We start from the raw sequence: 111,996 nt of genomic DNA, 5'->3' as shown, positions 1-111,996 counted from the left end.
ATCTGGTGTTAAAAGCGTTCACTGTATTCGCACCCATACGAGGGTGCCTTCCAGTTTCGTTGCTGCGATAGCCTTAAAAATCTGCTCATTTGTGATAGCACCAGCGACCTGCTCATCAGAGACGTACTGGCCCCTTGAAGGACAATGGTAGCCTGATGAGGGGGTACGATAGCCCGCGACCCAGGGGATGCCCGATTGCTTCGGCCGATTTACCGTGATAAATCCCTGGTACGGCAATAGGCTCGAACCATAACCGCCAGCCATGCCGTACCCTGTGTGCGATTCACCGTAAGCACCGGTGTCCAGCGGACACTGAGGCTCAAAAATCCTGGGAGGGCTACCCGTGAGTTCTTCAATTAACTCACTGATGGCATGACGCGTCCCCGCCGCGCGAAAGAGCGCTATCGTGATCTTCCGCCGAAACTGTTCGTCAGACAGGCCTGCGGATCGAATGAGACGATGACCGAAGAAATCCCAGGCGGCCAGATCAAGCCAGCCCCCTGTAGCAGAACGGATGCGTGTCTGGTCACGGGCGTAGAGGTATAGGGAGTAGCACCAGGATAAAGTGCTGGCAGCTGCCGACACCACAGCCTTCAGTGTCGGGCTTTCTTCCGTAAACCAGCCAGGGGGAAGCAAACCACAAAGCCTTTCGTGGATGTCATTTGTATCGCCTTTTCCCATTTAGCTCACCGTGATATCCCCTGAACGTATCACTTGCCGACTTGTGGCCGGCATGTCTGCAATACCGTTGTTGAGCCTCAGCTCGGACACATTGACCACCAGCGGGCTGGCTCCGTAGGCAACCCTTACCAACTGGGTGTAAGCAAGGATATGGCCCAATTGAAGTCTGTTGATATAGTCATGGAGAGCCAACTTCACTTTACTCTTGATCTCCCCAGCGTTCGCATAAGCTTCCGTTTCTACCCTGAGGCTGATATTGGCTTTAAGCACCTCCGGGTGTAACACGCCAAATGTAATGGTAAATCCCCGAACTGCATCGATTGAGGCATGGACTTTTTCTATCAGCGCATTTGATGAGGGATCGCTGCCGTCATCAATTACGGCATAAAAGTATCCCGGCTTAGTCAGACCTTCCGGTGTCTGGTTCTCAGTTAACGTCCACGATACACATCCCGGAACTGTACTAATGGCATATTCGATGGCCGCTCTGGTCCCTCTTGCCAGAGACGCAATCCATTGGATAAAACGCGCGCGAAAAGCCTGATCGCTTTCCTCATCTTGACCCGCAGCCATCGGCGAGGTGTTAATAACGGTATCGACAAAGGGAATCGACCCGGAAATTACAGTAACCATACCGGCGAGCACATTGCCCGCTGCGCCGGCACGTATCGCCTTTACCGGTACCAGAATGGAACTGACCCCTGAAGCGATGACATAGCCATTCAATTCAGCACTAAAAGCGGTGTTTCCCCTTTCAGGGACCACGGCGTAGACCTGAGAGCCATCCTGCGTTTTCACTTCTGCGCCCACATTTATCACTGCCTGAGTGGTCGCCGTGAAACGGCTAAACGCCACCTGCCCTTCAGCCAAAGTAGCGCCATGGCGAAAGAATCCAAAATCGGCCATCCAGCTGTCGAGGTCTTCTCCTGAGCAGGTCGCGGCACGGGTGGTGACCAGAAGTTTGACAATAAGGTGCTGGATCCACATAGCCACGCCGGCATTAGACTCCGCAAGCGAACGCAGAATGCTACCGATTGAGAAGTCCACCAGCTTCGAGGATCGTGCATGAATGGCCGTGAGCTGGTCACTCACCAGTTGAGTGAAAGATTTAATATTCATAGAGAGATAATCTATCGGGTGACATTAAAGTGAAGTGATTCCTGCATCCCCGTCATTGCATCGGTATAGGCAATCGACACGCTGACGCCGCCCTGTATCAACGTGAGCTTTACCGTCGGAGGGGGATGGTGGGCGACCGCTTCTTCCAGCAGCATCTGTCCGCTGATCAGCGCTTTCCACTCGCCCGGTTTAACGGGCTCACCCACTTTTTTGCCCAGACCAGCACCATACCCAGGGTGAAAAAGATATTCGCCCGGATTGTTGAGGAGCCGTCGAAGAATGCGTTGTTTCGTACGTTCACTACCTGTAGCGGTGCGTAGATCGCCCGTAGAGGAAAAATCAATATCTCCCCCCGTATAGTGATAGATGTCATGCATGGGTTAACCTGGCTGAGAAAACGTCATTGGCTTTTTGGGTGGGTCGGTGAAATTGCCCTGGCCTTTTTCAAGATGAATGTGGCCATTGTAGACAGTACGAATACGCTGAATGGCACCATACCGCCCGTTGTTGTCGAAAATATCCTTCACCACTTTCAGGTTTGCATCAACGCACACGTCACCGCCGGTAAAGTGATGCACCGGTGCGTCATAGGTGAGCTTCTTTTTCGCACTCAGCAAGACGTCTCCGCTGTTCAGAAACTTCAGCAGCGAGCCGCTCTGGTGGATCAACCAGAACTCGCCTGAAGGTGGTCCCGGACACCGGTCTTCGTCGTTATAAAACTGCCCAACCGCCATGCCCACGCCCGCCAGGCCGGAATCAAATTCGACCTCCGCCACCGCGCCGATCATCGGTCCGGCAGCCATGCCCCAGGCATTCCCCACCCAGGGCGAGCTGAGCGGTATCCAGCCGGTTTCCTCCCCCGTGGGCTGAAGCTGTATCTTTACCGCGTAAAGGTCCGGATCGTAGGCGGTGACAATGCCCTGCCGTGTGCCGCTATCACCCGCCGCACTCTGGCGCGCCGTGGCCGCCATGATATTCAGTAACGCCCTCACCGTTGGAACTCCAGCGCCGGACTGTGGTTTTTACCCGAGATGTGCATGGTGTACCCCGTATCCCAGCTTAGCGTGCGTCGGACTCGATCGCAGTGATACAGTTGATCGAACGGGCTTTGCGTCCCCTCGATGCGCACCCGCGTGCCAGGCATCAGCAGATTGTCACCTGCCGTTGAACACGTGAATGTCATCTCATGCTGGATCACCTGTCGGTAAATGGATTGCGCCAGCGCGCGGGCGGCCTCCGGCGTCAATCCATTACGGATAACACGATAAATTTGGGTATTCGCCGTGGCATGGCCCGGTGCGGTGCCATTTGTAGGCTGCGGATAGGTAGCAATAAACTGCTTATTTTTGAGACGGGCATTCCAGCTCAGAACTTCGACCGTCACGCCCCGTGCTATTGTGAGTGCGCGGGAGAAAGAGAGATCATCAGACGTATTGCACTGCGGACTGGCCTGCGCGTCGGGTGTCTGCCAGCGGATGACATAATTGTCTGCCCCGGCATCCTCCTTCACCGGCTCGAAATGGAGGTCGTCGCCGTTCACATACACCGAAAAATTTTCCATGGCAGCCAGCGTGGTGATCAGGTCCCATTCGGTCTGTTCACCAGTGAGGTGCGCCGTGTCTATCTGGTAAAACTCCCCTACGCGCGCTTTAGTCTCCGTAATCACCGGCCTCAGACCATGTCGTCGTGCCAGCGTGGCTGCAATCTGAGAAGCCGTCAGGTTTCTGAAGCTTTCCCCGGTAGTTTTCGCATCAATCAGTTTTGCTGTGAAATCACGCCCTTCTACCGTGATGGCAAACCGCGCCGGATCATACTGCCAGCTATCAATATTGCCCGTGATAAGCCGCTTCTCATCCGTCCCTTTCCGTGTCGTGATGGTTGAAAACAGCGTGACCTGAACGGTGGTCTGCCTTGCCCACCAGTTGAGCAGCTGCATGTCAGTCGGCAACGCAGAGAGAGCCAGATTCAGATCGAAGGTGGCCGCCCCGCGGAACGCATGGTTTTCCACACTGAACGACACGAATGACACTGCCCTGTCGTTTAAAAGACAACGCCCGCTGACATGGCGGGCGTGCGAGGCGATAAGGGGATTGTTGACGTCCATTTTATCCTGAGGGATGTCGTGGAATTTTCAGCGTGTGAATGCCGCTGAGCTTAGGATCATTAAGATTGTTCGCCTCGGCAATGCTAGTCCAGAGTGCCGCGTCACCGTACTGATCGGACGCTACCTGGTACAGATTGCCGCCCGACAGCGTCACCGCCTTGATGCCCTCCACTGAGCGCCCCGCGTTCATGTTCTTATTTAGTCGCCCCAGCACATCCTGCATACGATAAAGCGCGGGGATCTGCGTGGAATGATGTAACTGAGCGAGGACATTGCTGACGGTTTTCGAGATCGGATTGCCGGGCACCAGTCCCCCCAGAGAGGTAATTGCGCCTGCAGCGGCTTCAAGCAGTGCCAGCTCGTGCTGAATAATGTTACGCGCGGCGATCAACGGCCGGACTATAGCCTGAATCTGCACCACGGTTGCCTGGGCAAAGTCTGTCACCTGTCTGACCGCCTCATGCAGGTCTTTCACCGCCTGTGTGACTGCATCCAGATTGATGATCCTAGCCAGACCGAGGGCGCGGCCCAGGTCGCTGTTAATCAGCTCCCGCAGTGCCCCGGTGAGCGCATCCACTTTGTCGGGTGAGCCGTCATTACTGACCACGGCTACTTCAATGGTGTAACCGCGGCGCCAGACAAACTCGTAGACCGCGCTAAAGGACGTAATCACCACCGTAAAGCGGTAACCATCCAGCGTCATCATCAGCGGGTAGCCGGCATCCCGCATACGCTCGAGTTCGCTGATCCGCTCGCCAGCCTGAGCGCCCGTCATGACACCAGACCAGGTCAGCGGCTGGTATTCGGTACCCAGCACGTCAATCACGCGCCGTCCGCCGATCAGCTGGTGCTGCACTGTCTTCTGCCTGGCTGCGATGGCCAGACGTTCCGGGACTTCGAAGTCCATGAATTCGAAGTCGCCCAGCATCAGTCGGGTGACCGTCGGGTCGATACCTTGTGCGAAGGAGGAAAGGGCATTCAGGAACGACATAAGTGATTGACCCGGTTTATGAACTCATGACTGCGTGGCAAGTTTGTTCAGAAGCCCCTTTAACTGACAAGGGCCGTAAGAGTATGTTATCCGGTCGGTTGATTGGCACTTTTCTGCATTTAGCGCTGCTAAATTTTACCGCTTCGCATGCATTCTCAAATTTTCTGACTAACATTCAATTGCCTCTGTTACTCCTCGTGATGGAAGTACGCACTTTGGAAATGTTGGGCACAGGATTGTGCCAGCCCGGTTGCCACCCTTTCCGGGCTTTTATTTCCTTCGCGCGTTCGAATCCGCCCGTCTCAAACTCCATTTCGCTTAACTCAAATTCTTTCGATATCTATGATCTTCATCAATTAATTAGCCTGCTATCTGTGTGGAAAATCCCTCTCGCTTGGCTAAAATTTTTATCGTTACTGGCTGGCCCTTAAATCTTATGGAACCCTGAAATGAGGTCTGACTATGAGTGAAGTAAAACGTAGAGGTGGCGCAGGCAATTTCGCCAACGATCCAGAACGTGCAAGAGAAGCTGGCAAACGCGGAGGACGCGCCAGCGGTGGCAACTTCAGGAATGATCCTCAACGCGCCGTAGAGGCTGGTCGAAAAGGAGGCAGCGTCAGTCGCCGCCCTTCTAATCCGTCAACCTGATTTGCTAAGGGATCATTAGCCAGGGACTGGCCCTTAAATCCCTTCTTCTGGAGCTCAAAACGTATTACACGTCTTTTAACGCAGCTGTAACTGCTCTCTCCAACTCTTCATACGGAACCGCACCAGAAATTACACGATCGCCAATGAATGTTGTCGGCGTAGCTGAATAGTGCAGTTTTCGAAGCAACGCTTTATTCATATCTATGATGTGTTGTGTATCGGGCCGGTATTTACTCAGTTTCACGCCGGCAGTGCTTAATGCGTAATGAATACGCTCATCGCCAGCCATGGCACTCGATGCCATCAGCGCGCGATGGAAGGCATGAAACTTTTCCGGTTGCTCGATCCAGACCGTCAGGGCCATACGCGTGGCGGCTGTTGATGCCCCCGAACCATATGAAATCAGCTTGTATGTGATGGCTATCTGGGGATGAGCCTTAAGCAGTTTTTCCAGATTAACGTCGAATTGCTGGCAATGGATGCAGTCATAATTTACGAAACTGACAATTCTCAGTACCGGGTTTGTAGCCCCTACCACGGGCGACAGGGGATCATTTAGTAACTTGTTTTGAAGCAATGCTTCAACCTGAGGCGTGCTGGCAAGCGGTAACGCCGCAAGATGGGTTGATAAAGCGGTGTCTTCGGATTGCCGCCACAATTGGTCGGTTGCCGCAGTGACTGAGGCGGCACCCATCAGCAAAAATGTCGTCATGAGTTTTTTCATCATTCCCGGAATCCTTATCTCAAAGCTTATTACCCGACGTTTTCGTCTGTAAGCGTGGCGTTAATGAAATCACCCACAGCTGCTCAGCATGGCAATAACGCCATTCAGTTATCTGAATGACAGGATCGTTATTGGATTACCAGAGATGAATATTATGGAATGGCGAGGTTGCTGACCTGCCCGGGATGCATCATCAGCATGGATGAGTCGAATGCGCTGGTGGATGATGGCGCCCTGGCGGCCTGCAAAGCCATTTGATTTATCACGGTTGCCACCAGCACCTGACGGCCTTCATGTGTCATGAGGAGATTGACTGGCTGCTCAGTTTTGTTGCCCGGTACTGGCGGGATGGGTGGATAACGTCCGGTCTTACGATAAGCCTGCTCGCTCGCTCTCTGGTTATCGAAGTCAGCCTGTGTGGGCATCCAGGGTTTGTAGGGTGCGCCGTTGTCACTCGCATTCTGCCGGGCAAGCCTGTCGCGCTCTTTCATTTCCTGACTCTGGGATACCGTACTGGCAGGGTAGAGTGCGGCCACTGTCGCAGCCGCTATTATCGCCGGTAGTCCGGTCAGTGCAGCAGACAGTCCTGTAAGCCCTGTGGTGGCACTTTTGCCGATGAGCATATCAATGCCCCAGCCCGCCAGTTTCAGGGGGGACAGCAAAGCGCCGGCCGCGTGTTTGAGGACCCATAGGCCTCCACTGGCCGCCGCCAGGCCGGTGATGGCCAGCGCCGTGTTTCCTGCAAACTTCGCCATCTCAGGATGTTTGTGTGCTATTTCCGTCATTCGTTCTAGCGAATGAGTCAGCCCGTCGAGACCTTTAGTAAAGGTATCCAGCAGACCGCCGTCTCTGCCCATCACCAGCTGCAGGTTTTGCCATTTTTTCTGGAAGTCGATTTTTTTGCCGTTATAGGTGCTGCCCACAGCGCCATAGGCATCATCCAGTCCCCGCGCGATACCATAGGCGTCAAGACGGTGGTGAATGGTCTCCAGCTGCTTGTCGATGAGATTGAACATCTTGCCGCCGGTACGTCCAAATATCAGGGCATTCTCGCGCTGTTTCTGTTCGTCCGTGTAATGGTTCTGCCGGTAAATGGGCAGTATCATTTTCTCGTAGAAATCCACCGGCGACTGGCTGAAAAGCTGGGCGTTGATGAGCGGGTTACCGTGCAAACGCTTTACCCCACCCAGGCTGTTAAGGTCAACTTTGCTGGCATCCCAGATGCCCATTTTCACCAGGTCATGAGAGACCTGGCTCGGCAATTTCACGATACCGTTAAGGCGGTTATAAGCGGTCATCAGCGCTTCACCCGCCGCACCGCCCTTTAGCTCGCCGATAATGGGTTCAAGCTCGGCAAATAGAGCTTTATTGGTAAGGTTGAAGGCAGAGGTGCCCGCCTTGGCCATAAACTGCCGAAACTGAGTGAAATCGACGTTCCCGCCTGAAGACTGGATGGCTTTGAACGCCGCGTCCATCAGCGCATTAAAACGTTCCGGGCTTTTCAGGCCACCCGCCGTTTCCGTGAAACGCAGCATGTCCATTTGCTTGGCAAACGTGGCCTCGCGCTGATGCTCATCGAGTCCGCGTGAGGCGAAGTTGATGCGCGCCAGCACAGGCGCAGCAAGTTTAGCCGCGCGCAGCTGCTCATCCAGGGACTTCATGCCGGAATCGCTGAACACGCCCTGCGCTTCAACCATATATTTCAGCAAATCAGTCGTAGAGGAACCGCGGATGCGGGTCGTTTCCGCAAACTGCTGCGCCTCCCGGGTTGCTGCCTGACTCATCCCAAACTGTCTGAACTTTTCGGTCATAGTCTGGTAACGCGCAGCCTCATCCACAAAGCCGCTCAGCATTTTGAATCCCAGGTAGCCGGTGGCCAGATTGGTCATGCCATCTGAGTAGGCACTATGGCCTGAAGGACTGCCAAGACCACCACCACTCCCCGAACCGCCGCCACCCCAGCCGCCGGGCGGCACGCCGTTATGCCAGCCATTCCAGCCGGCGCCCGAACCTGATGGAGGAGGCAGAGCAAGTCCCCCACCATGGTTGCCATATCCGCCTCCACCACCACCCGCTGCGGCGGAGCCGGCCGCGAGAACAGGCAGCGTCAATGCCGCGCCGTAGCCGCCAGCCAGCTTAGGAAGATTTCGTGTGGCATTATTCATGCGCTGGGCGTGGTCGGCAGCAGAGCGGATCGCGTCGGCATAATCACGGGCACCGCGTGATGCGCCGGAAAACTGATTATTCAGAGAACGGTTCAGTGCTCGCAGCGCTGACGTTGCCTCTCTGGCAGCGCTGGTCAGTGCCTTGATGTTCTGTGTGATTTTGACGAACTTCTTGTTGAGTTCGATGGCGTCACGGCTGACCTGCATCAGGTTGCGCGTAATCTGGTCATCCAGCGCCAGCCGCACGGCTACGCGGTAAGCCTGAATATCCATCGAAACCTCAATTTACGGGTATTAAAACCAGCCGGTGCTGGTCATGTTTGTAGTACGAAGAGTGGAAAAAAGCTGAATGTTGAAGCCAGTCTGACGATAACATTTGCAACGTTAATAAGAGGGAACCCCGATTATGAATAAACTCGGTCGCCTGTTTAAAACAAAACGGGACGCTCAGTCGATGTATAAACGCATTTCTGACGCTGAACTCTCTCGCATCGCCGTAAATTGTGGCAGAGATGACATCTCTGCTATCCATTTAAGGTTGAAAATGTTCAAGGCTGAACTTGCCGCTTGCCCGGATTGGGACGGAGATACTCAGGATCAGATATGGGACGCGATCGACACACATAAGCGTCTGCTCGCACAGATTGAGATGTTGCAAACACGATAAGTACATTTCGCTTAGGTTAAATGTTCACTGGCTCCTGCCGATACATGACGGCATTCAACTTATGGAGAATTTTCGATGGAACAGCCAAACCCTCTCGCAGCCCTGTCGTTAATCATCTGGTTTCTGATGTTCATCCCTTGCTTCCGCATAGCTCAAAAAGCTGGTTTTGGATGGAAAATGGCACTGCTGCTGTCATGTCCGGGTATTCATTTCATTATGCTTTACGTCTTTGCCTATAAGAAGTGGCCGACTGCGCCTTATCGGTAAGTACTGATCATCTATCAGGGTGGTGGTAAGCAAACCTATAGGATAGGATAATTCTTAATCTTCAATTGAACACCGTTTGATGAAGTGTTCACTTATCGCGTTGAAGCTTTCATTAATGTCGCGAAATCAGCCCAAGACTGGTTCGCTAAACACTTACTAGGGAAGTAGTGGGGCAGAACTATGACAGCAGAAATTGCAGTTTTTAATAAATCAGCAGTATCTCTTGCAGCAGATTCAGCAGTAACCATATCCGGCGGAGATAATATTAATAAAATCTATAATGGGGCCGATAAACTATTTTCCCTCAGCAAACACCACCCTTTAGGAATTATGATTTTCGGGACTGCTTCTCTTTGCGGAATTCCATGGGAGATGATTATCAAGCAGTACAGAAAAAAGATTGGTGACTCATCTTTTGATACAGTACAACAATATGCTGATGATTTTTGGCAATTTTTGTGCTCTGGTGAACATATCCTCCCAATGGACATTCGTGAAAATTATTTAATCGAAACTTACGACAATAGATTCTTTCCCGCCTTAATAACACACATTGAAAAAACACTAATTGAACCTAAAATTGATGAGACAGGCTTAAGCCCAACAATTTTAGAGACATATACCCTTATCGAGCAGGGATCTAAAGTTGTCTTATCTGGTCTAACCAACGCTGACTTCCTTGAAGGAATGAATGACAGCGATATACAGACAGCCAAAGAGTTTGCTACACCTATAGCTAAAGAAATATGTGACAGTCGACTGATTAAAGAGGATGGTATTTTAATTCCTGACAGCTTATATGAGGTGATTGCTGAGTTATTTGCATATATTACATGCAAGAAATCACCATTTGGGCATAACACGGGATTAGTTTTTGCTGGATATGGTGAGCAAGAATATATGCCAGCAATACTAGCCTTTGACGTTTTGGGTTTCTTTAACCGGAAATTGAGATTCTCTCCTAATACTGAAAAAAGCTCATCGGGAGGTGCAAGCAACGTCTTTGCTTATGCACAAGAAGAAGAAGTCGAAACATTCCTTCATGGAATCAGCAAAAGTCTAAAGCAGTTTATGTTTGCAGGAGTATCTGTTGAACACGACGGAATGCTTGAAGATATATCCAATGAAATCAATAAAATAAATATAACAGATCAAGAAAAGGAAACCTTAATAGCGAAAGCGAAAGACTTATTAGAAAACAGTTTATCTGATTTTCAACGTACTGTAGAGGGGCATATATCAGATAAATACAGTTCAAAAGTAACTGAAATGATAGAGTTTTTACCAAAGCAAGATTTGGCGTACATGGCAGAATCGTTGGTAAACCTTACAGCTTTCAAGCGAAAAGTATCCAACGACAATGAAACCGTTGGCGGCCCAATTGATGTTGCTATAATATCAAAAGGAGATGGATTTATATGGGTGAAGCGCAAGCATTACTTTGATAAAGATCTTAACCATCATTTTTTCTCTCGCATATCATAGGGCATTGAAATGAAAGGCGAAAATCTCAAAAAAGAAATCGAACTCAGAGAATGGCAAAAAAAATTTAACCCTTCTAGAACGACTGAGAATAACTCTATAATTTTAAAGAAGAAGCAGTCAGAAAATACTGAATTGGAAAAGAAGACTGAGAGCCTATTCTGTTGGTGATCAGCTACTTAACCCGGCTACGGCCGGGTTTTCTTTGTCTTACATCCTCCAACTCTTACCGCTTCGCATGCAATCCCCAACTCACCTACTATGCTAAATGTGTCTCCTACTTCCCTGTGATGAGACCAATCTCTCGTTGGAAATGTTGGGCACAGGATTGTGCCAGCCCGGTTGCCACCACTCCCGGGCTTTTTGTTTTACCAGGCTTTGAATCCTCGCGAAATCGCCCTCCCAATCGACTCCATCAGCGGATCAATCTTCCGCACGTAAGCAGGACCGATGAAGGGGCGCGGCGGAATGTTTTCGGTACCGACTTCCTGCCAGAATCCGATCTGACTTTTAGTGCCCACTATGGCCGCCAGACCTATCACTTCACTTTCAATTGAGTCTCTCAGTTCACCAGAGCGCAGCAGCGGGTTGTCTTCGGTGTAACCCTGGCGAACACGGTCGGCTCTGGTAGAGGCTGCCAGTGGTGCCCACGCTTCAAACGGGCCGTAAGCGGGCTGGTACACGCCAATCTCTTCTTTCGCCGTTTCCTCAATCTCTTTTACGATGATGTGAAAACCCAGCTCAAGCTCTGCCGCAATTTTGGTGGAGGCAAACGACATCTCTCGCCCGAACTGCTCAAGGTCCATCAGCTGGCCTCCTCCCACTGGCCTGTGTTCCAGTTGTACCTGGCGCCGTCGAACTCGCGGATGACCACGCCCATGGCAATACGCTCATGAGGCATTAGCCCGGTCAGTCCCGGAAAAATGATGCTGAACGGAACCCCGGATTTCATCAGCCAGCACTGATTGATGAACGCAGGGTTCCGGGCAAGTTTTTTGCGGCGGTCTCCGTGGCTTCATCCTCTTCCTCTTTCGACTTCTCACGTAACCAGGATGTCACCGCTTTCAGTCCGCTTTTACCGAGGATGGCCAGCATGCCTTCAATCTGTTTGGGGTTCTGCGGCACCGGGTATTCGTCACCGTCGATATCCGCCACCGCCGCCACCGGGAAGGCATACATGTTCATGTACATCACGTTCATGGCCATTTCAGGCCCTACGGCGACCGTCAGGCGGGATTCCTGAACCGGGTCCAGCTCGCGCAGGGTGATAAGGCGCCCTGCTGTATCCCTGACCTGGTTTGCTTCAGTTGAGGGTGCAGCCGCAGCGGGCTTGTTGTTTTCATGCACTATGACCTGAACCATTTTTATTCCTTAATGTACTTTTGCGACGGTTTGCCATCTGGGGCAGCAGCTGATTAACGGTTTTCTCACCCTGCTTGTGCATCGGTAAGATGAAAGGACACGGCCTCATAGCGGTAAAGCACTGACCGTGCCACTGGCTTCGGTAAGGGTTTAGACAATCGTCGTGCCGAGTTTCTGGTGTGAGAGCAACTGCGCCTGACTGGTGACAGGGGCGTTGTCATGCATTGATAGGTTCAGCGTGCGAAAATCTGTCTGCGCCCGAACCAGTTAGCGACGGCTTTCAAAATGCATCCAGCCCTTTCGTGGTGAACATACCAGCCGAGGTCAGCGCGCTGCCTGTCACCCTCATCCTGCCGATTTGCTGCATTTTCATCTGGAACACCTGCTCTATCTTTACTGAACTTCCCTTTCTCACAAACCTCACCATAGCCAACTCATATGATCAGTAACAAAACATCTCTGTCATATTGGTCTGTCACTCTCTTGTGGCGGGTTACACATACCACGCGTGAGATACGAGAACTTATTGGTTACCGTTGCCATCAGGCCCGCCTCAGACGGGCCTAATTTTTTATTAAAGGCTGTTAACTATACGAACCCGAGCTAGCTTTATCCTTTAACTCACGCTTCACTGCCGATTCCAGTTCATCAAAAGGCACATCCCCCCAAAATACCGTTTCGCCCACCAGTGTGGCGGGTGTATGGGTAATGTGGAGCTGTTTCATCAGAGCCTTATTTGAAGCAAGCGTGTGTGTCGCTTCTGGGCTGATTTGGTAGATATGGCCCCCCACGTCCCGAACTGTTCGACGGATGCTGTAGTCATCCAGTACCCCCTGATAACGCATTAGAGCCTGATGAAAAGCATCGAATTTATCAGGCTCGGACTCCCACATCGTCAGCGACATACGAGCAGGGTTCAGCGGCTGGAAAGGTGCAGGATTCAGCTTGTAAGTCACAGCTAGCTTCGGGTATCGCGCCAGCAGACTATGCAACTTTGCATCCAGCGCTTTGCGGTCCTTACCGTTATAATCGGTAAAACACACCAGGGTAAGCGCGGGTTCCTGTGCGCCGATTCTCGGTGAATGGGGGTCATGCAACAGGTTGCTACGTATCAACGCCTCCGTCTCCGGCGCTCTCTCGGGTGTGAAGGCCACCAGCCCTGAAACGGGCACACGCAGGAATTTCTCCTGCCCACCCGCAGGATCCTGAGCGGGCGCAGAGGATGACTGTATCAACATCATTGAGGCCAAAAATATTTTAAGCATAGGGAGTTCCTCAAAGTTCATCGGCGTACTTAGCGTTTCATACAGACAGGTCTGCGCGGCAAGCGAGACGGTAATTTGACTTATGTTACCTGATGAAGTTTCAAGTCAGAACTCAGATTTTGCCTATATATCCCAGCGCTGAATGGATGCCCAAACCTTCCGCAATACCGAATGGCGTGGCCGCAGGCATCCGTGGCCTGACCGGGCATATCGTCTGCGGACAGGTGGGGATTCCGGTTGTTAAATGACGGTGACGTTGACCATTTGTCTCCTCAGTTAACTTTTTTGCGACGGTTGGCCGTCCATGACAGGGTCTGATTAACGGTCTTCTCACCCTGCTTGTTGCCGGCATCGGTGAGATGAAACGACACGCCCTCATAGCGGTAAACACTGACCGTGCCACTGGCTTCAGTAATTGTTTCCGTGATGGTGCCGCGCGGCTGGTCGATACCGTTGTAATAGTTGTCTTCCCACTTTGCCCAGAAGTCATCCAGCGTGGCATCCATACGCTCGGCGCTGATGGTGCCGTGCCACCCCGTCGGGATTTGCAGCTCATCGGTCAGGCCGTTGAGCGGGGTTATTTTCTGGGTGGCGACCTGCGGTTTGGCGTCAAAGCTAATTATTTTGGGAATGCGCAGCTTGCCCGCGGGCGTGTTGATATCAACGGCGATATCACGACCGACGGTATAGCCAAGACTCGGCATGATTTATCTCCGGATGAGGATGGGCGGTGTCTGCAGGATTAAGCGTGCCGGTCGTTGGCGACGGTAATGGTCACGCTGCCACCCCCTTCCAGATTAACCAGGAAGTAACGCACCACGTTCAGGTATTTCACCTGCACATCGGCGGTCATGAAACCCTGCGCCACGCGGGCGTCCGGGTTGTTGGTGGCATCGAGCCGCACGGAAAACGCGGGACCGCCGTTCGGATCCTCTATCATCTTCAGCGTTTCCAGATTCGACAGGAATGACTCGAGCGTGCTTTTGGTTTCACGGCGCAGGTCTGTTGTCTGATTGTCCCCCACCACGCCGCCGAAGCTGGCCGCAATGGTCAGCGACAGGAAGTTGGTCATGCGGGTGTAGGTGTCATCGTTCTGGGTCGGACTGGATGACGCGTTGCGCCCCGATCGCATCCCAAAGTAATGGCCGCCCGGACACGGGTTGGTGATGACGTCGAGACGCGCGGAATTGATGGCGCCGATTTCCGGTACCGAGTACGGCCGCCCTGCCAGCTGGCGCTCGGTGGCGATGATGCCCGGGATGTGTTTATTAAGCGTTGAGATATGTGGTGACCGGGCAGCAATATTCGCCGCTTCAAACGTGGCGGGGGCGATCAACCTGTTGATACCGTTCGCGCTGTCCTTCCAGTAAGCCCAGTCACCCACCAGCAGCTTAAAGTGCCAGTCATCCACGCCGGAACTGTTCAGCGCTTCAGACATTGCTTTGCAGTCGGTGGAAGACGCACCCTGAGAAATGACGTACGCCCCTTCCGACGCGGCGAAAGCGGCCATATCAGGCCAGCAGTCCTTATCGGTCACATCAATCAGGTTGATGACCTGAGAATTTGTGCCGCGCAGGGCATACATCCCCTTTCGTGGCGTCTCAACCCCATCGTTACCGAGTATCACGGCATCCTTAATGCCGGTAGCACCATCGGTCCCCCCCGCCAGCGTCACCTCTGTGACGGCAGAGGGCGCTGTTGCATCGGACTCGACGACTTTCGCCCTGACCAGCTGACTGGGCCCCCGGATGTTGAGCTGCCCCTGGTTCACCGCGTCCGCCATGGATTGCCATAGCGCCAGGCTTTCACCGCGAAGGTTATCGAAAACCTCAGCGCTGACGCCCGGCAGGCTGATCGTCAGTTTTTTGCTGTTAACGGCAGTGCCGGTGCTCATCATCACGCTGATACGGTTGCCGCGCGTACCGGTGTACAGCGCCGTTAAGAGCAAAGCTGTTTTAACCGTGTTATCACAAAGCCTGCCGCTGGCTGCCGTGTCACGCCCGTTGGTCACGCGCACGCAGTTAAGGTTTGATGCCCCCTGCTGCAGTGAAATCGCCACCGCAGTGGACAGGTCATAAGGACGGACACGGGGAGCCCCCAGCATAAATGCCATGTCCGTATCCGAACTGATACGAAACGCGCTGTTGACCGGTCCCCAGCTCGCCACACCCACCAGCCCCAGACCATCCGTCGCCACACCGTTGATAAAGCGCGTTCGGGGAGGCACGACCTGCACGTACAGGTCAGGGGCGTTCAGGGCCGACGTGTTTAGGCTGCCAGCCGGATAAATCGGCATGATGAGTTACTCCACTGGAAAGAGAGGGTTCAGGATGATCGGATGTTATTTAGCGACAGGCTGGTCGTTGAGGGTGATCACGGTCTGGATGACTTCCGGTGCGGCTATCATCTGCGTGGTGGCGAAATTCACACTGAAAATCAGGTCGCGGCGATACACATGCCAGTTCTCCGCATTGTCTGTGTCAAACTGGCGCAGGTAGAGTAGTTGCGCGGGTGTGGCGTCGCCCAGATCGATATGGCACTGATCAGCGAAAGCGGTATCGATAACTGTTCCGACCTTTTCCCTTAATGCGGGTGTGGGTGCCCAGACCGTTATCTGAAAATCTTTGATCTGACGCTTCAGCTCCCTGACCGCTTTCCCTGACTCCGGGCCAGACGCCACAGAACGGAAGGGTCGCCCAAGCGGCGTGTTGACCCTGCGTTCGGTCGGGAGCGCCCAGACAGATACGTGCACGTTGCCCGTTTCGATATCCTGCTGCAGGACGCCTGGCACTGGCCAGCCTGGATAAACTTTCACCGGAAAACTTAAGATACCTGGCAGGCCGATGCCGTCGGGGTACACCACGTCGGAGACCTGTTTAGCAAGGTAACGGGATACATCATCGACGCTCGCCATATCATATCGTCAGGCGCATAACCGCCAGTCGCCAGCCCATGTCAGTCAGTTCAGCACCAGTGAGGACGTAACGCTCACCGCAGTCATCCGTTATCAAATCCCCGGCGCGAATGTGCAGATGGCCAAACGCAGGCATCAGTATTCCGAACCACGCGCTGCGGGTGTCTCCGGGTAATCTGACCGGGGTATGTTCTCCGCTGCGATGCAGCAAAATACTGGCTGGCCAGCCTTCCATGAGGACTTTTTCGCGGTCAGGACGTGTTCCGCCATAATCCTGAATCCCCGCTTCATTTCCGGCAACTGTCGTGCGTTTAAGAGTGATCGTCCGATCCGCTTTCACGCACAGGATCGGCTGCAGTGGCGGCATGGCCGCGACATACAGTACCCCTTCATCAGGTGAGACCAGGAAATCCCCCACCTGAAAATGAGTCGCATCGAAAATACCTATGCGCGCAGCCTGACCAAAACGTGCCGACCGACGGTAGCCATAATCCGTGGTAAACGAGGCGTACAGCCTCTGCACAGGTTTGGTTTTAAGCGGGAACAACGGGCTCACCGCGCGATGATGGCTGACCATGATGCCGATGCGTTTTGCAGCCCGGCCGCTGCCCCGGTTCAACCGGGCCGTAAGTTGTGCCAGATCCATCTCAGCCTCTCACAATTCGGGTAATGCCCTGGCTCAGGGAGGGTCCGGGCGGGATACCCAGCAGGAAGCAGAGCTGGTGGCGCCACTGGTTATACAGGCGTGTGCGGTCGGAGACTTCAGAACGATTACGTTGCCAGACGGCAGCTTTATCGGTATCCAGGTTATCACCAGCTGTGCTGATCGCCTTTTCCAGTGTGGCCAGCGTAGTGAGGTGATTGATTACAATCACCGCTTCTTCTGACCGCAGAGTTTTCAGGCGATGGGCCAAAGTCTGGAAACGTCCTGACGTCACCTGCGCGTAGGCGGCATCGGATCGGTCATCCGGCTGGGTGTCACCCAGCAGCGAATAACCCATGTAACGACGTGCATCAGCCTGCTGTTGGGGTGTCAGCATGTAGACCTCTGAGGGATGCAGGGAATATGAAGGCAGGTGCAGGCCTAGCCTAATAAAACGGCAGTATGCTCCGGTTTGATGTTCTGGCATCCCCATGCTGCGGCGACTTCGTAGCGTACACGGCGGTATTGTTTGTACATCGAGAATTCAAATGACATTCCGGTGCGCGGGTCGGTGATCATGATGCGATCATCCGCCATATCCCCTTCTTCCGGCAGTGCGGGCGCACGGGTGGCCAGAATGATGGCGGAACGGCTAAAAGCGAAATTGGCAGCGAAATTACTCAACGTTTCAAACTTCGTCCCTGCTTTTAAGTCTTCCTGCAATCCAGGCTCATGAATATGAATGGCGTCATAGGATTCACCCGCAACCACATATTTATGCTTACCCAGTACGATGATCGAGCCTTCGGTAACTGATTCTGGTACAGCTGATTTTCCCTCAGATCCCAATGTGGGAAGCGGTATTGTCGTTTCCCCCTCTTTAAGATCGCTTCCGGTGATCATTTTCTCGATCTTGTCGTTGGTGGAATAGGCCACTCCTGCTGATTCGCGCAACGTGAAGCCATGCAACTCCAGCAACGTACCCTGTGCACGCAGTGAAGTCGTCCCCGCTTCGTTGGCTTTAGTCAGTTGCGCCATAGTGCGCAGTGCTGCACCGGATGTGGTGTCGATAACACATTGAAGATCGCTCAGTGGGGCACCATTGTCAGTCAGGATTTTGCGCACCTGCGCCGTATCAGTCAGGGTGTCTTTGAACGGCGTTTTACCCGCTTCACCTGTCGCGCGTGAAGCGCGGCGGTAAAGATCGCCCAGGTCGTCTTCGATTTCATTAACCAGCGTGCGCATGGCTTGGGTGATCTGATCCTGGCGGATGCCTTTGTAACCGGGACCGCTCTTGATACCCTTCTGCTGTTCGCCTTCCCAGCGGAACGGCACCATGCGCGATCTGGTGATGGTGAGCGGCACGTTATCAATATTCTGGTCACCGTTGTCCGGCGGCAATTGCCCAGGCTTCACATCTTCACCCTTTGAGGCGGGCGTTAGCGGGATGCGGATCGGCTGACCGAGTGCAGCACGTTCCGCACTGGGGTCCAGTGTGACAGACGGAATAAAGCCCGCCATTTCACGCGAGACAATATCCAGCGACTGGTACAGGTCGGGGATGAGTTGCGTCAGGGTATTCGACATGCAGTGTGGTCCTGTTAATCAGTAATCTGCACACCCGCGCGCGCTTTATCGCTCTGCTCCTGAGGGCTGAGTGATTCAAACTGTTCGCGGGTGAGCGAGTTCGGGTTGGTATTGCCATTCCCCCCGCCGGAGCCGCCGCCCGAAGCGCCGGTGCCTTTGAGGATCTGGTCTTTATACGGATAGTGTTCAACAAGGATGCCGAGGGCTTCATCAAACCCGGCCGCCTCGCCGGGGTTGATGGCGCTGAAGATTTTGTTCCCCGCGCGGTCAAAAGCCGTGACGTTGTCACCCTCCACCTGGAAGTTGCTTCCAAAACGAGCCTCCACCAGGTCAGCGGGGATACTCATCTTTTCGGTGATGAACTTTGAGCGGGCAAAACTGCCGCCGATCTTCTCTGCGGTCAGTTTCAGATTAAGGTCATCACGCTCTTTGACGATAGGCGCATACTTCTCTTCCAGCGCGCGCACTGCTTCGGTGCGGACCTTCTCAACTTCACCGGCATCCACCAGCGTTTTGTCTGCCAGGTTTTTCACCGTATCAAGTGCGGCCAGCGCCGCAGCCGGATCGTCAATCCCTTCAAAGGTTTTTAACGTTGTCTCGGCCATCTCGGCGCGTTCACGGTGTGACTTTGCCTCACCGTTCAGGCGTGAAATGGTCTGAAGGGTGCTGGCAGCATCAAACGCCACTTCTTTGCCGTCGTCCTGCACATACACAGGCTTGCCGTCGGTCACGACCACCTGGCCATTTTCGTCGAGTTTCAGTTTCATGAGGGTCATCCAACCTTGAGAGCCATCCGGCCCGTGACGCCGCGCTGCATCCGCAGTCGCAGGCAATAAAAAAGCCCATGCCGGAGCATGAGCCTGAATGCGTTACACCGCCGGAACAGGGGCGGGCTTGTCTGCAGGTGATGGAGGCATCGCGCGAATGCGCTGCTCCTCCTCTGCCCAGCGCAGTTCACTGCTGATAAGCCCCCGGCGCTGGATTTCGTTGAACAGTGTCTCGTCAGACAGGGCACGTTCTTTGTGCATGCCCACCAGGAAGTCGGCTGAAGCTTCGGCCAGTGTCGTGGCGCCGAAGTCACTGAAGATAGTGACGTGCCCCGCCTCTTTCTCGCCTATCCATTCGCCCAGATACTGCAGCGCCAAGCGGGCGGCGTCGGTCAGGTCGCACACCATACGCTGCAGGGCGCTGGTGCCCGCCTCGTTGTCCGCCAGCGTCTGCACCACGGTGCGGTGGCCAGGTTTGATCACCAGCAGCTCCGCGCCTATCTGCCGCATCTTCTCCTCAAGGTCGAGAATGTCGGTGCGCCCAGCCTCAATAGCTTTACCTGTGTGTTCGACGTAGCGCAGATCAGCATCATCTTCTTCAGACATGATGGCTAAGGCTGCACCGACAGATATCGGCGCGTCACCCAACTTTTTGCCAAACAGCACCGGAACGCGGGCGACGTGGAGGATGGTCTGCTGGTCGCTGCGGGACTGCCAGTGCTCGACGTTGAGCCACGCCAGCTCGGCCAGCGGCGGCCGCCCGGTCATAAAGCCACGTTTGTCACCGTACACCGGGACAAAGGTGATTTTCTGCAGGCTGGTGGTGCCCTCGTCATGCAACTGCCACTCCATAGCCCCCGTGGTTTCATTACGCTTTTCACGGTAAATCCGCCAGCGCCCCGGGTTCAGCACCCTGACCTGCTCGACGGCATTCACCACAAACTCGTTTTCCGGATCCCTTTCGCTCACGCTTTCCACAAAGCGGAGCATGGTGAAGGTTTCCTGTCCGTTGACGCGTTCAGAGTCGTAATCCAACAAGCTGTTGGCGGTGACTTTGACGAAATAAGGTCGCAGTCCGCACTGACGTTCTTCAGCGCGGGTCAGGTCCTTTCTGGTAGGGGGATGTTCCACCAGGATACCACAGAGACCATACGCCATGGCCTCTTCACAGATATCCGCCAGGAAGGAGTGCAGATTGGTACCCTGCAAATCCACATCCGCGAACATGTCACGAATGCGGACAGGCACAATCTTGTCGTCCCAGGTTACCGGGCGGGAAAACGGTTTGCCACTCAACACCTCGACCGTGCGGCTGAATGCCGGGAACAGCGTGGCCGTGTTCAGGCGGCTCTGGTAAAACGCGGCCTCTTCATTTGGCCACTGGGGCAGATAGGTTTTGCCCGCCAGCCGCATTGCCGCAGTTCCCCCGAGCAGTGCCGAAATCATGGGCCAGCACCCGGCCATCGACTCGATTTTGGGCGATCGCTTCCGGACGTCGTTGCTCATGGAAATCTCTGGTCAGGCGGAGAACGGACGAACCGTAGTGCCTTTCGGCTGGAACAGTTCGGTAATGGCCCAGACCAGCGCATCGAGGCGGTCCGGGGATTTTTTGGCGGTGGCAGGCACGTATTCCAGCAGCTGATTCTCGAGCTGGTAGAGGTTGCCGCGGTGTGCCACCCGGCCCTGTTCATACAGCGCTGAGATGGGTTCGGCGCGGGCGAACTTGCCTTTGCTGGCGTGGACACGAATGATACGCCCCCGAAAGCCGGCGTTGCGCAGCGTGTCTTCAGCCATGTCACCGCCCTGGTTGGTCTCAATGACAATGGCTTCCGCACGGTGGGTCTCATAAGCCTGTATGGCTTTATTTGCCCAGCCGTTCGGCGAGTACTTGCCTGAGTGGTCTGCATCAGCGGAGAACAGCCGATCGTTGCCGCGCCCGTATGAGCTGGCGACGACTATCCCGGTTTCGTCACTGTCTTCACTGTTAGTGGCCTGCGGGTCAATGGCCACCACCGTGCGCGATGGCTGCAGCGGGATATCCAGCGCGCGAGCGCCGGAGACCATAGCTTCTGTCCACAGCGCGCCTTCCGCATTGAAACGGCGCGGCCGCTGCATGTACTGCGCTTCCGCCGTGCGGCGGTGCGAGAACAGCGAGACGCGGTGAGTTTCGTTGTGCTTGTACGGCCACAACCAGCCGTCAGGCAGGCCATGTTCAACCGGTATGGCGTGTGAGTTTTCCGGGTACAACGCTGAATACGGCTGGCCGCTGTCAATCAGCACCGGGAGATTCAGGTGATGCCACTTCTCACCACTGCCGCCGCGCAGCAGGTAGCCACTCAGGTCGTGGTAATGGATGCGCTGCATGATGACCACGATAGGCGTGGTCTCAATGGCCAGTCGGGAGCGAATCGTCTCGTTAAAGCGGGTATTTACCCCGTCGCGGATGATTTCGCTGTAGGCATCGTCTGGTTTGACTGGATCATCCAGTACCAGACAGCCCTGCCAGCCCGGCTCCATATGCCCGGCACGAAAGCCAGTGACCTGTCCCGCAGCGGAAGAGGCATACACCCCGCCGCCGTATTCTGTCCACCACATGGCCTTACTGTCTGCATCGTCGCGCAGCGCCATCGGCCACATGGCCTGATAAGCCGATGACTTCACGATGCCGCGTGTGGTCGACGAGTTGAGTAAGGCCAGGTTGTGGGAATACGACAGGTGCATAAACCGCGCGCGGCGGTTCAGTGCCAGACCGCGGCCCATCATGTTGATGGTGGCCAGTTCGGTCTTGGTGTAACCCGGTGGAACGTTAATGATGAGGCGCTGAATCTCACCATCGATGACCCGGTCCAGCGTCTGCTGAATGACCTGATGGTGCGGCGCGACGATCATCCGGCTGCCCGTGCGCTGCTTGAAGAAGTACCGGGCGAAGTACATCCCGTCTTCTTCGCACTCTATCCGGCGTGCAGCGGTCTTATACTCAGCAGTCGTCATCCTCTAACATGTCCCGGCGCGCCTGTTGGTATTCCTCGCGGGAGAGCAGCTTAACTTCAATCGGACCACCCTCTTTCCCCGTCAGCGTATGCGTGGACTGTTCACGAAAGGCCTGCACTGATATGTGCTTGCCCAGCAGCTCCAGGTTCTTCACTTTATCGGGCCACTTTATTTTTTTAAGGATGTTCTCGATGGTGGTTTGATCGAAGTTGGTGACGGAAGTGAGGATATCTAACCCACTCAGTGTGGTACGCCAGACCTTTGGCCACTCGTGGACCATCTTCAGGCCGCCGTCATCTTTGAGGATGTCGAGCACGTCCATCTGATCGATTTCAATAAGGCGATGAAGCACGTACTTGGCATCTATTTCAACCTGACCATTGCGCTGAGCTTTCAGTTCAGAGATTCTGTTTTTAATGTCAATTTTAGACATATTAATAGAAGCAGTTCGATTAGCAGTCTTCTGGCTGTATCCTGCTCTGATGGCTGCCTGCGTTGCATTTAAATCAATCAGATACTCGCGACAAAACATCTCCTGTTTGTCGGTGAGTGACATAAATTACCTTAAGGGCTGAGTAGGGGGAAATTATTATCGGAAATTGTTTATGCGCGTTCTATCTTTTACAACAAAACAAATCACCTTTTTATTATCGGTATGCATTTGTCAAGATGGTGCAACCTCATGAAAATCGCCTAAGTCGATAAGCTTATATTGAATTATTTCCATAACCAGTTGCTCGGCTTTCTTGATAACTTTCATCTCTTTTTTACGTCGGGTCATCAGCGCACTACCAGTTTGCCCGTGTTCTTCGAAAGAGAATTTTTCAGCAGCGGCAACGCGATTTTGCATCTCCATGATGGTCATGTCTGCCAACCCTGAAAAGTCGAGGAGATTAACATCTTTCACACCTTCGAGCGCAGTCATGTGATCGAATACCTGAGCCTGCAACTCGTAACTGTAACTCATCGCTATCAAGCATGCCTCACGCTTAGCGAAATTATAGCAAGGTTGCTTCCTTCCCAGGTCATCTATGTAATCGGCAAAAAATTTTGCTGATTGAATTTCACCCAAAACCTTGGGGACTTTGGCCATCAGACTTTTATGTTGAAGTATACGAAATTGTTTACAGGGGAATTTAAGCCCCGCAGCAATCGCTTTAGATTTGCGATCGAAATTTATGTAGTCAACCATCTCAACACTACTCATGGTCGGTACTTTCTTTGAAGGATATATGGTCAAAGAGCTATTCATTTCGCTGATGCCTTTTGGTGATATGAGTCAGTTCGCACAGATATGGGCAGCCCAAGAGCGGCAGCGATACCACTGCCCTATCTCAAACTCATATCCCGAAAGACCCTTGGATTTGATACGCATGCGATTGCGTGGAGGATAAATACGGACGTAAAAAAAGCCGCACCCTCACGGGCACAGCTTTCAATTTTTCAGCTTAAATCAGTTTTTGCGGACCGCGTGAGTGATTTTCAAAAGTGTGGATCCTGTAAAATACTTCGTGCTGAGTCAGCGATTAAAGTGTTGCCTGCAATAGAGGGCCGTCTGTATCCGGCATCTGACGCGGTGTTTAGCGTGTCTGATCACCAGCATCCACTTAGGGTCAGCCGTATTCCTGCTGAACTTTTCAAGCGCAACCAGCAACTCGTTCCATTTTAGGGTTTGATGCGCCTTGTCTTTACCCAACAAATCTTTCATGTGCTGTATTGTGTTATCAACCCGGAGTTTTACTTCTGCAATGCTTGTTCCAGACTGGTGAAATGCCGCCAGTTTTCTCAACTGTACCGCATAAATTTCTACATCTAAGTCTAATGCGTTCACACGCACCTCAACGATTATAGTTTTAAAATTTAACTTGTAGCTTATATAGCCAAAAAAATAAAGCGAAGCGTGAGAAAATAACTCCATACTGGCTCTGGCTGTAAAAAAACCAGGGTTCAGCACAAATACTCACAGCACGTTAAATGACTTAAGAAATACTGTACAAAGCGAACTTAAAATATGAAAATGAAGTTTCCCATCGATATTATTAATAAAAACTTAAGATAAAATAAAATAAATCATTCTTTTTTGAGTTTGACGGGCATGATTATCCGAATTTCATAAGATTCATTTAAGATTGTTTTTAAATGGCAATTTAAATACACCTCAGACCATCATCATTGAATCATTTACCGTTGTACAAGTTCCCAAAAACTGTATAGGTTTGTCTGGCGAAAGGATCCGCACGTAACGAAGGGTGCATTGCACCGCCTCTGTCAGTGTTTTTGGATTTCCACTTACAGAGGTCATTTTTAGTGCCAGAAAGGTATTTTCTGCGTGAGAAGATCCAACCGTGTTGATACCAATTTGAATATCCTATGAGGCTTCCATGAATATTTCCGTCAGCGATAAAAATCAGCTCGAGGCCCCTCTGATAGACGAAATTAATCAGTTTTCCAGCGAAAGAGCCGTGATCGGCGAGATAAGTGCCGAAATTGCCAAAACGAAAATGCGCATATCAAATAAGGACGTTATTCTGGCCCTGATACTCAGGCTGGAAACGGAAAATGATGTTGTTAAACAGGATATCTACCGAAATGCTTTAGAACTTATCCTGGAACGCACACCCGACGATATCCCTTCATGAAATATGCTGTGTGTTAGTTGAATAGTGAGTAAGGACACTCGACTCCTCGCGTACCAACATTTGCCCCTGGGACGGGGGCATTTTTGAGGAAGCGCATCATTCCTGTTCGTCAGTCTCGAGTTTCAAACTATCACAGTTCAGCGTGCAAGCTTGATGATTTCGCATTCTTTTTATGCGTTGCATTCCACAGTTGAATAATGGCATCAATGAGTACTGCAAAGTGCTCTTTCAGGCTCTCCCAGTTCTCACCCAGCACATGAGCTGCTGCCTGAAGTGCTGCCATCACACACTGTTTCTTGGCGTCACCCGCTTTATCCTTTTCATGAAAGGCGATTTCGGCATCATGGATAGCTTTGCGCATGACCTCATATATCTGATAGCCACTGGTAATCGAATGGAATAAATCGATGTTGAAGAAGGTCACGCTATGCAGAATATTACTGAGTGAAGAGAGCTGGGTAGTCATCTGAAAGTCTCAACGTTTTGTCGAAGAATTTAGGCGTCGCGCTTATCCGGGGACGACAAAGCAGCGATTTTGGCCTGGACGAGTTTGTGTTTGTAATAGAGGTTCACAGCAAAAGTCATGACGGCCAGGAAAATGCCGGTTATTAAGCTGATGGCGCTCCATTCCTCCGGGCTGAACATAGTCAGGAAGCCATTGGCCACCGCCCCGGCGGATGCGCCATAAGAAGCCACCGCAGTCAGTCTGCTCACAGTGTTTATCCTGATGATTAATGAGGGAGTGAAGTTGATGTGCCGCGTGCAGACAGGTGAAAACAAAAAGCCCCGACGGCGGGCGTCAGGGCTTGATTAACTCAGGGTATAAAATCCCATCGTTAGAGCAAATCTACCACAGAAAAGGGAAAAGTAAATAGCGAGCTATCGCATCGGCATGTGAACAATCGTGCGCTATTTGGTGATGCGCTGAAATTGCGTCTCCGCCCAGGACACCTCTTTCTCAAGATAGCCCGTCAGGTAATCAGAAAAACGCTTCAGACTTTTCTTCCAGGTATCGAGGGAAATGTTCTCGCTCACCTGCGCAACGGCGCGGTAAATCACTGTTGAAGGAATACGCTCAAAGCCCCGCCCCCCGCAGCGAACGCAGTGATGATAAATGGGGACGCCCTGCAGCCGGGTTTTGAGACGGTTGACGGCGATCCCTCGACCCTTGCAGTCATTGCAGGCCGCGCGGACCGTTCCTTTGCCGGCACATTTTTTACAAGGCTTCCCCTTCTTCATCCCTGACCCACTGCAGGAAACACAGGGTAATTCCGTCGCTGCGCTGCGGGCAAAGTCGAGAAAGGCGTAAATGACCATCACCTTCAGCACCCTCTCCCGTTCAACAGCCGGTAATTTGCACAGGGCCGGATAATGAAGGGCCTCATGACGGGCGACAGCCACCAACAACGAAACAGCCTTCAGTGCAGCCTGCGGGCTCAGGTTCATCTTTCCCGCAAAGGCGGCACTGCCGATCGGAGCACGGCGCTGCATCATGCCTGCGGCGGCCATGACATCGGTAACGGATAGCGATTCGGGTGAAGCACGGCTGAATAACGTTCCCGGATGAAGCGATCGGGGAGAATGAAATTTGACGAGGCCTTCAAGATTCATAAAAACTCCATTGCGCTGTATAACGACTCTCGATACAGGCAATGGAATATGGACGGAGAGGCATTCAGTTTTCTGAATGTCTCAGCTGTAGCCGATGGGATGGACAATAAACGCTTTCTTTGAAACCACGACGGGCAACTGTTCGCGCGTCAGTCCCGTGGTTCTTATCCAGATAGCAATCAGCGCTTCCCCCGTATGGTGTTTAGGCACCGCCCCCTGCTTCCAGCCAATGAGTGTGGATGCCGCGACGTCCAGTTCATAAGCAATCTTCTGCAGTGAATAGCCCGCTTTACTGATGTCATTTAACACCCGGAACCAGTCTGTCTTGTGGATGTTAATGATCGGCACAATGCGCCTCCTGATTCAGTTCGGGACAGGTGACGCTCACAGGTCTGACTTGATATTGCTTCATGGTCTTTCCCCCAACTTCAGCATGGTCAAATCCTTGAGTCGCTTCAGGCCCAGTTTGTTGGCGCAGTTTTTGCGATGCTGATACACCGTGCACCTGTCGATGCCGAAGTGTTCAGACTGCCAGCCAGCGTCTTTGCCGTGAACGAACCCGTCCAGAATATCCAGCTCTCTCTGGCTCAGCTGGACCATCGAGTCATGCCTGACTTCACCCGCTATCACCCTGCCCAGTAACCGGCTGATCCTGTGCCGACAGGTGCGTGTATGGATTATCTGCTCTTCATGGATCACGCGCTGGAGTACCTGAACGGCGTCGCCGGTGAGGAGACTGACGTCGTCGGCGAAAACCACCAGACGCGTATTGACGCGTTTCTTTAACGCCAGAAGCGTACTAATACACCTGGGCATGAACGTTTCCTGTGAAACACAGACAATGGCGGCCCGTAAGTGGCAACGGCTATGTATGGTCCGTTCTGCATCCCATTTAGCTATGTTGCAGGCATGAAAGGTCTGCAAATAATGTTGATGCGCGACCGTGTTAACCACTTCAAATAACCCCCGATGCAAAATATTCCTTTCACCGATCACAACAAAATGCCTTGCTGGGTACATTATGATTTTCCTTCAACCCTGAATGTCGCCATTAACATATATTCCTGCGATAACGTCGGGAAATCACAATTTCAGTTCACACCCGCAGCCTAAACAATATATTCCGGTTAGGGACATGAGGCAAACCAGAAGCTTTACGATAAATAGTATATAGCAATCAGTATGTTAGCGATAAATGTAGGAATATTATTAATCCAGGCGGTCAGTTATTTTTCCTATTAAGCAACTGTTAAGTTAATCAGCAACATGTTGACAGTCAGATATACCGATTTAATATTCCCCTCACACCACGGAGGATGTATGAAAAGAATGCTGTTAAGCATATGTTTAATTTCTGGCTGCCAGAATGTGGTTACACCTCCTTATGAAAGAACAGACGATAATAAAAACTCGCGATCTCCTGATTCTTGTCATGCCTGGGATGACAGATTTATTTATGCCCGTCCGGACATCATTAAAACCAGTCAGGATTTTGAATGTTTACGCAGGGAAAGAAAGAGCATGAAGGATAAACTGGCGCAAAAAGTCCGGAAAGCAGTTAACACAAGGGTTGGATTGCCAAAACGTTAGCCCCAAAAAAGCCCCCGTGCTTATTTTTAACGTGCGATTTCCATTTATTCAGGAATAACTGAAGGGCCAGTTCATTTAAAAATTCCACCGAAAGCACAATGGCATTTAAAACGTGCGCTGGCAGAAATTAATTGAGGCGATATAACCATGATAAGGTCATCTGAAACTAATACTCCATTCAGTATCATGGCGGTGATTGCCGTGTCACTGAGCGTGGTAATTGCCATGTTAGACAGCACCATCGCGAACGTGGCGCTGCCCGTTATCGCGGGTGAATTCAAAGTGCCGGCATCTGAATCCATCCTTATCGTCAATGCCTATCAGTTTGCCGTACTGGCCTTTCTTCTTCCTCTGTCGGCTCTGGGGAAAACCGTCGGCAATAAACGCATATTTGAAGCGGGTATCGTCTTCTTTGCGATGTCCTCAATAGGCTGCGCGCTCTCGGACTCTTTGCCCATGTTGATTTTGTTTCGCATGATTCAGGGTTGCGGCGCTGCGGCCATTCTCAGCGTCAATGCGGCATTGATTAAGTAAATCTACCCCTCACTGTTGCTGGGACGCGGTCTGGCCATTAACGTCATGATTGTTTCCGTTTCCGCCGCAGCAGGCCCCTCAATCGCCGCGGCTGTTTTGTCCGTCACAAGCTGGAACTGGTTGTTTACTCTTAACGTGCCGATCGCTGTCGCTTCGCTATTACTGAGCGTTATCTACATCAGAAAACCCACCCCCTCCGATTTCAGATTTGATGTGCCTGGGGCCTTACTTACCTTCGCGGTTGCCGTATCCTTTTCAGTGTGTATGGCCGGGTTAACCCGGCAGCTTCCACTGGTGGCTACAATCAGCTTTGATGCTTTCATCTTATTGTTGATTGGCTGGTACCATCATCAGAACGGTAAAGGAAACCAGGCGCTGGTCCCGTTACGCTTATTCAGCAGCCAGACGCTTTCACTGTCTCTCATGATGTCCGCACTGTCCTATTCAACGCAGCTACTGGCTTACGTGTCTCTGCCTTTCTATTTTCATGATGTACTGCATCGGAATGTGGTGGTAACGGGTCTTCTGCTGACAGCCTGGCCGCTGGCGACGACTTTTACCTCGGTATTAGCCGGCGAACTCATCAAGCGCATTAACTGCAACATCATTGCGATGGCCGGACTGGCTGCCCTCATACTGGGGATGGTATTGCTGGCCGTACTGCCCGACTCACCTCACAACGGTGACATCGTGTGGAGAATTGCACTGTGCGGGGCCGGATTTGGGCTGTTTCAGTCCCCTAACAATTACCTGATCATGACGACGGCGTCGTGTAAAGATGCCAGCATAGCCAGCGGCCTGCTGGGTAGCTCGAGGCTTCTCGGACAGATAACCGGTTCTGCATTAGTGGCCATCATGCTTAACGTCTTTGATAAACACGGTATCAAAATCAGTCTTTTACTGGGGGCCTGCTTTTCCCTACTGTCCCTTTTAGTGAGCTACTTCAGACTGTTAGCCTCAGCAAAATGAGACCGCTCCTGTATTGAAGTTGCAATAAATCCCTCAAAAAAATCCTGATATCAGTATGCAGAATCAAATTAGCTCGAATAAAAGTTAACGCTAATCACACCCAAATGTAATTGGGAATAAATATCAATAAGCGAAATAACCGAAGCGTAAGTGAAAGACTTATAATTTTTTATCAACAACCTGCCGCGGTTAATAATTAATGATCGTGCTAATGATAAAAAACGATTGTCTTAAGAAACTATTGTAATTGGAAATACCCCTGCCCTGATGATATTTTCATCACATGGAACTTGCTGGTTCCGTATTAAAGGTGCAGATTATACCGCCCGGTCCTTATGCCGGGTTTTTCTTTATCTTTCTCACTCCTCTACCCACCTTAATTTGGCTTAAAACTCTTTTTGTCTGTTAGCCCCCCTAATCTCAATCCCTTGCAGTATCAGTTAGCTATTTTTTGAAACATTTCATACAGTTGCATTCCCTAAACAACACTTAGCTTTTTTCCTGACAAATAAAATCTTAACTTGATGCTCTCAAGTCATGAATTTAGCCGCCTGGCTTAATTAAAAATTTTAGTTTACTTAACGGATAAGAAAAATTAGATATACGTAATCGCTATGAGCTTTTACTGTTAGTCGTCAAAATCAAGCCGAACGCCAAAATGAAAATAACGTATCACATTGATTATCAGTACAAACAAAATAGTTTTGACAGACCCTTACCTGAGGGTGACGTCATAAATACTTCCGGCGAAGAAACGCCCGTGATGTTCCTTCCCTCAGTCGGTGACTACGTAGAGATAAGCGGCGACCCAGAAAATAAAAGAGTCTCATCCTTTAGTGGTGTCGTCACTTCACGTTACTTTCGTTACCGTCGTCTTACTGTCGAGGAGGTATTTTGCCACATCAATATTGTGGTGGAGCAAACTTCACATGACCCAGACACGTTATTGAATGAATAAGTATCACTCAAGAAATCTCAGGGGGTTCATATCCTGTTGATTAAATTAACGTAAATCTTACACTATTGAAATTTTGCTCTGTCATACTGGATGCGTGGGTGACCTGAATCTTCATCCATGACGCCTTGAGTGACAACACATTGTCACGACCTGTACTTTAACAGGATCCGAAGCTTTGACATGTATTCATTGCTTCGGCAATTTTTTTAATACTTCCAGCTGATATGCCCAGAGGAAATACCGCTTTTGTTCCAATTGGAGGAATGTAATCAAGTTAGTTTTGGAAGTTGATGACCCTACTCAGTCTAACTGATAGGGAAATCTGAGCAAAAAAAACGGACAGCGGTGTTTTCCTGAGCTCTCGCTGAAACTCATGGATAACGCGGCAGCGCCCATTACATGACCTGACGTCAACAATGACCGTAATTGCCGTTGGTAAGGCATGCTCAGTTGAGGCAAACTTTTTCCCCTGAGAGCGGCAATCTCTGAATCGGTGAGTCTCACCATCATAAGGCAGTCATCCACCTCTCAGTAGCTGTTCCAGGCTCGCTTCCGACTCGATAAACTCATCGGTGATGGTGCGGATCAGCCTGTCTTTATTCGAAAAGCTCTCTTTTCGAATAAAGACAGGCTGACCGATAGAGCTTCTTTGGCTCCCGTATGTTCACGCCATAGCGGTAAAAGTGCACCAGGCTGTTTTCAGTACCCGGAAGCGAAACCGTAAGACCGACTGCGCCATTGGCATTCTGAAAAATTGTAATTAAATCGTTCCGACCTATTGTTATCTTGTTGATTTTTACTATCTTTACTGGCACTTATTGCTGTATGAAAAGTTAGAGAATAAGGAGATTTCATGGTGATTATCGTTAATTCTTGTAATCGATTTCATGAGTAAAGCAGACGACTCAGATTCCTGCCATACCCAGATGTTAATTTGTAAAAATTTTTGCGGTGAACGATACCCTCCCTTCAAGTCAGCACGATGGGTTGAGGTGATCTCGCTGAACCTGTGTTTTTCAGTGGTTCAGGTAGCTCCAGTGAGGAAATTTTATCGTTTGAAGCGTTCAGTAGAATATGCCTGTATAAATATACAGCCTTTTACCCATATCATTCAAAAAATGTTACGCAGTCGGGAAGCTGTATTGAAGTTAATAATCTACTGTCTCAGCAGGAACTTGCTTAATGTTGCAATAACTAAATATCTTTTAACTTAATTCGCTATATCCCATTTCTTTCGAAACATAAACCAATTAAGAGTGAGCTAATCGGCTCTGATATCCATGAAGCTGTCAGCGCATACTTACAATTCACGCACTGCCTTAATCACGTATTTTCTTTCACTATGAATTTATTTGAATAGCGGCTTCCTTCTTCTGTTGAATAAGGTCTGCAGGAGTGAGTTATCAAATTCTGATGAGCGGACTTTGAATCTACATTTGATGACGCTATTTTCAGTACTTCTCATTTTTACTACATAGAATTTAAAACCTTCTATACTCTTTTACGTTCACTGAGCTATGACACTTTTTCCTTACCACTTAGGGTGTTACCACTGAGTTTCTGGTTTGAAGTCGCCAACTCAGAAACATTGCAGAGGTTAATTTAAATTTGAGGGGAGTTCCTGACATGCTGCATTCTCGATTCGCGCGCGCTGGCAGTCTATTGCTGTTAATCGCTGCGGTTATAGGCTTCGCATTAGCTTTATATGCCTGGCTGACGCCGCTTACTGGTGTTACAGGTACCGTAGGTGCTCTGGGTGTTGCCATAGCGTGCGTCGTACTGGCTTTATTGACCTTCATTCTGCGATCCGCATCCACCCGACTTGCGCGCATCATCCTGATCATCATCACCCTCGTGGCTTTATGCGCAATTGGTTTTGCGGCCGCCTTGCTGCATCAGTACATCATTACCGGAGCAATGGTCGTTGGGCTTATTGGTCTGATTATGATGAGCAGTCGTTCCCTTCCCACTAGCTCGCGCACTTAAGTCTGAGGAGTTTTGCCCGTGCATAACAAACAACATTTTCCCTTATTGAAGGTCAGTATGACCACACTGGCATTGCTGGTCACTTCTTTTTCCCTCCAGGCGCAAGACAAAGCCGCTGAAGCTTCCCAGGGGACGCAGGGAAAGCTCAGCGTTGATGCCGCTGATCAACAAGCGCCTCGATCAAACAAAACCACTGACCAGGTCTCAACCGATAATAACGAAGGCCAAAGGGTGTCATCTGTCGTTCAGCCAGCGACCTCACTGGTCCCCTCCTCTGCCACCTGGGACAGTTTTCATGGGCAGCTGAACGCCCAGAAATACAGTCCTCTGAAGCAGATCACCTCAGACAACGTCGGAAAATTGACTAAGGTATGGGAGTTTCATACGGGCGATGTTTCGGATGGTAAAGGTGATACCCCGGCTACCGTCTGGTCAGCGACGCCAATTTTTGCCAATCAGACACTTTACATCGGTACGCCCTTCGATCGCCTGATTGCGCTTGACCCCGGTACGGGTAAAGAGAAGTGGCACTATGACACGAAATCCTCACGTAAGGCGCTGACACAACCGGTTCTGAAAAACAGAGGCGTCTCTTACTGGCAGGCCAAAAATCCTGTCGCCGGGCAGGCCTGTCAGAAGATTGTGTATATGGGTACAGTCGATGGCAAGCTGTTTGCGCTTGATGCCAATACAGGAAAGCCGTGCAGCGACTTTGCTGACAAGGGCGTATTGGATCTCAATCAGTGGAACACCGTTAACGCTAAATATCCGCTATCGGTGTTACAGCCGCCCACGGTTGTTGGTAACCATCTGCTGATTGGCTGGGCGGGTAAAGACTGGGCCTATGCAGAAGCGCCACCGGGCGCTGTTTTTGCCGTTAACGCGCAAACTGGCAAGCGCGAATGGACTTTTGAAGCCATTCCGGCAGACGTCCGCAAGCGCACCGGGACAGCTAACGTCTGGACTCACATGTCTGCTGATGAGGAGCATGGTCTGGTTTATCTGCCCGTTTCATCCCCTTCTCCTAACTACTGGGGTGGCAACCGCGTTGCCCCTATTCCTCTTAGCACCTCCACTACCGCACTGGACATTAATACCGGTAAAGTCGTCTGGTCTCGCCAGTGGGTGCATCACGACGTATGGGATTATGATATTAACTCTGCGCCAACGCTGATGGATATCACCGTAAATGGCAAACAAATCCCGGCACTCGTCCAGGCCACCAAACAGGGCTTTTTGTTTGTGGTGAATCGTCTGACCGGAGAGGATGTCTGGCCAATTGAAGAACGGCCAGTGCCACAGGGGGATGGAACCGTACAGGGTGAAGTGCTTTCCCCAACGCAGCCATTTCCGACGAAACCTGCGCCACTGCTTGATCAGTCAAAAAAACCTGAGATATGGAAGCTGGCAGATATAGTGGGCGCTGGACAGTGTAAGCGTCTGTGGGACAATCTTACTTATGAGGGGATGTACACTCCCCCAACCACCAAAGGCGAAGGTACGCTGACCTATCCGGACAGTGCCGGTGGCGTGCAGTGGGGAGGTGTGGCATTTGATCCGCATAAACAGATTGCCATTGTAAATACTTCACATATCGTTCAGTACGTGAAGCTATACAGCCGTGAAGATTACGATAAAGCGGACAAGAGCGCCGGTAACGAAAATGGTTTTGCGCCGCAGGAAGGTGCACCTTACGGCATGCGTTTGCTGGTAGCAAATAACTGGCTGGGAATGCCTTGCTGGAAGCCACCCTTCGGTGAAATCGTTGCAATCGATATGCATACAGGTGACGTGAAATGGCGACGTCCTGTCGGCGCGGCGCAGCAATATGGTTTCTTTATGCCCGACAGCTGGGGTTCACCGACTATTGGGGGGCCGGCCATCACTGCAGGCGGTGTGATCTTCATTGGTGCCTCAATGGATGCCAAAGTTCGCGCTTACTCTGTCGATACGGGTGAAGAACTGTGGTCCGATCAGGCAGAAGCGCCTGCGGTGGCAAACCCGTCGGTTTATGAGTACAAAGGCCGTGAGTATGTCGCGTTTGTTGCCGGCGGAAATACAATTCTGAAGGATCAGGTAGGTGACCAGGTTGTGGTTTACGCACTGCCTGAATAATCTTCCTGACCCGGCCATAGCATCACTTTGGGGGCTCTGGCCCCCTTTTCAATTAACCGAAGTCTGGCTACGACCCGGCATGCTTGGGAGCTGAAGGTGGCTTCGGAGGAATGAATTCTTTCTACCACTATGTGCCAAAAGCGGAAGGTACTGGAATTGACTCTGAGGTGTCTGTTAAACCCGTGGCGATTCAACATGACACTTGACCTACCTTCTGGTAGGCAACTAAAATGCAATCAATAATAACTGATACAAAGATAATGCCCTTCATACATTTTATTGAGAATACAATGAATGAACTTTCCCAGAAAGCTAATGAAATTTCTGCACTTACCAGACGTCTACTCACCAAAGGCGGGTATAAAAGTTTTAGTTATGCTGATATCGCCGATGTCATTCAGATACGCAAAGCCAGTATTCATCACCATTTTCCCAGTAAGGCCGATCTTATCCGCACTGTTGTCATTCAATATCGTGAAGAGGCACTTGCAGGAATGTCAGCCCTTGACCAGCAGCTTAATGATCCAGTGGCTGAGGTTAAAGCATATGTCGATTACTGGTCCCGGTGCATTAATGATGGTTCATCTCCTTTCTGTATCTGCGTGATGCTTGCAGTTGAGTTGCCCAACTTACCAGATGAAGTGGCTATTGAAGTTAAAGGGCATTTTCAGGATCTCTCTGATTGGCTGACATCTCTACTACAGAAGGGACAAAACAAAGGTATTTTCCAATTAACAGATACGCCGTCTGTGGAAGCAAAATCTTTTATGGCAACGGTACACGGCGCTATGCTGGCTGCACGAGCTTTTAATAATGCAGCTCTATTTCAACAGATCACGCAACCTGTTTTAAGTCGTCTACTTGCTACAGATTTACGATAAAAAAATTGAGGTTGGGGGGCTATTATCCTGCCACTATTACATTCCCGTTAATTATTCAGCTGAACCAAGAGGTAACATAATGAAAAAAATTGGAATTCTGGGAGGCATGTCTGCGGCCTCAACACTGATTTATTATCGAAAGATGTGTGAGCTGATGCGTGATCGTCTGGGCGGTTTGCATTCCCCTGAACTATTGATTCGTTCTCTAAATTTCGCAAATATCGAACATTTACAGGCCAGTGGGAAATGGGACGACGCCGGTGCCATTCTGAATACGGAAGCGAGAGCGCTGGAGCTTGCAGGTGCCGATTTTATCGTTCTGGCAACAAACACTATGCACAAGCTTGCAGACCAAATGATGAGCGGTGTAACCATCCCGTTACTGCACATTGCTGATGCGACAGCTGCTCAAATTGTAAAAGCGGGTCTTAAGGCACCTGGTTTGATGGCGACTGCTTTCACGATGGAACAATCCTTTTACATTGATCGTCTCAGGGCAGCATCCCTCCAGCCTGTCATCCCTGGGGCTGTAGATCGGGCAGAAGTTCATCGCATAATTTATGATGAACTGTGCGCAGATAAAGTAATTCCTGTCAGTCGCTCTGTTTATGAAGACATAGCACAGCGTTTAACAGAAGCAGGGGCAGATTGCGTGATTTTAGGTTGTACTGAAGTTGGGATGTTGCTTAACCAGGATAACGTCCATGTGCCCGTTTTTGATACCACACTGATCCATTGTGAAGCTGCAATCGATATGGCGTTGCGTGCTTAACGGCGCTTGCCGCAGGTTCATTTATTAACAACGAGCAGCAGTGCTTTGAATCTTTCTGTGTTAAATATCCTTCCGTTTTATACTGGTTAACTCAGTTAAAAGCGCCAAAGCAGCATCGGTACAAAAGCTTGAGGAATGGTTAAAAGCCCGCTGACCCGCCAGTCTTATTCCTTTAGGGCGCGGTGGGGATGGGCAGTCAAGCAACAGTATCCGATTGTCGCCCGCTCGCAGCATATCAGGCGGATAAGCGGTAGCAATCGAGCGTCATATACGTTGCTACAGCGGGCTGACCGATACTGGCTTCTTTAGCTGCAGTTCATAAAGATTCGAACGCGATACACAGAGTACTTGCGCGATTCGAATCAGGGAGAATCTTCCGGTGGCAGCAATGGCATGCGTAATATCAATATTTTTACCTGGGCTGTCTCAAGCGCGTCCCAAAGAATTTCGGCTCCCATCGTTTTACGTCCCAGCATTTGTTCAGGCTTTTTGAATTTTTCTCCAGCGCTTTGACCTGGTAAATGTTGACAATATTGCCGCATGCGGCATAACCCTGAACATGGAAAAAGCCAAGCAAATACTCCATAATAACGGATGGAAATTTAAAACACTAATTGAATAATAATTCCACTAATATCTGAAGGGTACATTTCCTAAGGCACATTAACTTTTATAGTTTTGACTTGAATAATACTATGGGAAGCATCCACGAGTTCAATTCTTATCAAATGCCCACCCCTTTTCAATGGGCCAAAGTAGAGAGGAGAGTAATTTGCATGAATCCAACTCCAGCCACTGCCATCAACCATTACATGCAGGTGACCGATAGTGGGTTTTAATTTTGTCGCATCCTCGCCGTTGATTTCAGTATACAAAGGGAGGATTTGTAGATTTTCAACATCGAATTGAATATAAACATAGCCATCTTTAAGAAAATCTGCACGTGGTGCATAGAGATTTAGTTTGGGTTTTGCGCTAGCGGCAGCTAAGGTTTTAGTTGCAACAGCAGCCCCATCAGAATTAGCAAAAGAAATGCCAGTTGAAAACACGCTAAGCAATCCGAAGAAAAACGACATTACAAATTTTTTGGAATTCATTTATTACCTCAATAGATTTTGCCAATTACTTTTCTGATGTTGGATCTCGAGCAAGTCTTAATCCACTAAACATCCATCTTGACGACGGAGAAAAAAATTCCGATATGTTGCTCTAGTGTGATCATTAGGCGTTGCGAAAGAACCACCACGAAGGACCATTTGACCAACCATAAACTTGCCATTATATTCACCCACAGCTCCTTCAGGAGTTCGAAAACCCGGATACGCACTGTATGCACTTCTGGTCCATTGCCAGGCCTCATGATAAAGACCTTGTAATCTACTCTCGTGAGTTGCGGCGTATTCCCATTCCGCCTCACTTGGGAGCCGTGCTCCAGCCCATTCAGCATAAGCTGCTGCTTCAAAGTAGCTGATATGAACAACCGGAGAGTGGGGATCCAATGGAATACGTCCATATAAGCTAAAAGTTGACCATTTATTATTACTTTCTTTTCTCCAGTACAATGGAGCTGTCCACTTTTCTCCTTTGACTTTAGACCATCCATCAGATAACCAGAATGACGGGTTTTGATAGCCTCCATCTTCAATGAATTTTTGCCATTCAATATTGGTGATAAGTCGGTCAGCTATTTCAAAGGGTTGCAGATATACAATGTGCTCAGGTTTTTCATTATCAAAGCAGAAACCATTTTCATCATATCCAATTCGGGAAATACCTCCTTCAGAAAATAACCAATTGATATCTTCTTGTGGAGAATAGCTACCCCTGGGCTGACTAAAGTATACTGGTTCCATAATTGAATGAGAAAATAGATTCAGTATGTCCATCAAAATCAGTTCTTGATGTTGCTCTTCATGAGCTAATCCTAATTGAAGAACAGGTAGCAAGTCTGCCCTGAAGTTATCCAGAAGAGAATCCATTGCTTCATCTACATGCGCTCGGTAGCGCATCACATCAAGTAATGAGGGGCGCGTCATCAGCCCTCGGTCAAGCTTATTCTGGCGTGGTCCTAACGCTTCATAGTAAGAATTGAATAAATAATTATATTCTGCTGAATACTCACTATATGTGGGTAAATATGGTTTTAAAAGGAAATTCTCATAAAACCACGTAGTGTGAGCAAGATGCCACTTAGCCGGGCTTGCGTCTGGCATTGATTGTACAACCAGATCTTCAGCACTTAGCGATTCCACCAAAGAAATACTCTTGCCTCGGGTATTCTGATATAGCAACTTAAGGTCAGGCTCATCAATGTTTTTGACGGTGCCATTAAAGAAATGAACCATAGAATCACCTAAACTATTGAGCGAAGCGCCTCAGGAATGTATAAACTCTAAAATCAAGATAATAAACTAATGCATCATTACATTTGATGTATTTCTTTTGTTTTTTATAGTTAAAGAAATGGCAGAAATCAGAAAGTAAAATACACCAAAAGCAGCATAGGGCACGACGGTTGTCACATCTAAGGACATACCACTGCTTGCCTGCTTGAACATGAACACACCTGCTAGCGCTGATTGTGCTCCACTTAAAATCATAGACCATTGTCCATTAGAGGTTTTCCACCGACGTACCGAGGCTGAAAGTTGAAGGATGCCTGAAAATATTGCCCAGATTCCAAAAACTTTAATTGTCACACTCATGCCTACTGACAGAGACCATATTATAGCGGCCGTCACTATAATGCTGACGATTAAATTAAATTTTTGTGGAGGGTTCTCACCTAATCCTCCAGATCTTTGAGCATCTATGTAATTTGCGAGCGCATCCCATGCCGGATATAAAACAAGCAAAAGAGCACCAACGACAGGAATATTTCTGCCTATAAGAACTGCCAATGCAATCCATACCATCGACCCCACTGCCCGTATATAATAGTATTTGTTAAGCCATTTATTTTCGTTATGACTTTTAACCTGCATCTCGCTGCCCATTATACATCTCCTTAATTTTTAGGTTAACTACATGATTTAAATGTTAAATACCTTAAGAATATAGCTGTAATGCAAGTGTGGATAACCTACCTAATGATAGGCAATCAAAACCATTACCTTGCATTTGAGTCAATCCATTCTGAGAACTGATTAACATCAATAAATTTAAAAAACCATCTTATTGAATCAATAGGTTATCAGGTCTCTTTCAAGTCTTGCTTTTTTTAATGAGGTGACCTTTCTCTTCTTTGCTCCCTGAGAAACTGAGAAGGGCAACTTATAGCTGATGTACTCAAACGCAATCCACAATAAATAGTAAATAACTGGAACTGGCATTGCACATATAGAAGGCTGAGAGAATTCCTTCAGATTATCCTTGCACTCTATATTCTTCTGCGAATCTATTTTTTTAGAGCAAACACTTTGTATTAGATCTACCTGAGTGTCATTATAAAAAATTGAATCAATTGATTCATATACTTTACATGCCGTTTCATTAAAACCCACTGAACTTACACATTTTTTTATAGATCTTATGCTTCTGTTACCTACATTAGAATGCAATTTTTGGCTAGCCAACAATTGCGCCAGAATTACGTCAGTATCTATCCTTTTTTCTAAAGAGTTAACTTTGAGCGATTTTGATTCATTTACACTTTCATTAGAATTAACGAACGCTTCGTTTCTTAAATTTAATATTTCATGAAAGCCTATCTGATGTGAAGTCGATGATTTCTTAAGGTCCATCCAGGAGTTTGTGGCAAATGTGATTGAAAACTGATGTAGATTATATATGCCAGTCATTCGCATCTCCCATTAAATTAATTAACTTTAAGGGTATTAAACCTTAAAAATCTTAGGGTAAGTTAATGAAGTGTTTTATATAGTCCTTCTCACTAACTTTAACGTTCAAATATTTCACCAGACCACTGCAAACCAATCTACCAGTAGGTAGATTGGCTGTCAAACTCTTATCTTAACCAATTGAGCTCTGTTAAGCTGCAAGTACACAACTGTTGCAGGTGAAAATGCTTATAACATTTGTGTTAGTTAACCACGCAAAAGGACGGTGACAGTAACGAGCAACCGGGCAGTTCCGCATGACCATTACTCAGGGTGACCGTAATTTTTTGCTCAAGGTTATTCCTCAGCCAGATAATGAGGAGGGCACGATACGAACTACAGCTGATCTGCAGAGCAAAACCGGCCAGTCTCTCACTGGCACCGTTGAGGATCTTTAAGTTCCTGCTCCACTCCCGCAGGTAAGCCAGCGTCAGCTCTTTTTTGTTTCCAGAACGTCCGCAGCATGGCCTAACCGAGGCTCAGATTGTCAACCAGCTTATTCAGGCGAAGGTTTACCTCTTCAAGCTGCCGCATATGTTTCAGTTCTGGTGGAAAAATCCCGCAGTACTTTTTGCACCTGATGTAGAACGTGACATCGGAAACGCCCGGCCTGTAGCAGACTTCCGTTACGTGCATACCCAGTTCTGCTCGCTTCAGAGCAAAGACAATATGTTCTTCTGTGAATCATGACGTTTTCATCGGCACAACCTTCGTTCATGGAAGTGAATTTCATGCCGGAATTCTGTTTCTGAATGGTTCAGAGTTACGGGGCATGGTCTAAACTACCTTTTCGCCACAACCCGTATTTCTACCAGCGCATTTTCTGGAATGAATTCTACTACGCCTATGGCGCTCCATGCAGGATAGGGAGCTTTTATATACTCATCCTTTACTCTGGAAAAAACCTCTATATGCTTTTTTAAATCAATATGAAAACTGGTCATCTCGAGTATATTTTCATAATCTAAACCCGCAGTTTTTAAATAAACGCCCAGCTTATAGAATACATCATGAAATTGTTCTTCAGGATGTTTACTGATTGGTTTATCCTTACGCGCTGCGGTTACACCTGAAAGATACAATGTGCCATCGGCTTCAATGACGGGAGAAAAGTGCCAGTCAGTGTAATAATGTTGAAATTCTGCAGGGGCTATCGCCTGTTTCATCGTTTTTTCTCAGGTTGATAAATGATTCAATACCAGCGTACTCAAAATTTTTATAGCTGAAAATAACTTAAGTTCATACAGAGTATTACTCACTTTGTATATGACAAGTGACAGCTAAAGGATGCAATTTCTATCTCACCGAGTATCCGAACCTGTTGCCCGCCTCAATCAGAACTATGCCGGAAGGTTTTATGGCCAAGCCGCATGCTGAGCACGGCGCCGGTGGCAAGGCACGCCGCCATCGCCAGTAGCGACACAATAAAAGCATGAGAGATATCCGCTCCGCTGTGACAGTCATCCAGCATGCTGTAAAAAATGCCGCCAATAATGGCAGCGCTTAGCGCTGTGCTGAGCTGTAATGTCGAGCTGGTTACGCCGGCGATCATCCCAGAATAGGCTGGCGCAACCTGGCCGGTCACCATTCTCACCAGTGTGGGCATGGCCAGCCCCTGACCAAGTCCGGTAATAAACAGGAGTATGGCGAGCGGTAGCATCCCTGGAGCGTTGCCAGCCAGCGTATTGGCTATCAGCCATGCCATGCCCGCTAAGCCCAACACCTCGCATCCCATTCCGATCGCGCTCAGGTAATTTCCGACGAAACCTCTCAGGTAAGGCGTTAATAATGGCCCAATCAGGTAGCCGAGACCAAACGGCAGGAAAAGCCTTCCTGCTGTAAGAGCCGTCAGGTTCAATGCGCTTTGAAGATAAACAGAAAACAACAAAAAGAATGCGGCGATCGAATAAAACAGCAAAACAATGGCCAGCGCCTGTCCTAATCCAGGCGTACTCAATACGGAAGGTTCAAGCAGGGGCGAACCGCCCTTCTGACTCAGGCGGCGCTCATAACGCCATAACAGTGTGCCCAGCAACGGGACAGCCAGGAATAACAATACTGTCCACAAGGGCCATCCCGCCTCACGGCCTTCAATCAGCGGCACAATGAGCGCGCTTAGCGTTAGCGTTGCCAGTAGCATGCCGATGGGATCCAGACGCTGTGTGGATTGCGCCCGCGTCTCCTTAAGTAATCGCAGGCCAAAAAGAATAATCAGCAGCGCTACCGGCAGGTTTACGAGAAAAATTGTTCTCCATCCCAGGTGAAACAGGTCTGCTGAAATCAGTACGCCCCCCAGAACCTGTCCGATAACCGAGGCCAACCCAAACACAGCACCATAGATGCTAAGCGCTAATGGTTTTTCCGCTTCGGGAAAAATGGCCTGTATTGAAGCCAGCGCCTGAGGTGCCATAATCGCTGCCGTGGCGCCTTGTAATATGCGTCCGGTAATCAGAACCCACGGTGACCAGGCTAAACCACACAGCAGCGATGCGGCGGCAAATCCCATAAGGCCGATGAAAAACATCTTTCCCCGGCCATAAATATCACCCAGCCGGCCACCGGTAATTAATGTGACCGCATACACAGCGGCATAGGATGAAATTACCATCTGTTCAGCAGAAGATGAGGTACCCAGCTCGCCCTGTATTGCAGGCAGCGCCACATTGACAATAAAAAAATCGAGCGGCGGCAAAAATGCCCCAACCAGTAAAATGATAAACATCGCCCAGCGACGCGGCTCGCCTTGCATGATGCTATGGCTCGACATAGAACACTCCATAGAAACCTACCGTCCCCAAAAGGACTTTTGTCATCGCTTAATTACAGGTAACCCGTCAGCGGGTGTATCAGCGCATGCCGCCGGAAGCCAAAATTACCTCACCGGTGACCCACCCTGCGTCGTCTGATGCAAGAAATGAGACAATTGGTGCCACATCTTGCGCCTGTCCGATGCGGCCAAGTGGCGTCTGCTCTTCATTCCATGTCTGGAACGCCGAGTTCATCGCCCCTGCGCTATGGCTACCTTCCGTTTCGATCAGGCCAGGGTTGACCGCGTTAACGCGAATGCCTCGGGGACCGAGCTCTTGTGACAATACGCCCGTGATGGCGTCAACAGCGCCCTTTGCGCCACTGTAAATGGCACTTTCAGCGATAAACACGCGGGTGACGAAAGAACTGATATTGATGATGCTGCTGCCTTTAGCCAGGTACGGCGTGGCAGCGGCCGTCACCAAAAGCGTGCCTAAAACATTAATGTCGAATTGCCGGCGGTAGAGTGCTTCGGTGCTCTCTTCAATTCTGGCGAACTGATAAACGCCCGCGTTATTGACGACAATATCCAGCTGTCCAAAACGTTCGATAGCCGCGTTAATCAGTGCCTCAACGTCGGCTTGTTGAGTAACATCCGCTGCTACTGCTAACGCCTGTCCCCCGGTAACGGTAATGTCAGCCACTACTTTTTCGGCATCGTTTTTTCCTGAAGCGTAATTAACAATCACCCGCGCACCGTCCGCCGCCAGCTGGCGGGCAATCGCGGCGCCAATACCCTTCGATCCGCCGGTAACGATGGCAACTTTATCTTTTAATTTGTTCATAATTTCAGCTTCCTGTTATAACCGTCTGACGCGATTTGAATGAGGAAGCTATGGTGATGCTTACATTGTTGTTTGGGAACTGACATTTTTGTATATTCGATGTTCATTTTTGTACGGTGAGGAGCGAGCATGGAATGGAGTGACGTTCGGATATTTTTGGCAGTTAAGCGTAAAGGCTCTTTCGGGGAAGCGGCCCGCAGTCTTGGCGTGAGTCATCCAACGATAGGGCGCCGTATAAAAGCGCTTGAGGATGAGGCACAGCAAACGCTGTTTCGCCGGACCCGTGAAGGGCTGGTGCTAACGGACGCTGGCGATGGCGTAATGACATTGGCCGAAGCGATGGAAGACTCTGCGCTGGCAATGGAACGCCGCCTGGCGGGCAATCATGGCCGGCTTGAAGGAATACTGCGAATTTCTTCTGCGGAGTGGTTTGCTAACTATGTGCTGGCACCAGTACTGAACGAACTAACGCGCCGCCATCCAGCGATTGTGCCGGAAGTCATCGCAAGTTACCGCTTGATCAATTTGTCGCGCCGTGATGCCGACATTGCGTTTCGCATTGTGCCTTTTACCGAGCCGGATATTGTTCAGCGTCGCCTGATGAGGATGCCCTACGCACTCTATGGCACTCCACAAAACGCCAAGTTAATGCTAAACGATCCGCGTTCGGTGGGGCTGATCCTGATGAATACCGAGCAATCACATTTTCCTGACGTATCCTGGTTGCTTGAGCGTTTTCCGCAGTCGAGATGTGCTTTTAAAAGCACGAGCCGGGCGATTCAGGCGCACATGTGTGCTCGCGGGATGGGCATCGCCGTACTACCTCAACCGTTGGGTGATGCCACTCCAGGGTTGCAGCGCCTCGCAACGCCTGATTTGCCACCTTCACGAGATATCTGGGTAGGTTACCATCAGGATCTTCGGCACATGGATCGCTTACGTGCCATGTTGGATATCGCAGATACAATGGTTGGACCACTTAAAATAGATGCTGATGTGCGGTGACATCGGCAAATAAGGCGCGGGCTTATGGCCTCTTAGTGCTGTGAGTTCAACCGATGGATGTAACACACTTATTTTACCGCTCTGTGCCAAAAGCAGAAGTTGTAAAAGAACTGTTATGATAAATATGATCGTCAGACATAATCACTCGAGGATAAGCATAATGCTTTTAGAGAAGCTCAGATGGCTGGAGTGTAGCCTTCACGGCGACAGGCGCAACGACCGTCAGTGGCTTGAACTGATTCTTCATCCTGAATTCCAGGAAATCACCCGGTCAGGCGTTATGGTTGACCGTTCAGATACCATTACGTCGTTGTTAAGCGAGAACACTCCATCTCATATTCTCAGTAGCGATTTTCGACTCACAGAAATGGGGTACGGCTGCGCCATACTTCATTACCGCACGTTTAACATTGATGGCAACTGTCCCGCATTGCGTTCCACAAGCTGGCTGTGTTCGAATGAAGGCCAGTGGACTCTGGTGTTTCGCCAGGGAACGCCAGAAATGGGCAAAGTGTAGTGAGTTTAAGAATTAATCAGGAGTGAGCTGCCATCCACTCATTCCGAGTAATGTGGAACATGAGGCTTGATGGCAATCCTTCAAAGTCTGCTACCTTTTTTAAAAATTTAAGCCCCGATTTTTCCAATACCTTCCTCGAAGCAAAGTGGTCTTCTCTAACGACACCCACAATTTCCTCCAGCCCGACCTCATCAAATCCAAATCGTATCGCCCTTATGGAAAGCTCTGTTGCATAACCTTTACCCCATGCATCAGGTTCGAATCGGTATCCAAGATTGTTTGTATTTCTTCCATCGAACTGGCTGCAAAATACGCCACCAAATCCTATAACTCGATTAGGATTCGATTTTTCAAAAACAGTCCAATCACCAAAACCATGCTTTTCATATATGCTCAACGTTCTTTCCAGCATATCTTGCGAAGATTCAATATTTTTATGTGGGCCACGTGGGTTGAACCTATGTGTTTCGGGATTCCCATATATCCTGAATAAATCGTTCAGATCTTCACGCGTGGTATAACGGAATAATAAACGTTCAGACTCCCAAACCATTGAGTAATCTCCCTATCACTTTGTAAGTATCGAACTGTTAACAGACAAAGTTAATCTAGTAAAAAACTAAGTGCAATAGCCTGTTATAGTTCGCAGCTTCTCACTGAAATATGGGGGGCCAATATCTCGCTCCGAGATATGGCAATTTCAGTGTTCGTTACAACAATGAGTAACTTCTGCTTTTCGCTCAAATCCGCCCTTCGCTTGCCGGCACATCCGCTCCTTACCAAAAGCGGACGTTGTTGAGCTCATGCAGTTTTAATTCATGAAGAAAGGTAAGTTAAATTTTTTCCTGGTTCACACGGGATGAAAGCTCTTTATAGCTCTCTTTTCGCTCGCTGTAACGATCTGCAAGGTAACTGGTTTGCCCCTTGAGCAGCAGCGTAATTTTAAATAGTTCCTCGGCAACATCGACGATACGATCGTACCAGGACGAGGGTTTCATGCGTCCGTTCTCATCAAATTCCTGCCAGGCTTTCGCCACAGAGGACTGGTTGGGGATAGTGAACATCCGCATCCACCGGCCCAGAATGCGCATCTGGTTCACCGCATTAAATGACTGAGAACCGCCGCAAACCTGCATTACTGCAAGTGTCTTGCCCTGAGAAGGACGAACCGCGCCTTCACTTAGGGGTATCCAGTCGATTTGTGCCTTCATAACCGCGCTCATCGCCCCATGCCTTTCCGGGGAACTCCACACCATCCCGTCACACCATCTGACCAGACCGCGCAGCTCGGTGACTTTAGGGTTCGTGTCCGGCGCATCATCTGGCAGGGGTAAACCGGAGGGGTTAAAGAGTTTCACCTCCGCGCCCATCGCCGTCAGCAGGCGACCTGCTTCCTCCGCGGCAAAGCGGCTGTAGGAGCGCTCCCTTACAGAGCCATACAGGATCAAAATCCGTGGCGGCTCCTGCAGGTGGAGGCGTTCAGCGATGTCTTGATCAAAACATTTAATGTTCAGAGCAGGAAATTGTTCCATCTTTCTCCTCCGGAGAGAACAGGTGATTTCAAAATGTATACATATGATTTACCATATATGTATTCTAAAGGGAACGGAGTGAAAAATGCTACAACCTGTTCAGCTTTTCAAAATCCTGTCGGATGAAACACGGCTCGCCATTGTCATGCTTCTCCGCGAGGCCGGTGAACTGTGCGTCTGCGATATCTGTGCGGCCACCTCCCAATCGCAGCCAAAAATCTCGCGACATATGGCCATACTTCGCGAGGCTGAACTAGTTCTTGACCGCCGCGAAGGCAAATGGATCCATTATCGCCTGTCACCACACATACCGGCGTGGGCAGCGGAGACAATCACGGCATCCTGGCTGTGTCTGCGGGATGATGTTCGTGAATGGCTGGACAAATCAGCCTGCACCTCCTGCTGAAGCAGGGACACATTTACATAATCATATATAATGGAGCCTGAAATGCTTTTGGCGGGGAGTATATTTTTACTGACGCTGGTACTGGTGATCTGGCAACCCAGAGGCCTGAGTATTGGCTGGAGCGCGAGTATCGGGGCTGCGCTGGCTCTGGTAACCGGTGTGATCCATATCGCTGACATTCCCGTTGTCTGGAATATTGTGTGGAACGCGACTGCAACATTTATTGCGGTGATCATTATCAGCCTGCTGCTCGATGAGTCGGGCTTCTTTGAATGGGCTGCACTGCATGTCTCCCGCTGGGGTAATGGGCGTGGTCGCCTGCTGTTTACTTGGATAATATTGCTCGGTGCTGCTGTTGCTGCGTTGTTTGCCAATGACGGTGCAGCACTCATACTGACGCCGATTGTGATTGCGATGCTGCTCGCACTGGGATTCAGCCAGGGCACGACTCTGGCCTTTGTCATGGCCGCAGGATTTATCGCAGATACGGCCAGCCTGCCGCTCATTGTTTCTAACCTGGTGAATATCGTCTCGGCTGACTTCTTCGGTCTGGGCTTTACGCAGTACGCCTCTGTGATGATCCCCGTGGATGTGGCAGCGATTGCGGCCACGCTGGTCATGCTGCATCTTTTCTTTCGCAGGAATATTCCGGCGACATATGACGTCTCGCTGCTAAAAACGCCCGCCAGTGCAATAAAGGATTCGGCAACCTTCAGGGCGGGCTGGATTACCCTTTTATTGCTGCTTGTCGGTTTCTTTGTTCTGGAACCGCTGGGGATCCCGGTCAGTGCGATAGCGGCTGCTGGCGCAGCAGTGCTATTTGCGGTGGCGAAAAGAAGCCATGCCATCAATACAGGGAAAGTCCTGCGCGGTGCACCCTGGCAAATCGTTATTTTCTCGTTGGGCATGTACCTGGTGGTCTATGGCCTGCGCAATGCTGGGCTCACGGAGTACCTGTCTGGCGTGCTGAACCTGCTGGCAGACAAGGGGTTGTGGGCAGCGACGTTCGGCAGCGGCTTCCTGACAGCATTTCTCTCATCAGTGATGAATAATATGCCGACGGTGCTGATTGGCGCGCTGTCAATTGACGGAAGTTCGGCGACCGGCGTCGTCAAAGAGGCAATGATTTATGCCAACGTAATTGGTTGCGATTTAGGCCCGAAAATCACCCCGATTGGCAGTCTCGCTACCCTACTGTGGCTTCATGTACTGGCACAGAAAAGTATGACCATTACATGGGGATATTACTTCCGCACCGGCATAATTTTGACTCTGCCCGTGCTGTTCGTCACCCTGGCCGCGCTGGCATGGCGGCTCTCTGTCACTTTGTAATGAGATATTGAAATGAGTAACATTACTATCTATCACAATCCTGCCTGTGGCACCTCACGTAACACGCTGGAGATGATCCGTAACAGCGGTAACGAACCGACCATAATTTACTATCTCGATACGCCTCCGACCCGCGATGAGCTGATTAAGCTTATTTCAGATATGGGAATGACAGTACACGCCTTGCTGCGTAAGAACGTTGAGCCTTATGAACAGCTGGGGCTTGATGAAGACAAATTCACTGACGGGGAGTTGATAGATTTTATGCTTCAGCACCCAATTCTGATCAACCGACCTGTAGTCGTGACGCCGCTTGGTACACGTCTTTGCCGCCCCTCAGAAATTGTGCTGGATATTCTACCTGAAGGTCAGAAAGGCGCTTTTACCAAAGAGGATGGCGAGAAGGTTATTGACGAAACGGGGAAGCGGGTTAAGTAATCTATTCACTTCATATTATCGGATGCCTGTTTACGCTGTGTGGGCGTCCGCTCCTCGCTCATAAGGGATAACCATACTCAAATCTCCCACATTGCAGGAGATTTGAGTATGAACACGTCACCGTGGAACAAAGACCGTATCATTGGCCAAAAAAGACCACTTCAGATATCTCATATCTGGGGGATCCGAATCCGGCTTGAACTGGAAGGTAAAACGCGCGCTTTAGCTCTGTTCAATATGGCCCTGGACAGTAAGCTTCGAGGCTGTGATCTGGTCAAACTCAAAGTATCTGATGTGGCATATGGTAGCTTGGTTTCAAGCAAAGCAACGGTGTTGCAACAGAAAACCGGTAGTCCTGTGCAATTTGAGATAACCAAAGGAACAAGAGAAGCTGTTGCTGCATTGATAAAGCTTGGCAATTTGCACAGTAAAGACTTCTTGTTCCGGTCTCGGGTCGGAACTAATCAGCACATATCAACCCGACAATACAACCGACTCTTTCATGGGTGGGTAGAAAAGCTTGGTCTCGAAGATTCGCTTTACAGCACACATTCCATGAGAAGAACAAAACCTTACCTGATCTACAAGAAAACCAAGAATCTTCGGGTGATCCAACTTCTGTTAGGCCATAAGAAACTGGAAAGCACAGTCCGTTATCTGGGCATTGAAGTCGATGATGCGTTAGAGATCTCTGAATCGATTGAAGTCTAAGGTTGTCAGGGCTGCAACAGCAGCCCTGTGCCAGGAGCGGACATTGCTAACATTCTATCTACATTAACCAGTGGGAGCACATCAAACACAACCTGCTCTAATTCACAGTAAGCAGGTCAAGTCGGGGCCAACTGCTCGTGAGTCTGCGCACAACATGCCTAATCCTCAAGATTTACCTAAGTTATATATACAGTCTAACTGTATATTTTCGAGGGCCGATTATGATTGATCAGAACAAAATAGTGGTGCAGGATTTTAACAAGCGGGTGATAGAAGAAGGCAATCGCGAGGCCTTTGAGAAATTGGTTGCGGAAAATTTTGTCAATCGCTCTGCACCATTAGACGCAGTCAGAGACCGAGAAAGTTTATGGCATACTTTTGAAAATATCCTCAGACCTGCACTCGCTGATTTGAAGGTGAATATTGAGCTTCAGATAGCAGAGTGCGATTGGGTAACCACGCGCAAAACTTTAACAGGAGTGCACAAAGGCGAGTTGCTTGGCGTGCCTGCTACTGGCAAAAGTGTTTCTATCACCGTTATTGATATGGTCCGCATTGTTGGAGGTCAATACGTTGAGCATTGGGGACTCAACACGTTAGGGCATGTGGTGAACCAACTAAAACAAAGTTAAAGCAGCTTACGCAGTACTGCCATACCTTTTCTAAGATCTTCATATTCTATCTTATCTAACTTATTGATGATCCGATTATCAATATACTCAGTGCGCAGCGCCCGAGCATCATCAAGCATTTCTCGTGCGCTTTCACTCAGTACAATCAACTGTACTCGGGCATCAGAGAGGCTGATTTGCCGCTGAACCAACCCTTGATGCTCAAGCTCGTTTATTACTAAACGCATACTTTGATGTTTTACCCCCCTCAGACGAGCCAAGTCACTGATTGAAAGTGCTTGATGAGTATCAATTAGGTCTAATGTTTCAAGCTGCGAAGTTCGTACAGTGCCAGTTGCGACTCGAACATTGCGTACTACTGCGCTAAGGATTTGGCGTATCTCATTAGCAAGTAATTGAGTTTCAATCGTCAAAGGGTTAGTTCCGTGGTAAAAAAGAGGCAAAGGATAAATTATTTTGTGAGTTTCACTTAGGCAAGTATAAAAGCATCTGAGCTTACCTATTGGTTCGCAAGAAAAGCGGCGATTATCACTGCTTCTCGCTCAATATTCGTAACCAGCAAGCGCATACCCTGAATCACATCAGAGTGTAATTCTCATGGTAAGAATGACTATAGATCGCTCACTGCTGTCCCTGGGCTCTGTGCCCAGGCTGTGTAAAAACGATTTAAGCTTGGGACATGAACGCAAAAGAGGCCGACGCCAGCGCTTTTACGTAAGATCTGCATCATCTTTCTATGCAAATTTTCTAAACGCGTGACCTTCTGTCAGCAATCAGAGTTTTCACACAGCCTGTGCCAATAGCGGACATGCCCTTGTGGCATCTGCATTTTTGGAACAGAGCCACATGAGAGATCAACTATTTGCGGGGAATGGTGAATATTTTCTGTTCGAGCCTTTTTGCACTATCAAGATCATGGGCAAACTGGGTAATGGTTGGTTTACGTATACATAGCTCGCGCATTCTGCGGGTTGAGTCATGATGTAACTTTGCATCAACTGCGACACCATCAATGTGACCTTCCAGCATATAGCTTTCGTGGTACGAAGCATCTCCAGCGATCAATACATAGTGAGCGCCTGCATCTACAACTACTGACTGGTGGCCAAGGGTATGTCCTGGCGTGGGAACTATTCTTACTGTGCCGTCGTTTGTTACTGCCATACTTCTTTCAAAACTCTCAAACGGACCGTCATCATGTGTGGTGGTGGTGGGTTTAAACCATTTTGGGTAATGCATGTTAAGGAAACCTTGTACTGGCCCATTCCATGCGAGAGCATCATGCGCTTCTTTTTGGCTCAGGATAATCTCACTGTCAGGAAAGTGACCGATTCCTCCTGCATGATCGCCATGCATGTGCGTCATTATTACCCATCTGACATCCCGGGGATTGAGTCCAATCGACTGAATTCTAGAATTAACTTCTTCTTCAGGTTTAACCCATCTTCTTTCGCACTTCTGCATAAATGGGTGCCACCAGGGCTGATACCCGGGATCATTCGTGTGTGAGCTTTCGCCAGTATCCACTAAGATAAGCCCTTCCGGATGTTCAATAAGCCAGCAACCAATCGGGAGGCGAGGACTCCAATCTTTGTCTGTCAAAACATCAACTACCCGTGCAGGACGAGCCTTGTAACGTGCCAGTTGATGCCGGCTTTTTATCTGGACATCTCCGGTTTGCAGGCAATGTATTTTCATGTCATTCTCTTAAAGCAACAAGTGTTGCATTAAATCTTAGGCTTTGATCATGATGAGAGCAACACCTGAAGAAAAAGAATCACTCGACGCAGTAAAAGAGAGAACGGGTGGACGCAGTGCGAAAGTCAGGGAGGCGGTGTTGCAGGCTGCCCAGCAGATACTCATGGAACAAGGGGCAAATGCATTATCTCACCGCAACGTGGCGCATCTTGCCGGGGTGAATGCTTCGACGGTCTATCGTCGATGGCCTCACAGAGCGAGATTGATTGCTGATGTGTTCAGAAGTGTAGCTGAAAACATGGTCACAATCCCTGACAGTGGCAGTCTGGCACTTGATTTGTATGCTTTTTTGCAGAGGATAACCACCATGCTTTCTTCATCAGAAGGCAGAAAGTTAGTACAAGGCGCTATCAGCGCGACCTCGTCGGGTGACGGTATGGTTGAATCTGCAATTCGGGATGTCTGGGAGCAAAGGTTTCATCAGGCAGAGGTGATGTTCGAGCAGGCAGTACTGCGCGGTGAAAGTGGCTACGAGGGGCAGCGGAGAATCATACTTGAAACGCTTATTGCGCCCGTCTGGTTCAGAATGCTGATTACCCAAGAGCCTGTTAATCAGGAATATCTGGTTGCAAATATCAGCCGAGTTTTAGAGCAGATGTCTTGATCCCGGTTTTTTATTAAGCCTAAACTCGGGATGATATAGCTAGCTATTTTTGAGATAAGACAGATTAAAGACCCTTTCAAAAAGCAGCAGTATGTCCGTTCTTCGCTCAGGCTGTGTGAAAACCATTTAAGCTTGGGATCTAGACGCAAAAGAGGCCGACGCCAGCGCTTTTACGTAAAATTTGCATCATTATCTATGCAAATTTTCTTAGATATCGTCTAAACGCGTGACCTTCTGTCAGCAATCAGAGCTTTAACACAGCCTGCGCTCACAGCTGACCTTCCCTCGATGGGCAAATATCAATCCGTAGCGGTCTCACATGTACCCCACAACCACCCTACCCACCCCAGAACCCCTCAGGTATGGCGTAGTCCATGCTAGAGACGACGGTGAAGTCCTGCCGTTTGCCCTTCTGCCGGGGCAGTCGCTTTCGCCCTTTCGCAATACAGCGGGCCAGTTTGTTTTCCCACTGCCGTTGCGTGTGCTCAACGCCCTCTTCCGACCAGTATGTGATGAATTCGGCAATTTCTGCGGGTGACGGTTCATCTGACAGTTCATGCCCGCATTGCCTGGCGATGTTCACAAATTCCCCCGAAGGTTGCCATCCTGCCGCCATAGCGAATTTCCCTGCGGTTTGGCTCTGACACTGACCACGCCGCGAACCAGATGGCGGGGTGTCGCGGCTAACACAGATGGCCTCGCTTCCCTTGCGCCAAAGCGTCACGCTCTGCGTCACGTTGAACAACGCATTGAACCGGGATGACGTCGGGCAGTGGAGAATTTCTGCCAGAGGCTTGTCAGTGCTTTGGTGGGTTTGAGTTGCCAGCGGCGTGGATGAACCTGTAGTGATTTTGGGTTTAAAAAATTCCGCAGGGCTGTGGATAACCTCGCGCGCGGTGTGTGTTTTATTTAATATTTTATTTATATATTTAGATCTTAAAAAACAAAAACGGGTGTGCGCGCGCGAAGGTATAACACGCGAGGGGAAACCCGATCCCGCGTTCTCGCGAATACCCGGCGTGAAGCGGTCCGTGACGCCTGAACCATCGAGCGTTACGGTGTCTGTTACGCCCTGCGTGACGCCCAAATCACTGAGCGTTACGGTGTCCGTTACGCCTCGGGTGATGCCAGAATTACCGGGCGTTACGGTCTCCGTTACGCCCTGAATGACGCCTGAATCACTAAGCGTTACGCGATCCGTTACGCCCTGCGTGACGCCAGAATCACTTAGCGTTACGGTGTCCGTTACGCCCTGCGTGACGCCTGAATGATCGAGAGTGACATTCTGCTTTCTGCTTGGGGAGCAACGCGAATTTTGCTGTGACGAAAGGCAACTGACTATCATCGTTTTTCCTCCCATTTCCACAGTGCCACAGCTAACAACTTCCCCATCTTCATTTTTCTTCACACACGTTCTAACCGATGAAGAATCATATTTATAGGTCCCGTCTTTTCCAGGCTCGCCCAAGACTGCCGTAATACCCTTTATGATTAAGCTCTTGATCTTCAGGCTCCGCCTGTAACGCTGCTGTCGAAGAGCGCCCGGGGACTTTTTTACTGCACCTTCCTGTGCCGTTTCATTCAGCCCAAAGAGCGTAATCCGCTTGGCCTTCTTGTCATAATGGGCAAGCCCTGCTGCCACCATGGCCTTACCGAAACCGGGATAATCAGCCAGCATGTCCAGATAGTTCAGTTCTGCATTTTCAAAGACACCATCAGACCCATACTCAATAGCCGTCGTCCAGATGGTTATCAGTGAGGCAATGGCTACCGCGCGCGAAATACTTCGGGTGATCAGTGGAGACTGATGTTTGCCAAAAGTGATCTTCAATCCTTCGCCGCCGTCTGGTGGATTCTCAATGAAAGCGGCGAGTTGATTGACACGTGGATGGTTCTTCAAAGATGAAGAGAGATTGATGCTCAGGCGTGACATGCTTCGGCCTCTCAAATTTTGGTGAGGTTTACACTGCCGGAGCCACCCGGCATAATAGATTTGGCTTAAGTCAAAGCTAAGCTGTTCTGCACTAAACCCCGGTACTGTTGCTGCAGTCCGGGGTTTTCTCTTTGGTGCGTTCCAGCTCGAACTCGGCAAACTGGATGGCCACAGTGAGTAGCCACCGGTACTGCTCGAGTGGCACCTTCATCTCCCCATTTAAAACAAAGTCCTCTACCCCACTTGCTGCCAGGGTCTCCATGATCTCAGGGTACTTCTCAGTGCGCCTAAGGATAGTGGAATCGGCCACGTTTAGGCGGCGAGCTACTTCAGTCTGACGCGTTTTGATAAGCGCTTTGTGTGCGGAGGCAAGCAGATGACGACTTGTTATAGTGAATCTGTCGATCTTGCGTGTTTTTGCTGATTCCACTTATTAATGTCTCCTGCTTGATTTGAAATTATTGAGTAAGGTTTTAAATCATCAAAAGCTATGCTGTCTTCAAAAGACAGTCTTTGATATAGAACTGTCCATGCTTAATCCATTGGTAATCCATCTTTTTCATTCGGATAATCATCGCTGTTGAGCTCATGGGGGGTTACAAGCCAATGAGTTGCCGCAGACCAACGGATAGCATTTTTTCCCTTTGGCTTGTATTTGCCGCTTAGGACCTGACTAACATAGCCTTGGCTGACCCCGACAGATTTTGCAAAATCAGCCTGCCTTACGTGATATTGCTCCAAATATTGTTCCAGCTTCATTGTGCGCTCCAAATCATTACCCACCAATATTAGTGCTACTGATTATGATTTTCAATAGCGCAGCTATTTGCAAATTATTAGTGCTGCGAATAAAAATAAGCAATGAAAAAGAAAAACTTACTCACTGATGAAGACAAACTCAAAGCAGATCGTTTGAAAACGGTTTGGAATGAGAAGAAAAAACTACTTGGTTTAAGCCAAGAAGTTGCGGCTGGGAAATTGGGCTTTAGCACTCAAGCAGCTATCAGCCAATTTTTGAATGGAAAAATACCTTTAAATATAGAGAATGTGCTTAAGTTTGCGGAGCTTCTTGAAGTTCCCCCCGAAACTATAGATCCTGCGATCGCTTCACTACTACACCCTGTTCGAATTGCTGAAAGGGATAAAAACCAATTTAAAATCAATGAGGTGAATAAATATCCTCTATATGATGTTGAACAAATTCTTCGTTTGGTCAAATTAGGCTATGTGGGTCACACAGAGCAGTATGTGACTACAGCTCATCAGGCCAGTGAACGATCCTTTTGGCTAAAAGTATCTGGGCACTCAATGACTGCCCCACAGGGTGTAAAACCAAGCTTTCCAGAGGGCGTTTTAATACTTGTCGACCCTACTGAGAGGGTCACTGCAGGGAATTTTTGCGTTTCAGCACTATCTAATTATGATGAGTTAACCTTCAAAAAATATGATCGCGATGCAGGAGAGAGTTACCTAGTTCCACTAAATCCGGCTTATCGTACACTTAAATGTGACCATTCTGTTCAAATCATTGGGAAAGTTGTTCATGCCATATGGGCAGATACTGTCTTCAACTCTACCCCCAAGTAAATTCCAATTATAATCAGGTGGTTAGCTTAACTTAACTACCTGATCAAAACCTCACGCGAAAAAAAAATCAACTTTATAAGTATCACTATTGACTAAATATATTAGTGGCACTATTGTTAGCTAAGCTGAACGGCACAGCATACTGTCGGGCGGGGGGAGTGCACTAGCGCGAGACCCCGAAGTGGCAAAACCCACCTTCTTCTCGACAAATGAGATGGCATTCGTCCGTGCCATTTCCTTTGTTGAAGGAGGTTTTATGAAGAAGCAATACCTTAGATGTCCGATCTGTGGCCGTATCTTCAATCCCTTAATCCCTTATAAACACATCAAAGAGTTTCACCCCAATGCGGTTGATGGCGAACTCATACTCATTCGAGATGCCCGCCGAAGCTGCTTCGGGAAGGATAAACCCCAAAAACAACGATCAACACTCCTGTCTGACCATCTTCCGGGTTCACCTTCGAAACCGGCTGTAAAGGTAACGGCGCGATAGCCGTTCATCCCGAGCACATAGCGCTTTTGATTTTGATGATTTGCCGCTGCTTTCAGCGGCCCCCTATAACCCGCCATTCGTGGCATCACCCTTCGGAGTGCACTATGCAACACCGCGAAGCCGCTGTACGCCTCACTCAGACCGTCCAGACCATTACACGTGAACTGATCGAGTCAGTTACCTATCTGTACGCCTATCGCAAAAAAGATGAAATCAGTGAGAAGGAGTTCAATGACTATCTTGAAAAAACACAGCAGTTTGTTGAGAAAACCCTGGGAGAATTCGCCGAGCCGCTATATGAGCATCACCCGGATTTACGTGAGCATTGTTGCTCATGTGATATTCAACAAGAGAGCCAGTACGACTAATCCTGCCAACTCAATTTGTCAGGAAACTGAATAGCCAATCAGGCTATAACTGTTTCGTCAGAATCACTCCCTGACCCCTGTCCAGAGAAAGAAGCAGCACTAAGCCCAATCATTAGGGCAACGGTGCCAGAGAAGTTCCTGTGCGCCTGCTCCATTTTCCCGCCTCGTGCGGGATTTTTTTTGCGTATCAGAAATGCGCGCGAATTGACTCAATAGCATCAAGGCAGCAGATGGCAACTTCCTACTCATTTTCTCAGATGTCGGATTGATGGAGAAAGGCAAGATGACTAAACGCGCCTGCGGTATGCGAAAGCTGGGATGGAAATTGAAAATGCGTTACCTGCACTTTGCCCTTACAGGTAGCACGCAGTTGATGAAGCTGAACATCCGGTTTGCAAAATACCTTCGCTCAGTGCAAAGACATACGCCTTATCGCGGGATCAGAATGTTCGCGTCTGAGCTGCATCAACACTATCTTGGCGTATTTATTTACCTGGCAAAATTCCATTGTGATATCTCTCTTCGTCTGGAAGAGATGTCTCAGCAAAGCTCTGAATTTATTGATGATTGACCAAAACCCTGCTCTACCTGGATGGATTATCTGTCCTGTTTACAACGGTTTCAGGCCCGGCCATCACAGCTTCTTAAGCGGGTAAACAGTTAACAATCAAGTTGGGCTCAAAACCCAGCTTCTTCGCCCGCTGTAGCCAAAATAATCACCAATCATTCCAGCCCAAACGAAAGGAGCGGCACCATGAAAATGCTTTGCGCATTGTTTCATCACAACGGGTTCATTATTCAGGCGGAAGGCCATGAGGACTTTTGGGTGTTACTTGGCCGCCAGATTGGGTGGGGGAAGTTTTGCCGGGTGACAGAACCTGAGGCCATGGACAGCACCGTTTCGCGTTTTGAATTATGTGAATTACGCCCGGCTTCCGGGCCCGTTCCTTATCCCGTCTTCTCGGATGCCAATGTTTTATGGCACCTGGAGGAGGCCCGAACCGTGCTGAATTCGCTTAAACGCTGACACCGACTATCAGTCACGCTTCATATTTCAATGCCTGTCGGCGATTTCTTCCACCAGCACCAGTGGGCAGCTTTTCACTTTGCAGGCCTGCTTGTAAGCCATCGCGCAGACGTGACAGTAATCGTGATCGTCCGTTGCGTATTCATATTCCTGAAAATAACGAAACTGCCCTTCCGTTCCGCGTTTACGAACGAACTGCTGCCCTTCCATCGCCTCATCCAGCGCACGGAGTGTCAGAGCAGAAGGGTTATTAAAGCCAATCTTGATGCGGAATGTCGTCATCACATGATTATTCATCAGGCGTACGCAGACCGATACACGTTACTGATTCTCATACTAATAGCTGATGGTTATCGACCAGGCGTCTCTGGAGAGTTCTTCATGATGTTCACCCGCTTTCGAAACGTCTGGCGCTTCACCTTGTGTGGCCTGAACGTCGTCAGAGTTTTTTCAGATTTCAACATGGGCGTGGAATGGGCTTTCACGCTAAAGATTGCCGCTGCCTGCGCAGCTGATATGGAGAAGTAGCCATGAAAAACCAAAGCGCCCCACAGCGGGTCTATATGCGTGCACTCTGTCTGGTGAGGCAGTGGCGTCAGGGGAAAATTCGCCCCAGGCGCACCTTCCGTCACGGTTACCTCTCCATCAGCGTTACGCACTACTGGCGGCTTCTCTCCAAAGACGAGGGACAGCACTGGGAGTTGTTGAGTCACGCTGAATATGACCACCACCTTCGGCGACGCTTACCCCTTAAATCACACCGCTAACACCCTACCTTTCCGTGATTACCGACAGGAAAACAACATGCACACTGAAAATCTCAATCTTCATCTTGAGGCACATCGCCGCTGGCTGACGTCGAAAGGCGCAGAAGGTGAGCGGCTTATTTTACAGGGCGTTAATTTATCGCAGGTGAATCTTCGCGGCGCTCAGCTTGAAAGGGCAAGCATTACAGGCAGTGACTTTTTCAACACGGACCTGAGCCACGCTAACCTGCGGGGTGCCAGTCTGCACAGATGTGATTTTCGTAAAACCATCCTCAGGGGAGCACAACTTAGCGGTGCTTCGTTAAGGGGAGCTCTGTTTTCCTTAACCGATCTCAGCTACACAGACATGCGAGGGGCAGATCTTTTCAGTACCGACCTTCGTGGAGCCTGTCTCAGGTCGGCTCGGTTACCTGAAGGCACTTGGCTTATCTCCGGCGAAATATATGACATACAGATCACCAATGGTTCATTACTGCGAGTGGGATGTGAAGAGCATCCTGTCTGGGACTGGCGCTCGCTCAACCGCGAAGAGGTGTTGTCCATGGATGGAGAACGTGCGCTGAAGTTCTACCCGCGCTTACTCACGTTACTTGATTGCCATCTGGGCCAGGGCGAACGCCCTGAGTGGCTGATGCGCACGCTCTGATTTCGTTTTACTCCCACCGTTATCCTCAGGAATGATCGAATGAAAATCACTCATATTATGCATGGCGAACAATCGGTGCTCGTCATTCGTAGTTCCCTTTTGCACCTGCTTAAGCATGCTCGCGTCGCAGGCGCGGCGCTGGATGCAGCCCCCGATGCGGAAGTGGCAACCACAGGTGTGTTTTGGTTAAAAACTGTTTTAACCGGGAAGGCTTCCGACATTGAAGAAGCTCGTAAAGCGGCGCGGCTGGAGGAGATGCATTAAATGTTACCACTCTATATCTGCCTGCTCCTGAATGGCGGCACGCTAACAAGGCCGCCACCGTCACCCCCACCCTGTAGTCATGTCAGCGTATCGACTTGCGAACGCTACCCAATACGAAGGACATATTTCTACCCTGGAAAAGGCCTGCTGGTTAATCACCGCGGGCCTTTTCATTTTTATACACCTATCCCTCAAGGAGAACACCCATGAGTCCCTCTCAACTTGACAACATTTTAGAACAACACCAGCGCTGGCTCAGCTCTCATGGCCAGTACGGTCAACGGGCTGATTTAAGTATGGCGGATCTGCGTGGTGCCACGCTCAATGATGCCGACCTGCGTCTGGCCGTGATGATTGGAGTCCAGCTGCAGGGCGCGACGCTGAATCAGGTCCTGCTTCAGGGAGCCGTTCTCGCGTTTGCAAATCTCAGCGGTGCTAAATGCCTGCATACCAATCTGAGCCACGCCAGACTGATAGCGGCCAATCTGCAAAATGCAGATTTGACGACGTCCGTTCTGCGGGGCACGGACCTGCGAGATGCACGGCTGGAAGGCGCTCGTCTTCCCAAACCTGAGCCAGAAGAGAAAAACCACGTGGTGATCGTTGAAGTCACCCTTATCCGGAAGGATCCCACAAGACACTGACGCTTTCCCGATCACCCGTGATGTTTAAACAGCCTTAATCCCCCCCTGGAGCCTTACCCATGATGAATCAAAACATCAGGGGCGATGCCGCGCGCGCGCGGCCTTTTCACCCCATCCGTGATATTGAGTTCAGTCCAGGCAACACCCTCAGCAGTGCCAGTTTTACTCAACGTCGCCCTTTACCTCTGCTGCAGCTGCTTGTCGAACAGTTGATTGGCGCTATTTTCGGGGAGACGAAGTCATGACTCCGTATGTTCATCTCGAGAGACGTAAACAGGCACTTGACGCTGAAGAACAGGCGGCAATTGAAAAGGAGCAGTGGATCGATGACGAAACCGAGCGCCTGATGTGTCAGTTTCCCGACCAACTCGCCGATTTCCGACACGGCCGACAACCTCAGGACGTGATGAAATGCTGCGGTCATCGTGACGCGGACGAGCATTATCGCGATTTTATCTGGCACCTTGCCCACCAGCAAGCGGCTGACAACTACGACCTGCAGATCCTGCTGGGCTGGGAGGAACCTGTCTTATGAAACCGGGCATCTATCATGACATCAGTAACGAGGCGTATCACTCTGGTCCCGGCGTGAGTAAATCCCAGCTGGACGATATTGCTCTCGACCCATCGGTCTACATGTGGCGCAAGTATGCCCCCGTCGATGAGGAGAAAACCCGGGCGCAGGATATGGGCAGCGCACTGCATTGCATGCTGCTTGAGCCGGAAGAGTTTGAACGTCGTTTTATCACGGCACCCGTCTTTAACCGTCGGACGAACCAGGGAAAAGCGGACGAACAGGCCTTTCTCGACGAAGTCAGTGGCTCAGGTAAAACCGTCATGGACGCGGAGCAAGGGCGAAAACTGAAGCTCATGCGAGATAGCGTGCTTGCCCACCATGCCTCCCGCTATTTACTCGAATCAGAGGGGCATTGTGAATCATCCATTTACTGGACAGATGAAGAGACCGATGAGCTGTGCCGCATTCGGCCTGACAAGTTTCTCACCCGTGCGGCGACGATAGTGGACGTGAAAAAAGTCTGTGATATGCACCGATTCGATCGCCATATCGAAGAATTTCGTTATCACGTCCAGAACGCCATGTACCAGGAGGGTTTTTACCAGCACTTCGGTGAGCGTCCCTTGTTCGTATTCATTGCAGTAAGCGAGAGCATTGACTGCGGGCGTTATCCGGTACGCATCTTCCGACTCAACCCTTACGACGTTGAAGTCGGTCACTCTATTTTCCGACAGAACCTCATGACCTTCCACAAATGCCGCCTCAATGAGGACTGGGGTGGCATTGAAGAAATCAACCGCCCCGAATGGGCAAGAAGAAAGGACCCACAATATGACTACTGAATTAACCCATCTGCCTGAGCCACCCCATGCCTCAACCGGAACGGCGGCAACCATTTTTAGCCCGGACGCCCTGGACAAACTGCTGCGCTTCGCAGAGGTCATGGCAAGTGGTCGTGTGACCGTTCCATCGCACCTTTCCGGTAAACCGGCCGACTGTCTGGCCGTGACCATGCAGGCCACTCAGTGGGGCATGAACCCATTTGCGGTGGCACAAAAAACCTTCGCCATCAACGGGATCCTGGGCTATGAAGCGCAGCTCGTGAATGCGGTCGTCACCACCATGGCGCCGACGCGCGATCGCCTGCATTACGAATGGTTTGGCAACTGGGAAAAAATCATCGGCAATTTCGCTGAGAAGACATCCCCCAAAGGCAACAAATACATCGCACCCGCATGGCAACTGGCGGATGAGGCGGGTTGTGGTGTCCGCGTCTGGGCCACCATGAAAGGTGAAAGCGAACCGCGAATTCTGGAACTGCTCCTCTCACAGGCACAGGTGCGTAATTCAACGTTGTGGGCAAGCGATCCAAAACAGCAGCTGGCGTATCTGGCAGTCAAGCGATGGGCACGCCTGCACTGCCCGGATGTCATCCTTGGCGTTTACACGCCTGACGAACTGGACGAGGTGCGCCCGCCTGAACGTGATGTCACGCCCACCGACGTGGCGGATTTAAACGCGATCATTAATCAGTCAGTAAGGGAGGCAAAATCGCAACAGCTGCCGTTGAGCACACCGGCACTGGGTAGCGGAGACACAGAGGACAATGCGGCCCACATTCAGGCGGCAGCGCCTACGTCAGAGGTCAGCAGCGCGAAAGAAGAAGCCAAGCCCAACACCGAAGCCCCCTCATCCATTGCTATCGCAAAACATACGCGCACCCCCGAAGCGCTACTGGCTGATTTCAGTGAGGCGGCCATGAATAAGCCTACGGTTGCAGAGCTGAAAAAGTGTTACGAGTATGCCGCCAAAGTCCTTAAAAAGTATCCGGAACTGCTGGATAAGGCGACGGAGGTCTACCTCATTCGAAAAGCAGAACTGGAAGAGGCGGCCGCGGCTGCAAATGAACAGTCCTGAGACCGTGCGCATTTAAAGGACATGAAATGAAGACCTTCAATAAAGTCAGAGTCACTCTGAGGAACAAGCGGTATTACTACATCGCAGAAGCCGCAGCCCGGGCGGAATGGTTTGGCCAATATCAGCAGGCGTCCGGGTTATGGTTTCGTGCCATGAGCCTGGCTGAGAAACAATGCAACGCTGAATGGGCTGAACATCGTCATTCTTTTTGTGAGACAGCTATTCGTAATGGATGGTCTCAAAAAGAATCTTAATAACACGGTCGCTCTCTCGGGATATTTACCCCTTTGTCCGACCACAAGAGAATATTCAGTTTCCTGACTTCACGGCGCACATTAACGATGTTAACTTCTCTGGGTCAGATAATATTTTTACACAAATCCTCACCAGGGATTTAATTACACACGGCACCACTATTATAAAAAAAAATAACACCCCTTAATCACTGAAACTATAATCAGGAGTGAAAGATGAATGATATACTTATTAGGCACATCGATAAGAAATTAAAGTCCACTGAAACTGAATCTCTGGAACAACTTGTTTATATTTTAGCAAAGCTTTCCCTCGTATCTGCTCCTGCGGCCTGGCTGGTTAAGTCAACGCTCAATCAGGGCGATATCCCCTGCCTGACCCGGGAACGTGCGCTGGAACTGCTTTATGAATGCGGTGGCGACAAGTCCTACATTCTCCCTTTATATACCGTGTTGAAAGCGGATGTAGTGGCCGTAAACAATATTCCAACACTAAAACTATCAATGCGCTCCATTAAGAATTAAGTTGGAATCAAAGAGGTTCCTAAATAGAGGAAGAACGTAAACATTAAGCGAGCCGCTCAACGCTACCAGTTCGCACGTCTCCATTTCATAAACTCAAAAGGACCACCTAGTGAAATTAAGATTATCTTTATTTATTATGCTTTCAGCCATGTCAACTCATTCAGTACAGGCAGTCAACGGTCACCTTAAAGCCAGAATTGCGGCAAATGAAAAAAACATTAAGCTTATCAAGGCGGACGTACAAAATGTTAAGAAAACATCGGAGAACAATCAGAAAGACATACAAAAAAATCTAAAAGACATTCGGTCAAACCAGGAAGGTATCCAGGAAAACAAAAAGGGTATAGGCGAAAACAAAAACAAAATTGAAACTAACGCAAATGAAATCCATCAAAACACTAATCGAGCCGAGAATAATGCGAGGAATATTAACTCCAATCAAGAGAAAATCACCAGTAACCGCAATGACATCAAGAAAAATGCTAATAGAATAGATAACAACAGCCAGCGTATTGATAAGAATGAACAGGGTATATTCAACAACTCGGCAAGACTGGACGGGTTTTATGATGATTTGGATTCATTAACAAGAAGTACGAATAACAGATTTCAAAAAATGGATAATAAAATTGATAAAAACCATCATAAGGCTATGGCGGGGATCAGCTCGGCTATGGCTATGGCCTCCATACCCCGTGTAGAAGGTAAAGTGGTAAGCATAGGTCTGGGTGGCGGCTCCTATGGCGGCCAGAGCGCAATGGCATTTGGTTCCAACTTTAAAATTGGCGACCGTGCGAGTGCCAGAACGTCCCTCAGTTATGACACCCGTAATACGATGGGGGTTGCAGCGGGCATTTCGATTGGCTGGTGACGAAAAGAATCTCATACCTTGATAATTCATTGAGGAATAACGCCTGCCATATAAATCCTAAAGAGTGATTCCTTTGGTCATTTACGCCCATTTTTTAGGATTATTAAAAAAAGGCCAGCCCTAACATCATGAAGATAATTCCACGGCATTATCAATCCGCGCCATTAGTTAAACCCCATATTTAGCAACCCCAGGCAATCATTAAAATCACCCCTTTCATAATCATAGGAATCAAAGTGAAAATTAACAAAACACAATTAACAATCGCGACTTCGATAGCATTTATTCTTGCCATTAAAACGTCCAATGTGTGTGCGTGGGATAACGTAACTGTCTTTGGCGACAGTCTCAGCGACGGGGGTAACATCGGACGCTTCACTAACAACGCCGGGCAGAATTCACTTTACGATGAAATTATTGCGCAACGCTTAGGTGATAATTTACGACCTTCAAATAAGGGAGGGCTTAACTATGCCCAGGCAGGTGCGACAGCATCACAAAAAGTCAATCCAGCCCTGAATACAGAGAACCAACTGACCTCTTATTTGCAATCAAGAGGAGGACATGCCGATAGCAACGGCTTGTATGTTCACTGGGTCGGAGCGAATGATATTGCGGCAGCGTTAAAGAATTCATTCCAGGCCCCCGACATGATCAAGAACAGCGCTGATTCATCCGTGTCACAGGTAAAAACGCTGTTAAACGCTGGTGCAGGTTTAATTGTTGTACCCAATGTTCCTCAACTTGGCATGACACCGTATATTGTGCAGATTTTGCTAAGTCATCTCGATGCGCCATCCATGGCCGCAGCATTTCAGGTATTGAATAATTCGACGACCTCTGATGAGGCATCTCGCCAGAAAACCTTACACGAGGCCTTTCATGCCGCTGCGGGGAAAATGTCCGATATCCCTGAAAAGCAGGAGGCTATCACTCAGCAGCTATTTGATGACTGGAAAAAACTCAGTTCGCAGGTGAACGGATTAACCGATCGCTACAATCAGCAGCAAGAGTCCCAGCTTGAAAAACTGAACGGAAATATCGCAAGGATGGATATAGCCGGCTTGTTTAACGAAGTGATCGCCAGCCCAAATCAATACGGGCTGAGTAATACCATTGGCACTGCATGTCCCCTTGGTCATTCTGCGGATAAATGCCACCCATCAGATACGGGGGGCGGAAAAGAACGTAATTACCTCTTTTCAGACCGATTGCACCCCAGCTCCACAGTGCATCGTATGATGGCAGATTATTTTCAATCTGTACTTTTGGCACCTGCCCAGGCCGCTTCCCTTTCTACATCAGCAGAACTGATGAACACCGATATGCATAGCACCTTAAACGGTCATCTCCAGCAACAACGTTCTCAACCCGCTGATGCAGGTAAGCTCTCCTTGTTTGGCGGTTATGCAGGAGGACGGCTTAAAACTAATTCCAACGTATGGCCAAACGGAAAGTCGACGACAGCCAACGCTACAGTGGGCATCGGGTATCAGCTCACTGACAGCTTACAAAGTGGAGTGATCTTTTCTACGAGCAACCAGCGAATGGGGCTATCGTCCGATTACGGTTACAAATTCCATGGCAGCTTGTCAGGTGTTTATGGTCAGTTCTTATTCTTGCAGGATGGGTGGTTAAATGCCGACTTCCACTACAGCTCCATCGATTACGACCATATCCAGCGCAAAATTCAAATTGGCCGTGCGCTTCGGACCGAACAGGGAAATACCAAGGGAAATCAACTGGGCATACGGCTTCAGACTGGCTGGAACTTTCCGCTTAGTGAGCGTGTAAAAACGGGTCCAGTTGTCGGCTATTCTCTGGATAAAACCTATGTGAAAGGTTACGGCGAGATTGATAATCGCAGCACATCAATGCACTTTTCAGATCAAACTTACCGTTCACAAATCGGTTCAATTGGCTGGCGTCTCGAAAGCAAGCAATTCTCGGTAAATCCTTGGGCACAGGTTACTTATTCGCATCAATTTGGAGACAAAGAAACAGGCGTTAGGGCTGGACTGAAATCAACGAAGACATCGTTTATTCGAACTTTTAAAACTGGCAACAAGGATTGGGTAGATGTAGCAATGGGATTAAATATTCCTTTAGGCAAAAATATCAATGCTTTTGCAGGAGTATCTACGGTCGCGACCAAAGCTGATTTTCATCCGATTACATGGAATGTCGGTATCAATGCTACATTCTAAATCGGGGTAGCACCGGGCATTTCGATTGGCGGGTAGTCCCTCTTCTAAACAATAGCCCCATCCAGAGGACGGGGCTACGGCCTGACAAGCGAGATGAATGATTGGACGGTTAAACATGACCTGTCAGGCGATAATATTTTTAGTACAACTCACAAAAAGCGTCAATATCTACGAGTGGCATCAATACCGCCCCCATTATTTGACGCTTCGTTTGCGCGCACGTGTCACATGTATGAGTTCACATAACGTTATTGCGGGTCTCAGCAGAAGCTGCAGGCTGCCTGCTACAAACAATCCCGTTCCATCCGTCATCAGCTTATCGTAAAAAAAGAAAATGCTGCCTATCAGAAACCATATTGCGATGAGCAAATCATTTAGGGCACCCAGTGCACGATACCGCCTCTCGATAACTATGTGATCGGCACCGATGCTGATTTCTGCATTCCGGTTTGGCATTCAGCCTCCCTGCTTATTCAGTTTTGATTTCCTCGATAAGGTTAGCACCCTGATTATGAATATTGCCCACCTTTGCGCTCACAGGATGCCAGGTAAACGCCTTTTCAGGCACAGTGGCGTCGTGCGCAATTTCCTGCGCGCGTGCCGGTGTCGTTTCTTCACTGAGCCATTCAAGTACTGCATCTGCAGAAAGTACCAGCGGCCGCCGATCGTGAATATCCACCATTCCTTTATTACTGGCCGCCGTGACAATGACAAAACCCTCGTGGCCATGATCTATATCGTAAGGCGCTTTACCGATGGCGGCAAAGAACAGCGGTTCATTCTTTTTGTGATAAATCAGGTAGGGCTGTTTCTTTTCCCCGTCCCGTTTCCATTCATACCAGGCGTCAGCCGGGACGATGGCACGGCCATGGTTCCAGAGTGGTTTAAACATGCGCCCCGTTGCAGCGGTTTCTCCGCGCGCATTAATGAGCGGTTGTTTATCCCACCATTCAGGGCCGTAGCCCCAGTAAACCGGATCCAGATGCAGTTCCTCATCGCGTTGGTTGAGCAGCAGCACCTTCGTGCCCGGGGCCACGTTGAATCGCCCAATGGGTTCCGGGTCATAAAGAATTTCCTCTGGCGTCAGCCCCAGTGATTCAAAATACTCATCTCTGCTGCTGTACTGCGCAAATCGTCCACACATAGTCACCTCCAGCCTTAAGGATAGGCGGTATACTCAAATAAGGAGGACAACACCATGTCTCATAACCTGGCCACACGCAGCAGAGAAGAACGCGATCGCATCAACGTGGATTTAGCCGCTTCAGGCGTGGCTTTCAAAGAACGTATGCACATGGCAGTCATACCGCAGGAAGCTGAAATGCAGCAACCCGAGGAACTGCGTGATTATTTCAGAGAGCGCCTGCAGTTTTACAGGAGTGTCGCCCTGCAGTTTCCCCGCGGTACTGACCCTGTTTACCTGAAGGAGACTGACAAATGAGTATCGTTTTCGTGCCGCCGCTTATCGCCTTGCTGCTGAGTAAGGAAAAAGAGAAAGGAACCTCTTTGACAGAGGAAGAGGTTCTGACCATTCGGGATAATGCGACGGCTATCGCGGTGGATAATGATGTTGCAGCCTCTATGGCACAGAGCCGTGGCTATCGTGATATTAACCCGGAAAACTGCTGGGAGGCGTGGTGCGAACTCAGGCATTAGCGCAGGGTTGAAATCCATTCATTCAACATTTTGATAGTCTGTTTAATTACCCATCATAAATCCCCTGACTAAGCGGCTTATATATGCCTTAGTTCAGGAAAGTGACTGTCTTTTTTGTCCCCTTCCCCATTTACTTTCCGCTTAAAAGTTAACCTGGTGGCATCTGCCATATCAATGCCCTATTGAGATTCCGTATGACTCAGATCGTATTTAATGAAGAGTGGGTTGTGGAAAAAAAACTCACTGAACGCACCGGGCTCGGAAGCCGTCAAATCGAAAATTATCGTCAGGAGTGCTGGATAGAAGGCGTCCATTTTAAACGCGTCTCACCGAAAGGAAATACGGCGAGTAAGCGCGGGACAACCTGGTACAACTATCCGCGGATTAACAAATTTATTCAGGATTCATGATAATGGCAGCTTTACCTACCGGCGTGGAAATCAGAGGGAAAAGTATCTGCATCTGGTTTATGTACCGGGGCCAAAGATGCCGGGAGCCGCTGAAGGGCTGGACGCATACGCCAGCCAATATCAAAAAAGCCGGGAGTCTTCGCGCCGTTATTGTCAGTGAAATTAACCTGGGTGAATTCGACTATCACAAACGCTTCCCTTCCTCGCGCCGGGCGCGCAAAGTCGTCACTACGCTGTCAATTAACACGATGGGCCAGCTGTGCGAAGCATGGATAAAAATCAAAGAAACGGAACTGACGGCTAATACCATGCGTAAAACGAAATCGCAGCTGAAAACGATACTGCACATCGTCAACGCTGATACGCCCATCTCGACCATCAGACACAGTGATATACTGAATTACCGCCTTCAGCTCCTTAATGGTTCTACCCTCTACAACCATAATAAACGAACCAACAGAACCGGACGCTCCGTCAGGACGGTTGATAATTATATTTCTCTGTTCAACTCATTGCTTCGCTTTGCCTATCTGTCAGGTTATATAACGAAAAAGCCTTTTGAGGGCGTCAGAAAACTTCAGAAATCCAGAACCAAACCCGACCCCCTATCACGGGCTGAATTTGATCAGCTCATGCAAAGCGAAACCGGACAGAGCCAAAATATGTGGAAATTCGCCATTTTCTCTGGAATTCGGCACGGTGAACTGGCTGCCCTGGCGTGGGAGGATGTGGACTTTAAGAACGGGACAGTTCACGTACGCCGTAACCTGACTTCCATGGGGCTGTATGGTCCACCAAAAACGCGCGCTGGCATCCGTGTGATCAAGCTTCTGCAACCCGCCATCGACGCGCTGAACGCGCAGCGCCTCCTTACTGAGCCACAACCTAAAACCCCAATAGTGATCCACCATCGCGAATATGGTAAGACGGAAAAGCAGAAAGTGCGGTTCATATTCATTCCGCGGGTAAAGAACGGGAAGCAAAAACCGGGTTATTCACTAACAAGCATTGGTGCGCGTTGGAATGCCGCTGTAAAACGTGCTGGAATTCGCCGCCGTAATCCGTACCATACGCGACATACTTTTGCCTGCTGGCTTTTGTCGGCTGGCGCTAACCCGTCATTCATAGCGAATCAGATGGGGCATGAGAACGCGCAAATGGTGTATGAAATCTACGCGACATGGATTGAAGAGATGAATGGCGAGCAGGTTGATATGCTTAACAGCAAACTGGCGATCTGAAGACAGTTGCCCCCTGTATGCCCCTTTTGGTTTCTGAGACAGTGAATAATGCAAGATAATCAAGAAGTAACAAAAAAAGAGCAGTATAATCTGAACAAGCTTCAGAAGCGTCTGCGTCGTAACGTGGGCGAGGCCATTGCTGATTTCAACATGATTGAAGAAGGCGATCGCATCATGGTCTGCCTGTCTGGCGGTAAAGACAGCTACACCATGCTGGAAATTTTGCGCAGTTTGCAGAAGAGCGCGCCGGTGAACTTCTCACTGGTGGCGGTCAACCTCGACCAAAAACAGCCAGGATTCCCGGCGCATATTCTGCCCGCGTATCTGGAAGAACAGGGTGTCGAGTACAAAATCGTTGACGAAGATACTTACTCGATCGTTAAAGAGAAGATTCCGGAAGGCAAGACCACCTGTTCGCTTTGTTCGCGTCTGCGTCGCGGGATCCTTTACCGCACCGCTACCGAATTAGGCTGTACCAAGATTGCGCTGGGCCATCATCGCGACGATATCCTGCAGACCCTGTTCCTGAACATGTTCTACGGCGGCAAAATGAAAGGTATGCCACCAAAGCTGATGAGTGACGATGGCAAACATATTGTCATTCGTCCGCTGGCCTATTGCCGCGAAAAAGACATCATCCGCTTCGCTGAAGCGCGCCAGTATCCGATCATTCCCTGCAATCTGTGCGGTTCACAGCCGAACCTGCAGCGTCAGGTCGTCGCGGATATGCTGCGTGACTGGGATAAACGCTATCCGGGCCGTATCGAAACCATGTTCAGCGCGATGCAGAACATCGTGCCATCGCACATGGCGGATATTAATTTGTTCGACTTTAAAGGCATTCAGCACGGCGATGAAGTGGTCGACGGCGGCGATATTGGCTTTGATCGCGAAACATTGCCGGTGAAACCTGCGGGCTGGCAGCCGGACGAAGAAGACGCACCGGAAATGAGCGTGCGACTGGATGTGTTAGAAATTAAGTAATTCGCAGACGATTCTAATTAAGGCGCAGCGCTTCGGCTCTGCGCCTTTTTTATTACCGGTGAGGTGGCGGATCGATGATCGGTGGAAACTCCGGATCGTAGGGAGGATCAGGTTCCGGAATTGGCTGCGGATGGGGAATCGGTTCTGGAATCGGTGGCGGATCGGTTGGAATGGGATCGCTGGCAATGAGTTCTTGCATGCCCTGCTCCTTATCGCTGAATGTTCTTTAAGCATAGGAAAGGAAACACAGCCAAGCCAAGCGGGCAAAAAAAAGCCGGCGGATTAGCCGGCGTTGTACGAATCAAATGTGCTATGCAGTAATTCTAAAAAAGGAAGTAAGACAATATGGAGCGCAACGCCCATCGCTTGACGTTGCATTCACCTGCGAGAGAGAGTTTGCCCCTGTTAGGCGATCCACTTATTGATATCGATCAGGTTTTTCCCGCTTTTTTGCTTACAGCACCTTATTTAACAGCGGGTTAACGCTTATAACCTGAGCCTTACATTACAACCAGTTGCGTCGTTTGAGCCATATCGCCACGCCCACCACCATCACCAGCAGTAGTACGCAGAACGCGGTGAAGCCCAGTGGCCAACTACCACCCGGAATACCGCCAAGGTTGACGCCAAACAATCCTGTCAGGAATGTCGCAGGCAGGAAAATCATCGCCATCAGCGACATGGTATAGGTGCGGCGGTTCATCGACTCTGCCAGTAAAGACGCGACTTCATCGGCCAAAATCCCGGTACGCGCTACGCCTGCATTGAGGTCATCCAGTCCACGTCCCAAACGATCGGCCACGTCCTGCATACGACGACGGTCGTCATCATTCATCCACGGCAGTTTTTCACTTGCCAGGCGGGCATAAACATCACGCTGTGGCGCCATATAACGACGCATCACGATCAGTTGCTTACGCAGCAGCGCTAACTCGCCGCGTGCCGGAACCTGCTGATCCATCAACGCATCTTCCAGCTCGATAATTTTGTCGTGCATCTCTTCGATAAATTCGCTGGCGTGATCGGTGAGCGCATCGCAAACATCCACCAGCCAGCTACCGCCATCCACCGGGCCGTTACCGTTTTGCAAATCAGCCAGCACTTCGTCAATGGCATACACTTTGCGGCGACGCGTGGAGACGATCACTTTATCGTTGATAAACACGCGCATGGCGACGAGTTGATCCGGTCGTGAATCGGCGTTGTGATTGACACTGCGCAGCACAATCATAAAACCGTCGCCCAGGCGCGTGACGCGTGGGCGCATGCTGTCGCCCGCTAACGCATCACGCACGGAATCGGGGATCAGCGGGGTATTTTGCAGCCACTCGGCACTTTGCCGTTGGGTGTAGTTCAGATGCAGCCAGCACGGACGCTCACAGTTGATGACATCTTTATCTTCAATCGGGATAACCCCGCCTTTGCCGTCGAGCTGGCAGGAGATAATGGCATCCGAAACTTTTAACGCTTTTCCTTCAATGACGTTCACTGACTCGCCTCACTTTCAAAATCAATACGATACAGTCTAGCGTGGCGCAGACGAGTTGCAATCATCAGGCTGTGAGCAAAGATGACAAGATAAAGGTGAGCATCCGCAGAAAGCGAGAGCGGCAACATCGTCATTGGATGCGTCTCCTTAATCCGTTGCTCCGGTTATGGAGACGCACACAATTACACCACTCTGCTGGTTAGCGTCGTTATATCAGTGCTTTTCGATCCACAGTTCGCGGCTGTAGGCGACATCTTCGGGATTGGTGATCGGATAACCTTTGACCCACGGTTTGATCAGTCGCCCGTTGGTATATTGGTAGATCGGGGCGATCGGTGCCTGATCGGCAATGATCTGCTCCGCTTTGTTGTAGTCGGTATTGCGGGCAGCCACGCTGGTTTCCATGCTGGCTTTGGTCAGCACCGCATCATAATCCGCGCTGTGGAAACGGGCGATATTGCCGGTGTGTGTTGAGGTCAGCAAACTCAGGAAAGTGGAAGGTTCATTGTAATCCCCGACCCATGACGCACGAATCACGTCAAAGTTACCGCTGTTGCGGCTGTCGATGTAGGTTTTCCACTCCTGGTTTTGCAGCGTAACGTCCACTCCAAGGTTCTTTTTCCACATCGACGCCACGGCGATGGCAATCTTCTGATGGCTTTCCGAGGTGTTATACAGCAGCGTCAAATGCAGCGGCTTCCCGGGACCGTAGCCCGCCGACGTCAGCAGCGCTTTAGCCTGTGCATTCAATTCCTGCTGGCTGTGCTGTTGCAGATAACTTTGCTGCGGTGTAAATCCTGCCGTGACGTCAGGTGTGAAGTGCCAGGCCGGTTTCTCCCCGGTACCCAACACTTTCTCGGCGATAATGCGGCGATCGATACTCCATGACAGCGCTTTACGCACGCGCACATCGGCGGTCGGTCCCTTTTCGGTGTTAAAAGCGTAGTAATAGGTGCCCAACTGATCCGGCGTATACACCTGTCCCGGCAACTCTTTTTTCAGCAGCGCATACATATTTTTCGGGAAGGATTCGGTGATATCGATATCGCCCGCGCGGTAACGTTTGGTGGCACTGGACTCTTCATTGATGGGGATAAAGGTCACTTTGGTGAGTACGGAATGGCTGTTGTCCCAGTAGTGTTGATTGCGCACCAACACAATTTTTTCGTTCACCACGCGATCCTGCAATTGATAGGCGCCGTTGCCCACCAGTTTACCAGGCGACGTCCAGCTATCAGGATTTTGCTCAATCACCTTCTGCGATACCGGATACATCGCGGCATTGGCTACCATGCTCGGGAACCACGGCACCGGGCGTGACAAGGTCACCTTGAGATGATTGGCATCGGTGGCTGTGACACCCAACTTATCGGCACTCATTTGCCCTTTGGTGATGGCATCCGCGTTTTCGATACCGCTCAGCGCGGCAAACCACGCAAAGGGAGAACTGTTTTTCAGCTCCACCAGGCGCTGCCAGCTATAAACGAAATCCTGTGCTGTGACCGGTTCGCCGTTAGACCAGCGCGCATCTTTACGCAGCGTGAAGATCCAGGTTTTGTTGTCGTTGCTGTGCCAGCTTTCTGCCACGCCCGGCACGATTTTGCCGTGCGCATCCTGATTGGTCAGCCCTTCGAACAGATCGCGCATCACCTGAATTTCTGGCAGACCCACGGCTTTCATCGGATCCAGCGAAGCGGGTTCGTCTTTAATATGGCGAACAATTTCCTGTGTTGGCGCTAACTGTGCGCCCGTTGGCACATTAGCAGCAAACACCGGTGAGAAAACACCAGCAATCATTACGGCGGCCAGCGTCTTGCGGAAAGTTAATTTCATCACCACTCCTTTACCCAAAAAAATGGCGACTGCGAAGAGGTCTGCGTCGCCAGCGTCTTTGGTGACTCTATCGCAAATTGCTGATTGATATATAGCTATTTCCCTGTCTGCTGTTTACCGTTATGTTGAGGCTGAATTGTCGGTCACATTTTTTAATCCTGAAGCGCCTTGCTATCCAGGCGCTCATTGCACGATTTCAGAGAGGAATGTCATGTCGTCACATCATCCCCGCCCGCTGCGCGGCAAACTCGACGCGGTCTGGCAACAATATGGGCAATCAGTGCTCGGCGCACCGCTGCTGTGGTTCCCGGCCCCGGCGGCCGATGCCGACAGTGGGTTGATCATTGCCGGCACGCACGGTGATGAAAATGCCGCCGTCGCGACCTTATCCGGTGCGATGCGCACGCTGCCGGAGCCACTGCGCCGCCATCATGTGGTGCTGGCGGTGAATCCGGATGGATGCCAATTGGGCCTGCGTGCCAATGCAAACGGTGTCGATCTCAACCGCAATTTCCCGGCCGCCAACTGGCAAAATGGCGACACGGTATATCGCTGGAACAGTGCAGCTGATGAGCGTGATGTGGTGCTGTCAACGGGCAGCAACCCCGCTTCCGAGCCGGAAACGCGCGCACTCTGTCAGTTGATCCATCAAATCAAGCCGCGCTGGGTGGTGTCCTGGCATGAGCCTCTGGCCTGCATTGACGATCCCCACCACAGTCACCTTGCGCAGTGGCTGGCAGAACAAACGCAATTACCGGTGGTGAGCAGCGTGGGCTATGCCACGCCGGGATCATTTGGCAGCTGGTGCGACGATCTCGGCTTGTTGTGCATAACCGCCGAGATGCCGCCCATTTCAGTGGATGAAGCGACTGAAGTGTACCTTGATGCGATGATTAACCTGCTGCGCTGGCAGCCGCAGGCTTAAGCACGCCGTGTGAAAAATGCAGCGACGGCTCAACATCGGCAGCCAGCCAGGTTGGGCCGTCAAGATCGGCGAATTTTGCAATCGGTGTCAGCGGTAACGCCGCGCGGATTGCCCTTGAAGTACACAGCATACAGCCGAGCATCACTGCAAACCCTTGCTGACGCGCCTCTTTTGCCAGCGCCAGGGCTTCCGTCAATCCACCGGTTTTATCCAGCTTGATATTCACCATCTCATAGCGCCCTTTCAACTGCGCCAGATTCTCCCGGGTGTGACAACTCTCATCCGCACAGATAGGAAGTGGGTGGACAAAGTTCGCCAATGCGGCATCTTCGGCTGCCGGAAGCGGTTGTTCGAGCATCGCAATGTTTAAATCTGCCAGTAGCTGACAGCGCGCCGCCAGCCCTTCTGCCTGCCAGGACTCATTGGCATCCACAATTAACGTCGCTTCCGGTACGGCACTGCGAATCGCCACCAGACGTTCACTGATCAAATGATGATCGAGTTTTATCTTCAGTAGACGCGCACCATGTTGCCACAACGCTAACGCGCTGCTGGCCATCGCTTCCGGTGTATCAATACTCACCGTATGCGCCGTAAAAATTTCATCAGCCAACTCAACACCGCACAGCGCCTGCAAGCTTTTACCCTGCTGCTGCCTTTCTAAATCCCACAGGGCGCAATCGAGCGCATTACGCGCGGCACCCGCCGATAATGCCTGTTGCAGTTCCGCCCGCGTCATGCCGTTCTGTATTGCAGGCAACTGCGCGGCAATTTGTTGCAGCACCGAGTCCTCACTTTCGCCATAGCGTGCGTAAGGCGTGGCTTCTCCCACGCCTTTCAGACCATCCTGTTCGATCTCGACCACCACAACATGCGCTTCCGTCCTGCTGCCGCGTGAAATAACAAACGGCGAATGCAACGGCCAGGCCTCTGGATAACTCTTCACTGTTCTCATTAATTCTCCTTAAATCCGTGGCTTAATTGCGATGTGCTTCTGCTATCGCGACGAAATGCGCTCGTAAACCCTTCAAAATTATGTCATAAACAAACGCTATATCTGCTCTGGCAGGCTTAATGCCAGACTTTTTCATCGCTAAAAGGAAATCGTATGTCTCAGAATGTTCACTTTCAGGGCAATCCGGTCCCGGTTGCAGGTCACTTCCCGCAGGCTGGCGAACAGGCAAAAGCTTTCTCTCTGGTCGCAAAGGACCTGAGTGACGTCTCCCTTTCTCAGTATGCAGGTAAACGCAAAGTTCTGAACATTTTCCCAAGTATTGATACCGGCGTGTGCGCGGCATCAGTGCGCAAGTTCAACGAGCGTTCTGGCGAATCCAGCAACACTGTGGTGCTGTGCATCTCTGCCGATCTGCCGTTTGCCCAGTCTCGTTTCTGCGGTGCAGAAAACGTGAGCAACGTGGTGACCCTGTCTGCGCTGCGCGGTGCTGAGTTCAAAGAAGATTACGGTGTGGCGATTGCTGATGGCCCACTGAAAGGCCTGACTGCCCGTGCAGTAGTGGTACTGGATGAAAACGACAAAGTGATTTACAGCGAATTGGTGAACGAAATCACCGAAGAGCCAAACTATGATGCGGCACTGGCTGCACTGAAGTAAGTATTAAGATGATGTGATAAGGGCACACTTCACAAAGTGCGCCCTTTTTTATGGCAGTAAGATAAGCGCTGTAAAATTACTCGCTCTCGCTGCGCTTCTGCCCCAACCCATATTCACGCAGTTTATTGGCAATCGCGGTATGCGACACACCCAGACGTTTTGCCAGTTTGCGCGTGCTTGGGTAAGACAAGTAGAGCCGCGTCAGCACCGAACGTTCGAAACGGCTGGTGATCTCATCCAGCGAACCTTCCATCGCTTCTTCGCCCAGCGTCACATCTAACGCCTGCTCAGGCAGAATGATGTCCTGAGGACGTAACTCGTAGCCTTCCAGCTGCGTCAATGCGCGATACAGCGCATTTTTCAACTGCCGCACATTACCCGGCCAGTTATAGCGTGTCAGTAACGGTGCCAACTGCGGTGACAAACGCGGACGCGGCAGCCCCTGCTCATCGGCAAAGCGCGCCACAAACATCTCTGTTAGCGGCAGGATGTCCAGCGGGCGCTCACGTAAAGGCGGCAAATTGAGCGTCAGTACATTAAGGCGGTAAAACAGGTCTTCACGGAACTCACCCCGTTGCACCAGCTCGATCAGGTTCTTCTGCGTGGCACAAATGACGCGCACATCCACATGCACTTCATGTTCTTCACCCACGCGACGGAAAGTGCCATCGTTGAGGAAGCGCAGCAGTTTTGTCTGCATGCGCGGTGACATCTCACCAATCTCATCCAGCAGCACCGAGCCGCCATTGGCCTGTTCAAAGAAACCTTTCTTGCCTTCCAGCGCGTTCGGATAAGCGCCCGCCGCGTGACCAAACAGCTCACTCTCGGCCACATCATCCGGCAGAGACGCACAGTTAAGCGCCAGAAAAGGTTTTTTACCGCGTGCGCTGCGCAGATGGCAGGCGCGTGCCAGCATATCTTTGCCGGTGCCAGTATCGCCGACAATCAGCAGTGGCGCGTCGTGCATCGCCAGTTTACGAGCCTGATCGATCACCTGACGCATTTTTGGCGTCACCGCCACGATGTGGTCAAATTCCGACTCATCCGTCACGGTGAGATTTTGCAGCTGACGTCCCATACGGGCGGTGGATTTCAGCGTGATCATTGCGCCGACGGGCTGATCGCTCTGCCCCTCTTCTTCCGCCAGATAAATTGGTCGGGCTTCCATCAGGAAATCACGGCCCTGAATAACAACATGATGTGCCTGAGCTTCCACACGCTCATTCTCGATCCAGCGCTGGAAGTTAAAACCGGTAATCAGGGTTGCGGCGTTTTGGTTACGCAGCTTCTGCTCATCGAGATTGAACAGGTTTTGCGCTGCCGGATTGGCGAGTTCCACCTTGCATTTAAGATCGATAGAGAACACCGGTTCCGGCATAGCAATGAGTAATGCGCTTAACGCGCGATGTTCACGCTCAGAGGGCATGTAGCTAACGGTGCGCACATCTGTTACGCCAGGTGTACGACGGATTTCCGCCATCAGAGTGCTGAAGGGTTCGAATTCAAGGGCAGAAAAGTTGAGATAGATGCGACCGAGTGGCGCAATTTCAATACCGCGCAGGTCGATGTTGCGCGCAACCAGCAGGTCGAGTAGCTCGCGCGCCAGACCGATGCGGTCCTGGCAGAAAACTTCCAAACGCATTGCGATGAGCCTTAGTCAGGTTTTGATTTTAGAGATAATACGCTAACTTGCAGCGCCTCAGAAGAGGCCTGTCATGAAAAGTTGACAGTTTAAGGCAGGTGACGTGAAGAAGTGTAGCGGAATGACCCACAATAATCCCGCCAAATATCACATTTAACAAAGATAGTTTCACCTTTCACCCAGTTAGCAGCGTGAAAGGTGAACAAAGAGATGTTATTTAGCAGCCTGCCCTGGTTTATCCCCACTCTTAGACAGGGATTCTTTCAGCTGAACCAGTAATTCCCGACGGAAATCCCCAAGACGCGGCTTATCATCTTCCAGCCAGGGCAGCGGACGGCATAATTCCATGGCTTTGATGCCTAATCTCGCGGTCAGCAAACCGGCACCGATACCCTGTGCAGCGCGTGCCGAAAGGCGGGCCGCGATATCCTGCGACATCCAATCCATCCCCACCTCACGCACCAGCTCTGAGGCACCGGCAAAGGCCATATTCAGCAATACCAGGCGAAACAGGCGGATGCGGCTGAAATAGCCCAACTCAATGCCATAAATAGCCGCAATACGGTTGACCAGCCTCAGGTTACGCCAGGCAATAAACGCCATGTCCACCAGCGCCAGTGGGCTCACCGCAATCATCAGTGTCGATTCTGCAGCGTGGCGGCTGATCTCACGATGCGCCTGACGATCCAGCACCGGTTGCACCAGTTGCGCGTAAAGCATCACAATTTCACGATCGTTATGGGTTTCATGCAGCGCCGCGTGCCAGCGCTGCAAAGCCGGATGCGCCTGATCGAGCTGCGCCTGCTGGGCCAGATTTTCGCAAAATGCACGGCCTTTACCGATACCGTGGCTGTGCAGTAATTCCCGCCCGATATCCCGCTCTTCGGCTCGCTGGCGCAGTCGATAAAGACGACGCCACTCGCCAATTAATGCCCCGGCTCCGGCAATCACAATCAGGCTTCCAGCCACGCCGGTGCCGAGTGAAAACCAATCACGCGTGATCCAGGCATCGTGCATCCACTGAGCGCCCTGCGCGACCACACTGATGCCGAAAATCCCCAGACCCGCACCCACCAGCTTGCGCCAGAGACTGCGTTTGGGGCGTAGCGCGGCCTCAACCACTTTTTCACCTTCGCCCTCTGCCAGCGGCTCTGACTCTTGAGTGGCAAGAAACGCGCTCTCGCTTTCCTCACTAAAAGTTTGCGCCGCACGTAGTGGTTGCTGCGCCTCCGCTTCAAGCGGTCGTGCAAAATCAATGCGCGGTTTTAATGGGGTTTCGTCGCTCATCGCAATTTATCTCCAAGTAAAAATTCCAGCGCGGCATCCATGCGAATGTGCGGCAGCGGCCGATCGACATCCAACTGCTGCGGCCGGAACTGTTCAAACTGAAATCCTTGCTGCTGCCAGAACTGATGCCCGGGCAAACGTGGCGGCACTTCGCCGGGATAAAAGGTCAGCGCTTCACCATCATTAAGACGATGGCCGCGCAGTGCTGGCATATTCTCACCACGATGATCCACCATCCCGCTTTCGGTAGCCTGCACCGACGCCAGTCCAAGACAATCCATGCTGATCCCTTCAAACGCCGCGTTTTGCCAGGCATCCTGAACCAGCTGTTGTAACAGCGACACCATATTGGCGTGCTGATCGGCCGTGATATGGTCGGCTTTGGTGGCGGCAAACAAGAGTTTGTCAATCACCGGGGAAAACAGACGACGGAACAACGTGCGCTGCCCGTAATGGAAGCTTTGCATCAACTGCGTCAGTGCCAGCCGCATATCATTGAACGCCTGCGGCCCGCTGTTTAACGGTTGCAGACAATCCACCAGCACGATCTGGCGGTCAAATCGCAGAAAATAATTTTTGTAGAAACCCTTCACCACATGCTGGCAGTAGTAGTTAAAGCGTTGTTGCAGCACGGCAAAGTTACTGCCTGCGGGAGCCTGCAACAGCTTGCTGGCGTGAATCTCATCCACCTGTGGCCAGGGGAAGAACTGCAGTGCCGGGGCACCTGCCATATCGCCCGGCAGCACAAAGCGGCCTGGCTGAATAAAGTGCAACCCCTCGGTTTTGCACTGATGCAGATAATCCGTCCAGGCCGCGGCAATCTCCGCCAGACGATTTTCATCCGCTGCGGCAAAAGGATCGAGATCCTGTGACAAGCTGTGCCAGTGTGCCGCCCACTGCTGACGATCGCCCTGCAGCAACCCCATCATCTGTCGCGACCAGCTGAGATAATCCTGCGCCAGCATCGGCAGATCGAGCAGCCATTCACCAGGGTAATCGACGATTTCCAGATAGAGCGTGGCGGTATCTTTGAAGTGGCGCAGCAGCGATTGCTCTGGCCGATAGCGCAGCGCCAGACGCATTTCACTGACACCGCGTGTCGGCGTTGGCCAGACGGGAGGCGTACCATAGAGTTGCGCCAGCCCTTCGTCATAGGTAAAACGCGGCGTCCCCAGCTCACGCTGCGGCACACGTTTGACGCCCAGCAGGCGCTCTTCACGCACAACGGAAAACAGCGGCAAACGGGCGCCGCTGTGTACATTGAGAAGTTGGTTCACCAGCGAGGTGATAAAGGCGGTTTTGCCGCTGCGGCTCAGCCCCGTTACGGCAAGGCGTAAGTGGCGGTCAACACCGCGATTCATCAACGCCGCCAGTTCATTTTGCAGTCTTTTCATCCATCTCCCTGACGAAACGTGCTGACAGGCGTTTGAATGCCTTACTCAGCAACGGTTCCAGGGCGGCCGCCAGAAGCAGGCGCAACGGGCGACGCGCCACCGATTTCACTGCCCAGCCAGCTAACCCGCCGGGCCCATAGGTTACTGCACTGATGATGATGAATTTCCCCGCCGACTTCAACGCAGGTGTTGCGCGGCGGCGCAGAGCAGTCATACGAGAATTGTACATCTCCACTCCTTAAGAATATGCGGTGAAGCGGACCCGCAGTGGGCCCGGCGGAAAAAATCAGATTTGACGGAAGCGGCTGCGCACACTGAAGGTCTCGGAGGTGACGTAGCGTTCGATATCTCGCACGTTACGCTCATCACTTTTCAACGATGTTTCCAGCTCATCCAGTAAATCACGTGCAGTTGGCGTATGCTGGTCGGGTGCATCTGCGGGCTTTTCATCCAGCACAAAGCCCAGGATGAAGTACGCCACCACGGTAAACATGAACAACCCGAAAAACAGCGACAGCACCACAATCACACGTAACAGGCGCACCGGAATATCCAGATACTCCGCCAGACCGGCACAGACGCCGCGCACTTTGCCTTGCTGCGGGATGCGCCACAATTTGCGGCCATTCATCATGGTTGCCTCCAGTTTGGATGCTCCGCATCCAGAATGGCTTCGAGTGCTTCCACACGTTCACGCATGCGGCGCGCGTCTTGCGTCAGCTGTTGCAGACGCTGCATATCGCCTGATGACAGTTCCGCGCCACCGTTGCGTTTGTTGCTGTAGTGCAGCCATAACCAGATCGGCGCCACAAAGAGCACGAAGATCGTCAGGGGTATGGCGAGAAAAAGTGCGCTCATTGACTCTCCTTAATCATTAACACTCTGGTCGAGGGGCTCAGCGTCGAGCCCCACGTCCCTTACTCGCTGCGGTTCATTTTGGCTTTCAGCGCGGCCAGTTGCTGGCTGATTTCGTCGTCAGCTTTCAGCTCGGCAAACTCCTGGTCGAGACCTTTTGGCTTACCAAAACGCTGACTCTCCGCTTCCGCTTCCATGTGGTCGATACGACGTTCGAAGGACTCGAAGCGCGCCATGGCTTCATCCAGCTTACCGCTGTCCAGCTGACGGCGCACATCGCGGGAAGAAGATGCCGCCTGATGACGCAGCGTCAGGGCCTGCTGGCGTGCACGGGTTTCGCTGAGTTTTTTCTCCAGCTCACCGATCTCGCCTTTCATGCGATCCAGTGTTTCTTCAACCTGAATGGCTTCTTGTTTGAGTGCTGCAATCAGATCGGTTAGTTTCTGTTTTTCAATCAGCGCAGCACGCGCTAAGTCTTCTTTTTCTTTGCTGATGGCCAGCTCAGCTTTTTCCTGCCATTCAGCCTGCTGAATTTCGGCCTGCTCGATACGGCGCAGCAGCTGTTTCTTTTCTGCCAGCGCGCGCGCTGAGGTGGAGCGAACTTCCACCAGCGTGTCTTCCATTTCCTGAATCATCAGGCGTACCAGTTTCTGCGGATCTTCGGCGCGTTCCAGCAGGGAATTGATGTTAGCGTTCACGATGTCGGCGAAACGAGAAAAAATACCCATAATGATGTTCCTCTGATTGTCATGTGGTTGTGCGGTGCACGGTTTCTTAATACAAATGCCGTGCCAACTTTTAATTCATTGATTTTAAGAGGTTTGCATATTTTACATTCGCGCGGGCATCCATTAATGTAGTGAAATTGATTAACCAGTAGCGAAATTCATCATGGCAAATGGTAACGATAACCTGTTGGGCGAATCGAATAACTTTCTGGAGGTGCTGGAGCAGGTTTCCCGTCTCGCGCCGCTGGAAAAACCGGTGCTGGTCATTGGCGAACGCGGAACCGGTAAAGAGTTGATTGCCAGCCGCTTGCACTATCTCTCCGATCGCTGGCAAGGGCCTTTTGTGTCGCTGAACTGTGCAGCGTTGAATGAAAACCTGCTGGATTCCGAATTGTTCGGCCACGAAGCCGGGGCGTTTACCGGGGCGCAAAAACGTCATCTTGGTCGCTTTGAACGCGCTGATGCCGGCACCTTATTCCTCGATGAGCTGGCGACCGCACCGATGCTGGTGCAGGAAAAGCTGCTACGTGTCATCGAATACGGCCAGTTAGAGCGTGTTGGCGGCAATCAGTCCTTGCAGGTCAATGTGCGGCTGGTGTGCGCCACCAATGAGGATTTACCCGCGCTGGCTGCGGCAGGAAAATTCCGCGCCGACCTGCTCGATCGCCTCGCTTTTGATGTGGTGCAACTGCCGCCGTTGCGCGAACGCCGCAGCGATATCCTGGTGATGGCCGAACACTTTGCTATCCAGATGTGCCGCGAGCTCGGCCTGCCGCTGTTTCCAGGCTTCAGCGAGCGCGCTCAGCTCACGCTACTCACCCACAGTTGGCCCGGTAATGTACGTGAATTGAAGAATGTGGTGGAACGCTCGGTGTATCGCCATCACAGCGCAGAAGAAGAGCTGGATAACATCATCATCAACCCGTTCGCCCCGCGCAACGCCACGCCTGAAACTCATTCCGAACCCAACACCAGCGGCTTACCCGCCCTGCCACTCGATCTGCGCCAGTGGCAAAACCAGCAGGAGCGCGACCTGGTCGAAGCCAGCTTACAGCAGGCAAAATACAACCAACGCCGCGCCGCCGAGTTACTGCGCGTTACCTACCATCAATTGCGCGCCATGATGAAAAAGCACGGCATTCAGGCGCGGGATGAAGATTAGCCAATGGAGGGAACCTTAGCCACGTAAGATGAAAAGCCCCCGGTGATTATTTTGGAGTACATCGTGGCTTTGCTGCTAGCGGAGAAATCCCCACATCATCGTTTAACTGGTCGAAAGGTTTTTCAACGACAGCTCAGGTGTGGGTCGGTTTTCCCTATAGCTTTTGTGCTGATGTAAGGCGGCAAGTGCACTAATCCCCGGGAGCATACATCAGTATGTGACTGGGGTTAGTGCGCGCAGCCAACGCAACAGCAGTGCAAAAGATGACGGGAAAAACGACACACAAAAAAAAGCCCGCACAAGGCGGGCAACTTAATACTGGAAGCAATGTGAGCAATGTCGTGCTCTTCTTCGGTAGAGCCACCGTCGAAGCGCAGAAGAATAATAATCATTCTTATTATCATCTGTAAAGCCCTAATTGAGAATTTTTCTCATTTCCACACTAACATTGTGATTACCCCTTCGCCAGATTGGCGAAAAACAACGCAGAACCATCATGAATTTGGGGAGTGCGTGACGTTTGCGATACACTCACGCTATTGCCTCAGAATCGTTGAGTTCTATGCCAAAATTATTCTCCTCGCTGCTGCTCGGTCTCAGCGTATTGAGTGCGTCTGCGCTGGCTGCACCAACCAATAACATCCGTAATAGCGGTTTTGTTTATTGCGTCAATGGCACGGTCAATACCTTTAATCCACAAATGGTCAGCAGCGGCCTGGTTGTGGATACGCTGGCGGCACAGCTCTATGACCGCCTGCTGGATGTGGACCCTTACACTTATCGCCTGATTCCTGACCTGGCACAGAGCTGGGAAGTGCGTGACAACGGTGCCACTTATCGTTTTCATCTGCGCAAAGATGTCTCTTTCCAGCACACCAACTGGTTTAAACCCACGCGCAAAATGAATGCCGATGACGTGGTGTTCAGCTTTGCGCGCATGTTTAACCGCCAGCATCCGTGGCATAACGTCAACGGTGGCAGCTATCCCTATTTCGATAGTTTGCAGTTCTCTGACTCGGTCCAAAGCGTTAAAAAACTGGACAACGACACGGTAGAAATCCGTCTCAACAGTCCGGACGCCTCTTTCCTCTGGCACATCGCTACGCATTACGCGCCGATCCTGTCGCAGGAATATGCCGACAAGCTGACGGCGAAAGGCCAGCAGGAGCGTCTGGATCGCGAACCGGTGGGTACCGGACCGTTCCAGTTGAGCGAGTACCGCACCGGGCAATATCTGCGCCTTGCGCGTAATCCGCAGTACTGGAAAGGTGTGCCGCGTCTGCAGCAAGTGGTGATCGATCTTGGCGTAGGCGGAACAGGACGTCTTTCGAAGTTGCTCACAGGTGAATGCGATGTGCTGGCGTATCCGGCGGCCAGCCAGCTCTCCATTTTGCGTGATGACCCGCGACTGCGCATGACGCTGCGTCCTGGCATGAACATCGCCTATTTAGCGTTCAATACGCGTAAACCGCCACTCGATCGCCCGGAAGTGCGTCACGCGCTGGCACTGGCCATTAATAACGAACGCCTGATGGAATCGATCTACTACGGCACCGCCGAAACCGCCGCCTCCATTTTACCGCGTGCTTCCTGGGCGTATGATAATGATGCGCGGGTCACCGAATACAATCCGGCGAAAGCTCGTGAAGCGCTGAAAGCGCTTGGGCTGGAAGATCTGCACTTGCGACTGGTGGTGCCCACCACCTCACAATCCTGGAACCCCAGCCCACTGAAAACCGCTGAGCTGCTGCAAGCCGATTTGGCTCAGGTTGGCGTGCGCGTCACCATCGCGCCGGTGGAAGGCCGTTTCCAGGAAGCGCAGTTGATGGCGATGAATCATGATCTGACGCTGACCGGCTGGGCAACAGACAGTAACGACCCGGACAGCTTCTTTCGGCCGCTGTTGAGCTGTGCAGCCATCCGCTCGCAGACCAACTTTGCGCACTGGTGTTCACCGGCCTTTGATGAATCATTGCAACGGGCGCTGTTGTCGCAACAACTTTCGGCGCGCATCGACAGCTACGATCAGGCACAGCAAATTCTGGCGCAGGAATTACCGGTATTGCCGCTGGCGTCATCGTTGCGTTTACAGGCATATCGCCATGATATTAAAGGTCTGGTGCTAAGTCCGTTCGGGAATGCCTCGTTTGCCGGGGTTTACCGTGATGAGAGCAGCGAGGAATAAGCATGATCATCTATATATTGCGTCGCCTGCTGTTGCTGCTGATCACCCTGTTTTTATTGTCGCTGGTGAGTTTCAGTCTTAGCTACTTTACGCCGAATGCGCCGCTGGAAGGTGCCTCACTGTTCGATGCCTGGTGGTTCTGGTTTAAAGGCCTGCTGCAATTTGACTTCGGTGTTTCCAGCACCAACGGCCAGCTGATCGACCTGCAACTGCGCGAGGTGTTCCCCGCCACGCTGGAGCTTTGCATTCTGGCCTTCATGCTGGCGCTGCTGGTGGGTATTCCGCTGGGAATTTGCGCGGGTGTGATGCGCAAAAAATGGCAGGATAAAGCCATCAGCGCACTGGCACTGCTCGGTTTCTCGATGCCGGTGTTCTGGCTGGCACTGCTGTTCACCCTGTTCTTCTCCCTGACACTGGGCTGGTTGCCAGTTTCCGGGCGCTTTGATCTGCTCTACCCGGTACAAAACGTGACCGGATTTGCACTGATTGATGCCTGGCTGAGTCCTTCACCGTGGCGCCATGAGATGTTGATGAGTGCCCTGACCCATATGATTCTGCCAGTGGTGGTCCTGGCGGTCGCGCCAACCACCGAGGTTATTCGTTTGCTGCGCAGCAGCACCAGCGATGTCATGGATAAAAACTATGTGAAAGCGGCAGCCACGCGCGGATTATCTCGCTTCACCGTGATTCGCCGCCATGTGCTGCACAACGCGCTGCCGCCCGTCATCCCGCGTCTGGGTTTGCAGTTTTCTACCATGCTGACGCTGGCGATGATTACGGAAGTGGTGTTCAACTGGCCGGGCATTGGCCGCTGGTTGATCAACGCCATTCGTCAGCAGGATTATGCGGCCATCTCTGCCGGTGTGATGGTGGTCGGCGGTTTGGTGATTCTGGTCAGCGTGCTGTCAGATATTCTGGGTGCGGCGCTTAATCCGTTGAAACACAAGGAATGGTATGCCTTACGATGATATCTATGCAGAGAAGCGGCTGCCCAGCCCGTTTCGTCTGTTTTGGCAGCGTTTTTATCGTGATACCAGTGGCATGATCGGATTGTACGGCTTTGGTGCCCTGTTATTCCTGTGCCTGTTTGGCGGCTTATTGTCGCCCTATGGCATTGATCAGCAGTTCCTCGGCTATCAACTGTTGCCCCCTTCCTGGTCGCGCTACGGGGATGTCTCCTTCTTCCTCGGCACCGATGATTTGGGCCGCGATGTATTGAGTCGCCTGCTGAGCGGCGTAGCGCCAACGGTTGGTTCGGCCATCATGGTGACGGTTTTAGCCGCGATCTGCGCCCTGATCCTGGGGGTGCTGGCTGGCATTACCCACGGTTTGCGCTCTGCGGTAATGAACCACGTGCTGGATACCTTGCTCTCCATCCCTTCGCTGCTGCTGGCAATCATTGTGGTGGCCTTTTTAGGCCCACGCCTTGAACACGCCATGCTGGCGGTATTGCTGGCAATCATTCCGCGCCTGGTGCGGGAGATCTATACTGCGGTACATAACGAGATGGAAAAAGAGTACGTGGTGGCGCTGCGTCTGGATGGCGCGCGCAATCTGAATATTCTGTGGAACGCGGTGCTACCCAATGTCCTGCCGCTGCTGGTCGGGGAATTTACGCGTTCACTCTCCATGGCCATTCTCGACATTGCCGCACTCGGTTTCCTCGATTTAGGGGCACAGCTGCCCTCACCGGAATGGGGAGCGATGCTGGGCGATGCGCTGGAGCTGATTTATGTCGCGCCCTGGACCGTGATGCTGCCCGGCGTCGCGCTGATGGTCAGTGTGTTGATCGTTAACCTGCTGGGCGATGGCATCCGTCGCGCTGTAGAAGCGGGAGCTGAATAATGCCGTTACTGGATATTCGTAATCTCACTATTGAGTTCATGACCTCAGAAGGTCCGGTGAAGGCCGTTGATCGCATTAATCTGACGCTCAGTGAAGGTGAAGTACGTGGGCTGGTGGGGGAATCCGGCTCCGGCAAAAGCCTGATTGCGAAAGCGATTTGCGGCGTAACCAAAGACAACTGGCGCGTCACCGCCGATCGTATGGTGTTCGATGATATCGATTTGCTGCGTTTGTCGCCGCGCGAACGACGCCGCATTGTCGGCCATAACGTGTCGATGATTTTCCAGGAACCGCAATCCTGCCTGGATCCCTCTGAAAGCATCGGCCGCCAGTTGATGCAGGCGATCCCACGCTGGACGTTTAAAGGGCGCTGGTATCAGCGTTTGTGGTTCTGGCGCAAAGCGCGTGCCATCGAACTGTTGCACCGCGTGGGCATTAAAGACCACAAAGACATCATGCGCAGTTTCCCGTATGAATTGACGGAAGGTGAATGTCAGAAGGTGATGATCGCCATCGCACTGGCCAATCAGCCACGTCTGCTAATCGCCGATGAGCCGACCAATGCCATGGAACCCACTACGCAGGCACAAATATTCCGCTTGTTGAGTCGCCTCAACCAAAATAACAACACCACGATTTTGCTGATCAGTCATGACCTGCGCACCATGAGCCAGTGGGCGGATCGCATAAACGTGATGTACTGCGGTCAGACCGTCGAAACCGCGCAGAGTGAAGATTTAATGGATACGCCGCATCATCCTTATACACAGGCGCTGATTCGCGCGATGCCCGACTTTGGCAGTGCGCTGCCGCATAAAAGCCGCCTGAACACACTGTCCGGCGCGATTCCCTCACTGGAGCATTTACCGATTGGCTGTCGTCTGGGACCGCGCTGTCCCTATGCACAGCGTAAGTGTATTGAGACACCGCGCCTCACCGGCACTAAATCCCACCTGTTTGCCTGTCACTTCCCGTTAAATGTGGAGGGGCAATGAGCATGGAAACGCTGCTGGAAGTGCGCAACCTGAGTAAAACCTATCGCTATCGCACCGGTCTGTTTCGCCGACAGCATGTGGAGGCGGTGAAAGGGGTAAGCTTCACCTTGCGTGAGAAGCAGACCTTAGCGGTCATTGGCGAGAACGGCTCGGGGAAATCCACGCTGGCGAAAATGTTGAGCGGCATGGTGGCCCCGACGGCAGGTGAGATGCTGATTGACGATCATCCGCTGGAGTATGGCGATTACGGTTATCGCAGCCAGCGTATTCGCATGATATTTCAGGATCCTTCGACCTCGCTTAATCCGCGCCAGCGCGTCAGTCAGATCCTCGATTTCCCGCTGCGCCTGAATACCGAACTGGATGATGAAGCGCGAGAGAAGCGCATTATTGCCACACTGCGCCAGGTGGGTTTGCTGCGCGATCACGCCGGTTACTATCCGCATATGCTGGCCCCCGGCCAGAAACAGCGTCTTGCGCTGGCTCGCGCACTCATCCTACAGCCGAAGGTAATTGTCGCCGATGAGGCCCTCGCCTCACTGGACATGACCATGCGTTCGCAGTTGGTGAATCTGATGCTGGAACTGCAGGAGAAGCACGGCATCGCCTATATTTATGTGACGCAACATATCGGCATGATGAAGCACATCAGCGATCAGGTGCTGGTGATGCATCAGGGTGAAGTGGTGGAACGCGGCGGCACGGCTGATGTGCTGGCCTCGCCACTGCATGACCTCACTAAGCGGCTGATCACCAGCCATTTTGGCGAAGCCTTAACCGCTGAAGCCTGGCGCAAAGTGCGTTGATTGTTCATCACATCGCGAAAACACGGTGCGATTTACCGCATTTGAGAGAGACGTGCTAGAATCCGCACGTCGATTAACGTCGGTCGCCTACTATTTAATCATTGCGACCGCCAACAACAATGACCATAAGGATTACAGCTATGGGTTTTCTTTCCGGTAAGCGCATTCTGATTACTGGCGTTGCCAGTAAACTCTCCATTGCCTACGGTATTGCACAGGCGATGCACAAACAGGGCGCAGAACTGGCTTTCACCTACCAGAACGACAAGTTGAAAAGTCGTGTGGAAGAGTTCGCTAAAGATTTGGGTTCTGACATTGTTCTGCCGTGCGATGTGGCAGAAGACGAGAGCATCACTGCGCTGTTCACCGAACTGGCAAAAACCTGGCCAAAATTTGACGGTTTCGTTCACTCAATCGGTTTCGCACCTGGCGATCAGCTGGATGGTGACTACGTGAACGCCGTGACCCGTGAAGGCTTCAAAATCGCTCACGACATCTCTGCCTACAGCTTCGTGGCGATGGCAAAAGAGTGCCGTGCGATGCTGAATCCGAACTCAGCCCTGCTGACCCTGTCTTATCTGGGTGCGGAGCGCGCGATCCCGAACTACAACGTAATGGGTCTGGCTAAAGCGTCTCTGGAAGCCAACGTACGTTACATGGCGAACGCGATGGGTCCAGAAGGTACGCGTGTTAACGCCGTATCTGCGGGTCCAATCCGTACTCTGGCAGCTTCAGGCATCAAAGATTTCCGTAAGATGCTGGCTCACTGTGAAGCCGTTACGCCAATTCGCCGCACTGTCACCATCGAAGACGTGGGTAACTCTGCGGCCTTCCTGTGCTCTGATCTGGCGGGTGGTATCACCGGTGAAGTGGTACACGTTGATGGCGGCTTCAGCATTGCCGCGATGAACGAGCTGGAACTGAAATAAGTTCTGAAGGCGAGCCGGGTGCTCGCCTTTTTTCTTAGCGAAGTCTCAGCTGTCTTCACCGATTTTCGCCCTGTTCACTTTCGACTGACGTCTCCCGCAAACTCACCTCTCCCTGTTAGCTACCGCTTGAATTTTCAGGCGTATAGATTCATTCGATCTTAATTATTCCCCTTCATTCTTTTGCCACAGCCAGTGCTTCAGCGACGATAAGCTAGCCTTTTGGTGGCGATGCGCTTTTCAGATTTGCCCGTCGCGTACCCAGACCGTTTTTTGCGCAAGGAATGACCATGGAACAACGCCGTTATCCCGGCCATGACCACTGGTTTTATGAAAGCCAGACTCGCCCGCACACCCAGGCCACCACGCCATTAGTGCCCGAAGCCGCCTTTCTCGAAGATCGCTTTTTATTAGGTCTGCAACAGGAAGCCACTGCACTGCAGCCCCTGTTTACTCGTTTCCAGCCAGCGTTACTGGCCGCGCGCGATCTGAGCCAGATTTTGCTGCCGGATACGCTGAACAACTCACTCACGCATACCTTAACGCTCTACGATCGTCTCAGTACCGCGTTGACAGTGGCGCAGGTTGCCGGTGTGCAGCGACTGTGTAATCACTACTCGGCGCGCCTCAACCCCCTGCCGGGCCCGGATTCCTCCCGCGAGAGTAATAACCGCCTGACACAAATCACCCAGTACGCGCGTCAGTTGGCGATGCAACCGGCACTGATCAATGTCACTGGTATCAGCGCCCTGGATGCCGTCGGGCTCACTGAGCCTGATATCGTCACTCTCAATCAAGTGGTAGGATTCGTCAGCTATCAGGCGCGAGTCGTCGCGGCACTGCAAGCCATGATGGGCTTACCGGTACGCTGGATACCCGGCGTATCACCACCAGCGGATGCCGACCCGGCGCTGTTTGACCGCGACACCGCATGGCAGCACGCGCTTAAACCGGTTGAGTTGCGCTATGCCAGTGCCGATCAACTGGCGGCGATAACCTTCTGTCAGGGCATCGAAGGATTAGAGGACGCGATTTGGTTGCTGGTGCATGACGCGCAGGCGCTGTATGGCTGGGCGACTTTGCAACAGCGCATCGGTGAACATCATGATGAGCAATCCGCGTTGGCGCTGGCAACCTGCGCGCGCATCCTGGGTTGTCAGCGCCCGTTCACGCGTCATGCCGCTTGCCAGCGCGAAGCATTGCTTGCAGATGTTGATAAAGCGGGAGAAGTGCAGCCGGTGATTGGCGTTACCGCTCAGCTGGTTCGCATGCCAGAGCGTTTTAGCGCAGCACACTTGCAGCCATTGCTGAATGCGGGATGGGGAACCGAGCGCATTTTCGCTCTGTTGCAAGCAGTGGCGTTTGCCAGCTGGCAGGATCGGTTATGGATGGCGCTGGGTGAAACGCGTTAATCCGGCAGATGGCGACGCGCTTCGTCAAAGAAATGTTGAGCCAACGGCGATGCCCTGCCCGGCTCAGCAACCACCAACGCGGCCTGGCGTCCCATGGGTGCCATCGCAATCGGCCTCCGCGCCACATTTTGCAGCATTTCCGGCAGTAAATGTCCGCGCGGCGACACCATCACGCCCAATCCCACCTGCGCGCTCTGTAATAGCTGCATAATCGAGGCACTTTCCACAATCACCCGCGGTAGCAAACCGGTTTCGCGCAGTTGGCTATCCACGTAACGACGGAAATAGCGCGTGGGTTCCGCAAGGCACAGTGGAAACTGCGCCAGTTGCGCAAGTGAAACCGTGTCGTGTTGAAGTAAATCCGGGAAGTGCTGAGGATTAAAAATCGCCTCCACGCCGGGGTCTTTTAACAGCGCGGTCTGAAAGTGTAATTCTCGCAGAGCGGTGAGTTCGAAAAAGCCAATGCCGCCGTCCACCGTATGGCTATTCAGTGCCTCCAGCAGTTGGTCCGCACTCATGGCGGAGACACGATAATCCAGCTGCGGATAACGTGTTTCAACCGCTTTCAGTAACGCCGGCAAGGCGACACTGCACTGTGGCATCACGCCCAGGCGCAGCGTGCCGTTGACGCCATGCTTCAGCGACTCGACTTCCAGCTTCAGTCCCGAGTAAACCGACACGATCTCACGCGCCCAGGTCAGCACCCGTTCCCCTTCCGGCGTAAATCCATCGAAGTTGTTGCTGCGATTGATCAGCGATAGGCCCAGTTCACGCTCAAGGTTTTTTAACCGCATCGATAATGTCGGCTGACTGACAAAACTGGCCTCTGCCGCGCGGCCAAAATGGCGCTCACGCTCTAGATTGCAGAGATATATCAATTGCTTGATGTCGATTTTGGCATCCACCCTGAAGTCACGATCACGCTATGTTAGCAAACCCGCGCAGCTTTATCCGTTTCACCATGCAAAAAGCACAAAGGCCGCCGTTTGGCAGCCTTCGGTTGAAAGTTAATGCCCCACCCGGCGCTTATCTCCGGCACTCTTAATGGCTTAGCTCTTGAAGGGGCGAAGTCATCATCTCCCATCTCAGCTAGGGGGGTTTAACATTGATTGCTAATTTTATTATTAGCGTGGTAACTAAATGTGTTATGCCACGCCCAGTGCACTTTTCACTTCGTTAGCAATTTTCTCCACCTGCGGACCGTAAATCACCTGCACATCGTGATCGCTGACCCGGTTAACACCGTTGGCGCCAGTGGTCAGCAACGTTTGATCGACCACTTCATTCATCTCTTTCACGCGCACCCGCAGGCGGGTGAAACAGCAATCGACGTCCTCTATATTGGCCTCGCCGCCCAACCCGCTGATGATCACCTTAGTACGTTCATCGGCTGTCACCTGCACGGTTTGCGGCTCCTCATCCGATTCTCGTCCAGGCGTTTCCACTCGCATGCGCGTAATGACAAAACGGAAGCCGTAATAGTAGATCGGCGCATAAATCACCCCCAGCGCTACCGTCCACCACCATTGGGTTTTACTGCCACCGAGTATACCGAACACCACCAGATCGATCGCGCCGCCCTGCACGTTGCCGATCATTAAATGCAGCATCGACATCAGCATAAATGACAGACCGGTCATCAACGCATGCAGGATATAAAGCACCGGTGATACGAAGATAAAACAGAACTCCAGCGGTTCAGTGATGCCGGTGGTGAAGGAGGTCAACGCACCTGCCATCACCAGCGCTTTAACCCGCTGTTTATGCTCCGGGCGCGCGGTGTGGTAGATCGCCAGTGCAGCAGCAGGCAAGCCGAACATCATCACCGGGATTTTACCTTGGGCCAGGAATTGAGTGGCGTTGCGCACCGTCTCATCAGGTATAGCGCCTGGGTTGGTGAGCGAAGTGTTGAAGATATTCAGTGCACCAACAATGGTTTGCCCGTCCACCGTCGCCATGCCACCGATAGGGGTGAAACGCACCGTTTCATTGAGAATATGGTGCAAGCCAGTAGGAATAAGCAGACGTTCGCCGGTTCCCAGCAGAAACGCGCCGTACTGGCCGCTTTTCCCAATCATCTTGCCGACCCAGGCAATGCCTTCGCCGATCGTGGGCCAGATCAAGGCCAGCAGCACGCCAATCAGCGGCAAGACGATAACGGTGACGATGGGGACAAAGCGCCGCCCGCCGAAAAAGCTAATCGCCGTCGGCAATGTTTGCGTGTAAAAGCGATTATGCAGTGCCACGGTGACCAGCCCGGCAATCACGCCGCCAAGCACACTCATGTTGTAAGTAAAGATGCCCAGCATCTCGATGTACTCTGCCGAGGTCATCATCGCCGTGGTTTGATCCAGGCCTGCTTGCTGTAAGGCTTCTGGGGTCGTAGTAGCCGCCGTCAGCCCTTTGGCGGCCAGCGTAGCACTGATGCCCACATTCATCACGACATAGCCAATGACTGCCGCAAAAGCCGCAGTAGGCTTCTCCGCTTTCGCCAGACCGATGGCGCTGGCAACGGCGAAGAACACGGGCAGATTGGCAAATAAAGCCGCCGCCACTTTGCGGATAAAGCCAATAATCAGCTGTGGCACCTGTAGATTGGCAAAGGCATCACCGGTGACGGCGGGATTCTGCATCGCGGCAGCCAGACCGAGAAAGATACCGGCAGCGGCAATAACGGAGATCGGCATCATTAATGCTTTACCGAAGGCGTGAATTTGGCTGGCAAGATTCTTCATGGTGCGCGCCCTTTCATCAATTGAAAGAGCAATTATTAGCCACTTATTGGATTGTCACGTCGCGACGCTGTCCTGCCAGCAGGTAAAGTTTGAACCACATCACGCTTCTGACTGTTTGATCGCGATAAACGCCGCCTATCGCACCATTAAACCAATCAATTAGACAACTTTTGCAGTGAGTCGCACACTTCCCCTCAACAGAAGTCATATTCTGATAACAATTCATAAACAATAAGCCTGCAACGACTATGAAATTTAAACGTAAGATTCAGCCTTATCGTGCCGCTGCTGGCGGCTGGGGCTCTTTGGAAGCTACCACCCGTTTCGTCCTTGATAGTAAAGCTGCGCTGAAAAACATGCGCAATTTGATGCGCATGAACAAAGCGCGTGGCTTTGACTGCCCGGGTTGTGCATGGGGTGATGACAACAAGAGCACCTTCAGCTTCTGTGAGAACGGCGCTAAAGCGGTGACCTGGGAAGCGACTCGCCGCGTGGTGGAGCCCGAGTTTTTCGCTCAGCACAGCGTGAGCACCCTGTATCAACAGAGCGACTATTTCCTTGAGTATCAGGGACGCCTGACGCATCCGATGCGCTATAACAGCGCCACCGATCACTATGAACCGATCAGCTGGGATGATGCGTTGGCGATGATTGCCCGTCACCTCAAGGCGATGGACCATCCCGACCAGATGGAGCTTTACACTTCCGGTCGCGCCAGTAACGAAGCCTCATGGCTCTATCAGCTGTTCGGCCGCGTGATGGGCACCAATAACTTCCCTGACTGTTCAAACATGTGCCACGAAGCCAGCGGCACCGGCTTGAAGCGCAGCATCGGCGTCGGTAAAGGCACCATCCGCCTGGATGATTTTGACCACGCTGATGCGATTTTCGTTATCGGTCAGAATCCGGGGACTAACCATCCACGTATGCTGCACAGCCTGCGCCACGCGGCCGATCACGGTGCGAAAATCGTTACCTTTAATACCTTGCGCGAGCGTGGGCTGGAACGTTTTGCCGACCCGCAGAAACCACTGGAAGTCGTCACCTCCATGGCGGGAACCATTAGTTCTGCCTATTATCAGCCCAATCTCGGCGGCGATATGGCAGCAATTCGCGGCATGGTGAAAACTCTGCTGGAAGTGCAACGCGAGCGTTTAGCTGCGGGTGAACCGGGCATCTTCGATCAAGAATTTATCGACGCCAACACCCATGGCATTGAGAGCTATCTGGCTGCCGTGGATAACACGCGCTGGGACGATATCGTGCGTCAATCCGGCCTGAGCGAAGCACAGATTCGGGAAGCGGCCGCGATCTACCAGAGCGCTGAGCGTGTCATTATTACCTGGGCGATGGGCGTGACTCAGCATAAACACTCCGTTGATACAGTGCGTGAGATAACCAACCTGCAACTGCTGTTTGGACAGCTGGGTAAAAAAGGCGCTGGCCTTTGTCCGGTGCGCGGCCACAGTAACGTGCAGGGGAACCGCACCATGGGGATCGATGAGAAACCCAATAAGCCGTTCCTTGATGCATTGGGCGCGCATTTCGGCTTCGAACCGCCGCGTGAACACGGTCATAACACCGTTGAAGCGCTGGGCGCGATGCTGCGTGATGAAGTGAAAGTGCTGATCGCCCTGGGCGGCAACCTTGCGGCTGCCGCACCCGATTCCCCGGTGACGGAGGAAGCGCTACAGCATTGCGGTCTGACCGTGCATATCAGCACCAAACTCAATCGCAGCCATCTGGTGCCGGGCCACGAAGGTTTGATTCTGCCGACGCTCGGCCGTACTGAGCGCGATCGTCAGGCCAGCGGTAACCAGTTCATCACCGTTGAAGACTCTTTCAGCATGGTGCACGCCTCAGAAGGTGTGGGTATTCCTCTGGCAGACACCCAGCGCTCCGAAACCGCGATTGTGGCCGGTATTGCACACGCCACGCTGGGCAGTGACAAGATTGACTGGCTGGGCATGGCCGATGATTACAACGTGATCCGCGATCACATTGGCGCCACCATTCCTGGCTTTGCTGACTTCAATAACAAGTGTGATATTCCGGGTGGATTCTACCTGGGTAGCGCAGCAGCGGAGTTGCGTTTTAATACACCAAGCAAACGGGCGGAGTTCAGCGCGGCAGCCTTGCCAACCTCGCTGTTCCCACAGCTGGGCAGCGAAGTGGAGGTGCCGTTCACGTTGCAAACTCTGCGTTCGCATGACCAGTACAACACCACCATTTACGGCCTCGATGACCGCTACCGCGGCGTGTATGGTCAGCGTGAAGTGGTGTTTATCCACCCGGATGACATGGCGTCACTCGGCTTCAGTGAAGGCCAGTTGGTGGATATCGAAACACTGTGGAATGATGGCCTGACGCGTCGTGTGAGTGGCTTTAAGCTGGTGCCGTATAACATTCCGCGCGGTAACCTCGCGGCCTATTATCCGGAAACCAACCCGCTGGTGCCGCTCTCCAGCTATGGTGATGGCAGCGGGACGCCGACCTCGAAATCGGTGCCGGTAAAACTGGCGTTAACCGCCGCTGTACCGACCCAACGTATCGCCTGAGTCGTCAGCGTTATCAGAAGGTAAAAAGCCGCGTAATGCGGCTTTTTAGCCTGTTTTGGCCTTGCCGCGCGCCCCTGATTCGCGTAAAACTGTCCACCGCTCTTAGGCCACGAAACTAAATACATTATGTTCCAGGATAACCCGCTGCTCGCGCAGCTTAAAGAGAAGCTTCACGCGCAAACTCCGCGCGCCGAAGGTGTTGTGAAAGGCACGGAAAAAGGCTTTGGCTTCCTCGAAGTCGATGCCCAAAAAAGCTACTTCATTCCCCCTCCGCAGATGAAAAAAGTGATGCACGGTGACCGTATATCTGCGGTGATCCACACTGATAAAGATCGCGAGAGCGCCGAGCCGGAAACCCTGATTGAGCCGTTCCTGACCCGCTTTGTTGGCCGCGTGCAGAAGAAGGACGATCGTTTGTCGATTGTGCCGGACCATCCGCTGCTGAAAGAGGCGATCCAGTGCCGCGCTGCCCGTGACGTCACCCATGATTTTCAGAATGGTGATTGGGCCGTGGCGGAAATGCGCCGCCATCCGCTGAAAGGCGATCGCGGATTCTATGCTGAACTGACCGAATTCATTGTCACTGCGGACGATCACCTTGCGCCGTGGTGGGTCACCCTGTCGCGCCATAATCTGGAGCGCGAAGCCCCGAACGTTGGCTTCGGCGAAATGCTGGATGAGCACCTGCAGCGCGAAGACCTTACCGCGCTGAACTTCGTCACCATCGATAGCGCCAGCACCGAAGATATGGATGATGCGCTATATGTTGAAGAGCAGGCTGACGGCAATCTGCAGCTGACCATCGCGATTGCCGATCCGACCGCTTACGTAGCGGAAGGCAGCGAGCTGGATAAGCTGGCTTCAAAGCGCGCGTTCACCAACTATTTACCTGGCTTCAACATCCCTATGCTGCCGCGCGAACTGTCTGATGACATCTGTTCGCTGCGCCCAAAGGTGCGTCGTCCAGCGCTGGCCTGTCGCGTGACGCTCACGGCAGACGGCAGCGTAACGGGTGAAGTGCATTTCTTTGCGGCCTGGATCGAATCCAAAGCCAAACTGGTCTATGACGAAGTGTCAGACTGGCTGGAAAACGCCGGTAGCTGGCAGCCAGAGAATGAGGCGATCGCCGGGCAGATTCGCTTGTTGCATCGTGTGTGTCTGGCGCGCAGCGAGTGGCGTCAAACTCACGCGCTGGTGTTCAAAGATCGCCCTGATTACCGCTTTGTGCTGGGTGAAAAAGGCGAAGTGCTGGATATCATTTCTGAGCCACGTCGCATCGCCAACCGCATCGTTGAAGAATCGATGATTCTGGCTAACGTCTGCGCGGCCAAAGTGCTGCAGGAGAAGCTGGGCTTCGGTATCTATAACCTGCACACCGGCTTCGATCTGGCAAACGCAGAGCAAGCTGCTGGCGTGCTGGCCGGTCACGGTATTACCGTGGATCCTCAGGCGATCACCACGCTGGAAGGTTTCCGCCAGCTGCGTCGTGAACTGGATGCCCAGCCAACGCAGTACCTCGACAGCCGCATTCGTCGCTTCCAGAGCTTCGCTGAAGTCGGCACCGAACCGGGTCCGCACTTTGGTCTGGGCCTCGAAGCCTATGCGACCTGGACATCGCCGATTCGTAAATTCGGCGATATGATCAACCATCGCCTGCTGAAAGCCATTGTGCGCGGCGACAGCATTGCCCGTCCAAAAGACGAGTTCACCGCCATTATGAGTGAGCGTCGTCGCCTGAACCGCATGGCCGAACGTGATGTGGGTGACTGGCTGTATGCGCGCTTCCTCGCGCCGTCTGCCGGGACCGATCGCAAATTCAGCGCCGAGATCATCGACGTGTCTCGTGGCGGTATGCGCGTACGTCTGCTGGAGAACGGCGCCGTTGCCTTTATCCCTGCCCCGTTCATCCACGCGGTGCGTGATGAACTGGTGTGCTCACAAGAGAGCGGCACCGTGCAGATCAAAGGCGAAATCGCTTATCGCGTGACCGACATTATCGACGTGACCATCGCCGAAGTGCGTATGGAAACCCGTAGCGTGGTGGCGCGCCCGGCTGCCTGAGCATGAATATCTGCGGGATAACAGCCGTTATCCCGCATTTTTCCCCCTAAGTTTTATCTGATGTTAAATTTGCCTTCCGCTTCACACTTCTGATTCGAATCCCTGTCGTTAACAATTCATTACATTACTTTTAACTTGTTGTATCCGATCGCCTATTTTCCCGGTCTCTACAAGGAGTTAACTCATGAACAACGTCAAAACCGGATTGATCTGGTTAGCGGTGGCGTTAATTGGTGCGGGTGCGTTTGCCATGCTGGCGCTCAGCCGTGGCGAACACGTCAACGCCGTCTGGCTGGTTATTGCGTCCGTTGCCTGCTACAGCATTGCTTATCGCTTCTACAGCCTGTTTATCGCTGAACGTATTTTCGAACTGGATGATCGTCGCCGCACGCCTGCAGAACGGCTGAATGATGGTCTCGATTATGTGCCCACTAACAAATGGGTGCTGTTTGGCCACCACTTTGCGGCGATTGCTGGTGCCGGTCCATTGGTTGGCCCGATTCTCGCGGCGCAGATGGGCTTTCTGCCTGGCACCATCTGGATTTTGGTTGGCGTGATGTTGGCTGGTGCGGTGCAGGATTTCTTGATCCTGTTCATCTCTACCCGTCGTGATGGTCGCTCGTTGGGTGAAATGGCACGTCAGGAGCTGGGTTCGTTTGCGGGCGTGGTCACCATGCTCGGTGCGCTCGGCGTGATGATCATCATCCTGTCAGCGCTGGCGCTGGTGGTGGTGAAAGCGTTAGCCAACAGTCCGTGGGGACTGTTTACCATCGCCGCAACCATTCCAATCGCGCTGTTTATGGGCGTGTATATGCGCTATCTGCGCCCCGGCAAGATCGCTGAAGTGTCGATTATCGGCTTTGTGCTGATGATGGCGGCGATCATTTACGGTGGCGATGTGGCTGCCGATCCCTATTGGGGACCGCTGTTCACACTGAAAGGCACCGAACTGACATGGGTGCTGGTGATCTATGGCTTCGTCGCCTCTTCGCTGCCGGTGTGGCTGCTGCTTGCTCCGCGTGATTACCTCTCAACCTTCCTGAAAATCGGCGTCATTATCGGGCTGGCGGTTGGGATTCTGTTCGCCATGCCGGAACTGAAAATGCCGGCGGTGACCAAATTTATCGACGGTAGCGGGCCGGTGTTCTCCGGTGCGCTGTTCCCGTTCCTGTTTATCACTATCGCCTGTGGCGCGATTTCTGGCTTCCACGCGCTGGTCTCCAGTGGCACTACGCCAAAACTGGTTGAGCGCGAAAGTCACATCCGCTTTATCGGCTATGGCGCGATGCTGATGGAATCCTTCGTGGCGATCATGGCGCTGATATGTGCCTCGGTGCTCGATCCGGGCGTCTATTTTGCGATGAACTCACCCGCAGCACTGATCGGTACCACCGTTGAGAGCGCTTCGCAGGTGATTAACGGCTGGGGCTTTGTCGTGACGCCGGAGATGCTGAGCGGTATCGCGCGCGATGTGGGTGAAAGTACTGTCCTCTCGCGGGCAGGTGGCGCACCAACCTTCGCCGTGGGGATGGCGCACATCATCACCGAGGTATTTAACAGCCGGGTGATGATGGCGTTCTGGTATCACTTCGCCATCCTGTTTGAAGCGCTGTTCATCCTGACGGCGGTCGATGCCGGTACCCGCGCCTGTCGCTTTATGGTGCAGGATTTGGTTGGCACCGTGGTGCCTTCCATGGCCAACAACCGTTCCTGGCTGGGCAATATGGCGGGCACCACAGTGGCCGTAGCCGGATGGGGCTTCTTTGTCTACCAGGGTGTCGTCGATCCGCTGGGCGGCATCAATACCCTTTGGCCGCTGTTTGGCATTGGCAACCAGATGCTGGCCTCAATGGCGCTGATTCTCGGCACCGTGGTGCTGTTCAAAATGAAGAAACAGCGTTACGCGTGGGTGACGATTTTACCGACCGCCTGGCTGTTTGTGACCTCCATGACCGCCGGTTGGCAGAAGATTTTCCACGAGAAGCCCTCCATTGGCTTCCTTGCGCAAGCCAACAAGTTCCGTAAAGGAATTGATGAGGGGGTGATTATCGCTCCGGCGAAAACCGTGGCGGACATGCAAACTATCGTATTTAGCAATCAAATTAACGCGGCCCTGTGTGGCTTCTTTATGCTGGTGGCCGTGACCATGTTGATTGCAGCGTTCTTTGTTATTCGCCGTGCCCTGGGCAGTCAGGTACCTACCACCCATGAATCCGAAGTCTCCCTGCGTAAGGAGGTGCGGAATGTCTGAGTCCATTCATCGCTGGAAAAAACCGATTGGCGTCTGGCACATTCAGCATTGCTTACCGATCGCACCCCAGGCCACCGGGCAAACTCTTAATCGCTGGCAACAAATATGGCAGGGATTGAAGCAAAGTTTTCGCTTAATGGTTGGCGTTCACGACTATCAAACTTATCTGAAGCATATGCGTGAGCACCATCCCGGGCAAACGCCGATGGATGAGCGAGCCTTTCATCGCTACTGCCTTGAGGCCCGTTTTCCCAGCCAGGCAGGCAAGCTCGGCAAGTGTCCTTGCTGACATTTTTAAGCCCCGATTTTCGGGGCTTTTTCGTGCCATTCTTTAGTGAAAACAAAAATATATTTGGTTTGCATCTTGTGCTAACGCAGGAGGTTGAATACTGTTGCTAAAATAATGAGATACCGCCTGCTCAGCATTTCCCCGGAGGAAGTTTCCATGACCGATGAACAAGGGCAAACGTTGCTATACACCCTGTTTGGCACAACCAGCCCTCATTGGCGTTTAACTTCAGATAGCGATGCTTTGCATTTTGCCGAAGATGAGAATGCCAATACCAATTTGGCGGTTCCATTAACCCCCGCGCAGGCCAGTCTACTGCGTGCGATGACGGTGATCACCTCCAGTATCAACCTGACGCTCTCCCTGCGCGGTGCGCCGGTACCTATGCACTTCGTCGGCCGCAAGGTCAACCAATCAACATGGGCCGGCACCTCTTCTGCCTGGGGTGATACCTCCTCCGTAGCGCGTGATTTAACTCTGGGATTGTCTTTTGCTGAACAAGTGGTCTCCGAAGCAAATTCGGTGATTGTCATCCTCGATCAGCGTGGCAACATCCAGCGATTCAACCGCTTAAGCGAAGAGTACACCGGGCTCAAAGAGCAGGAAGTGATCGGCCGCAACGTGTTTCAGCTGTTTATGACCAAACAGGAAGCGCAGGCTTCGCGTCGCAACATTTCGGGCTTCTTTCGCGATGGCAACTCTTATGAAGTAGAACGCTGGATCAAAACCAAAAAAGGCCAGCGACTGTTTCTGTTTCGTAATAAGTTTGTGCACAGTGGTAGTGGGAAAAATGAAATTTTCCTCATCTGTTCTGGAACCGACATCACAGAAGAGCGACGTGCTCAGGAACGCTTACGTGTCCTCGCTAATACCGATACCGTGACCGGTTTACCCAACCGCAATGCCATCCATCAACAGATTAGTCTGGCGCTGGAATTAGCCAATGGCAGTCAAACTGGCGTGGTTTATCTCGATCTGGACAATTTTAAGAAGGTCAACGACGCCTACGGCCATATGTTTGGCGACCAACTGCTGCAAGCGGTCTCCCTCGCCATTCTCAGCTGTTTGGGCAAAGATCAGACGCTGGCCCGTCTTGGTGGTGATGAGTTCGTGGTACTGGCAGAACACACCAGCCAGGCTGCGCTGGAAGCCATGGCATCACGTATTCTTGAGCGCCTGCGTCAACCCTTCCGCGTCGGTTTGATCGAAGTCTACAGCGGCTGTTCGATTGGTATCGCCCTGGCCCCGCTGCACGGCGAGGATCGGGAAAGTCTGATCCGCAACGCCGATACCGCGATGTATCACGCCAAAGAGAATGGGCGCGGTAAATTCTGCGTGTTCGCTAACGAGATGAATCAGCGTGTTTTCGAATATCTCTGGCTTGATACTAACCTGCGTAAAGCACTGGAACTGGAGCATCTGGTGGTGTACTACCAGCCCAAATTAGATCGTGACGGCGAAGTGCGCAGCGCAGAAGCATTGGTGCGCTGGAATTCCGTCGAGCGCGGTCTGGTGCCGCCTGGCGACTTTATCTCGTATGCTGAAGAATCGGGCCTCATCGTGCCGCTTGGCCGCTGGGTGATGCTGAACGTTCTGCAACAAATTATTCAGTGGCGCAGCGAGGGAATTTACCTGCGCGTTGCCGTTAATGTTTCGGCTAAACAATTGATTGACCAAAGTATTTATACCGATTTAAAGCAGGCGCTGAGCGAAGCCGGCCTCACGGATTGTCCCATTGATATCGAGCTCACCGAAAGCTGCCTGATTGAGAACGAAGCCGGTGCACTCACGCTGATGAAGCAGTTCCAGGAACTGGGCGCTCAGGTTCATCTTGATGACTTTGGTACAGGTTATTCCTCGCTTTCCCAGTTGGCTCGCGTGCCCATTGATGCAATCAAACTGGATCAAAGTTTCGTACGTAACATCAACAAACAACCGGTGGCGCAATCTTTGGTCCGTGCCATTGTCGCCGTGGCCAAAACCCTCGATCTGCAAGTCATTGCGGAAGGGATTGAAACAAAAGCTGAGGAGAAGTTTGTGATGACCAACGGTGTCGATGGGCGTCAGGGTTATCTTTATGCAAAACCAATGCCCGCAGAACAGCTCGGGCATTGGCTGGCTAAGCATCCTGCCCGCGTTTAAAGCTGCTCTCGATTATCCGGCTTTGCGCAGGGATGCGCTATGACGGTTCTGTAGTTGCACCAGTCGTTCCATGTAAGCAATGTCTTTAGGCTCCAGTGTAAAGGCGTAATCCACCCAATCTTCCGTAATATCCATCAGCTCGGCTCGCGAGAGTTGCAGTACGCGCTGGCGCGCTTTCAACATGGCACGCACACCATTCAGCTTCGGACGTAGCGTATCGATAAAGGTACGCGTGGTACGATAAGCATCGCCTGGCTGGAAGACTTTATCTACCAGACCGCGCGTCTCATACCACTCTGCGCTATGCGATTCCCCTTCACAGATCAGCTCTTCGGCCAGCTTCATGCCGGAACGCCGTGCCACCAGTGAATAGCCGCCCATGCCAGGGAACAGATTGAACGCGATCTCCGGGAAGCCCATTCGTGCAGAGTTTTGCGCCAGAATGAAGTGATGGGCCAGCGCGGCTTCAAAGCCACCACCCAATGCACTCCCTTCAATCATCGCCAGCGTCACCGCTCCGGTATCAAAACCCCGCGCTGCCGAATGGATGCAATCCACGCAGGCACGCGCATAGGCCCGCAGCGCTTCACGACGGTTGTTACGAATGCACTCTACAAAGAAACGCAAATCGCCACCGGCGTTGAACATCTGCGGCACCAGCGAACCCGTCACCCAAAAATCAATCGGCAAACCCGAACGCTGAGCGGCATAGCTCAGATTCATGATCTCCTCGATTAATTCGTGGTTGAAACTGGGGCGCGGTTGGGCACGCAGCATCATCCACATGGTGTGTCGACCCTCTTCATAGTAGGCCGCCAGCTGGGTGGTTTGTCCGACTTCGGTAAACAATCTGCAAGTTGGTTGGTTAATTACTGTCATAGTCTCATCCTCTAGTTATGTGATGCGTTAAACGCAACATCAGCGTAATCCAGAGTGAGGCCAGACCAAATGAGAGATTGATTTATAAAGTAAAATCCAGAGATATCCCCGACCATGGGGTCGGGGAAAGATAAGCAGGCTTACTTGATGGCAGCGCGCTGTCCTACCGCCACATGAGAACGCTTAACGCGTTTTGAATAGACGGCGGTGATAATCGGTACTAATACAGAAGTCACAATAACGGATGTCGCCACCAGTGCGGTGGCTGCGGGAGCGACCGGTTTAAACTGTGGCAGCATCTCGGCAATCAGCACCGGCGTCGCCACTGCCGCGCCTGCGGTGCTGGAGGCTGCGATCCCAGCCGTGCCATCACCACCACCAATTAATCGGTCGGCAATAATGAGTGGGATACCGGTGATGATGATGACGGCAACACCGAGCAATACGCCCAATAAACCGGTTTGTTCGATCACCGCCAAATCGATGGTGTTACCCAAAGCGAAGGCAAAGAACGGAATCAAAGTATGTACGGCTTTGCCGAAGAACTCGCGCAATTCCGGGTCAAGATTGCCAAGCGCGAAACCGACAATAAAGGGCAACACCGCGCCAACAAACACGTGTGGCTCAAACGAAGCAATGCCTGCGGTCCCCAGGATCACCATGGTCATCAGCGGACCCGATTCCAGCGACATCAGCACAAACGCGCCTGCTTCTTCTTTTGAACCGTATTGCTGCATGATGGAGGCATAAAGGCCGCCATTGGTCATGTCCATCGCAGCAACCAATGCTAGCGTGGATAAACCGGCAAACATACCGACTTCTACGCCATTTTCCGGCATCATGCGGGATGCCACGGCAGCCACGACCCAGGCAACGGCGATTTTGGTTAATACCAGGGTGCCGGATTTACGCAGCACGGTTCCGGTTGCGCTGAGTTTGATCGATGCCCCCATGCAGAAAAACCATACCGCCAGAATCGGCACAGTGCCCGTCATCAGGCCGTTAGTAAAAGAGCCAAAGTATTTTCCTGCGCCGGGTGAAAACGTGTGGCAAAGCGCGCCCAAAAACAGCGGGATTAACATCATACCGCCTGGAATCTTATCGATTGCACGTTTGATATGCATAGTTGTGTCACCTTTACTGAGCCAGAAGGAGGTACGTTATCGTTCGCCGGATGGCATGGCAGGCAAGATAACCACTGGCAGTCAGGGAAAAAGTGATCGAATCGATATTAATGAAACGGTGTTTTATTTTTATAGATTTGACATTTCTTTTTTATGATATGCATCGCCATACCAGCGCTAAATAGCAAAAAATTAAGGCGCCCTCAGGCGCCTCAATGAAGTTTCAATGTTTAATTCTGCCCGTACCATGCATTCTTGCCATGCTTACGCAGATAATGCAGATCGAGTAAATTCTGCGAAATCGGAGGCAATTCGCTGCGCAGTTGTTCCGTGTGAAGTGCCATGTAAGCCACTTCTTCCAGCACCACCGCACTGTGCACAGCTGCATCCGCGTCTTTACCCCAGGCAAAGGGGCCGTGCGAGTTGACCAGCGCAGCAGGAATATCGGTGGGTTTAATGCGGCGTTGCGCAAAGCTTTCGATAATCACCTGCCCGGTGTTCCATTCATACTCTTGCTGTATCTCTTCACGCTTCATCGCACGCGTACAGGGAATGGTGCCGTAGAAATCATCCGCATGTGTTGTACCCAGAGCCAAAATGTCGCGTCCGGCCTGCGCCCAGATTGTGGCGTGGCGTGAATGGGTATGTACGATGCCACCAATCTCCGGCCAGGCAAGATACAGCGCGCGATGGGTGGCCGTATCGGATGACGGACGTAGCGCCCCTTCCACCACTTTGCCGCTGGCTAACTCCACCACCACCATATCGTCACGCTGCATTTTCTCGTATTTCACGCCCGAAGGTTTGATCACCAGCAGACCATGGTCGCGGTCAATGGCGCTAACGTTGCCCCAGGTGAAAGTGACCAGGTTATAGCGCGGTAAGTCAAGGTTGGCTTCCAGCACCTGCTGCTTGAGCAATTCCAGCATGATTATTTCTCCTGCGAACTGTGATAGCTGAATTGTGCTGAACAAGCAGAGAAAACGTTATGGATCGAATCGCTGTAAAAGCAGCGGAAAGTCGCTGAGACCGAAGAAGTGTGGCGTAAATTAAGAATTTTCTATCCTGGAGGAATTTAGCTTTGCTTCAGCTGGCTAAAGTCAGGAGCGGTACGGTTTCCACCGGTTAATTCGCCCATTAAAGCGCTGTACGCGGGCATCAAAGTGAACAATGAATGACACGCAGGGATGACGTACTTCGTTGCGCAACATCTATACTTACAAGGTTGCCTCTGTACATACAATCAAGGAGAAAGAGATGACGACAACAATGAAACGTATGACCGTTGCGGTATTAGCTGCCACCCTGGTTGTTGCCTTGAGTGGTTGTTCGAACTGGTCAAAACGCGACCGTAACACCGCCATCGGGGCGGGTGCGGGTGCAATCGGTGGTTCTGTCCTGACTAACGGAAGTGCACTGGGTACAGTGGGTGGTGCAGCCGTTGGCGGTATTATCGGCCATCAGGTTTCTAAATAACGATAAAGATTCAGGCTACGCAGCGCATCTACAGCATCACGGGCCGCACAGTGTGCGGCCCGTTTTTATTAACCACCGGCTAATTTAACCTTCATGCCTTTGGCTTCAAGTAGTGCTTTCAAGAGATCACGTTTATCGCCTTGAATCTCGATCACGCCATCTTTGAGTGACCCACCACAACCACATTTTTTCTTCAGTTCTGCTGCCAGCTTGTTGAGCGCATCGTCATCCAAATCGATACCGGTAATCAGGCAGACGCCTTTGCCTTTACGGCCGCTGGTCTGGCGTTGAATGCGCACTATGCCGTCCCCTTGCGGGCGCGGCGCTTTTTCTTCTTCCTGTGCGATTCGGCCAGTTTCAGTGGAGTAAACCAGTCGGTTGTCCTGAGCCATTAGGCCTCCTGTAAACTTTGCAGGATAGTGTGCAGCGTTGCAGCCGGATCATTGGATTGGGTGATCGGACGCCCAATCACCATGTAATCCACGCCAGCCAGTTTTGCCTGCTGTGGCGTCATGATACGGCGTTGATCGCCCGCATCACTGCCTGCCGGACGAATACCTGGGGTCACCAGTGCGAAATCCTGACCTAACACCTGTTTAAAGTGCTCAGCTTCCTGAGCGGAACAGACCACGCCATCCAGGCCACACTCACGCGTCAGGCGAGCCAGACGTTCCGCCTGCTGAGCGGGAGAAAGCGTAATGCCGAGACCTCTGAGATCGTCTTCATCCATGCTGGTTAATACGGTTACCGCAATCAACAATGGCGCATCTTTGCCAAAAGGCAGCAGCGCTTCACGAGCCGCATTCATCATCCGCGCCCCGCCACTGGCGTGAACATTAACCATCCACACACCGAGATCGGCAGCCGCGGCTACCGCGTGCGCGGTTGTATTCGGAATATCATGAAACTTCAGATCGAGAAAAACGTCAAAACCACGCGACTGCAGTGTTTTCACCAGTGACGGGCCAAATAGCGTAAACATCTCTTTGCCGACTTTCAGGCGGCACTGGCTCGGGTCAATGCGGTCCACAAACTGCAGTGCGCTGTCGAGATTATGATAGTCGAGCGCCACCAGAATCGGTGAAGTGGTTACAGGCATAACGTTTCCTCAAAGGCAGGCACCCGCGGGCGCAATGGACAAACGGCAAGCATTCTACCCGTGCATGCCCTTCCCGACAATCTCACAGCGCGCTTTAAACCGATGATCGACCGAAGGCTGCACAGTGCCACGACTCTCTCTAAGAATTCAAGATCATAGTATGTTGTAACTATGATGCGGTTATAATAAAAAAACGGCCGTTACTGGCCGTCAAGTCCGCGGATTGGTTTCACAGAAGACCATGCGCGGCAGGATGGGCAATGCCAATAAAGCGCATGCGCGGTAAATCCGCACTTTTGGCAGCGGTAGCGTGGTTTGGTGCGAATCTGTTCGCCCACCATATCGCGCAGCACCATCAGGCTCTCTTTGGCACGACCGTCTTCTGCTTCATGCAGGTGGAAATCCATCAAGCGATGGAACACGCGCATGGTCGGATGGCGCTGTAACTGGCGATTAATGTATAACTGCGCCGCTTCAGGCCCCTGCTGCTGTTCGAGGATATCAGAGAGGTAAAGTTCAGCGGCCGCGCCGGTATTCTCCTCAACGCAGCGTTGTAAAAATTGCGCCCAATCTTCAGGCTGATTCAGTCGCTGATAGCAGGTTTCGAGCATCGATAAGGTTTCGCTCACCAGCTCTTTATCTTGATCCAGTACGCGCTGCAGGCGGGCCGTTGCTTTAGCGTATTCGCCCTGCTCCATAAAGATGCGGCCCATCATAATGGAAACGCGCGCGCTTTGGTGATCGGCCGATTCACCCTTTTTCAGTAAGCTCATGGCGCGATCAAGATCGTCACTGCTCAACGCCTGAAGCGCAAGCTCGCAGTAGAAATGGGCAATTTCGCCCTTGTGCTTCTCTTTGCCGAGCTTGACCAATCTTTCCGCCACTTCGATGGCTTTCTGCCAGTCACTGGTTGCCTGATGAATCTGTATCAGCTGTTGCAGCGCACCGATACGGAAGTCGGTTTCATCAATAAGCTGGCTAAACATGTCCTCGGCGCGATCGTAAAACCCGGCGGCCATGTAATCGCGTCCCAGTTGCTGGATAGCCAACAGGCGCTGTTCATAGCTCAGGGAAGCGCTTTCCATCAGGGATTGGTGGATGCGAATGGCGCGATCAACTTCGCCGCGTGAACGGAACAGATTGCCGAGCGTCAGGTGAGCTTCAACTGTGCCGCTGTCCTCCTTCAGCATATCCAGAAAGAGATCGACAGCTTTGTCCTGTTGATTGGAAAGCAAGAAGTTTACGCCGGCAACGTACTCACGTGACAGACGATTGGCTTCCTGTTGCTTATCCTGATGTGCACTGCGACGGCCCATATACCAGCCATACGCCGCAGCAACAGGGAGAAGCAAAAACAGCAATTCAAGCATCGAAACTTAATCCCGACGACCAGCAGTAGAAGAATTTGTCACAGCCGTTGATTGTTCGTTCTGCGCCTGCATGCGTTTCAGCTTGCGCTGCGCGTGAGCGAGAGAAACACGTATCCGCAACCAGAAAAGACCGCAAATTGCCCATCCAAGCAGGAATCCGGCACCAAACAGGCTCGCCAGCAATGTGGAGATGCGGAATTCACCCTGCGCCAGCAGATAGTTAAAAGTGACGATTTGGTCGTTATGCGCTCCAAGCGTGACGGAGATGATAAAAATGACCAAAACCACGAGAAAAATCAGCAAATATTTCACAATGCGTCCTGTCGTGAGGTTATCCAGTAGAAGTATGCCAAAAAAGTGCCGCCGATGCTGCTTATCAGCACATCACTTAGCGCATTTTCCGTAAGCGCAATCAATCATATGGGGGCGCGCGCAGAAATTACAATCCATCATCACGCTGCTTAATCTCCTGCTGCTCTTCGCGCGGCACCGTAAGCGGGCCACAAAAACGCTGCGCCAGCCATGTGGCAACCGTAACCAGCAGCCAGGAAATCAGGGTGGCCACCACCAAATCGCGCGGCCAATGCATACCCAGCAGTAAACGACTGCCCATGACCATGGTAGCCCAGGAAAACAGCACGACCACGGTCACGATGTGGCGCCTTGGCCAGAGTAAGCCAATCACCAGCAGCGCCCAACTGGCAGCAAACATGGTATGTCCGGAAGGAAAGGCAAAGCCGGTTTCAAACGCCCAGTGTTTTTTTAGCCATTGCGGCAACTGAGTGTCGTTAGCCACTAAAGTCGACACCAACTGACTGCGCCCCTGACGGTTTTGCTGATAAAACGCCCCTTCATCAATACCGTAACTCTTCTCCAGCCAAACCACATAGGGACGGGGTTCCTGCACCTGCTCTTTAATGAAAGATTTGGTGTACTGGCCAGCAAGAATAGCGCCGTTCATGAAGAGGATCAGTAAAATGGCGGGTTTAAGCCGGAAGCGTAAGCACCATAAAACCCAGGCGCTGAGGATAACGCTGGTCAATATACCCCAGGGGCTGGTGACGGTTTCTGTCATCCAGAACAGCACCCGTAAAAACGCGCTACTCTCACCTGGCTGCCATTGCCAGCCAGAGAGCCAGACAACAACGGGCATAATTATTAACAAAAGCATTCCCAGGGTGGTGCGCTGCGCAATTTTTAACATCCGTTTCCTTTTAGATCCGTTGATATTCGCGTGGCTGGCATAACTTTAGCTGAAAAAAGAATAACATACACGTTGCGGCTTAGATAATTGTGCTTTATCACTACAATAACTCTGACTGATTAACGGCCCGGGTGAAGGTTGTGGCACAATATTGTCAGTTTTGTCGGGCCAGTCGGGCCCGTGCGTTATCATGATGATAGCGCATCCTCTGAAGGTTCTGGAGAGTCACATGCAGCTTAAACGGGTAGCAGAAGCCAAACTGCCCACGCCATGGGGAGATTTCCTGATGGTTGGTTTTGAAGAACTGGCAACTGGCCAGGATCATGTCGCGCTGGTTTACGGTGATGTTAGCGACCACAATCCAGTGCTGTCGCGCGTTCACTCTGAGTGTCTAACCGGTGATGCGCTGTTCAGCCTGCGCTGCGACTGTGGTTTTCAGTTGGAAGCGGCGCTCACCGCTATCGCTGAAGAAGGACGCGGCGTGCTGTTATATCACCGCCAGGAAGGCCGTAATATCGGTCTGTTGAATAAGATCCGCGCCTACGCTTTGCAAGACAAAGGTTACGACACCGTGGAAGCGAATCATCAGTTGGGCTTTGCCG

General features: G+C 51.4%; 124 protein-coding genes and 2 pseudogenes (1 of these 126 only partly in view). 59 read left to right on the top strand and 67 right to left on the bottom strand.

The genetic code is table 11. From position 1 onward, the window contains the following. Positions 1 to 18: 18 nt before the first annotated feature. From WFP70_RS03045 to WFP70_RS03020, 6 genes are read right to left on the bottom strand one after another with little or no spacing between them, the layout of a single operon-like run. Positions 19 to 681 carry a hypothetical protein gene (locus WFP70_RS03045; RefSeq protein WP_337022561.1) on the bottom strand — a complete coding sequence of 221 codons (663 nt, stop codon included), beginning with the start codon at positions 679 to 681 and terminating at the stop codon, positions 19 to 21. Further along, positions 682 to 1,800 carry a baseplate J/gp47 family protein gene (locus WFP70_RS03040; protein WP_337022560.1) on the bottom strand — a complete coding sequence of 373 codons (1,119 nt, stop codon included), beginning with the start codon at positions 1,798 to 1,800 and terminating at the stop codon, positions 682 to 684. Between the two features lie 11 nt (positions 1,801 to 1,811). After that, complete coding sequence (locus WFP70_RS03035; RefSeq protein WP_337022559.1) at positions 1,812 to 2,177, bottom strand: phage tail protein; 366 nt, start codon at positions 2,175 to 2,177, stop codon at positions 1,812 to 1,814. Between the two features lie 3 nt (positions 2,178 to 2,180). Then, a complete protein-coding gene (locus WFP70_RS03030; protein WP_337022558.1) occupies positions 2,181 to 2,792 on the bottom strand; it encodes a baseplate assembly protein in 612 nt (203 codons plus the stop codon). Beyond that, positions 2,789 to 3,904: a type IV secretion protein Rhs gene (locus tag WFP70_RS03025; protein ID WP_337022557.1), complete on the bottom strand. Its 1,116-nt coding sequence runs from the start codon at positions 3,902 to 3,904 to the stop codon at positions 2,789 to 2,791. Before WFP70_RS03025 ends, WFP70_RS03030 begins: the two co-directional genes overlap by 4 nt. Before the next feature lies 1 nt (position 3,905). Further along, positions 3,906 to 4,811: a hypothetical protein gene (locus tag WFP70_RS03020; protein ID WP_337022556.1), complete on the bottom strand. Its 906-nt coding sequence runs from the start codon at positions 4,809 to 4,811 to the stop codon at positions 3,906 to 3,908. A gap of 86 nt (positions 4,812 to 4,897) precedes the next feature. On the opposite strand from WFP70_RS03020, the gene WFP70_RS03015 reads away from it, so the two are divergent. Then, positions 4,898 to 5,326, top strand: coding sequence for a hypothetical protein (locus tag WFP70_RS03015; protein WP_337022555.1), 429 nt, complete (start codon positions 4,898 to 4,900; stop codon positions 5,324 to 5,326). A 31-nt stretch (positions 5,327 to 5,357) separates the two neighbouring features. Continuing rightward, entirely contained in the window at positions 5,358 to 5,543 is a 186-nt protein-coding gene (locus tag WFP70_RS03010; protein WP_337022554.1) for a general stress protein, read from the top strand. A 64-nt stretch (positions 5,544 to 5,607) separates the two neighbouring features. On the opposite strand, the gene WFP70_RS03005 is transcribed toward WFP70_RS03010, so the two are convergent. Beyond that, positions 5,608 to 6,270, bottom strand: coding sequence for a thioredoxin domain-containing protein (locus tag WFP70_RS03005; RefSeq protein WP_337022553.1), 663 nt, complete (start codon positions 6,268 to 6,270; stop codon positions 5,608 to 5,610). Between the two features lie 149 nt (positions 6,271 to 6,419). Next, positions 6,420 to 8,705 (bottom strand): hypothetical protein, encoded by a 2,286-nt coding sequence (locus WFP70_RS03000; protein ID WP_337022552.1) that lies wholly within the window; start codon positions 8,703 to 8,705, stop codon positions 6,420 to 6,422. 133 nt (positions 8,706 to 8,838) lie between these two features. Between WFP70_RS03000 and WFP70_RS02995 the strand changes: the two genes are divergently transcribed. The 3 genes from WFP70_RS02995 to WFP70_RS02985 all read left to right on the top strand — a co-directional run bounded on the left by WFP70_RS02995 (position 8,839) and on the right by WFP70_RS02985 (position 10,851). Further along, positions 8,839 to 9,099: a hypothetical protein gene (locus WFP70_RS02995; RefSeq protein ID WP_337022551.1), complete on the top strand. Its 261-nt coding sequence runs from the start codon at positions 8,839 to 8,841 to the stop codon at positions 9,097 to 9,099. A gap of 75 nt (positions 9,100 to 9,174) precedes the next feature. Next, the gene (locus WFP70_RS02990) at positions 9,175 to 9,366 is read left to right on the top strand and encodes a hypothetical protein (protein ID WP_337022550.1); all 192 of its coding nucleotides are present in this window, start codon (positions 9,175 to 9,177) and stop codon (positions 9,364 to 9,366) included. 180 nt (positions 9,367 to 9,546) lie between these two features. Beyond that, the gene (locus WFP70_RS02985) at positions 9,547 to 10,851 is read left to right on the top strand and encodes a hypothetical protein (protein WP_337022549.1); all 1,305 of its coding nucleotides are present in this window, start codon (positions 9,547 to 9,549) and stop codon (positions 10,849 to 10,851) included. Positions 10,852 to 11,216: 365 nt separating this feature from the next. Here the strand turns inward: WFP70_RS02985 and WFP70_RS02980 are convergent, their stop codons facing one another. The 15 genes from WFP70_RS02980 to WFP70_RS02910 all read right to left on the bottom strand — a co-directional run bounded on the left by WFP70_RS02980 (position 11,217) and on the right by WFP70_RS02910 (position 24,295). After that, the gene (locus tag WFP70_RS02980; RefSeq protein ID WP_337022548.1) at positions 11,217 to 11,654 is read right to left on the bottom strand and encodes a hypothetical protein; all 438 of its coding nucleotides are present in this window, start codon (positions 11,652 to 11,654) and stop codon (positions 11,217 to 11,219) included. Between the two features lie 145 nt (positions 11,655 to 11,799). Further along, positions 11,800 to 12,210 carry a hypothetical protein gene (locus WFP70_RS02975; protein ID WP_337022547.1) on the bottom strand — a complete coding sequence of 137 codons (411 nt, stop codon included), beginning with the start codon at positions 12,208 to 12,210 and terminating at the stop codon, positions 11,800 to 11,802. 584 nt (positions 12,211 to 12,794) lie between these two features. Further along, positions 12,795 to 13,475 carry a DsbA family protein gene (locus tag WFP70_RS02970; RefSeq protein WP_337022546.1) on the bottom strand — a complete coding sequence of 227 codons (681 nt, stop codon included), beginning with the start codon at positions 13,473 to 13,475 and terminating at the stop codon, positions 12,795 to 12,797. 272 nt (positions 13,476 to 13,747) lie between these two features. After that, on the bottom strand, positions 13,748 to 14,179 hold the full coding sequence (locus WFP70_RS02965; RefSeq protein ID WP_337022545.1) for a hypothetical protein: 432 nt from the start codon (positions 14,177 to 14,179) through the stop codon (positions 13,748 to 13,750). A 38-nt stretch (positions 14,180 to 14,217) separates the two neighbouring features. Further along, complete coding sequence (locus tag WFP70_RS02960; RefSeq protein ID WP_337022544.1) at positions 14,218 to 15,771, bottom strand: phage tail protein; 1,554 nt, start codon at positions 15,769 to 15,771, stop codon at positions 14,218 to 14,220. Between the two features lie 45 nt (positions 15,772 to 15,816). Then, positions 15,817 to 16,389, bottom strand: coding sequence for a hypothetical protein (locus tag WFP70_RS02955; RefSeq protein ID WP_337022543.1), 573 nt, complete (start codon positions 16,387 to 16,389; stop codon positions 15,817 to 15,819). Position 16,390: 1 nt separating this feature from the next. After that, positions 16,391 to 17,035: a hypothetical protein gene (locus tag WFP70_RS02950; protein WP_337022542.1), complete on the bottom strand. Its 645-nt coding sequence runs from the start codon at positions 17,033 to 17,035 to the stop codon at positions 16,391 to 16,393. 1 nt (position 17,036) lies between these two features. Beyond that, positions 17,037 to 17,429 (bottom strand): hypothetical protein, encoded by a 393-nt coding sequence (locus WFP70_RS02945; RefSeq protein ID WP_337022541.1) that lies wholly within the window; start codon positions 17,427 to 17,429, stop codon positions 17,037 to 17,039. 44 nt (positions 17,430 to 17,473) lie between these two features. After that, positions 17,474 to 18,619 carry a P22 coat - protein 5 family protein gene (locus WFP70_RS02940; RefSeq protein ID WP_337022540.1) on the bottom strand — a complete coding sequence of 382 codons (1,146 nt, stop codon included), beginning with the start codon at positions 18,617 to 18,619 and terminating at the stop codon, positions 17,474 to 17,476. Between the two features lie 14 nt (positions 18,620 to 18,633). After that, positions 18,634 to 19,386, bottom strand: a complete 753-nt coding sequence (locus tag WFP70_RS02935) for a DUF6651 domain-containing protein (RefSeq protein ID WP_337022539.1) — start codon at positions 19,384 to 19,386, stop codon at positions 18,634 to 18,636. A 102-nt stretch (positions 19,387 to 19,488) separates the two neighbouring features. Continuing rightward, positions 19,489 to 20,892 (bottom strand): DUF4055 domain-containing protein, encoded by a 1,404-nt coding sequence (locus WFP70_RS02930; RefSeq protein WP_337022538.1) that lies wholly within the window; start codon positions 20,890 to 20,892, stop codon positions 19,489 to 19,491. A gap of 12 nt (positions 20,893 to 20,904) precedes the next feature. After that, positions 20,905 to 22,377 (bottom strand): phage terminase large subunit family protein, encoded by a 1,473-nt coding sequence (locus tag WFP70_RS02925; RefSeq protein ID WP_337022537.1) that lies wholly within the window; start codon positions 22,375 to 22,377, stop codon positions 20,905 to 20,907. Continuing rightward, positions 22,364 to 22,933, bottom strand: a complete 570-nt coding sequence (locus tag WFP70_RS02920) for a terminase small subunit (RefSeq protein ID WP_337022536.1) — start codon at positions 22,931 to 22,933, stop codon at positions 22,364 to 22,366. The genes WFP70_RS02925 and WFP70_RS02920 overlap by 14 nt, the downstream gene beginning before the upstream one ends. A gap of 108 nt (positions 22,934 to 23,041) precedes the next feature. Next, the gene (locus WFP70_RS02915) at positions 23,042 to 23,629 is read right to left on the bottom strand and encodes a Rha family transcriptional regulator (protein ID WP_337022535.1); all 588 of its coding nucleotides are present in this window, start codon (positions 23,627 to 23,629) and stop codon (positions 23,042 to 23,044) included. Between the two features lie 267 nt (positions 23,630 to 23,896). Beyond that, on the bottom strand, positions 23,897 to 24,295 hold the full coding sequence (locus WFP70_RS02910; RefSeq protein ID WP_337022534.1) for a hypothetical protein: 399 nt from the start codon (positions 24,293 to 24,295) through the stop codon (positions 23,897 to 23,899). Positions 24,296 to 24,758: 463 nt separating this feature from the next. Between WFP70_RS02910 and WFP70_RS02905 the strand changes: the two genes are divergently transcribed. After that, positions 24,759 to 25,016 carry a biofilm/acid-resistance regulator YmgB/AriR gene (locus WFP70_RS02905; protein WP_337022533.1) on the top strand — a complete coding sequence of 86 codons (258 nt, stop codon included), beginning with the start codon at positions 24,759 to 24,761 and terminating at the stop codon, positions 25,014 to 25,016. Positions 25,017 to 25,146: 130 nt separating this feature from the next. Here the strand turns inward: WFP70_RS02905 and WFP70_RS02900 are convergent, their stop codons facing one another. The 5 genes from WFP70_RS02900 to WFP70_RS02880 all read right to left on the bottom strand — a co-directional run bounded on the left by WFP70_RS02900 (position 25,147) and on the right by WFP70_RS02880 (position 27,647). Then, positions 25,147 to 25,482 (bottom strand): hypothetical protein, encoded by a 336-nt coding sequence (locus WFP70_RS02900; protein ID WP_337022532.1) that lies wholly within the window; start codon positions 25,480 to 25,482, stop codon positions 25,147 to 25,149. A 29-nt stretch (positions 25,483 to 25,511) separates the two neighbouring features. Next, positions 25,512 to 25,730 carry a phage holin gene (locus tag WFP70_RS02895; protein WP_337022531.1) on the bottom strand — a complete coding sequence of 73 codons (219 nt, stop codon included), beginning with the start codon at positions 25,728 to 25,730 and terminating at the stop codon, positions 25,512 to 25,514. A 195-nt stretch (positions 25,731 to 25,925) separates the two neighbouring features. Beyond that, positions 25,926 to 26,627 (bottom strand): antitermination protein Q, encoded by a 702-nt coding sequence (locus WFP70_RS02890; protein WP_337022530.1) that lies wholly within the window; start codon positions 26,625 to 26,627, stop codon positions 25,926 to 25,928. A gap of 81 nt (positions 26,628 to 26,708) precedes the next feature. Next, on the bottom strand, positions 26,709 to 26,975 hold the full coding sequence (locus WFP70_RS02885; RefSeq protein ID WP_337022529.1) for a hypothetical protein: 267 nt from the start codon (positions 26,973 to 26,975) through the stop codon (positions 26,709 to 26,711). 60 nt (positions 26,976 to 27,035) lie between these two features. Next, positions 27,036 to 27,647 (bottom strand): helix-turn-helix transcriptional regulator, encoded by a 612-nt coding sequence (locus tag WFP70_RS02880; protein WP_337022528.1) that lies wholly within the window; start codon positions 27,645 to 27,647, stop codon positions 27,036 to 27,038. A 300-nt stretch (positions 27,648 to 27,947) separates the two neighbouring features. Between WFP70_RS02880 and WFP70_RS02875 the strand changes: the two genes are divergently transcribed. From WFP70_RS02875 to WFP70_RS02850, 6 genes and pseudogenes are all read left to right on the top strand, one after another. Then, the gene (locus WFP70_RS02875) at positions 27,948 to 28,217 is read left to right on the top strand and encodes a hypothetical protein (protein ID WP_337022527.1); all 270 of its coding nucleotides are present in this window, start codon (positions 27,948 to 27,950) and stop codon (positions 28,215 to 28,217) included. Between the two features lie 147 nt (positions 28,218 to 28,364). Further along, a pseudogene (locus tag WFP70_RS02870) lies at positions 28,365 to 29,720 on the top strand (MFS transporter). Between the two features lie 2,584 nt (positions 29,721 to 32,304). After that, positions 32,305 to 32,664, top strand: coding sequence for a hypothetical protein (locus WFP70_RS02865; RefSeq protein ID WP_337022526.1), 360 nt, complete (start codon positions 32,305 to 32,307; stop codon positions 32,662 to 32,664). Positions 32,665 to 32,721: 57 nt separating this feature from the next. Then, a complete protein-coding gene (locus WFP70_RS02860) occupies positions 32,722 to 34,779 on the top strand; it encodes a pyrroloquinoline quinone-dependent dehydrogenase (RefSeq protein ID WP_442956330.1) in 2,058 nt (685 codons plus the stop codon). Between the two features lie 290 nt (positions 34,780 to 35,069). Beyond that, complete coding sequence (locus WFP70_RS02855) at positions 35,070 to 35,660, top strand: TetR/AcrR family transcriptional regulator (RefSeq protein ID WP_337022524.1); 591 nt, start codon at positions 35,070 to 35,072, stop codon at positions 35,658 to 35,660. Positions 35,661 to 35,739: 79 nt separating this feature from the next. Further along, positions 35,740 to 36,432: an aspartate/glutamate racemase family protein gene (locus WFP70_RS02850; protein ID WP_337022523.1), complete on the top strand. Its 693-nt coding sequence runs from the start codon at positions 35,740 to 35,742 to the stop codon at positions 36,430 to 36,432. 653 nt (positions 36,433 to 37,085) lie between these two features. Here WFP70_RS02850 and WFP70_RS02845 read toward each other — a convergent pair. The 8 genes and pseudogenes from WFP70_RS02845 to WFP70_RS02815 all read right to left on the bottom strand — a co-directional run bounded on the left by WFP70_RS02845 (position 37,086) and on the right by WFP70_RS02815 (position 43,864). Further along, a complete protein-coding gene (locus tag WFP70_RS02845; protein ID WP_337022522.1) occupies positions 37,086 to 37,529 on the bottom strand; it encodes a DUF6130 family protein in 444 nt (147 codons plus the stop codon). A gap of 57 nt (positions 37,530 to 37,586) precedes the next feature. Continuing rightward, positions 37,587 to 38,777: an ergothioneine biosynthesis protein EgtB gene (egtB, locus tag WFP70_RS02840; RefSeq protein ID WP_337022521.1), complete on the bottom strand. Its 1,191-nt coding sequence runs from the start codon at positions 38,775 to 38,777 to the stop codon at positions 37,587 to 37,589. 66 nt (positions 38,778 to 38,843) lie between these two features. Further along, positions 38,844 to 39,428 (bottom strand): DUF308 domain-containing protein, encoded by a 585-nt coding sequence (locus tag WFP70_RS02835; RefSeq protein ID WP_337022520.1) that lies wholly within the window; start codon positions 39,426 to 39,428, stop codon positions 38,844 to 38,846. 186 nt (positions 39,429 to 39,614) lie between these two features. Continuing rightward, on the bottom strand, positions 39,615 to 40,232 hold the full coding sequence (locus WFP70_RS02830) for a hypothetical protein (protein ID WP_337022519.1): 618 nt from the start codon (positions 40,230 to 40,232) through the stop codon (positions 39,615 to 39,617). 507 nt (positions 40,233 to 40,739) lie between these two features. Beyond that, a pseudogene (locus WFP70_RS26765) lies at positions 40,740 to 40,943 on the bottom strand (IS3 family transposase); the annotation flags it as partial. A 110-nt stretch (positions 40,944 to 41,053) separates the two neighbouring features. After that, a complete protein-coding gene (locus tag WFP70_RS02825) occupies positions 41,054 to 41,437 on the bottom strand; it encodes a Rid family hydrolase (protein WP_337022518.1) in 384 nt (127 codons plus the stop codon). Between the two features lie 164 nt (positions 41,438 to 41,601). Next, on the bottom strand, positions 41,602 to 43,038 hold the full coding sequence (locus WFP70_RS02820) for an MFS transporter (protein ID WP_337022517.1): 1,437 nt from the start codon (positions 43,036 to 43,038) through the stop codon (positions 41,602 to 41,604). A 79-nt stretch (positions 43,039 to 43,117) separates the two neighbouring features. Further along, positions 43,118 to 43,864 (bottom strand): SDR family NAD(P)-dependent oxidoreductase, encoded by a 747-nt coding sequence (locus WFP70_RS02815; RefSeq protein WP_282996845.1) that lies wholly within the window; start codon positions 43,862 to 43,864, stop codon positions 43,118 to 43,120. A gap of 129 nt (positions 43,865 to 43,993) precedes the next feature. On the opposite strand from WFP70_RS02815, the gene WFP70_RS02810 reads away from it, so the two are divergent. Both WFP70_RS02810 and WFP70_RS02805 read left to right on the top strand, forming a co-directional pair. Beyond that, a complete protein-coding gene (locus WFP70_RS02810) occupies positions 43,994 to 44,869 on the top strand; it encodes a LysR family transcriptional regulator (protein ID WP_337022516.1) in 876 nt (291 codons plus the stop codon). A gap of 160 nt (positions 44,870 to 45,029) precedes the next feature. Continuing rightward, positions 45,030 to 45,386, top strand: a complete 357-nt coding sequence (locus tag WFP70_RS02805; RefSeq protein WP_337022515.1) for a nuclear transport factor 2 family protein — start codon at positions 45,030 to 45,032, stop codon at positions 45,384 to 45,386. 16 nt (positions 45,387 to 45,402) lie between these two features. Here WFP70_RS02805 and WFP70_RS02800 read toward each other — a convergent pair whose 3' ends face one another. Both WFP70_RS02800 and arsH read right to left on the bottom strand, forming a co-directional pair. Continuing rightward, positions 45,403 to 45,939, bottom strand: a complete 537-nt coding sequence (locus WFP70_RS02800; RefSeq protein ID WP_337022514.1) for a GNAT family N-acetyltransferase — start codon at positions 45,937 to 45,939, stop codon at positions 45,403 to 45,405. Between the two features lie 280 nt (positions 45,940 to 46,219). After that, positions 46,220 to 46,918 carry an arsenical resistance protein ArsH gene (gene arsH / locus WFP70_RS02795; protein WP_337022513.1) on the bottom strand — a complete coding sequence of 233 codons (699 nt, stop codon included), beginning with the start codon at positions 46,916 to 46,918 and terminating at the stop codon, positions 46,220 to 46,222. A gap of 85 nt (positions 46,919 to 47,003) precedes the next feature. On the opposite strand from arsH, the gene WFP70_RS02790 reads away from it, so the two are divergent. The 5 genes from WFP70_RS02790 (at position 47,004) to WFP70_RS02770 (ending at position 50,437) form a co-directional block, all read left to right on the top strand. Beyond that, positions 47,004 to 47,324 (top strand): transcriptional regulator, encoded by a 321-nt coding sequence (locus tag WFP70_RS02790; protein ID WP_337022512.1) that lies wholly within the window; start codon positions 47,004 to 47,006, stop codon positions 47,322 to 47,324. Positions 47,325 to 47,366: 42 nt separating this feature from the next. Further along, a complete protein-coding gene (locus tag WFP70_RS02785) occupies positions 47,367 to 48,656 on the top strand; it encodes an arsenic transporter (RefSeq protein ID WP_337022511.1) in 1,290 nt (429 codons plus the stop codon). A 12-nt stretch (positions 48,657 to 48,668) separates the two neighbouring features. Beyond that, the gene (arsC, locus tag WFP70_RS02780) at positions 48,669 to 49,094 is read left to right on the top strand and encodes a glutaredoxin-dependent arsenate reductase (RefSeq protein WP_337022510.1); all 426 of its coding nucleotides are present in this window, start codon (positions 48,669 to 48,671) and stop codon (positions 49,092 to 49,094) included. 108 nt (positions 49,095 to 49,202) lie between these two features. Further along, entirely contained in the window at positions 49,203 to 49,805 is a 603-nt protein-coding gene (locus WFP70_RS02775; protein WP_337022509.1) for a site-specific integrase, read from the top strand. Between the two features lie 221 nt (positions 49,806 to 50,026). Beyond that, complete coding sequence (locus WFP70_RS02770) at positions 50,027 to 50,437, top strand: ester cyclase (protein WP_337022508.1); 411 nt, start codon at positions 50,027 to 50,029, stop codon at positions 50,435 to 50,437. Here WFP70_RS02770 and WFP70_RS02765 read toward each other — a convergent pair. Both WFP70_RS02765 and WFP70_RS02760 read right to left on the bottom strand, forming a co-directional pair. Further along, the gene (locus WFP70_RS02765) at positions 50,434 to 50,850 is read right to left on the bottom strand and encodes a MarR family winged helix-turn-helix transcriptional regulator (protein WP_337022507.1); all 417 of its coding nucleotides are present in this window, start codon (positions 50,848 to 50,850) and stop codon (positions 50,434 to 50,436) included. The genes WFP70_RS02770 and WFP70_RS02765 overlap by 4 nt on opposite strands. 445 nt (positions 50,851 to 51,295) lie before the next feature. Next, complete coding sequence (locus tag WFP70_RS02760; protein WP_337022506.1) at positions 51,296 to 52,135, bottom strand: N-acyl homoserine lactonase family protein; 840 nt, start codon at positions 52,133 to 52,135, stop codon at positions 51,296 to 51,298. A gap of 49 nt (positions 52,136 to 52,184) precedes the next feature. Here WFP70_RS02760 and WFP70_RS02755 point away from each other — a divergent pair, with 49 nt between their 5' ends. Then, complete coding sequence (locus WFP70_RS02755; RefSeq protein WP_337022505.1) at positions 52,185 to 52,799, top strand: TetR/AcrR family transcriptional regulator; 615 nt, start codon at positions 52,185 to 52,187, stop codon at positions 52,797 to 52,799. A gap of 337 nt (positions 52,800 to 53,136) precedes the next feature. On the opposite strand, the gene WFP70_RS02750 is transcribed toward WFP70_RS02755, so the two are convergent. Further along, the gene (locus WFP70_RS02750; RefSeq protein ID WP_337022504.1) at positions 53,137 to 54,732 is read right to left on the bottom strand and encodes a DnaT-like ssDNA-binding domain-containing protein; all 1,596 of its coding nucleotides are present in this window, start codon (positions 54,730 to 54,732) and stop codon (positions 53,137 to 53,139) included. A 534-nt stretch (positions 54,733 to 55,266) separates the two neighbouring features. After that, entirely contained in the window at positions 55,267 to 55,491 is a 225-nt protein-coding gene (locus WFP70_RS02745; RefSeq protein ID WP_337022503.1) for a helix-turn-helix transcriptional regulator, read from the bottom strand. Positions 55,492 to 55,593: 102 nt separating this feature from the next. Between WFP70_RS02745 and WFP70_RS02740 the strand changes: the two genes are divergently transcribed. The 4 genes from WFP70_RS02740 (at position 55,594) to WFP70_RS02725 (ending at position 58,207) form a co-directional block, all read left to right on the top strand. After that, complete coding sequence (locus WFP70_RS02740; RefSeq protein ID WP_337022502.1) at positions 55,594 to 56,319, top strand: LexA family transcriptional regulator; 726 nt, start codon at positions 55,594 to 55,596, stop codon at positions 56,317 to 56,319. 597 nt (positions 56,320 to 56,916) lie between these two features. Then, positions 56,917 to 57,180: a hypothetical protein gene (locus WFP70_RS02735; RefSeq protein ID WP_337022501.1), complete on the top strand. Its 264-nt coding sequence runs from the start codon at positions 56,917 to 56,919 to the stop codon at positions 57,178 to 57,180. A 283-nt stretch (positions 57,181 to 57,463) separates the two neighbouring features. Beyond that, the gene (locus WFP70_RS02730) at positions 57,464 to 57,751 is read left to right on the top strand and encodes a hypothetical protein (protein WP_337022500.1); all 288 of its coding nucleotides are present in this window, start codon (positions 57,464 to 57,466) and stop codon (positions 57,749 to 57,751) included. Positions 57,752 to 57,934: 183 nt separating this feature from the next. Beyond that, entirely contained in the window at positions 57,935 to 58,207 is a 273-nt protein-coding gene (locus WFP70_RS02725; RefSeq protein WP_337022499.1) for a hypothetical protein, read from the top strand. 27 nt (positions 58,208 to 58,234) lie between these two features. On the opposite strand, the gene WFP70_RS02720 is transcribed toward WFP70_RS02725, so the two are convergent. Next, a complete protein-coding gene (locus tag WFP70_RS02720; RefSeq protein ID WP_337022727.1) occupies positions 58,235 to 58,489 on the bottom strand; it encodes a hypothetical protein in 255 nt (84 codons plus the stop codon). Between the two features lie 99 nt (positions 58,490 to 58,588). Between WFP70_RS02720 and WFP70_RS02715 the strand changes: the two genes are divergently transcribed. From WFP70_RS02715 to WFP70_RS02655, 13 genes are all read left to right on the top strand, one after another. Next, positions 58,589 to 58,735 carry a hypothetical protein gene (locus WFP70_RS02715; protein ID WP_337022498.1) on the top strand — a complete coding sequence of 49 codons (147 nt, stop codon included), beginning with the start codon at positions 58,589 to 58,591 and terminating at the stop codon, positions 58,733 to 58,735. A 2-nt stretch (positions 58,736 to 58,737) separates the two neighbouring features. Beyond that, positions 58,738 to 58,974 (top strand): ParE family toxin-like protein, encoded by a 237-nt coding sequence (locus tag WFP70_RS02710; RefSeq protein WP_337022497.1) that lies wholly within the window; start codon positions 58,738 to 58,740, stop codon positions 58,972 to 58,974. 37 nt (positions 58,975 to 59,011) lie between these two features. After that, positions 59,012 to 59,620, top strand: coding sequence for a pentapeptide repeat-containing protein (locus WFP70_RS02705; RefSeq protein ID WP_337022496.1), 609 nt, complete (start codon positions 59,012 to 59,014; stop codon positions 59,618 to 59,620). A 39-nt stretch (positions 59,621 to 59,659) separates the two neighbouring features. Beyond that, on the top strand, positions 59,660 to 59,884 hold the full coding sequence (locus WFP70_RS02700; protein WP_337022495.1) for a hypothetical protein: 225 nt from the start codon (positions 59,660 to 59,662) through the stop codon (positions 59,882 to 59,884). 206 nt (positions 59,885 to 60,090) lie between these two features. Continuing rightward, positions 60,091 to 60,528, top strand: coding sequence for a pentapeptide repeat-containing protein (locus WFP70_RS02695; protein ID WP_337022494.1), 438 nt, complete (start codon positions 60,091 to 60,093; stop codon positions 60,526 to 60,528). Positions 60,529 to 60,587: 59 nt separating this feature from the next. Then, positions 60,588 to 60,773: a hypothetical protein gene (locus tag WFP70_RS02690; protein ID WP_337022493.1), complete on the top strand. Its 186-nt coding sequence runs from the start codon at positions 60,588 to 60,590 to the stop codon at positions 60,771 to 60,773. Beyond that, the gene (gene gamL / locus WFP70_RS02685) at positions 60,770 to 61,063 is read left to right on the top strand and encodes a host nuclease inhibitor GamL (protein ID WP_337022492.1); all 294 of its coding nucleotides are present in this window, start codon (positions 60,770 to 60,772) and stop codon (positions 61,061 to 61,063) included. The genes WFP70_RS02690 and gamL overlap by 4 nt, the downstream gene beginning before the upstream one ends. Further along, a complete protein-coding gene (locus WFP70_RS02680) occupies positions 61,060 to 61,887 on the top strand; it encodes a PD-(D/E)XK nuclease-like domain-containing protein (RefSeq protein WP_337022491.1) in 828 nt (275 codons plus the stop codon). The genes gamL and WFP70_RS02680 overlap by 4 nt, the downstream gene beginning before the upstream one ends. Continuing rightward, positions 61,877 to 62,962 carry a RecT family recombinase gene (locus WFP70_RS02675; protein WP_337022490.1) on the top strand — a complete coding sequence of 362 codons (1,086 nt, stop codon included), beginning with the start codon at positions 61,877 to 61,879 and terminating at the stop codon, positions 62,960 to 62,962. Before WFP70_RS02680 ends, WFP70_RS02675 begins: the two co-directional genes overlap by 11 nt. A 26-nt stretch (positions 62,963 to 62,988) precedes the next feature. Then, positions 62,989 to 63,216 (top strand): ANR family transcriptional regulator, encoded by a 228-nt coding sequence (locus WFP70_RS02670; protein ID WP_337022489.1) that lies wholly within the window; start codon positions 62,989 to 62,991, stop codon positions 63,214 to 63,216. Between the two features lie 216 nt (positions 63,217 to 63,432). Beyond that, complete coding sequence (locus WFP70_RS02665; protein WP_337022488.1) at positions 63,433 to 63,741, top strand: hypothetical protein; 309 nt, start codon at positions 63,433 to 63,435, stop codon at positions 63,739 to 63,741. Positions 63,742 to 63,850: 109 nt separating this feature from the next. After that, positions 63,851 to 64,612, top strand: a complete 762-nt coding sequence (locus tag WFP70_RS02660) for a YadA C-terminal domain-containing protein (protein ID WP_337022487.1) — start codon at positions 63,851 to 63,853, stop codon at positions 64,610 to 64,612. A gap of 236 nt (positions 64,613 to 64,848) precedes the next feature. Continuing rightward, complete coding sequence (locus WFP70_RS02655; protein ID WP_337022486.1) at positions 64,849 to 66,819, top strand: autotransporter outer membrane beta-barrel domain-containing protein; 1,971 nt, start codon at positions 64,849 to 64,851, stop codon at positions 66,817 to 66,819. 195 nt (positions 66,820 to 67,014) lie between these two features. On the opposite strand, the gene WFP70_RS02650 is transcribed toward WFP70_RS02655, so the two are convergent. Further along, a complete protein-coding gene (locus WFP70_RS02650) occupies positions 67,015 to 67,275 on the bottom strand; it encodes a YrhK family protein (RefSeq protein ID WP_337022485.1) in 261 nt (86 codons plus the stop codon). A gap of 13 nt (positions 67,276 to 67,288) precedes the next feature. Next, the gene (locus tag WFP70_RS02645; protein ID WP_337022484.1) at positions 67,289 to 67,963 is read right to left on the bottom strand and encodes an SOS response-associated peptidase family protein; all 675 of its coding nucleotides are present in this window, start codon (positions 67,961 to 67,963) and stop codon (positions 67,289 to 67,291) included. 54 nt (positions 67,964 to 68,017) lie between these two features. On the opposite strand from WFP70_RS02645, the gene WFP70_RS02640 reads away from it, so the two are divergent. The 5 genes from WFP70_RS02640 (at position 68,018) to ttcA (ending at position 71,110) form a co-directional block, all read left to right on the top strand. Further along, entirely contained in the window at positions 68,018 to 68,260 is a 243-nt protein-coding gene (locus tag WFP70_RS02640; protein ID WP_337022483.1) for a DNA polymerase III subunit theta, read from the top strand. Beyond that, complete coding sequence (locus WFP70_RS02635; RefSeq protein ID WP_337022482.1) at positions 68,257 to 68,475, top strand: hypothetical protein; 219 nt, start codon at positions 68,257 to 68,259, stop codon at positions 68,473 to 68,475. The genes WFP70_RS02640 and WFP70_RS02635 overlap by 4 nt, the downstream gene beginning before the upstream one ends. A 194-nt stretch (positions 68,476 to 68,669) precedes the next feature. After that, positions 68,670 to 68,885, top strand: coding sequence for an excisionase family protein (xisR, locus tag WFP70_RS02630; RefSeq protein WP_337022481.1), 216 nt, complete (start codon positions 68,670 to 68,672; stop codon positions 68,883 to 68,885). Positions 68,886 to 68,887: 2 nt separating this feature from the next. Further along, positions 68,888 to 70,126, top strand: a complete 1,239-nt coding sequence (locus WFP70_RS02625; protein ID WP_337022480.1) for a tyrosine-type recombinase/integrase — start codon at positions 68,888 to 68,890, stop codon at positions 70,124 to 70,126. 48 nt (positions 70,127 to 70,174) lie between these two features. Continuing rightward, a complete protein-coding gene (gene ttcA / locus WFP70_RS02620) occupies positions 70,175 to 71,110 on the top strand; it encodes a tRNA 2-thiocytidine(32) synthetase TtcA (protein ID WP_337022479.1) in 936 nt (311 codons plus the stop codon). A 52-nt stretch (positions 71,111 to 71,162) separates the two neighbouring features. On the opposite strand, the gene WFP70_RS02615 is transcribed toward ttcA, so the two are convergent. The 4 genes from WFP70_RS02615 to WFP70_RS02600 all read right to left on the bottom strand — a co-directional run bounded on the left by WFP70_RS02615 (position 71,163) and on the right by WFP70_RS02600 (position 74,432). Then, positions 71,163 to 71,309, bottom strand: a complete 147-nt coding sequence (locus WFP70_RS02615; RefSeq protein ID WP_167347098.1) for a hypothetical protein — start codon at positions 71,307 to 71,309, stop codon at positions 71,163 to 71,165. A gap of 306 nt (positions 71,310 to 71,615) precedes the next feature. Next, the gene (gene zntB / locus WFP70_RS02610; RefSeq protein WP_034821343.1) at positions 71,616 to 72,599 is read right to left on the bottom strand and encodes a zinc transporter ZntB; all 984 of its coding nucleotides are present in this window, start codon (positions 72,597 to 72,599) and stop codon (positions 71,616 to 71,618) included. Then, on the bottom strand, positions 72,596 to 72,733 hold the full coding sequence (locus WFP70_RS02605; protein WP_166935008.1) for a hypothetical protein: 138 nt from the start codon (positions 72,731 to 72,733) through the stop codon (positions 72,596 to 72,598). The genes zntB and WFP70_RS02605 overlap by 4 nt, the downstream gene beginning before the upstream one ends. A gap of 79 nt (positions 72,734 to 72,812) precedes the next feature. Beyond that, positions 72,813 to 74,432, bottom strand: coding sequence for a peptide ABC transporter substrate-binding protein (locus tag WFP70_RS02600; protein WP_337022478.1), 1,620 nt, complete (start codon positions 74,430 to 74,432; stop codon positions 72,813 to 72,815). Positions 74,433 to 74,643: 211 nt separating this feature from the next. On the opposite strand from WFP70_RS02600, the gene mpaA reads away from it, so the two are divergent. Further along, entirely contained in the window at positions 74,644 to 75,357 is a 714-nt protein-coding gene (gene mpaA / locus WFP70_RS02595; protein ID WP_337022477.1) for a murein tripeptide amidase MpaA, read from the top strand. On the opposite strand, the gene ycjG is transcribed toward mpaA, so the two are convergent. Beyond that, positions 75,326 to 76,312: an L-Ala-D/L-Glu epimerase gene (gene ycjG / locus WFP70_RS02590; RefSeq protein WP_337022476.1), complete on the bottom strand. Its 987-nt coding sequence runs from the start codon at positions 76,310 to 76,312 to the stop codon at positions 75,326 to 75,328. The genes mpaA and ycjG overlap by 32 nt on opposite strands. A gap of 153 nt (positions 76,313 to 76,465) precedes the next feature. Between ycjG and tpx the strand changes: the two genes are divergently transcribed. Then, the gene (gene tpx, locus WFP70_RS02585; protein WP_034821364.1) at positions 76,466 to 76,969 is read left to right on the top strand and encodes a thiol peroxidase; all 504 of its coding nucleotides are present in this window, start codon (positions 76,466 to 76,468) and stop codon (positions 76,967 to 76,969) included. Positions 76,970 to 77,045: 76 nt separating this feature from the next. Here the strand turns inward: tpx and tyrR are convergent, their stop codons facing one another. From tyrR to pspA, 7 genes are all read right to left on the bottom strand, one after another. Next, complete coding sequence (gene tyrR / locus WFP70_RS02580) at positions 77,046 to 78,611, bottom strand: transcriptional regulator TyrR (protein ID WP_337022475.1); 1,566 nt, start codon at positions 78,609 to 78,611, stop codon at positions 77,046 to 77,048. A gap of 213 nt (positions 78,612 to 78,824) precedes the next feature. Then, on the bottom strand, positions 78,825 to 79,898 hold the full coding sequence (locus WFP70_RS02575) for a YcjF family protein (RefSeq protein ID WP_337022474.1): 1,074 nt from the start codon (positions 79,896 to 79,898) through the stop codon (positions 78,825 to 78,827). Further along, entirely contained in the window at positions 79,895 to 81,292 is a 1,398-nt protein-coding gene (locus WFP70_RS02570; RefSeq protein WP_337022473.1) for a YcjX family protein, read from the bottom strand. The genes WFP70_RS02575 and WFP70_RS02570 overlap by 4 nt, the downstream gene beginning before the upstream one ends. Next, positions 81,273 to 81,521, bottom strand: a complete 249-nt coding sequence (gene pspD, locus WFP70_RS02565) for a phage shock protein PspD (protein WP_034821379.1) — start codon at positions 81,519 to 81,521, stop codon at positions 81,273 to 81,275. The genes WFP70_RS02570 and pspD overlap by 20 nt, the downstream gene beginning before the upstream one ends. Positions 81,522 to 81,578: 57 nt before the next feature. Continuing rightward, positions 81,579 to 81,926 (bottom strand): envelope stress response membrane protein PspC, encoded by a 348-nt coding sequence (pspC, locus tag WFP70_RS02560; RefSeq protein WP_034821381.1) that lies wholly within the window; start codon positions 81,924 to 81,926, stop codon positions 81,579 to 81,581. Then, positions 81,923 to 82,150, bottom strand: coding sequence for an envelope stress response membrane protein PspB (pspB, locus tag WFP70_RS02555; protein ID WP_034821383.1), 228 nt, complete (start codon positions 82,148 to 82,150; stop codon positions 81,923 to 81,925). The genes pspC and pspB overlap by 4 nt, the downstream gene beginning before the upstream one ends. A gap of 59 nt (positions 82,151 to 82,209) precedes the next feature. Next, the gene (pspA, locus tag WFP70_RS02550; RefSeq protein ID WP_034821385.1) at positions 82,210 to 82,875 is read right to left on the bottom strand and encodes a phage shock protein PspA; all 666 of its coding nucleotides are present in this window, start codon (positions 82,873 to 82,875) and stop codon (positions 82,210 to 82,212) included. A gap of 163 nt (positions 82,876 to 83,038) precedes the next feature. On the opposite strand from pspA, the gene pspF reads away from it, so the two are divergent. The 8 genes from pspF to WFP70_RS02510 all read left to right on the top strand — a co-directional run bounded on the left by pspF (position 83,039) and on the right by WFP70_RS02510 (position 92,206). After that, positions 83,039 to 84,037 (top strand): phage shock protein operon transcriptional activator, encoded by a 999-nt coding sequence (gene pspF, locus WFP70_RS02545; RefSeq protein ID WP_337022472.1) that lies wholly within the window; start codon positions 83,039 to 83,041, stop codon positions 84,035 to 84,037. 562 nt (positions 84,038 to 84,599) lie between these two features. Further along, a complete protein-coding gene (sapA, locus tag WFP70_RS02540) occupies positions 84,600 to 86,222 on the top strand; it encodes an ABC transporter substrate-binding protein SapA (RefSeq protein ID WP_160867425.1) in 1,623 nt (540 codons plus the stop codon). A 2-nt stretch (positions 86,223 to 86,224) separates the two neighbouring features. Beyond that, positions 86,225 to 87,190 carry a putrescine export ABC transporter permease SapB gene (gene sapB, locus WFP70_RS02535; RefSeq protein WP_034821411.1) on the top strand — a complete coding sequence of 322 codons (966 nt, stop codon included), beginning with the start codon at positions 86,225 to 86,227 and terminating at the stop codon, positions 87,188 to 87,190. Beyond that, positions 87,177 to 88,067, top strand: coding sequence for a putrescine export ABC transporter permease SapC (sapC, locus tag WFP70_RS02530; RefSeq protein WP_097117017.1), 891 nt, complete (start codon positions 87,177 to 87,179; stop codon positions 88,065 to 88,067). Before sapB ends, sapC begins: the two co-directional genes overlap by 14 nt. Next, complete coding sequence (gene sapD, locus WFP70_RS02525; RefSeq protein WP_045814412.1) at positions 88,067 to 89,062, top strand: putrescine export ABC transporter ATP-binding protein SapD; 996 nt, start codon at positions 88,067 to 88,069, stop codon at positions 89,060 to 89,062. The genes sapC and sapD overlap by 1 nt, the downstream gene beginning before the upstream one ends. Positions 89,063 to 89,064: 2 nt before the next feature. Next, a complete protein-coding gene (gene sapF / locus WFP70_RS02520; protein WP_160867428.1) occupies positions 89,065 to 89,868 on the top strand; it encodes a putrescine export ABC transporter ATP-binding protein SapF in 804 nt (267 codons plus the stop codon). Between the two features lie 140 nt (positions 89,869 to 90,008). Continuing rightward, entirely contained in the window at positions 90,009 to 90,797 is a 789-nt protein-coding gene (gene fabI / locus WFP70_RS02515) for an enoyl-ACP reductase FabI (protein WP_007892455.1), read from the top strand. A gap of 287 nt (positions 90,798 to 91,084) precedes the next feature. Then, the gene (locus WFP70_RS02510; RefSeq protein ID WP_337022471.1) at positions 91,085 to 92,206 is read left to right on the top strand and encodes a CMD domain-containing protein; all 1,122 of its coding nucleotides are present in this window, start codon (positions 91,085 to 91,087) and stop codon (positions 92,204 to 92,206) included. On the opposite strand, the gene WFP70_RS02505 is transcribed toward WFP70_RS02510, so the two are convergent. Next, positions 92,203 to 93,099: a LysR family transcriptional regulator gene (locus WFP70_RS02505; RefSeq protein ID WP_337022726.1), complete on the bottom strand. Its 897-nt coding sequence runs from the start codon at positions 93,097 to 93,099 to the stop codon at positions 92,203 to 92,205. The two genes, WFP70_RS02510 and WFP70_RS02505, sit on opposite strands and share 4 nt — an antisense overlap. Positions 93,100 to 93,351: 252 nt before the next feature. Beyond that, positions 93,352 to 94,941, bottom strand: a complete 1,590-nt coding sequence (locus WFP70_RS02500; RefSeq protein WP_337022470.1) for a PTS transporter subunit EIIC — start codon at positions 94,939 to 94,941, stop codon at positions 93,352 to 93,354. 248 nt (positions 94,942 to 95,189) lie between these two features. Here WFP70_RS02500 and WFP70_RS02495 point away from each other — a divergent pair, with 248 nt between their 5' ends. From WFP70_RS02495 to pdeR, 5 genes are all read left to right on the top strand, one after another. Beyond that, a complete protein-coding gene (locus WFP70_RS02495) occupies positions 95,190 to 97,499 on the top strand; it encodes an FdhF/YdeP family oxidoreductase (protein ID WP_337022469.1) in 2,310 nt (769 codons plus the stop codon). A gap of 126 nt (positions 97,500 to 97,625) precedes the next feature. Further along, positions 97,626 to 99,560 carry an exoribonuclease II gene (locus WFP70_RS02490; protein WP_337022468.1) on the top strand — a complete coding sequence of 645 codons (1,935 nt, stop codon included), beginning with the start codon at positions 97,626 to 97,628 and terminating at the stop codon, positions 99,558 to 99,560. Positions 99,561 to 99,744: 184 nt separating this feature from the next. Next, positions 99,745 to 101,811: a carbon starvation CstA family protein gene (locus WFP70_RS02485; protein ID WP_337022467.1), complete on the top strand. Its 2,067-nt coding sequence runs from the start codon at positions 99,745 to 99,747 to the stop codon at positions 101,809 to 101,811. Next, positions 101,804 to 102,100 (top strand): YbdD/YjiX family protein, encoded by a 297-nt coding sequence (locus tag WFP70_RS02480; protein WP_058959794.1) that lies wholly within the window; start codon positions 101,804 to 101,806, stop codon positions 102,098 to 102,100. Before WFP70_RS02485 ends, WFP70_RS02480 begins: the two co-directional genes overlap by 8 nt. Positions 102,101 to 102,256: 156 nt before the next feature. After that, entirely contained in the window at positions 102,257 to 104,242 is a 1,986-nt protein-coding gene (pdeR, locus tag WFP70_RS02475) for a cyclic di-GMP phosphodiesterase (protein WP_034821445.1), read from the top strand. A 12-nt stretch (positions 104,243 to 104,254) separates the two neighbouring features. Here pdeR and WFP70_RS02470 read toward each other — a convergent pair whose 3' ends face one another. The 3 genes from WFP70_RS02470 to araD all read right to left on the bottom strand — a co-directional run bounded on the left by WFP70_RS02470 (position 104,255) and on the right by araD (position 107,174). Then, entirely contained in the window at positions 104,255 to 105,121 is an 867-nt protein-coding gene (locus tag WFP70_RS02470) for a crotonase/enoyl-CoA hydratase family protein (protein ID WP_034821448.1), read from the bottom strand. A gap of 140 nt (positions 105,122 to 105,261) precedes the next feature. Continuing rightward, positions 105,262 to 106,245, bottom strand: a complete 984-nt coding sequence (kdgT, locus tag WFP70_RS02465) for a 2-keto-3-deoxygluconate transporter (RefSeq protein ID WP_337022466.1) — start codon at positions 106,243 to 106,245, stop codon at positions 105,262 to 105,264. A 230-nt stretch (positions 106,246 to 106,475) separates the two neighbouring features. Next, entirely contained in the window at positions 106,476 to 107,174 is a 699-nt protein-coding gene (gene araD, locus WFP70_RS02460; protein ID WP_337022465.1) for an L-ribulose-5-phosphate 4-epimerase, read from the bottom strand. A gap of 328 nt (positions 107,175 to 107,502) precedes the next feature. Between araD and osmB the strand changes: the two genes are divergently transcribed. Further along, the gene (osmB, locus tag WFP70_RS02455; RefSeq protein WP_034821457.1) at positions 107,503 to 107,721 is read left to right on the top strand and encodes an osmotically-inducible lipoprotein OsmB; all 219 of its coding nucleotides are present in this window, start codon (positions 107,503 to 107,505) and stop codon (positions 107,719 to 107,721) included. Between the two features lie 68 nt (positions 107,722 to 107,789). Here the strand turns inward: osmB and yciH are convergent, their stop codons facing one another. The 5 genes from yciH to pgpB all read right to left on the bottom strand — a co-directional run bounded on the left by yciH (position 107,790) and on the right by pgpB (position 111,394). Continuing rightward, positions 107,790 to 108,113, bottom strand: coding sequence for a stress response translation initiation inhibitor YciH (gene yciH / locus WFP70_RS02450; protein WP_097117008.1), 324 nt, complete (start codon positions 108,111 to 108,113; stop codon positions 107,790 to 107,792). Beyond that, positions 108,113 to 108,820 carry an orotidine-5'-phosphate decarboxylase gene (gene pyrF / locus WFP70_RS02445; RefSeq protein ID WP_283215266.1) on the bottom strand — a complete coding sequence of 236 codons (708 nt, stop codon included), beginning with the start codon at positions 108,818 to 108,820 and terminating at the stop codon, positions 108,113 to 108,115. The genes yciH and pyrF overlap by 1 nt, the downstream gene beginning before the upstream one ends. A gap of 200 nt (positions 108,821 to 109,020) precedes the next feature. Beyond that, complete coding sequence (gene lapB / locus WFP70_RS02440) at positions 109,021 to 110,190, bottom strand: lipopolysaccharide assembly protein LapB (RefSeq protein ID WP_058959800.1); 1,170 nt, start codon at positions 110,188 to 110,190, stop codon at positions 109,021 to 109,023. Between the two features lie 6 nt (positions 110,191 to 110,196). Next, a complete protein-coding gene (locus WFP70_RS02435) occupies positions 110,197 to 110,502 on the bottom strand; it encodes a LapA family protein (RefSeq protein WP_038646699.1) in 306 nt (101 codons plus the stop codon). Between the two features lie 127 nt (positions 110,503 to 110,629). Next, positions 110,630 to 111,394, bottom strand: a complete 765-nt coding sequence (gene pgpB, locus WFP70_RS02430) for a phosphatidylglycerophosphatase B (protein ID WP_337022464.1) — start codon at positions 111,392 to 111,394, stop codon at positions 110,630 to 110,632. Positions 111,395 to 111,623: 229 nt separating this feature from the next. On the opposite strand from pgpB, the gene ribA reads away from it, so the two are divergent. Next, positions 111,624 to 111,996, top strand: the 5' portion of a protein-coding gene (gene ribA, locus WFP70_RS02425) for a GTP cyclohydrolase II (protein ID WP_337022463.1). It continues 221 nt past the right edge of the window; only the first 373 of its 594 coding nucleotides appear in the window; its start codon is at positions 111,624 to 111,626; the stop codon falls past the right edge of the window.

It is taken from the genome of Pantoea sp. USMM079, assembly GCF_037153115.1.
GTDB lineage: Bacteria > Pseudomonadota > Gammaproteobacteria > Enterobacterales > Enterobacteriaceae > Pantoea > Pantoea communis.
The sequence above is the reverse complement of the archived record's forward strand: the minus strand, read 5'-3'. Positions and strand labels throughout refer to the sequence as shown.

Bases quoted from the DNA above. Each gene is read 5' to 3' on its own strand.
- WFP70_RS03045 (WP_337022561.1), bottom strand. From the start codon at position 681: ATGGGAAAAGGCGATACAAATGACATCCACGAAAGGCTTTGTGGTTTG.
- WFP70_RS03040 (WP_337022560.1), bottom strand. From the start codon at position 1,800: ATGAATATTAAATCTTTCACTCAACTGGTGAGTGACCAGCTCACGGCC.
- WFP70_RS03035 (WP_337022559.1), bottom strand. From the start codon at position 2,177: ATGCATGACATCTATCACTATACGGGGGGAGATATTGATTTTTCCTCT.
- WFP70_RS03025 (WP_337022557.1), bottom strand. From the start codon at position 3,904: ATGGACGTCAACAATCCCCTTATCGCCTCGCACGCCCGCCATGTCAGC.
- WFP70_RS03020 (WP_337022556.1), bottom strand. From the start codon at position 4,811: ATGGACTTCGAAGTCCCGGAACGTCTGGCCATCGCAGCCAGGCAGAAG.
- WFP70_RS03010 (WP_337022554.1), top strand. From the start codon at position 5,358: ATGAGTGAAGTAAAACGTAGAGGTGGCGCAGGCAATTTCGCCAACGAT.
- WFP70_RS03005 (WP_337022553.1), bottom strand. From the start codon at position 6,270: ATGATGAAAAAACTCATGACGACATTTTTGCTGATGGGTGCCGCCTCA.
- WFP70_RS03000 (WP_337022552.1), bottom strand. From the start codon at position 8,705: ATGGATATTCAGGCTTACCGCGTAGCCGTGCGGCTGGCGCTGGATGAC.
- WFP70_RS02995 (WP_337022551.1), top strand. From the start codon at position 8,839: ATGAATAAACTCGGTCGCCTGTTTAAAACAAAACGGGACGCTCAGTCG.
- WFP70_RS02990 (WP_337022550.1), top strand. From the start codon at position 9,175: ATGGAACAGCCAAACCCTCTCGCAGCCCTGTCGTTAATCATCTGGTTT.
- WFP70_RS02985 (WP_337022549.1), top strand. From the start codon at position 9,547: ATGACAGCAGAAATTGCAGTTTTTAATAAATCAGCAGTATCTCTTGCA.
- WFP70_RS02980 (WP_337022548.1), bottom strand. From the start codon at position 11,654: ATGGACCTTGAGCAGTTCGGGCGAGAGATGTCGTTTGCCTCCACCAAA.
- WFP70_RS02975 (WP_337022547.1), bottom strand. From the start codon at position 12,210: ATGGTTCAGGTCATAGTGCATGAAAACAACAAGCCCGCTGCGGCTGCA.
- WFP70_RS02970 (WP_337022546.1), bottom strand. From the start codon at position 13,475: ATGCTTAAAATATTTTTGGCCTCAATGATGTTGATACAGTCATCCTCT.
- WFP70_RS02965 (WP_337022545.1), bottom strand. From the start codon at position 14,179: ATGCCGAGTCTTGGCTATACCGTCGGTCGTGATATCGCCGTTGATATC.
- WFP70_RS02960 (WP_337022544.1), bottom strand. From the start codon at position 15,771: ATGCCGATTTATCCGGCTGGCAGCCTAAACACGTCGGCCCTGAACGCC.
- WFP70_RS02955 (WP_337022543.1), bottom strand. From the start codon at position 16,389: ATGGCGAGCGTCGATGATGTATCCCGTTACCTTGCTAAACAGGTCTCC.
- WFP70_RS02950 (WP_337022542.1), bottom strand. From the start codon at position 17,035: ATGGATCTGGCACAACTTACGGCCCGGTTGAACCGGGGCAGCGGCCGG.
- WFP70_RS02945 (WP_337022541.1), bottom strand. From the start codon at position 17,429: ATGCTGACACCCCAACAGCAGGCTGATGCACGTCGTTACATGGGTTAT.
- WFP70_RS02940 (WP_337022540.1), bottom strand. From the start codon at position 18,619: ATGTCGAATACCCTGACGCAACTCATCCCCGACCTGTACCAGTCGCTG.
- WFP70_RS02935 (WP_337022539.1), bottom strand. From the start codon at position 19,386: ATGAAACTGAAACTCGACGAAAATGGCCAGGTGGTCGTGACCGACGGC.
- WFP70_RS02930 (WP_337022538.1), bottom strand. From the start codon at position 20,892: ATGAGCAACGACGTCCGGAAGCGATCGCCCAAAATCGAGTCGATGGCC.
- WFP70_RS02925 (WP_337022537.1), bottom strand. From the start codon at position 22,377: ATGACGACTGCTGAGTATAAGACCGCTGCACGCCGGATAGAGTGCGAA.
- WFP70_RS02920 (WP_337022536.1), bottom strand. From the start codon at position 22,933: ATGTCACTCACCGACAAACAGGAGATGTTTTGTCGCGAGTATCTGATT.
- WFP70_RS02915 (WP_337022535.1), bottom strand. From the start codon at position 23,629: ATGAATAGCTCTTTGACCATATATCCTTCAAAGAAAGTACCGACCATG.
- WFP70_RS02910 (WP_337022534.1), bottom strand. From the start codon at position 24,295: ATGGAGTTATTTTCTCACGCTTCGCTTTATTTTTTTGGCTATATAAGC.
- WFP70_RS02905 (WP_337022533.1), top strand. From the start codon at position 24,759: ATGAATATTTCCGTCAGCGATAAAAATCAGCTCGAGGCCCCTCTGATA.
- WFP70_RS02900 (WP_337022532.1), bottom strand. From the start codon at position 25,482: ATGACTACCCAGCTCTCTTCACTCAGTAATATTCTGCATAGCGTGACC.
- WFP70_RS02890 (WP_337022530.1), bottom strand. From the start codon at position 26,627: ATGAATCTTGAAGGCCTCGTCAAATTTCATTCTCCCCGATCGCTTCAT.
- WFP70_RS02880 (WP_337022528.1), bottom strand. From the start codon at position 27,647: ATGTACCCAGCAAGGCATTTTGTTGTGATCGGTGAAAGGAATATTTTG.
- WFP70_RS02875 (WP_337022527.1), top strand. From the start codon at position 27,948: ATGAAAAGAATGCTGTTAAGCATATGTTTAATTTCTGGCTGCCAGAAT.
- WFP70_RS02865 (WP_337022526.1), top strand. From the start codon at position 32,305: ATGCTGCATTCTCGATTCGCGCGCGCTGGCAGTCTATTGCTGTTAATC.
- WFP70_RS02860 (WP_442956330.1), top strand. From the start codon at position 32,722: ATGACCACACTGGCATTGCTGGTCACTTCTTTTTCCCTCCAGGCGCAA.
- WFP70_RS02855 (WP_337022524.1), top strand. From the start codon at position 35,070: ATGAATGAACTTTCCCAGAAAGCTAATGAAATTTCTGCACTTACCAGA.
- WFP70_RS02850 (WP_337022523.1), top strand. From the start codon at position 35,740: ATGAAAAAAATTGGAATTCTGGGAGGCATGTCTGCGGCCTCAACACTG.
- WFP70_RS02845 (WP_337022522.1), bottom strand. From the start codon at position 37,529: ATGAATTCCAAAAAATTTGTAATGTCGTTTTTCTTCGGATTGCTTAGC.
- egtB (WP_337022521.1), bottom strand. From the start codon at position 38,777: ATGGTTCATTTCTTTAATGGCACCGTCAAAAACATTGATGAGCCTGAC.
- WFP70_RS02835 (WP_337022520.1), bottom strand. From the start codon at position 39,428: ATGGGCAGCGAGATGCAGGTTAAAAGTCATAACGAAAATAAATGGCTT.
- WFP70_RS02830 (WP_337022519.1), bottom strand. From the start codon at position 40,232: ATGACTGGCATATATAATCTACATCAGTTTTCAATCACATTTGCCACA.
- WFP70_RS02825 (WP_337022518.1), bottom strand. From the start codon at position 41,437: ATGAAACAGGCGATAGCCCCTGCAGAATTTCAACATTATTACACTGAC.
- WFP70_RS02820 (WP_337022517.1), bottom strand. From the start codon at position 43,038: ATGTCGAGCCATAGCATCATGCAAGGCGAGCCGCGTCGCTGGGCGATG.
- WFP70_RS02815 (WP_282996845.1), bottom strand. From the start codon at position 43,864: ATGAACAAATTAAAAGATAAAGTTGCCATCGTTACCGGCGGATCGAAG.
- WFP70_RS02810 (WP_337022516.1), top strand. From the start codon at position 43,994: ATGGAATGGAGTGACGTTCGGATATTTTTGGCAGTTAAGCGTAAAGGC.
- WFP70_RS02805 (WP_337022515.1), top strand. From the start codon at position 45,030: ATGCTTTTAGAGAAGCTCAGATGGCTGGAGTGTAGCCTTCACGGCGAC.
- WFP70_RS02800 (WP_337022514.1), bottom strand. From the start codon at position 45,939: ATGGTTTGGGAGTCTGAACGTTTATTATTCCGTTATACCACGCGTGAA.
- arsH (WP_337022513.1), bottom strand. From the start codon at position 46,918: ATGGAACAATTTCCTGCTCTGAACATTAAATGTTTTGATCAAGACATC.
- WFP70_RS02790 (WP_337022512.1), top strand. From the start codon at position 47,004: ATGCTACAACCTGTTCAGCTTTTCAAAATCCTGTCGGATGAAACACGG.
- WFP70_RS02785 (WP_337022511.1), top strand. From the start codon at position 47,367: ATGCTTTTGGCGGGGAGTATATTTTTACTGACGCTGGTACTGGTGATC.
- arsC (WP_337022510.1), top strand. From the start codon at position 48,669: ATGAGTAACATTACTATCTATCACAATCCTGCCTGTGGCACCTCACGT.
- WFP70_RS02775 (WP_337022509.1), top strand. From the start codon at position 49,203: ATGAACACGTCACCGTGGAACAAAGACCGTATCATTGGCCAAAAAAGA.
- WFP70_RS02770 (WP_337022508.1), top strand. From the start codon at position 50,027: ATGATTGATCAGAACAAAATAGTGGTGCAGGATTTTAACAAGCGGGTG.
- WFP70_RS02760 (WP_337022506.1), bottom strand. From the start codon at position 52,135: ATGAAAATACATTGCCTGCAAACCGGAGATGTCCAGATAAAAAGCCGG.
- WFP70_RS02755 (WP_337022505.1), top strand. From the start codon at position 52,185: ATGATGAGAGCAACACCTGAAGAAAAAGAATCACTCGACGCAGTAAAA.
- WFP70_RS02750 (WP_337022504.1), bottom strand. From the start codon at position 54,732: ATGTCACGCCTGAGCATCAATCTCTCTTCATCTTTGAAGAACCATCCA.
- WFP70_RS02745 (WP_337022503.1), bottom strand. From the start codon at position 55,491: ATGAAGCTGGAACAATATTTGGAGCAATATCACGTAAGGCAGGCTGAT.
- WFP70_RS02740 (WP_337022502.1), top strand. From the start codon at position 55,594: ATGAAAAAGAAAAACTTACTCACTGATGAAGACAAACTCAAAGCAGAT.
- WFP70_RS02735 (WP_337022501.1), top strand. From the start codon at position 56,917: ATGCAACACCGCGAAGCCGCTGTACGCCTCACTCAGACCGTCCAGACC.
- WFP70_RS02730 (WP_337022500.1), top strand. From the start codon at position 57,464: ATGACTAAACGCGCCTGCGGTATGCGAAAGCTGGGATGGAAATTGAAA.
- WFP70_RS02725 (WP_337022499.1), top strand. From the start codon at position 57,935: ATGAAAATGCTTTGCGCATTGTTTCATCACAACGGGTTCATTATTCAG.
- WFP70_RS02720 (WP_337022727.1), bottom strand. From the start codon at position 58,489: ATGACGACATTCCGCATCAAGATTGGCTTTAATAACCCTTCTGCTCTG.
- WFP70_RS02715 (WP_337022498.1), top strand. From the start codon at position 58,589: ATGATGTTCACCCGCTTTCGAAACGTCTGGCGCTTCACCTTGTGTGGC.
- WFP70_RS02710 (WP_337022497.1), top strand. From the start codon at position 58,738: ATGAAAAACCAAAGCGCCCCACAGCGGGTCTATATGCGTGCACTCTGT.
- WFP70_RS02705 (WP_337022496.1), top strand. From the start codon at position 59,012: ATGCACACTGAAAATCTCAATCTTCATCTTGAGGCACATCGCCGCTGG.
- WFP70_RS02700 (WP_337022495.1), top strand. From the start codon at position 59,660: ATGAAAATCACTCATATTATGCATGGCGAACAATCGGTGCTCGTCATT.
- WFP70_RS02695 (WP_337022494.1), top strand. From the start codon at position 60,091: ATGAGTCCCTCTCAACTTGACAACATTTTAGAACAACACCAGCGCTGG.
- WFP70_RS02690 (WP_337022493.1), top strand. From the start codon at position 60,588: ATGATGAATCAAAACATCAGGGGCGATGCCGCGCGCGCGCGGCCTTTT.
- gamL (WP_337022492.1), top strand. From the start codon at position 60,770: ATGACTCCGTATGTTCATCTCGAGAGACGTAAACAGGCACTTGACGCT.
- WFP70_RS02680 (WP_337022491.1), top strand. From the start codon at position 61,060: ATGAAACCGGGCATCTATCATGACATCAGTAACGAGGCGTATCACTCT.
- WFP70_RS02675 (WP_337022490.1), top strand. From the start codon at position 61,877: ATGACTACTGAATTAACCCATCTGCCTGAGCCACCCCATGCCTCAACC.
- WFP70_RS02670 (WP_337022489.1), top strand. From the start codon at position 62,989: ATGAAGACCTTCAATAAAGTCAGAGTCACTCTGAGGAACAAGCGGTAT.
- WFP70_RS02665 (WP_337022488.1), top strand. From the start codon at position 63,433: ATGAATGATATACTTATTAGGCACATCGATAAGAAATTAAAGTCCACT.
- WFP70_RS02650 (WP_337022485.1), bottom strand. From the start codon at position 67,275: ATGCCAAACCGGAATGCAGAAATCAGCATCGGTGCCGATCACATAGTT.
- WFP70_RS02645 (WP_337022484.1), bottom strand. From the start codon at position 67,963: ATGTGTGGACGATTTGCGCAGTACAGCAGCAGAGATGAGTATTTTGAA.
- WFP70_RS02640 (WP_337022483.1), top strand. From the start codon at position 68,018: ATGTCTCATAACCTGGCCACACGCAGCAGAGAAGAACGCGATCGCATC.
- WFP70_RS02635 (WP_337022482.1), top strand. From the start codon at position 68,257: ATGAGTATCGTTTTCGTGCCGCCGCTTATCGCCTTGCTGCTGAGTAAG.
- xisR (WP_337022481.1), top strand. From the start codon at position 68,670: ATGACTCAGATCGTATTTAATGAAGAGTGGGTTGTGGAAAAAAAACTC.
- WFP70_RS02625 (WP_337022480.1), top strand. From the start codon at position 68,888: ATGGCAGCTTTACCTACCGGCGTGGAAATCAGAGGGAAAAGTATCTGC.
- ttcA (WP_337022479.1), top strand. From the start codon at position 70,175: ATGCAAGATAATCAAGAAGTAACAAAAAAAGAGCAGTATAATCTGAAC.
- WFP70_RS02615 (WP_167347098.1), bottom strand. From the start codon at position 71,309: ATGCAAGAACTCATTGCCAGCGATCCCATTCCAACCGATCCGCCACCG.
- WFP70_RS02605 (WP_166935008.1), bottom strand. From the start codon at position 72,733: ATGACGATGTTGCCGCTCTCGCTTTCTGCGGATGCTCACCTTTATCTT.
- WFP70_RS02600 (WP_337022478.1), bottom strand. From the start codon at position 74,432: ATGAAATTAACTTTCCGCAAGACGCTGGCCGCCGTAATGATTGCTGGT.
- mpaA (WP_337022477.1), top strand. From the start codon at position 74,644: ATGTCGTCACATCATCCCCGCCCGCTGCGCGGCAAACTCGACGCGGTC.
- ycjG (WP_337022476.1), bottom strand. From the start codon at position 76,312: ATGAGAACAGTGAAGAGTTATCCAGAGGCCTGGCCGTTGCATTCGCCG.
- tpx (WP_034821364.1), top strand. From the start codon at position 76,466: ATGTCTCAGAATGTTCACTTTCAGGGCAATCCGGTCCCGGTTGCAGGT.
- tyrR (WP_337022475.1), bottom strand. From the start codon at position 78,611: ATGCGTTTGGAAGTTTTCTGCCAGGACCGCATCGGTCTGGCGCGCGAG.
- WFP70_RS02575 (WP_337022474.1), bottom strand. From the start codon at position 79,898: ATGAGCGACGAAACCCCATTAAAACCGCGCATTGATTTTGCACGACCG.
- WFP70_RS02570 (WP_337022473.1), bottom strand. From the start codon at position 81,292: ATGAAAAGACTGCAAAATGAACTGGCGGCGTTGATGAATCGCGGTGTT.
- pspD (WP_034821379.1), bottom strand. From the start codon at position 81,521: ATGTACAATTCTCGTATGACTGCTCTGCGCCGCCGCGCAACACCTGCG.
- pspC (WP_034821381.1), bottom strand. From the start codon at position 81,926: ATGATGAATGGCCGCAAATTGTGGCGCATCCCGCAGCAAGGCAAAGTG.
- pspB (WP_034821383.1), bottom strand. From the start codon at position 82,150: ATGAGCGCACTTTTTCTCGCCATACCCCTGACGATCTTCGTGCTCTTT.
- pspA (WP_034821385.1), bottom strand. From the start codon at position 82,875: ATGGGTATTTTTTCTCGTTTCGCCGACATCGTGAACGCTAACATCAAT.
- pspF (WP_337022472.1), top strand. From the start codon at position 83,039: ATGGCAAATGGTAACGATAACCTGTTGGGCGAATCGAATAACTTTCTG.
- sapA (WP_160867425.1), top strand. From the start codon at position 84,600: ATGCCAAAATTATTCTCCTCGCTGCTGCTCGGTCTCAGCGTATTGAGT.
- sapB (WP_034821411.1), top strand. From the start codon at position 86,225: ATGATCATCTATATATTGCGTCGCCTGCTGTTGCTGCTGATCACCCTG.
- sapC (WP_097117017.1), top strand. From the start codon at position 87,177: ATGCCTTACGATGATATCTATGCAGAGAAGCGGCTGCCCAGCCCGTTT.
- sapD (WP_045814412.1), top strand. From the start codon at position 88,067: ATGCCGTTACTGGATATTCGTAATCTCACTATTGAGTTCATGACCTCA.
- sapF (WP_160867428.1), top strand. From the start codon at position 89,065: ATGGAAACGCTGCTGGAAGTGCGCAACCTGAGTAAAACCTATCGCTAT.
- fabI (WP_007892455.1), top strand. From the start codon at position 90,009: ATGGGTTTTCTTTCCGGTAAGCGCATTCTGATTACTGGCGTTGCCAGT.
- WFP70_RS02510 (WP_337022471.1), top strand. From the start codon at position 91,085: ATGGAACAACGCCGTTATCCCGGCCATGACCACTGGTTTTATGAAAGC.
- WFP70_RS02500 (WP_337022470.1), bottom strand. From the start codon at position 94,941: ATGAAGAATCTTGCCAGCCAAATTCACGCCTTCGGTAAAGCATTAATG.
- WFP70_RS02495 (WP_337022469.1), top strand. From the start codon at position 95,190: ATGAAATTTAAACGTAAGATTCAGCCTTATCGTGCCGCTGCTGGCGGC.
- WFP70_RS02490 (WP_337022468.1), top strand. From the start codon at position 97,626: ATGTTCCAGGATAACCCGCTGCTCGCGCAGCTTAAAGAGAAGCTTCAC.
- WFP70_RS02485 (WP_337022467.1), top strand. From the start codon at position 99,745: ATGAACAACGTCAAAACCGGATTGATCTGGTTAGCGGTGGCGTTAATT.
- WFP70_RS02480 (WP_058959794.1), top strand. From the start codon at position 101,804: ATGTCTGAGTCCATTCATCGCTGGAAAAAACCGATTGGCGTCTGGCAC.
- pdeR (WP_034821445.1), top strand. From the start codon at position 102,257: ATGACCGATGAACAAGGGCAAACGTTGCTATACACCCTGTTTGGCACA.
- WFP70_RS02470 (WP_034821448.1), bottom strand. From the start codon at position 105,121: ATGACAGTAATTAACCAACCAACTTGCAGATTGTTTACCGAAGTCGGA.
- kdgT (WP_337022466.1), bottom strand. From the start codon at position 106,245: ATGCATATCAAACGTGCAATCGATAAGATTCCAGGCGGTATGATGTTA.
- araD (WP_337022465.1), bottom strand. From the start codon at position 107,174: ATGCTGGAATTGCTCAAGCAGCAGGTGCTGGAAGCCAACCTTGACTTA.
- osmB (WP_034821457.1), top strand. From the start codon at position 107,503: ATGACGACAACAATGAAACGTATGACCGTTGCGGTATTAGCTGCCACC.
- yciH (WP_097117008.1), bottom strand. From the start codon at position 108,113: ATGGCTCAGGACAACCGACTGGTTTACTCCACTGAAACTGGCCGAATC.
- pyrF (WP_283215266.1), bottom strand. From the start codon at position 108,820: ATGCCTGTAACCACTTCACCGATTCTGGTGGCGCTCGACTATCATAAT.
- lapB (WP_058959800.1), bottom strand. From the start codon at position 110,190: ATGCTTGAATTGCTGTTTTTGCTTCTCCCTGTTGCTGCGGCGTATGGC.
- pgpB (WP_337022464.1), bottom strand. From the start codon at position 111,394: ATGTTAAAAATTGCGCAGCGCACCACCCTGGGAATGCTTTTGTTAATA.